Origin of the sequence: Bacillus cihuensis (assembly GCF_000504145.1) — a bacterium.
Taxonomy (GTDB): Bacteria; Bacillota; Bacilli; order Bacillales; family DSM-1321; genus Peribacillus; species Peribacillus huizhouensis.
Genome location: NZ_AYSD01000010.1, coordinates 288,358 through 403,700, shown reverse-complemented (window position 1 = coordinate 403,700; position 115,343 = coordinate 288,358). Strand labels below are relative to the sequence as shown.

Here is a 115,343-nt window from a genome sequence, read left to right as displayed (position 1 = left end):
ATAATTCTCCTCCATATAATCAATAATTTGTTTCCTCGCTCTGTAATAGGTCACCCTTGCCCATCCTGCACTTTTTCCAAAAAGAAGCCCTATTTTCTCAAACGGTAATTCGCCAAAAGTACGTAGTGAAAAGACTTCCTTATATGGATCATTCATCGAGTGAAGAAACTGATGAACTGCGAAGGCATCTTCTTCATTCATCAAATGATTTACAATTTGCACTCCCATACCTGATTCTTCTACTACATCTGAATCTATTTGACGTTTATTTCTTTTGTAGTGAGAGAAATATGTATTTTTTGCAATTGTAAAAAGCCACGCTCGAATATCTTTAGTACCATCGAATTTTTTAATTGCTTTTAACGCCTTAAAAAATGCTTCTTGCGTAATTTCTTCGGCTATACTCTCATCGTGACTTAATGACTTGATAAACAAATAAACTTCTTTAAAATATTCTTGATAGATTTCCTCAAAGTCCAACTTCTCTTCTCACCCCTTTCACTTATATAACTCCTGGAATTTAATTTCGTTACAAAGATATTTAACTATTTTACACTATGAATATTATATTTTTTACCATTTTCAATCCCAATTGATTCAACTTGCTATTAATAACATAAAATAGCAAACTTTTTACACAATAATATGATTTACTAGAAATGAGGCTGATGAGTTCAATTATTTTAAATGCCCCCTAGCTAAGATTATCTTCATACTTTCCTTACTATTATTCATTCTCCTAATATTTTTTGGCTGTTTTCTAAAAGATTGTTGCTTTTAACAATTTTGAATGCACTGAGTGGATTGTAGCGGAAGGCACTTGACTCCTGCGGGAAATAGAGGAAAGGTCGAGACCCCACAGACGCAAAGCGGCGAGGAGGCTCGACTTCCTCCCCGTGGAAAGCAAGTGCCTGCAGCGGAAAGGAACGTTTCATTATTTAGAAAAGGCTACAAACTATGCGAAAACAGCCTATTTTTTTATTATGTTGCTTGATTGTATTAGGATATATAATGATAAACAGACAAAAAATAATAGCCTTCTCCTAGATGTTTACTGGGAAAAGGCTACAACTTACTATATTTTTTTGTCTACTCGACAGAGAATTGTAGAGTGAATCTCCATTATAAGCTCGTAGACAAGTCAAGTAAATGAATGATTTTATCTTTTAGCTGGCCAAGGTATGCATCTCCTCTAGCGCGGGGCTTTGGCTGATCAATCACTATTTCTGAGTAAATCATCCCAGGCTGACCTCGAAGAATAACGATACGATCACAAAGGTAAAGAGCTTCGTCAATATCATGGGTTACAAGTAAGATTGTCGATTCATATTGCTTCCAAATCGAGAACAATAAATCTTGAAGTTGCATCTTCGTAAAAGCGTCTAGAGCACTAAAGGGTTCATCTAATAAGAGAATTTCTGGTGCAGTAACTAAAGCTCTTGCTATCGCTACTCTTTGCGCCATTCCCCCGGATAAATCTTTAGGATAATGGTTTTCAAAACCTTTTAGCCCAACAGATTCAAGATACTTACTCGCCTTTTCATGCTTATTTAAGTCATTCGTTAAACCAAAGGAGATATTCTCAATTACTTTTAACCATGGGAGAAGACGTGGCTCTTGAAAAATCATGCCGATTTTTTCATGAACTGAACTAACAGCTTCCCCATCAATCAAAACACTTCCCTTAAAACCTACATCCAATCCGGAAAGCACGCGGAGTAGGGTGCTTTTTCCGCAGCCACTTGTTCCAAGAATTCCAATAATTTCTCCCTTTTGAATCGATAGACTAATATTTTTAAAGCCTGTTTCTCCATTAGAAAACGTTCTCGAAACATTCTCAATTGCTAACATAGCTACCATCCTTTATGCTTTTTTCTCTATTGTATCCCGCCAATGTAGCGACTTTGACTCTAAATTTTTTAATAAAGCATCCGTTATTTTTCCTAAAATAGCGAACAGGACGATACTTGAAATAATTAAATCTGGTGAGTAAATATTTTGTCCATATACTAGTAAATAGCCAATTCCTTTGCTTGCTCCCATTAATTCTGCTGCTACTACAAACATCCACCCAAGACCAAGTCCACTGCGAATTCCAACTAGAAATGATGGCAAGGATGCTGGCAGAATGATTTTTCGGATAAGCTGAAACGAATTAAAATTATAGATTTTACCTATTTCAATTAATTTGCGATCCACTCCCTGGATCCCAGACACAATATTGAGATAAACCGGAAAGAAAACACCGACTGCGATCAAGACAACCTTCGATGACTCGCCAATCCCCATCCACAAAATGAATAAAGGAACCCAAGCTAGAGAAGGGATTGATCGAAAGGCTTGGATTAGTGGATCAAATAAACTTTCAACTATTTTCATATAGCCCACAGCTGCTCCTAAAATAAGTGCAGCTGCCACCCCAATAATAAAACCAAGGAAAAGTCTATAAAGAGTAATCCCCATATGGCTCCACAATGTTCCTTCACCTGCCATATTGAGAATCATATAAAAAATAGATGTTGGCGCAGGCAGAAGATGCTGAGGAAAAACGCCAATGTTACTTAAATACTCCCAAATGATTATGAGCAAAACAGGTATTATACTGCCTAAAGCTACGGTCTTTACCGTTTGATTTAATTGGAACCCCTTTTTTGTTTTTACCGGAAGTCGGGATGAGACAGCGTTCGTTTTCCCACTCATTCATAGTCTCCCTTTCAATAGTGGCTGTTTAAACAGTCACTTGTTATTTAATCACTGCTTTTGCAAATTCATCATGAATCAATTCATCTACTAAGGAATCTGCATTTGCACTTTTTTGGATGATGTCACCCTTTTGCAAAATGCTACCAGCTGAAATCAATGCCTCTTTTTGCACATCTCCAGGAATTGGACTTGAAAAATCATTCCGTTCCATTTGCTTATTGGCTACATTAGAACTGATTTGCGCTTCACTTGCTAAGATTTCTGCCGCTTCTTCTGGGTTTTCAAGTACCCATTTTCTCGCTTTTTCATAAACTTCAATGACCTTTTCAACTTCTGCAGGATATTTCTTAGCAAAATCGCTTCTTACATTTAGCGTCCCATAAGTGTTGAATTCAGGATTCCGATAAAAGATTCTTGTATCAGCTTCCAATTCCAATTTAGCCATATGCGGATCAAGGCCAGCCCATGCATCAACTTGGCCAGTTGTTAATGCAGTTCCTCCATCAGCATGCTGAAGGTTCACAATTTCCACATCGGTTGGAGCCAAACCTGCTTCATCAAGCGCTCGTAGCAGGAAGATGTAAGGATCAGTGCCAATCGTTGCTGCAATTTTTTTTCCCTTTAAATCTTTGACCGATTGAATCGAAGAATCTTTCTTCGTTACAAGTGCTGTCCATTCAGGCTTGGAAAAAATATAAACAGACTCAATTGGTGCACCTTTGGATTTAGCTATTAAAGCTGCAGCCCCAGCCGTTGAGCCAAAATCGACACTACTGCTATTTAAAAATTCAAGAGCTTTGTTGCTGCCTTGGCTAAGTACAAATTCAACTTTAATTCCGTCTTTTTCAAACGCTTCCTCAGCCCAGCCAAATTTCTTTAAAACAAGGCTTATCGGGGAATAATATGCATAATCTAGGACAATTTTTTTAGGCTTTTCATCTTTAGCGGTCGTACTACTTGAACACCCTGCGACACCTATTAGTAAAAATAATGCTGTCAATAATCCGAACCATTTTTTCATTGAACTTTACCCTCCCATTTGAACATACAATTTTTAATTTTATCTTTCACAAGCAATCGTAAGTTGAGGTCTGAGTTGAAGTTTTTCCAAACGAATCAGCGTATCCTGAATCTTGTAGACGAACGACACCGCCAATGATAATTTGTATTTTCGATGTCAGATTCGTTCTTTTAGCTAGATCGCACTATCTTAATTTGAAAGAGATGTAACAGCACCTCTTTTTTTCATGGAATACAAAAACCCCCCTCTAACATTAAAGATAGAAGGGGGGCGTGAATAAACAAATAAAACAATCGTCCACCTTCTCATCTTCGGAATCGTCTTACTTCCTCTGAAATTGGCACCGGGCATTATTAATGCTGGTTGCCGAGGTTTCTTAGGGTCAGTCCCTCCACCTCTCTTGATAAGAAGAAAATCAATATTTAATTCTTTAAAATTGATAATACAGCCTTGAAAACATTCAGTCAATACTTTTTCTGAAATTTTAGAATAATCGAATTTTTAATGACAAGTTTACCTACTTGTTCACTAGTCATTCTATCCCGAACAATTACATATGTAAACATCTGTTATCATGCAGCGCCGACTACAAATCGCCCGTTTCGTTCAATTATGTGATTCAATCACTTTCTTAATATACCTTCCTTCTGTAAATTCCGTAAAATCTCTCAATGCACAAAGTCTTTCTTGATTATTTTTCATAAATATCAGTGATTCTTTGCTATTGTTTCTTTCCGTTTAATTGTCTTATCAATCACTTGAAAAAGACAAAATTGTGCCAACAAAAAAATCAGAGCTGCAACTCTGATTTTTTGATTGGTAATAATCATTATTTTAATATAAACTTTATTTACATTTTATCTCTTTATGCGTAGTTCTCCTCATTAATTAGGATTCGACATTGATTTACTTGTACCATCATACATGCTGAAAGTCCTCACAGTTGTTATTCCAAAGAAAACTTCACAATATCATCTACGTATTCCGTTTTGCTATATCCGTTCATAACCAACTTTTTAGAAGTCAAATTGTGATCATGAAGCCGAATATTATAGGTATTATGGAAATAACGAGGCTGCTCTATTTCATTATATGAATATGGGGATTGATTCAGATCGTATTCCATCCCGTTTTTATCAACGAGCACATCTTCAATTTCCATCTCCATAGAAAGAAATTGATTTTCATCCTCACTAACGATATCAAAATGAAGTACCTCATATGCTCGATTCTTCATTTCACGATTGCTTATAACAATGTTGGTAGACTGTTCATCTTCTTGCTTGTCTAAAATGATTGTACTGCCAGCGTAATTAAAAGTTTGCGGAAATTCTTGAATTTCATCCAATTTGATTGTTTGATTTTCATTCAATGTTAGGTAAACAGATTTAAACTGAATGTTAACTTCTTTTGGCTTTTCTCCTAATAGAGGGTCAAACCTTATTTGAAAAGTATCCCAATTCATATTATTCTGTGAAAAAATAAAAGTGCTGCCATATATATTCGCTTTCACTTTTTGATTGTTCACTTCTAGATCGTTGAAATTAATACTTTCTATCCGCTTTTCCGGCTGTTCATTATTTACACTTACCTGAAGAAGCGTAGCTGTTGGAGCCATGATTAGTTTATCAAATCGAACCGGAATTCCCTCTATTTCTATTTCCTTATTCAATGCATATTCGGTGGAAGGCTGTTTTGTTACAGGTATCTCGAAGTCCCATTCCCCACTTTTATTTTCTATATTCATATAATCCCAAGAAGTGTTTTGCTTTGATGAATCACGAATCAATTTCTTAAGATGTGTAATTTTAAGTTTGATTGTCCCGCTATCCCCCTTCAGCGGTTGTAGACTCATCTTCCCTTGATACATGTTTTTCTCTTTTCTATTAATATCTGATTCTAGTTCAGGTGGATAGTAAATTGGAAATGTATCATAGTGCATGATTTCATAATCATTTTCCACATCAACCCCATCACCTAAATTTAACATATATTGATTGTCTGCATTTTTATCTTCTATTTCGTAAAAAACAAGCGTCTGCAACTCATCGGCAATGACACTCTTAATCTTCACTTTCACCCCTTCGCTTTCTGCTACCAAGTTCAGCCTTTGGCCATTCCCCTGTTGTAGAAAAGTACGCAATTGCGGATCTTCCTCTGTTAACAAATAATAGAGATAAGGAATCACTCCTGTAAAAAAGCCGATTCCCATCACTAACACGCATACACTCGCCAAAGTGAGCCCCTTTCGCTGCCGCTTCTTTCTCTTCTGTTTTCTATGCTTTTCTTGTTCTTGTAGCCTTTCTTTGACATTCTCCATGAAACTATCTGGAATATGTAACTCAACCCTTTCAGTTAGATTTAACATAGTTAACCGGGCATCTTGAAAGGTAGCTAGATCCTCCTGACATTGTTGACAATGATAAATATGTACTTCGAAATCAATCTTTTTCGATCGCTCCATAGCTCTTTCTAAATAATTTAGGTAATCCTTGCGATAATCCATACAACCATGAAAGCTTGTTTCAGAATACATTCCATTTCTAAGTGACTGGATTCCAGAAGACAAAAGCTCGTTCACCTTTTCCGCTGAAACTTGGAGGAGATATGCCACATCCTCTTTAGAAAATCCTTGTACATATGTAAGTACCATCGCTTCTTTCTCGTCCTGTTGCAATGGATTAAGTGCTGTAAATAGTCCTTGATGTGACTCACTTTCCTCCAAACCTTGCAAACTTCCATCCCCTGAAAGCTCTCGGCAAATATGTATAAAAATAGATGTAACCCATATTTCGAACGGTATGTTACTTTTAAATCGAGGCCATTCCTTTTGAATTTTTAAAATCGACCGGTAAAAAAGTTCCTCCATTTGCTGCTGATTTCTGAGATAGCACCAACCAAGTGTATAAAACGATTGTTGATGTTGATCGAACCAATCGAAGATGGATTTTCCACCATTTTCGCTAATTGTAGTAGTAATCGGATCTATATTTGCTGGAATCATATACGTGTTCCCCCTTTTTCGCGACTTCACTGTCACTCCCCGATATTTCTTGTTTCACATAATAGATACACAACTAGTACTATAAAAGAGAGAGCAATCCGCTCCCTCCATCTTCATAATACTAATTGTTCACAGCGCCTACTACAATTTGTTAATCTCTAGCACTTCAAATCATTCAACGGACTATTAAAATCATTAAAGGAAATCTAATACTTCATCCAAATCTTCTTTATAGCGATTACTCAAAAATATAGGCTTCCTTCTAAAGTGCCGGAATAAATCTTTCTTTATTTCCTGTTTTTCCTCAGATGTTAAAGTGTCGGAAAAACTTCTAACGATTTGTGTTTTTTCTAGTAATGATAATCCCTTAAGCAAATTCCACAATTCTTCAATCAATTCTCTTTAATTAACTAAGAACAAACTTATATGTTCATCATACTTAATCACTTGGACGTATTATGTACTTTTTAAAAATATTATTTAAAAATTTTATTCTAAGTACTTTTTCCTATTATTCCATAAAATTTATCGAAGTTATGTCGAAAAATATCGAAATGAGTAAAAATTAGGCATAGAGACTTAAGATAAAGCCCTGGCCCTAACCGAAGTTTAGTAGAATTCATCGACAGCTTCTAGATAGCAATTTCCTTGATGATTTTATGGTTTCATTTAAACACATAAAAAGCTCAGTCGGTAAACTGAGCTTTGAAATAATTGATTACTATAATATTGTTGTGATATGCACTACGCATGTGTAGAGTTCTGTGATAGGATAATTTACGAATTATAAATGGTACAAAGGGGTATCCCCCAACAAACATGAAAACGAAGATAAAATTTGGCTCTTCTTTTTCCATGCTCGTCAGGGGTTTCCCTCATTGCCTATTAATTATTAATTATTTATTTAATATTCCAATATATAGATAATGCCTATAACATTATTTTTCCCAAGGAATGATTTTTTCAATTTCTTGATTATTCGAGTATTTATTCGTTTTAACGAGATTACCTACTAATTTTTAGCCATTACTTCCATAGGCTTCCTCAATCTCATTCCATTGGTACTGAGGATTGAAGTTAACGGATGCATTCGTATTCGTTTACTTATAGATGTGCAGAAAATTATAGAGGCTGCCTATCGAATTCATCAATCAGCACTGATACAAGATGAAAAATTTGTTCGCTAAGTATTCCTAATATAATATAGAATGAGCATGACTCTGCTTTTTTCATAGTCATGCTTCTTTTCTTTGATACTACTGTTTTTCTTCTATTATAAGTCCAACCGATAGCATTTCACTTGAATATCATGATTTTGGAATTCCTTCGTATGATCTCGTTTAAAACCAAACCACTCGTATAATCTAATCGCTTTTGGCATTTTGTCACTCGTATGTAAATACAATTGGCTTGCGCCTTTAATCTTTGCATAGCTGACACTGGCTCTAATCAATTCCTGTGCAACACCTCGGCCTCTTGCCTCAGGATGAACACCTAGTAAACGAATAATCGGTGAAAAAATCAGCAGTTCAGGTTTTTGATAAGCATCTTCTGATGACAAAAACAACTGTAATGATCCTAGAACTTCCTGACCACTCTTTGCAACCAATATCTTATCAACATTGGGATTATCTATTGATGCTACAATACTTTCTCGATAATCTTTCCAGACTTGTGGATCTGTATAATCTGGTTCATACTGTTCATAACTCTCTACCAATACACGGCGAACAGTTTCTTTATCTTCCTCTTTTAGCTCCTCTATGACGATTTGTTTTAGCATATAATCCCTCCTTACAACTTACATTCCCTACTTAAGCTAGTACTCAAATATTTGTTTTTTTAATGTTTTCTTCATCAGGGTCATCAATATTCATTAATTCTTTCCCATTCTCATAAACTCCTAAAGTTTCCTTATCACGCATAAATGTGTAATCCTCCTATGAATCCAAAAGTCCGTTTACAACCTGTAAAGATTTTGATGCAATTTGATAACGTTTGGCATAAACTAGGTGCTCTTTAATTGCACTAAGAGTTTGATGAAAAATAAAATCTCCTTTTTGTTTTTTACAAAGAGGAGATTTTGATCCATTAAACATTTAATACTTACACTGAGGAACAGGTCAAAGGAAAATAAGTAAATTCAGAAGTGCCTCCCGCAAGAACTTTAGGGCTAACACTTGGAATTTTTGTGAATCCATTTTATTGAGCTATATTCGCCATGAGGATGGCTATCTAATTGAAATTTCCTAAATTCATTTTCCAGCTCCGTTAATGATAACTCGAAAAGATGTTTATCATCTTCCTTAAAAACCTTAAAAGCAACCAATTGGTCTATTAATCTTTGACGTTTTTCTTCCACAGCCCTTCTAAGTATATCCCCCATTCATATCACTCCTCATATTTTTTAGATTTGATTCTTCCCATAGGAATCCAACAAAAATAACAAATAGAAAATATAGAGAATGATGGTTGAAAAAGCGACGCTCACAATATTGTAGTAATCGCTTTTTACTGACAGCTAGTTACCATTGGGTGCAACCTTTTTTTGAATGGGAAAACGTTTTTTTTGTGTAATATCGACTTGCGTTATGTCTCCATCATGAACCGTTATGTTCACACTGCCATACTCCATTTGATTTAAGGTTGATAAAATATACCGAATTTTCTCTTCATCTATACGTTCCTTCATAATAAATCATCCTCCTTAGAAACTAAATTTCGTTTTACCCTTACTTTCTAAATTGTTTTTTCACGAATAAAACGATTTTCTGGTTTCTTCAAACCTAGGTGATCCCGAAGAGTTTCCCCTTCATATTCAACTCGGAATAAATCTCTCTCTTGCAAAATAGGTACAACATGCTTAGCAAAATCCTCTAAATCCCTAGACAGAAGTGGAAATTGAATCATAAATCCGTCTGCCGCTTTCTCAACAAACCATTTCTCAATCTCATCTGCTACCTGAGTAGGTGTTCCTACAAATCCATCCTTTCTTGCTGCTCCAAAAAACCTTGTATATAAATCTCCTACCTTTAAATCCTCTTTAACAATGATTTCTTTCATTTCATTAAAATTACTTTGGATGCTATTGACTTCTGGAAACACTACTTCTTTAGCAGGTGTATTTAAAGAATACTTTGAGAAATCTACATTCCCCATATAACCAGAAACAAATTTCAATCCTTCATAGGGATCTATCAGACTCAAAAGTTCGTTATATTTTTGTGCTGCAATTTCTTCCGTTTCTCCGATAATGGGAGAAATTCCATGAAGGATCTGAAGCTCATCTTCATTTCTTCCAAAATCTCTTAACTGAGACTTTAACTTTTTGTAGTAGCGTTTCGATTCTTCAATATTATCCCAATGAGTAAATACCACTTCAGCCGTTCGTGCAGCTAATCGTTGTCCTGGAATAGATGCACCGGCTTGAATAATAACTGGCTGGCCCTGTTTTGAGCGAGCTATATTCAATGGACCTTTTACAGAGAAATACTTCCCTTTATAATGTTGCTCATGAACTTTATTAGGATTATAGAATTGTCCTGATTCTTTGTTATAGATAAATGCATCATCTTCCCATGAATCCCATAATCCTTTAACAACATCGATGAATTCTTCTGCTCTTTCATAACGAAGATCATGATCCCAATGCTTCTCTCGACTAAAATTCAAGGCTGTCTCTCCGGTGGCATCAGATGTTGTTACGAGATTCCATCCCACACGTCCTTCGCTAATATGGTCAACAGAAGCAAATTGGCGAGCAAGAACATATGGTTCGCTGTATGTGGTAGAGGAGGTTGCGCCAACGCCAATTTTTTCTGTCACCGAAGCAATCGCAGTAATATATACGATCGGATCAAACCGGTTAAGAATTTGTGGATGTGATTCATGATTAATCGCTAAACTATCAGGCATAAATACCAGATCGAATTTTGCCTTTTCTGCTATTTTGGAAAGTTTTTGCAACTCTTTTATTTCAATACTAGCTTTTGGATTTGCAAGAGGGTGACGCCAGGAGGAGACATGCATCCCAGAACCAATGGTATAAAGTGCTAATTTTATTTGCCTCTTTTGAGTCATAACCATTCTCCTTATTTATTATTAGAATACGTTTCCTTATAAGTAGCTAACTCATCTAAACTTATAAAGGTTGGAATGTAATTTCCTTTATAAGTTTCTTCTATAAATTTAGCTGTTTCATTTGATTGATAAAGTTTAACTATTTGCTTAAATAATTTATTATCCTTATCTTTGCTATTCGTCGCGATTGTATTAATGTAAGGCTTTGCCGTTTTACTTTCATGAATAATAGCATCCTTTAATGTAAGTCCTGCTTCTACTGCCACCCCATTATTGATAACTGCCCCTGCTGTATCTTTCATTACTACTGGAGCATTGAAGCTATCTACAGGGACAATTTCAAGGTTCTTTGGATTGTCTATGATTTTGTCTTCTCCACCATTCCCATCAAAATCATCCACTACTGTTATTAGATCCGCTTCTTGAAGCAATAACAAAGCACGTCCCCAGTTTGAGGCATCATTCGGTACAGCAATTTGCGAACCATCTGGAATGTCCTCAATCGATTCATATTTACTTGAATATAGGCCAATGGGTGCCATGATGGTTGCCGCAATTGGAACAATATTACTTCCATTTTTGGTATTATAATAATCTAAATAGGCTACATGCTGAAATGCATTGATATCAATTTCTCCTTCAATAAGTGCTTGGTTCGGATCATAAGCAGAAGTAAAATTAACAATCTCTAATTCAATTCCTTCTTTTGCAGCCCCTTCCTTTAAGAATTCCCATGTTTTAAGTTCAGAGCTTCTAACTCCCACTTTTACTTTCGTTTTTTTTTCCTCTCCGTTTGTAGAATCACTAGAGCAAGCTGTTAAGAAAAAACATATAACCAAAACTATGAATAAAAACCATTTTTTCTTCATTATATTCCCCCTCCTTTGTTTCATCTTTTTACTTTTATTAAACTCTTCTAATTTTCCGTTCTAGTATATTTCCTAAGCTCTGAACTCCTTGGACAATAATAACTAAGATAATAACTGTTACAAAGATCGTGATCGTACTAAATCGTTGATATCCGTACGTAATAGCTACATCGCCAAGTCCTCCACCACCAACGGCTCCTGCCATCGCTGTTGCACCGATTAATCCAATTGTTGCGGTTGTTATACTCAGAATTAAAGATGGAAATGCTTCTGGGAGCAAGAATCGATAGATAATTTGTAGGGGTGTAGCTCCCATCGCTTTAGCTGCCTCAATAATTCCATCATCAACTTCTAATAGTGAGTTCTCCACAAGTCTTGACATATAGGGACCAATATGAAGGACAAGAGGTACAATTGCTGCTGTCGTCCCAATGGAAGTCCCGACAATTAGCCTTGTAAATGGAATTATGGCTACTAACAAAATAATAAATGGAATTGATCGGAATGTATTGACAATAGGATTTACAATAGAAAATATCAATTTGTTTTCTAAAATATGACCTTTTCTAGTAACAACTAATAACATTCCTAGAATGATCCCTATAATGCTTCCGAAAAGTAGTGAAATACTAACCATGTATAGCGTATCCCACAGCGCTTGCACGATGAGTTCCGTAGTGACTTCCATTTTCTGAAACCTCCTTCACTTCGACATCTTGATTACGGATAAATTGTAATGCCCTTTCTAACTCGACATCATTCCCTATTAATTCAACAATTAAATTTCCAAATGGCATTCCTTGAAGCTCTGTAATATTTCCAAAAAGAACATTAATGTCCACCTGATATTTTTTTGCAGTTCTTGAAATGAGAGGCTGCCCTGAACTTGCACCTAAGAAGTCAATCTTAAAAATTCGGCTAGTATATTTATCTTCTTTTAGCATCTTATAAACGCTTTCTGGCACTTCATCACGAACAACAGAACGAACAAAATTTCTTGTTGTTTCTGTTGTTGGACGAGCAAAAATATCAAATACACTGCCGGATTCAATGACCCGCCCCTCTTCCATGACTGCCACCCGGTTACAAACTTCTTTAATGACTTCCATCTCATGGGTAATGATGAGAATCGTAATTTTATACTCTTCATTAATTTTCTTTAATAAATTTAGAATAGATTTGGTTGTTTGTGGATCTAGAGCCGACGTCGCTTCATCACATAATAATATAGAAGGATTTGTCGCAAGGGCTCGTGCTATACCGACACGTTGCTTTTGTCCACCCGATAGCTGGTTTGGATAATTCTTCGCCTTATCCTCTAACCCGACAAAGCGAAGAATTTCATATACTCTTTCTTCTATTTCTTTTTTCTTTTTCTTACTTAATATTAATGGCATTGCCACATTATCAAATACCGTTTTGGAATTAAGTAAGTTAAAATGCTGAAAGATCATTCCAATGTTTTTCTTTTCTTCTCGCAATTCCTTTTCAGACAGCATTGCTAAATTTTTTCCTTCTATAATCACCTCACCAGATGTAGGATACTCTAATAAATTTACAGTTCGGATGAGCGTGCTTTTTCCCGCACCACTAAAACCGATCACCCCAAAAACATCGCCTTTTTCTACTACTACATTAATGTCATTCAAAGCATGAATTTTCTTATCGTTACTATCAAACACCTTTGATACATTTTTGAATTCAATCAAAATCATACCTCCTCACGCTTAAGCTATTTTTACTATTTTAAAATGCAGGGACAACGGCACCATCATATGTTTCTTCAATGAACTTTTTAACCTTTTCAGATGTTAAAACTTCCGCAAGCTTTTGAATCGGTTCACTATCTTTATTGTCCGGGCGTGAAACTAAAACATTCACATATGGTGAATCTGCATCTTCAATGATTAATGAATCTTCAAGCGGCTTAAAGTTTGCTTCTAACGCATAGTTAGTATTTATGGTTGCTGCCTCTACATCGTCAAGGGCACGAACTAAAAGTGGTGCATCCACCGGAATAAACTCTAAATTTTTCTCATTTTTTGTAATATCCTCTATTGTGTAATCACCGGATTTGCTTCCATCTAATTCAATAATCCCATGCTTCGCTAATAGATGGAGTGCTCTTGAAAAGTTTGCTGGATTATTCGGAATAGCGATTTTTGCACCATCTGATAATTTTCCAATAGAATCAATTTTCTTGGAATAAAGGCCAAATGGCTCAATATGTATCCCTTTTACAACAACTAAGTTTAAACCACTATCTTTATTTATTTGCTCTAAATATGGGACGTGTTGGAAGAAGTTCGCATCCAATTCTCCATCAAAAACTCGTTGGTTTGCCTGTATTCCATCTGTACTATTTGTCACCTCGAGTTTTATCCCTTCTTTTTCAAGATCAGGTGCAATAAATTCTAAAATTTCAGCATGTGGAATTGAAGATGCTTCAATTTTCAGAGTTATTTCTTCCTTTTGTTCTACTTTAGCTTCCTTATTTTTTGTAGAAGCAGCCGTATCCTCTTTCCCGCAGGCTCCTAAAATAAATACTCCCATTGTTAATATAGCTAATAACAACCAATTGATTTTCTTCATTTCTTTTTCTCCCTTACGTTTAATTTATCATTACACATACTTTACACATATAAATAGTCGGAATTAAATGATGACGAATTTATCTTTGTGCCCTATTAAGTACTATTTCAAGATGCTCTAAACCCAACTCTGTCACACCTATATATACTGGTCCATTGCCAACCTCAACAATAGGGACATGACGAACACCATACTTCACTTCCAAAATATCTCTTCTCTCATCATGATTCGTAACATCGACTGTTTGATATTTAATTTCTCTTTTGTTTAAATACTGTTTCACTTCTTCACAATAATGGCAACCTTCCTTTGACCAAACTATAACGGATAAATCTTTTTCCATAAAAACTACCTCCTTATTTTTTATAAAATATATTCTCTATTCCTTTCACTTGAGCGAAGTGGACTTAATAGTTCAAACGAACGTAGTCTCTCTGCTTCTTTTAGTAATGGTGTGTGTAAAATAAATTCATCTACTCTATATGTTTTATGTAGATGATCTAATTCTCCCTTTACAAATTCAGAGGTACCAGCAATGACATGTGCTTGACTTTCTTCAATTTCATAAGGTTCTGTTGCTTGTTCTTCAAAAGCCTCAGCCGCCTTCGCTGAATGTACCGTTAATGTTCGACCGCTCTGGAAATGAACCTTAAATATCCTATGCTCCTTTGCAAGCTCTTCTGCCTCTTCTTTGGAAGGGGCTGCAATTACTGCGGAAGAAACGATGAACTTACCTTCTGGGTATTTCTCTTTATATACATTAACTGCACTTTCCAATTCAGAAGGATCACTATTTATGAATTGGGCAAACACATAACTAATTCTATAATTTGCAGCTAAAGCTGCACTATTTGCACTAGTGCCCAACAGAAAGATTTCAGGCTTTTTTGGTGTTTTTGGCAGAGCTTGAATACCAGCAAGTGGATGATCTGGATCAACCTTATCTTCAATTAATTGTTGTAAAAACGATAGTCGCTCCACAAAGTCCGTTCTATCATTTACAGTTCCAAACTGCAATGCTCTTGTCGAAAGTGGAAACCCTCCAGGTGCTTTCCCTACACCAAGGTCTACTCTCCCGGGTGCAAGGCTTGATAGCACATGAAAATTCTCAACAACCTTATAAGGACTGTAATGTTGAATCATTACTCCCCCTGCACCTATCTGTATGGATTTTGTCTTAGCCAGTAGGTAAGAAATTAGTACTTCTGGTGAGGACCCTGCCACCTGTTCCATATGATGATGTTCCGAAACCCAAAAGCGAGTATATCCCCATTCTTCAGCTTTTTGTGCTAATTGAACAGTGTGTTCAAAGGCTTGCACAGCCGTTGTTCCTGGAAAGATGGGACTTTGATCAAGAATTCCAAGCTTGTAACTCATCTTTAACTCCTCCATTTGTAAGTGATTATTGAAATTATTCCCAGAAAAAAAGACTTCTCCGATTAGAAGAAGACTCAAATATATCTTGAGGTTTCTTCTCATCTTTCAAGTTTTACAACTTGTAGGATTTAGCACCATTCCGTCTAATACGGCGGTTGCTGAGGTGTCAGGGAGCCTTATCTCTCAACCTCTCTCGATAAGAATAATCGCAATATTCAGTTGCTAACTAATAAAAAAAACAACTAGAAATACCTTTCATGCAAAGCAAAGTATTTCCGGTTGTCCGGTCAATAATATTTTGAATGTTTTTTATTAATTTAAAGTTATTATAATCACCTATTTTTACCACGTCAATATATATTTGAAAATTCAATTAATAAAATTTATTATGCTGATGAAAATTAAACATTCGTGGCAAGTGTTGATTGTTGGCTAGGTTTCAGAGCAAAATCTAGATCATCCAAAATACCTTCAATGGCATTTGGTCCAACTGACGGACGAATTAGTTCAGGTGCAACACCCCTGCAGCGTTTGTAAGTCTTCCATACTTCCAATGCTCAAGGGGTGATCGTAAACCCCTTAAAGCTAAGAAATTCTTAGTTGGTATAAGAAAGGATTTTAATCTATTACTCTTAATTTCGGGAATTGTGTTATTTTCTTAGCAAGTTTGTCCCCTACAGATAAGCTCTCTTACGAATAAATTATATTAAGTAAAATTAGTTTTTCACTTAAAAAATTGTTTATAAAAAGGAGGGAGATTTTTATGCATAGATTTGATAAAAGAAAAGACTTTCTATATATTGGTGACGGCAGCGACAACACTGTGAAAACTTTTGACGCAGAAACAGGCAGGTTCCTTGGCAGTTTTGTCGTACCAGACAGCAATATACACGGTCCTCGAGGGCTTATCTTTGATCATGGAGGCAATCTCCTGGTCACCAACCAAAACCTCGACCAATCTCAGAATGGCAACGTGTTGAGGTATAATAGTCAGACAGGAGCATTTCTAGGCGAACTTGTCCAATCCAGCGCACCAGGCGCACCGTTCGCACCGCGCGGCATCGTCCTATCGAAACAAAATATCCTATTTGTAGCGGATATGGGCGACGTAGACCTGCCGGGAGAACTGCGGACGTATAATGGTACCACTGGGATGTTTCTTGGCAACCTCAATCACTCCGGCTTCAGCGGGCAGTTCCATCCCCGGGGGGTGGTCATCGGACCCGACGGCTTTCTGTATGTCTCTGTACGCAACCTTCCACAACCGTTAGGCGGATCGGTACTGCGTTTTAACCCGAAAACAGGGAAATTCCTTGGAGTGTTCATTGAGAGCAACACCGTCAACGACCTCAACCGTCCTGAAGGTTTAGTCTTCGGACCCGATGGCAATCTCTATATCACTAGTTTCAGAAGCGACGAGAGCGACACGGACAAAATTCTGATCTTCGACGGCGATACTGGCAAGTTTCTTGACAAAATTGAACTCGATGTCGTCGGACAGCCGCGCGCCTTTGCGCAGGCACTTCTGTTCGGACCGGATGGAAAACTGTTTGTTCCCATAACAGGAGACGGACCTGACACAGGTACGGTACGGCGCTACAACATCCATCATCATCACAAGTCATTCGATGTGTTCGTGCCTCCTGCTTCAGCTGGAGGACCATTAGGGGAGCCATGGTATCTGACTTTTGGCAATACGAACCCAGCGACACTGGCTTACCGGCGCTACCGGGATGAGGATACTTGCGAATCATCAGACGAAAGCTCTTAAGCTTTGCCGCAACCACCTTCGCAAATTAGTAACTGCGGTATTATATAATAAGTTCCTCTACAATAAGGTCAACCAGGTTAATTGCTTATTTTAAAACGATCTTCGTGACTATTTCTACGTGTCCAGAGTGTATGTGGAAACACATGGGGGGCTGGTGGTTTAGAGGAATCAATTTAAGCATTACTAGAGAACGATTCCTTCGGTTTACACTTTCGGTAATGGATCTCTTCGGATGTGAATCACAAATTCTTCATTAGAAGTGTGATAAACAAGGGTTCCTTCTTTAGCGCGGAGGAACTCTTTGTTTGTATCCTTTTCATAAATGGTTCTTTTTAGGGCTACTTCATCAACTATTTTCTTGTCACCTTCTTCATGATAATCAAGAATTGAATCCAATAGAAACTGATTTGGGGATAGTCTCCTTGCTTCTTGCCATTTCATTTTAGCCAGCCCTCCTATTACTGTCCATTAATTTTAATTGATTCATTAGGAAATATCATACAATGCAGTAAAAACAATTTTCGCAAAATTCACTAGTGCAGGGTGCCTGCCCAGTCACTCTCACTGTGACCATAAACGATTCGATACAAAAAAGGCTCTCACCGTATCATGAGAGCCAAACTTGGTATCTTGTTTGCTAATCTTGAGGATTACTAACCGCTTTCCCTTCAAAACCTTCATATTGGCGGCCCCATCCGGTTATTATAGAGAATAATAGAACCAAGAACAGTACCATACAATAAATCATACCACTGCTAACTTCTGTTAGTAAAAGCGGTGCAACAAAATCATACCCTTTTGTCAGCAAAGCACCGAGGAATACAAAAACACTTAAAAAAGGGATTACCAGAACGATAGAATTAGCAAAACCATCAAGTAGATTGGCACGACGGTATGGATGCAAACCAACACGTTTGCCAATCTCATTTTGTACTTTTCCAAATGTCGTCATCGATGCACTAGTAACACCACCGAAGAGTAAAGTTGTAAACGAAATACCTAACATCATAGCAAATTCAGCGCCGCGAGCCGTCTTGCCCATTTTGCTGTTAAGTATACTATTTGTCACTTTTTCAAGCACTCCAGCACCGTTGAGCACACCCATTATACCGTAGACTGAAATAACGAGTGTAACGATTGCCATCATGCTGTTGATGCCGTCCGTTAGGAATCCTACCGGAGTGCCATCCTCAACTGAGATAATATTGTCGAAAGTTAAGAGATTAAACGCTAGACCTGTTATCATCCCTAATATGATACCTACCGTAATCGCTTTATAAATATTGCGAGTTTTGATTGCTATGATTAACATAACAGCTACCGGAACGAGCATAACTAATGTGATTGGATTCATGTTCTTAGCAAGAATATCTGAAGCGCCCACACCTACCGTGCCACCACCGCCAAGGATCCAGAACAGAAAAAAGGAGATCGTCCCTGCAACCAAGGAATACTTCAGTCGACTGGCAACACAGCCGCTCACTTCTGCGAAACCTTCCTTTTTTGTGTATTCTTGAGTTCCTGCAGAGATAATCGTAGTATCTGATATTGGTGCTAAGTTATCACCAAAAATAGAAGCACTGACGATTGCACCCGCAAGAACAGCAGGATCGCATCCCAACAATACTCCTGCCGGGAAGAAAATAGGGAAGCAGGTAAACATTGTTCCAATCGATGATCCAGTAGCAGTAGAAATGATACAAATTGCTAAGAATGTGAACGCCGTGAATAATCCTCCATCCACGCCTAGCAAGTCGGCTAGCCAGACGAAACCTGCCGAAATGTTAGTAGATTTGATCAGCTCCGAGAACATCCCGATGACGAACAGCAGTATTGCAATCGGTACAGCTTCCTTTACACCATCATAAACTGAATTCCAAAAACGATCGTAGTTCCCCTTTTTCACAAAAATTGCACCTACCATCAGTGCGACGAAAGCACCCATTGCGAGTGCATACATTTCAAACGCTTTAAAAACGATAAAATACAATATACAGAAAAACAGAAAAATAACGACTGGAATAAACGCAACTCCCCAGCCACCTTTAAATTCAAGTTTTTTATCCATATAGAAGCTCCCTTTTATGTATTAAACGTGTACTCTTATCTATTCGTCGCAATACCCAGCAACTGCGTTCAGAGCGTTTGCCATAATTATTCTTCATTCAAATTCATCTTCATAATATTTCGGAATTTTGAACCAGCCGTACGCTCTAACTCAAAAGGTTCACCTTCTAATATTGAATAGTTATGTAAGAAGTGATTTATTTCTTCAATATCAGAACAATCGAGTTCGAAACTAAATATTTGAGCATTTGACTCAACATGGCTGCTATTTCTAACGCCAATAATTGAAGCCCCAACACCTTGTTGACTTAATATATATTTTGTAGCAACATGAGCGATGTTGACAGAATACTTTTTAGCGATTTTATCTAGCAATAACAATAATTCCTGATAGCCATCCCAACCCAAAGTCTCTTCAATCACCTGCAAATATTTAACATGCGAGCGCGTATCGGGTTGAATAGATGTTTTGCCGAGCCATTTTTCCGCTAGCAAACCGCCTGATAATGTGCCGTAGCATAGCAAAGAAATACCTTTTATTTTACAATATTCTAATAATTCTTTTTCTGGTCGTCTATCAAAAACCGAGTATTGATTTTGACAAGACACAATCGGTATACCGGCATCAACGATCTCTTTCAAATGCTTCGTATCAAAGTTTGTAACGGCGATATTACGTATTTTCCCTTTTTCTTTTAGCCTTAACAGATCCCCTGCTGTCTCGATATAGCCAGGCACATCGTAATCCCACCAATGAAACTGCACTAGATCTAATACATCTCGATTTTGCCGTTTAAGGCTTCTATCAATTATTTTTTCTGTGTATGTAAAATCGACATCACTAAGTAAATTGATATCAGGTACATACTTGGTATGAATTTGAATGTCATTTGGTGAAATCGTGCTTCCGTGCTTAAGTTGCTTTAAGAATTCACCTAGAAATTCTTCCGTACCCGTATATATATCAGCACAATCAAATGTCGTAAATCCTTTTTCGACAAGCATATTGAAGGCCTTCATAATATCTTGCTTGTCTAAATTAGTTTGTAAGCTATGACCTTCCGACAGTTGCCAACACCCGTTGATCACTCTACTAATTGTATAATCTTTTGCTAATTCGAATCGTTCTGCCATTAGTTTTTATCTCCTTTATATATAGGCTCTGTTGTGCATTCAGCATGACTAAATTCTTTAGTTCCGATACGAGTTATTTTAAATCTAGCACCACAGTTTGGATCTGGGCAGGCAATTACACTATCAGACAACATCCAGTCATTTGCATGCAATACCCGTTGCTTTGCAGGTAATAATGGCAAAATAGCGCTTAAGGCATACATTGAAAATGAATTATTTTCTGGGAAGATAACGTCTTCTCCTATAACTAAGAAATAGTCACCTTCCTTATGCTTGCAAACCATTGGTTTATCTGTACCTACAACTTCTACTTTTAAGTTATATAGCGTAAATTTATCATCCATGACACTTACTCCTTTCAACACTTGTAATTAATAAAGCTGCTATTTTCATATCTTTTTTCATTCTCCTTTTCTTCTTTTTCATTCTGAGATTTTTTACTTTCATACATAATGAATGGGGTTTCTCTGAAACAACTATAACCTGCTTACTTACAGTTGTTTGAGTCTATAAAATAACAAAAAACACTTATCCTTAAATAATAATTCAAGGACAAGTGTTAACTTGCGGTACCACCTTGTTTGATATGTATCATACATACCCTCTCAGCAGAGTGCTCATACAAACACCCTTAGCCCTATAACGCTGGCTCTACGTCTAAGCTACTAAAAAAATTCTTTCACTTCGCCCTCTGAGGCCCACTTGCTGTTACTGCATCTGTCCGGCTTACACCATCCCGGATTCGCTGAAAGATCGTTTAACAGTTTAACTCCCTCGTCTACGGTTTATAAAAATGTTAGCACCATAATATTCCATTGTCAATAATATTTTTTATATTTAGATAATTCGATTTTACTGTCTATACTTTTATTTGGATATTTTACTAGTAGCCTTCTATGAAGAACATGGGGACGGGGCTGCGCGACTTACTAATATAGCAAAATCGATTAATTAGGTATACTGATTTTAGACAGCATCCAAAATTTCAGCTCCGCACCGCCACCATTGTGATTAGGTGAGTGCAGCGTTGTTACTTAATTGATCCTTCATGTAAATGGTAGCGTTATAACGCCATAATTGGTTTGTATGAAGGAAGGTTTAATACTACTTTTCTGAAAGTTTTAAAACAAATTTATAAAAGTTTCAGCTATTAATGGGTCAAAATGTTTTCCTTTATTTTGGTCAATATAAGACAATGCTTTTTGTTTTGACCACGAATCTTTATAAGGTCTACGGCTGGTTAATGCATCAAATACATCCACTATTGATACGATCCTCGCCTCAAAAGGGATTTTTTCGCCTTCTAAATTAAAAGGGTATCCAGTTCCATCCCATTTTTCATGATGATATAAAATAATATTTTCAGCTACCTCCATACTTTTAATAAAATCATAATTAATCTCCTTAGACATTTTATTTAAAATATCCGCCCCTATTAAGGGGTGCATTTCTATTATTTTTCTTTCAGAAGAAGTCAAAGCCCCAGGTTTATATAGAATACCTTCTGGCATGCCAGCTTTACCTATGTCATGTAATATACTGGAATGAATAATATTATTGATATATCTTGGCTCTAATTGAAGATTATTTTTCTTATTGTGTGATTTGATAAGAATCTCAGTTAATTCCTGTACTCTTATCAAATGCTCTTCAGTTCCAGGGTCTCGAATCTCACACGAAATTGCCAGCACCTTCAATAATTCTCTTTGTACTTCTATTTTTTTGTTTTCAGGTAGGTATAACCCTTCTTTTAATTGTTCTAATGCACGAAAAATTCCTATATAAAATAATTCCTTTTCAATCTTGAAAGGAGTTATCGTAATAGATGAATGCCAAAGCTCCCCAGATTTCTTCCGATTAATTAAAATTCCCGACCAGGGGATAAGTTCTTTTAACGAGTTTTTCATTGAAATATAGGTTGATTTACTTGTAAGGTTAGATTTAATAAATCCTGCCTTCAAACCGATTATTTTAGCTCTTTCAAATCCTGTTATTGATTGATATGAGTCATTTACTTCTAAAATAATATGATTACTGTCAGTAATAATTACAGCATCTCCCAATTCCAAAAAGCCTTGTAACTGGTATGGTAATTGCAAAGTTTTTTTCATTATTAAAATCTCCAATGTTAATCTATTTCTTATGTATTCAAAGTAAGACTGTCCGCAGAGCGAGTTACCTCTTCATTCATATACATTTATCGAGGAATAAATAGCGAAATTTCCCAGCCACTCATAAAATCCCTACTCTAATACTGCATTTAACCCTACAAAAAAAGACCAATCACCCGATTCGCCTTTTTAAAAGAAATCGGTAACTGGCTGACATTATCTCTCCGATTTTAGTCCCTATCGTTTTGCGTTTTCATCTTTCAATGAATTTGCCTTTATCATTCCCCTATTCAATTTTATATAAAAATTTTGAACTACTAATCTATAAATTTATAAAGTGTTTCTCCTATATTGTGAATATTACAACAGAATAATAGGGAATACAAGGAAGAAATAGAACTTTATTACTACACATCCCTAAGCCTATTATCCTAATTTTCCTTTCTAAGTAACAAAAGACAAAAGAGACAAAACAATAAATATTAAATTCAATTTATCTTTTTAGACATTTAATTATTTTTCCCTAATGATATCAAAATAATTAGCTACCCATTCTGGGACTTGCTAATTATTTTGATAAAGGATTAATAATCCTTGGTACGATACTCTTCCCAATAGTTTTCTTCATCTCTCCATTTACACCATAGGGGCTGCCCCCAATTTTTTTCTTGAGTTCTGGAAATTCATCTTGTAACAATATTGTTGATTGTCCTTTTAAGTACTGAGATTTTTCTTGGCGCTAGACTTGGTGAACAAGAAAGGAGTAAATGAATGTGATCTTTTCCAACTGCCTTGCAGGATGGTGATTCCCCTTGCTTCACACCCCTGCCTGATCAATTCTATAGCCCTATAAACTCAATAGAACCGTAACACCTTATACCTATGTTTTGTCACCCATATAACATGGTACTTGATGTCATATATTGCATAACTATTTTTCTTATAGCGTCCATACTTTCACTTCACACTTCAAGTATGGACACAGAAGTTCAAGGTCAAAAGCGTATACCGTCTAAAGACGGTGGAATTAGACCAGCATTTGTAAATTAAAAAATTAACTTTTTTGTTTCCAAAAATTTGACGTAGATCCAGAGCACTGAAAAACTTATGCTTCTAAAATTTGTGAGTATGATCAAATTTTAAAAGGCGACATTTCGTTCGATTTTGAACGAAATGTCGCCTTTTTCTTTCATATTATATGCTCTGATTCCTTCATTAAGGTCATAATTCGTTTGAGGTTTACTGGAGATATGGCTATGGATCCTTGTATTTGCATGCCAAATAGACCCGCAGATAATGCTACATCATACCCGTCCGCTGTGTTCCTATGAACATGATTAATAACTCTCATCCCTTATAGGGTGAGAGTATGTTATTTACACAAGTACTTCTTTCACTTCTATTTCCTTTATAAATCTCTCTACTTCCTCAGCCGTTGACATGTTTAAAACTTGTTCGATGATCGAACTCATTTCTGCTTTTGAAAGATTAAGAAGTTGGCTTCGAGCCTTTAAAATAGAAGAGGCACTCATGCTGAATTCATCTAAACCAAGACCAAGTAAAATCGGGATCGCAATTTCATCTCCTGCCATCTCACCACACATGCCTGCCCATTTGCCTTCTTTGTGCGCGGCATCGATAACCATTTTCACTAGACGAAGAATAGCCGGATTGTATGGCTGATACAAGTAAGAAACTCGCTCATTCATACGGTCTGCCGCCATTGTGTATTGAATCAGATCGTTTGTACCGATGGAGAAGAAATCTACTTCTTTCGCAAATACATCTGCCATGACCGCAGTAGATGGAATTTCCACCATGATTCCAATTTCAATTGCTTCAGAAACAGCGATACCTTCAACCTGTAACTTTGCCTTTTCTTCTAGTAAAATTGCTTTCGCTTGGCGGAATTCACCGAGAGTTGCAATCATCGGAAACATAATTTTCAAGTTGCCATATGTACTCGCCCGAAGCAAGGCACGAAGCTGTGTCCGGAACATATCTTGCATTTCTAAGCATAAACGAATCGCACGGAAGCCTAAGAATGGATTCATTTCTTTCGGTAAATCTAAGTATGGGAGCTCTTTATCGCCACCGATATCAAGTGTACGAACAACAACCGGCTTTCCTTCCATACGCTCTAACACTGTTTTATAGGCATCAAATTGCTCTTCCTCAGTCGGAAGCTGAGTACGTCCCATGTATAAAAATTCGGTGCGATATAAACCAACACCCTCGCCGCCGTTTTCAACCACACCTTTTATATCCTCAGGTGTCCCAATATTGGCAACCAGTTCAACATGTTGTCCATCTTTTGTCACCGTGCGCTCATCTACAAGCTTTGCCCACTCTGCCTTTTGCGCTTCATACTCTGCTTTTTTCACTTCATATTCCTTCACCATATCAGCTGATGGATCGACAATCACCGTTCCAGCCAGGCCGTCTAGGATGACCAATACACCATTTTCGATCTTAGCTGTCACTGTTTTCGTCCCAACAACTGCGGGAATTTCCAATGAACGAGCCATAATCGCTGAATGGGATGTGCGGCCACCGATATCTGTCGTAAATCCTTTAACATATTGTCGATTTAATTGAGCTGTATCAGATGGTGTTAAGTCCTCAGCAATAATGATTACTTCCTCAGAGATCATGCTCGGATTCGGAATGGTGACACCTAAAAGATGGGCCATCACACGTTTTGTTACATCGCGGATATCTGAGGCACGCTCTTTCATATACTCGTTGTCCATCGATTCAAACATGCCGATAAACATGTTTGCCACTTCTTGTAAAGCAAATTCAGCATTCACTTTTTCGGTTGTGATTTTGTCTTTGATTGGGTTAATCAGCTCTGGATCACTTAAGACAAGAAGATGAGCAGCGAAAATTGCAGCTTTATCTTCTCCTAGCTCTTTGAAGGCATGTGCTTTGATTTGTTCAAGCTCAGATGTTGACTGCTTAAGGGCAGCATCAAAACGTTGAACTTCTGCTTCAATGCTATCAATTACACATTTTTCTACGACTAATTCAGGCTCTTCTAAACGATATGCCTTTGCAATGGCAATTCCTGCTGATGCTCCGATTCCTTTTAGACTTTGCACCATCATTCTGCTAAGCCAGCTCCCTTCACAACCTCTTCAATCGCTGCCAATGCTTCCCCTTCATCTGCACCTTCAGCAGTAATTTTGATTATCGCATCTTTCGGAATCCCTAAAGACATGACACCCATAATGGATTTTAAATTTACGGATTTGCCATTGTATTCTAAGTTAACAGCAGCGGCGAACGGACTTGCCGCTTGTACGATTGTTGATGCTGGGCGTGCGTGAATTCCTGATTCGTCAATAATTGTAAATGTTTTTTCTACCATAATAATGTTAGCCTCCTTTGTCTTTTTATCCCGCAATAACAGGCAGTAATATCCCCATCTCTAAGCTTGAGTAATCAAAGAAGCAAAGGTAGGGGATAACTGCTCGTAAAAGCCCGATAAGCCTCTCTTATAGCTCTTCACCATTGCTTTCAATCACTTTTTTGTACCAGAAGAATGAGTCTTTTCGACTTCTTTTCAATGTTCCATTACCCTCATCATCTTTATCTACATAAATAAATCCGTAGCGCTTAGACATTTCACTTGTGGACATGGACACTAAGTCAATTGGTCCCCAAGCTAAGTAGCCCATTAAGTCAACGCCATCACCAATTGCTTCTTTCATTTGTTCGATATGTTTTCTTAAATAATCGATTCGATAGTCATCATGAATCGAGCCATCTTCTTCTACCTTATCGTAAGCACCCATACCATTTTCTACAATAAAGATTGGTAATTGGTACCGATCATATAAATCATTTAATGTTACACGTAAACCAATTGGGTCAATTTGCCATCCCCAGTCCGATGCTTGTAAATATGGGTTTTTCAAACTGTTGAATAAATTTCCTGCTGTTATTTCTCCCTCTGGTGATTCGGAAGATAAAAGCGACATGTAATAGCTAATTGTAATGTAATCGACAGGGTATTGTTTGATGATTTCATCGTCGCCAGTTTCTTTTACAATTTCAATATCATTTTCAATAAAGAAACGGTCCATATATTTAGGGTATTCACCGCGAGCATGTACATCTGTAAAAAATAGATTGTCCTGGTTTTCTTTTTGCGCTTTTAATACATCTTCAGGATTTGGTGTATTCGGATAAAACGTCATTCTCGCTAGCATACAACCCATTTTTCCATCAGGAATAATCTCATGTAATTTCTTCGTAGCAAGTGAGCTTGCGACAAATTGATGATGTAATCCTTGATATTTCGCTTGCATAGGATTGTCTTCCTTATCTGATAAAATCCCCCCACCGGTAAATGGGCTAATCGTAATCATATTAATTTCATTAAAAGAGATCCACAGCTTTACTTTATCTTTATATCGAGTGAATACTGTTTCTGCATAGCGAACGAAATGATCCACAGTTTCACGGCCAACCCAGCCATTATATCTCTCTGTTAAACCATAAGGTGTTTCATAGTGAGATAACGTCACAACTGGCTCGATGTTATGTTTCGCTAATTCATCTAACACATTGTCATAAAATTGTAAGCCCGCTTCATTCGGCATATCGTCATAACCATTTGGGAAAATTCTTGACCAGTGAATGGAAAAACGGAAAGCAGTAAAGCCCATTTCTGCAAGTAAGGCAATATCTTCTTTATAGTGGTGGTAGAAATCAATCCCTTCACGTTTAGGGTAGCGTGCCGTTGATTCACCGCTTAATGCTTTTCTTATTTGTTCTGACGTAATTTCCATCGCGTTGTCTTTAGTCCGTTCTGCTTTCGGAATATATTCAACAAAGTCAGCTGCTGATAACCCTTTTCCATCTGCATCAAATCCACCTTCAATTTGATTTGCAGCAGTTGCACCACCCCAATAAAAGTTTTTTGGAAATTTCGATTTAAATTGTGCCATGATTAAACTCTCTCCTTTTTTCTTATTATTTAACAAAGCTACTAAAGTTTTATTTAATTCATATTAGCTGAATATAATGTGCGTTTATCTAGCTAATAACCGTTAGCACAGGCTGGCCACCAACAATCTCTTGTGGCTCATCCGCAATGACATCTAAATAATTAGCTGTATTTGTTACAATCACTGGTGTCGTTAGTTTATACCCAGCATCTTTTATAGCCGCAATATCAAACTCCACTAATACATCACCTTTTTTAACGGCTTGTCCATCTTTCACATGAGCAGTAAAATGCTTTCCTTCCAATTGAACAGTATCTAAACCGATATGAATAAGCACTTCTACCCCGTCTTCTGAGGTTAAACCAATCGCATGGCTTGTAGGAAAAATCATTGTAACGGTTCCATCAAATGGAGCCACTACACGGCCAATTGTCGGCTCAATTCCAACCCCTTTTCCCATTGCTCCACTTGAGAAAACAGGATCTGGTACATCTGATAAAGGAAGCAATGTTCCCTCTATAGGACTATCGATTGTGATTTTCTTATCTGTCGCTGCTGCTGCGGCTTGTACTGCCTGTTCTGTTTGCTCAAGGCTCGTCTCTTCTTTTGCTTTCTTTTTCTCAAAACCGAAAAGATAAGAAAGGATTGTTCCTACTAAAAAGGCAACCCCTACACCAATTGTATATTTGACTGGTGGTGTATACGCTGGAATGGTTAGGACGCTATTAAAGGCAAACGTAAATAAACGAACATCAAACATGGCAATGATGGCACCACCAACAACTCCCGCGATGACCATCATTGGGATCAGACGACGGTAGCGCATGATCACACCATAAATGATTGGCTCAGTTACACCAGCAAGGACACCTGATAATATCGCACCTAGGGTCAAGGATTTCAGATGCTTATCACGCGCGCGAAGGAAGACACCGAAAGCTACACCCATTTGCGCAAACGTAGAAGCAGCTGTAATAGGAAGAATTACATCGCCTCCCTTAGCAAATGCACTAATCGCGATCGGCACAACGCCCCAATGGACACCCATAATAACAAGGAATGGCCATGCACCGGCAATAATAACACCAGTTAAAATGGCTGATACTGATGATAGGTAAGAAACACCGTTCATAATTCCATCACTTACATACACAGCAAACGGACCAAATACTAACGCCGTTAACGGCACCATGATAAGTAAAGAAATCATCGGCGGGAAAAACAGCTGCAGTACACTTGGCGTAACTTTTCTCAACCATTTTTCCAATAGCGCATAAACAACAACCGCAATCAACAATGGAAATACTGTTGAAGAATAATTCGTTAAAATTAACGGTAAATTCAAGAATTCTGAACGAGTCCCATGTTCAAGCAGCTTCGTGAAACTCGGTTCTAATAAACCAGCTCCAATCGCTCCTCCGACATATGGATTAGCACCGAGCTTTAACGAAGCAGTAATCCCTACAAAGATCGGCAGGAAGAAAAAGACTCCACCAGAGGCCGCATTTAGGACTGCATACGTACTGCCTTCTACATCAATCCAATGTAACAATGTTAATATGGCAAGAAGGGCTTTAATCATCCCTGCCCCAGCTAGTGCAGGAATCAACGGTGAGAACGTTCCTGAAATATATTCAAAAGCCTTTGAAACTGCCCCAACCTTTTCTGTTGATGCCGACTCTTTATTCGTTTCTCCACTGATTTTTGCAACTTTCATTACTTCTGCATATACTTTCGGTACATGGTTCCCAATAACAACTTGAAATTGCCCACCATTTTCTACTACAGTGAGGACGCCTTCCATGTTTTGGAGTTCTTCTTTATTCGCCTTACTACGATCGTCCAATTTAAAACGTAAACGAGTCGCACAATGTACTAGAGAGTTTATATTCTCTTCTCCCCCTACCGATTTCACAATCTTCTCGGCTAGCTGTCGATTATCCATTTTATCTACTCTCCTTATGACAAAGTTTTTTCAATAAATTTTAATTCACTCAGCATCCCAAGCAATAACATAGTTAGAATAAGATGAGCTAATATAATCTCCTTCTCAATCTCACAGAGTGGTCAGTTGGTGAAAAAGAAACGATCAAGGGAAGCGCTTGATCGCTTCTTTTTCATCAACCTATCGGCCACAATAATGAGTGAAGTGCATGAGGGTATAAAATACCTGTTCAAATAAAGTCTTTCCTATCTATCTAAATTTAAGTTTACGTTCACACTGTGATCAAAATTTAAAATAAAAAAACCTGAGTAAGACGTGCGGATAGAATAGGGACCTGTCCCCCATTTCAATCAACACTTCTTCTCAGGTTTTGCCTGCCAAACAGTAACAATCCTTCGTTAGTGTGCTATGCTTTTTTCTCACGATTGGAAACACGATGAATATGAATCATGAAATACACCATTTCATCCTTCGTCATTTTGACGTGATAATTTAACTGCAAATAGGTTTGTACTTTTAAAGTACATTGATAAGCCTCAGGATACTGCTTGATTACCTGATCGAATAACGAATCGTCACCTTCTTGCGATAACTCTCCTCTTTGTATGCGGTAACCAAAATAGCGTAAATGTGTAATAAATCTGCTGTAATTCATAGAGTCTTCATCAAATGTAATGCCAAAATGATACTTTACGATCGTGATAATGTCATTAACAATTTTCGTCATCACCATCGTTTGTTCCATACCGACTGAATCTTGGCGAGCATTAAAAAGATGGAGAGCAATCGATGCACTTTCATCCTCCGGAATCCGAATCCCTGTCCGCTCCTCAATCATCCCAATCGCTTGTTTTGCTACTTCATATTCATCTTTGTAAAACTTTTTGACTTCCCATAAAAGAGCATTCTTAATTATCAGTCCCTCTTGAATTCTTGTTAATACAAAATGAAGATGATCCGTCAGCGATAAGTAAATGCTTTCATTTAATTGACAGCCTAATTCCTTTTTCGCTAATTCTATGATGTCGTTAGACAGTTCAAAGTGTTCGAGTGGAATCTCTTCAAGTAACTGTGATAGCTTATCAGAGACTCCTTTTGAATGAATAGTGAAAGTCTTTTCAATTTTCGTTTCATCAATTTCATCGCCAATTTTCTTCTGAAATGCTAGTCCACGACCCATGACAACAATTTCTTGTTGTTTGTCATCTTCTGTTAAGATTACGTTGTTGTTAAAGATCTTTTTTACACGCATAATTCGTCACCTTTCGACTATTATTTTTATAAAAAAAACCTGAATTGATTCCAATATTACAGCATAACTGTAGTATTCGAATCAATTCAGGTTTTGCCTGCCGAACAGTAACAATCCTTTTGTCTATGTGCTTAGTATACAAAAATATGATTGCGTTTTCAAGTATCATTTCAATTTTTTTTAATGGGAATGTTTAGTGAATATATCCATTCATAATGACATGACACGACAAGCGAGTTATCAATTTTCACGCTCATTTCTGAAATCATCATAATCATCTTCTCCTTAAACATAGTTCTCCCTCAATCGACTTATATCTACTCTAGGTGGAAAGCCAAACATTCTGGAATATTCTCGACTAAATTGCGATTGACTCTCGTACCCTACCCTGAATGCAACATCAGCTACATCTGTTGAATCAGCTAATAACAAGCGCCTAGCTTCCTGCAATCTCAGTTGTTTTTGAAACTGAATGGGACTCATAGCCGTTACCTCTTTAAAATGCCGATGTAGCGATGGAACACTCATATTCGCTATCTCAGCAAGCTCTTCGATTCGAAAAGGCTCTTCATAATTATTCATAATATAGTCTATAACCTCTCTTATTCTAATGGCATTGCTCCCTTCTAACGCCATCTGTTCAAGCGCTTCGCCATGTGGACCTTGCAAAATCCAATAAATAATTTCCTTTTTAAATAATGGAGCAAGAACAGGGATATGTTCCGGGTTCTCTAATAAGCAAGCTAATCTGAGGACTGCATCCAACAAGGATAGTTCTACTTCGCCAACAAACATAGCTCGTTTCGTGTTCTTTCCCTGTCCAAATTGAATATCTGCTTCATTCAAAACTTCTAAAACTTGGCTTGATGTAAATTCAAGTTTTAGAGCTAAATAGGGAGTTTCTGGTGAGGCTTTGACCACTTGCCCTGTCACTGGTAAGTCAACGGATGCCACAATATAATGACCTGGACCGTACAAAAAGCGTTCCTCTCCCAATAACACCTCTTTCTTTCCTTGGAGGATCATGCAAAAAGACGGCTCGTTAACCCTAGAAATGGGTTCAGAAATAATCGATTCACGGATGAGAAAGAAAGATGGAATAGGTGTAGGATGAACACCATCCTGTTTTGAAAAGCACTCAATAAGATTAGCAAGTACATCTTGCTGTTTACAGTTTTTTTCAGACATAACTTATCCTCCTTTTTCTTCATCTTCGGTTCATTATATCTGATATTCATTGAGTGAGTAAGAGAGATTGAGAGGATTAGGCAAAAACTTGATAGTAATAGGATAAGAGTTTCTTATTATGTATGACATAATTAATTTGAAAATAAAGGAAAGAGAGGAATAATCAAATGGAGTATGTGAAACTTGGGAATACAGGCCTAGATGTATCTCGACTTTGCCTTGGATGTATGGGATTTGGGGACGCTAACAAATGGCTTCACCAATGGGTACTTAATGAAGAGAACTCTCGTCCCGTTATAAAAATGGCCCTCGACTTAGGAATTAATTTTTTTGATACAGCAAATATATACTCACTAGGTACAAGTGAGGAATATCTTGGACGGGCTCTTAAGGATTATGCGAATCGTGATGAAGTTGTTATAGCAACTAAAGTACACGGCCAAATGCATGAAGGTCCAAACGGGTCTGGTCTTTCCCGAAAAGCAATTATGAGTGAAATCGATAAAAGTCTTAAAAGGTTGGGAACTGATTATGTAGATCTTTATATCATCCATCGCTGGGATTACAACACCCCTATTGAAGAAACGATGGAAGCATTACATGATGTGGTGAAGGCTGGAAAGGCAAGATACATTGGTGCTTCTGCTATGTACGCTTGGCAGTTCCAAAAGGCATTATATGTGGCAGAAAAACATGGTTGGACAAAGTTCGTGTCAATGCAGAACCATTTAAATCTCATATACCGTGAAGAGGAACGGGAAATGTTACCTCTTTGTAAGGAAGAGAAAATTGGGATCACTCCATATAGCCCTCTTGCATCAGGGAGATTAACGCGTGACTGGTCCATAACAACGCATCGCTCCGAAACCGATCAAATTCAAAAATCGAAGTACGATGCGACTGAGGACGCCGACCGCTTAGTTGTTGATAGAGTAGCATCGATAGCAGAAAAGCATGGTGTCCCTCGTACACATATCGCACTTGCTTGGTTATTACAGAAAGAAACCGTAACAGCTCCTATCATTGGTGCTACGAAGATAGCGCATCTTGAAGAAGCTATTGGCGCTTTATCTGTAAAGCTATCACCTGAAGAAGTTGCATTCCTTGAAGAGCCTTACGTACCGCATCAAATAATTGGTCATAATTAATTGTTTTGATAATAGATAGAAAGAAACCCAATTTTCTATAGTAGTAAGATTGGGTTTCTTTCTATAAAATTAGCTTGATATTCAATTAGAACTAGACAATCCGTTCTAACAAATCCCCCACTTTTTCTGCCATGACACGAGGTGGATATAGCATCCCATTCCTTAACCACCACTCCAATGTCCCTACGTAAGCATTAGCAACAAAGTGAAAGAAAAACGGATGCTCCTGTTAGTTTTTTTCTTAACTAGCAAGTTGCTTTGTTTTAGGACTGTACATGTAGTTTCTTAGTAAAATGAATACGACACTTAATAATAAAGATAAAAATCCTACAAATACAACATATGATGTCCCTAACTCTGCAATAAATAACCCACCTACAGAAGCACCAATCATTGTTCCTAAGTTAGCAGATGTTAAAAATAAGCTATTTGCAAAAATAGGAGCCTCGGGAGCTGAAGACATAACCCAATATTGATTAATATTAGCTCCTATACCAGCTAATATTCCCCATATTAAAGTAATGATAGCCATAGGTAACGTAAACTGACCAAATAAGAATAATATGATGTAAATGGCTCCCAATGCAAAAGGGAAAACCACTACGGATTTGTTCGCATTTTTAGTAAGTAACTTCCCTGCCACAATGTTTCCAATAATATTAGCTCCACCGTATATGAATAAAAGTATAGTAATTATATTAGAAGACACATTTGTAACAGTCTTCAGATATTCAGCAAGATAACTATAAACTCCAAATACAGCTGAGTTTAATAAAATAACAGCCACAATGGAAAGCCATGTAATTGATTTTTTTAATACAGATAATTGCGCTCCATAAGAAAGCCTTCTCTCCACAGGCATAGATGGCACAAAAATCAATGTAGCGGCGAATATAATAGCATTAACAATAGCAAAAAAAGCCATCGCCATTTCAAGTGAAATTGCACTATCAATAAAACTTACGATTGGCACACCAACTACCATTCCTGCAGATACTCCTATAAATACTTTAGAAACAGCTTTTGGCGCTTCCTCCTTGCTAACTGACTCTGCTGCCATTGTAAATGCCAATGAACAGTAAATAGGATGAAAAACAGCGGGAATTATACGAGCAATTAATACTAATGTAAAATTAGTTGTAATAATGGATAGTATGTTGCCCAAAACGAAAACACCTAGACCAATTAACATGACTGTCTTTCTATTTATCCCAGAAAACAATAACGGCATAATTGGCGCTGATATAGCCACAACTAGGGCAAAAACACTTACAAGCAATCCTGCCTTTGAAACACTGACATGGAAGTGATCGGCAATGGAAGGCAATATGCCAATTACCCCCATTTCAGTATTTATGATTCCAAATACTCCTACGGCCAATATATATACAAGCAAATTATTTCTTTTAGCCAATACTCTATCTCCCTCCTTTATTATTTATTCTATCGTGTTTTTTGTATATAACTAATACTCATATCTCATATCAAGATATGCTTGATGGGCATTTCTGAAACGTATATACTAAAACCTTATAAAGGAGGAGTGATATATGGAATTTAGAGTTTTGCGATATTTTCTTACCGTTGCAAGAGAAGGAAGCATTACGGGCGCTGCTGATTTTTTGCATGTTACACAGCCAACCTTATCAAGACAATTAAAAGACCTTGAACAAGAGTTAGGGAAAAAACTATTTATACGCAGTAGTCACAGTATCATTCTGACTGATGAAGGAATGCTCCTAAGAAAGAGAGCAGAAGAAATCGTTGATATGGTCGATAAATTAGAGGCAGAATTTAGTTCCATAGAGGAAACAATAAGTGGTGATGTTTATATAGGTTGTGGAGAAACAGACGCCATGAAACAGATTGCACGGGTAGTAAAAGATTTACAATTAAGTTATCCAAATATACGGTTTCACCTCTACAGCGGAAACGAAGACGATGTAACTGAACGGCTTGATAAGGGATTGCTTGACTTTGCTATTTTAATCCAACCAGCTGATTTATCAAAATACAATTATATCAAGATCCCAGCCAAAGATGTTTGGGGCGTTGTTATGAGGAAAGACAGTCCTCTTGCTTTCAAAGATACCATTCAAGCAGTGGATTTATTAAATGTTCCGCTTATCTGTTCACGACAGGCTATGAAACAGACATTTTCTAAAAATGAATTTGCGGATTGGTTTGGTGAAGATTTTGATAAATTAAACGTCGTGACTACATACAACCTTGCATATAATGCTGCCATTATGGTTGAAGAGGGCATTGGTTATGCGGTAACCATTGATAAAATAGTGAATACGTCTGGTGATAGTAACCTTTGTTTTAGATCGCTAAAGCCAAGACTTGAATCTGGCCTAAATATTGTTTGGAAAAAGCATCAGTTTTTTTCCGCTGCTGCTGAGATGTTTTTAAAAGAAATTCAGGCGAAATTTTCAAATTCTTTATCAGATGTATAGAAAAATCTTGTAAAAATATGGATCAACACCAAAGTCTGTTCTTGACATAAAGTGAGACTTCCAACAGTGGAGGTTTTCTTCATCCCCCACTGTTGGTTAGCGAGACTTATCGGACCTTTACAGGCAGTTCTCCCACTTATCTTCTTTGCTTCCCTCGAATCTTGAAGTGGGAATTTTACTGCCTGTTAAGGTGGGATAAAAAACAAATTTGCACATACAATTCAACTTATTGTAAACAAAGGAATTTACTAAGAATGATACATTTGTTAATGTCGTCAAGTACATGTTTTGGTGAAGACGCATAATTCAGGTTATATATTTTTTAAAATACAAATTTCCTTACCACTTATTACACAGTCACTTCTAAAAGATTGCCATCTGGGTCTTCTATCACACTTTCATAATAGTCGTCCCCAGTAACTCAAGAACCCTTAACAAGGCAGTAACCATCATTTTGTAAGCGAGTTGTCATTTGGTTGACGGACTCCCTGCTTCCTAGGGAATTTGCAATATGAGCCCCGCCCAGCCTATCATCCTGTTGCAGCTTATCGATGCCTGACTTACACATAATTTCTAAATGTGTACCTCCGTCAAACGTCAGAAAATAAGAATCGAATTCCTTAGCTTCATTGTGATACTTTGCGTTTGCATTCCGATTTCCGTGGAACATCTTATGAAACGAGTTTTTTCGGGGCGTCGCAGTGACCAAAACTAACGTTGTCTCACTTTGAAATGCCGTTGCATCTAGCAAGAGAATATGGCGGCACAACAGTTAATTGAAAAATATAAAAAAGAGTAACATTTTATAATAGAACGCGCTGTTTTATTGTTTTTTATATTAACAATTTTTTCTTCATTGCTATTGAATTATTTTAGGGATTTTTATAAGATAAGAATATATACGAACATATATTCTAATTAAGAGAGGTGCATCTCTTATGGCGAAGAAAAAGAAGAAACAAAAACCTTACAAAATTAAACGAGTTTCACGTACCGTTAAACAACATAGTACATTTGTTAGTGATTTTGAAGAAGTTAAGAAGATTGCCAAACGATATAAGAATGTTAAAAACTATGTGTATTCTCGTTTTTCTGGAATTAATAGTTTTCTGCTTTTAAATAACTATAAAAAAGAAATACGTGATAAGTGGGTTCAATCCAAATTCGCAAAACAATTCAAAATTCCGGCTCGTTACTGGAAATTAGCTCTGGATGAAGCCGTTGCGAATATTAAATCTCAATGGTCTAATGCAAAAAATAGAATAAAAAAGGCGATTCATCAAAACAAGCATCTAACTGATGATGAAAAAAACTATATGTTTTATATGTTGAAAGTAGATAAATTATTTTATGCTGTTTTAACTAGACAAGAATTTGAACTTCCTAAAAAATTAATTGAACTACAAGTACGAACGACATATATCAATCATCTTCTTTGTCGTTATCTTCGCAAATACAAAGGTAAGATCCCTTATTCTCATAAGGAAACATCTTTTATGATCGATGCACCTATGTACCATTATTTTGTTAAAGATGGCGAGAAATGTATTGAAATGACTTCTACTAAAAGCAGAAAACGGATTACGATTGGACTTTCCGATGGCAATGTTTATACGGAAACATTCGAATTGTTGTAAAAGAAAATTCGTTAGAGTTGCATCACTTCGTGGAGGGGAAACAAAAGCAATTTTGGGCAAATGAAAACATCGTGGGGATTGATAAAGGGTATAGAACGCTTCTTGCTACCTCTACTGATCAATTATATGGTGAAAAACTGAATGATTTTTTAAGTAAAGAAACGGAACGATTACATAAGAAAAATCAAAAACGCAATCAAGTTTGGGCATTAATGGAAAAATATAAGGAAGCAGGTGATATGGAAAAAGCCGAACGCATTCGGACTCATAACTTTGGGAAGAAAAAGTATACTAAACAGAAACTTAAACATGATGAAACGGTCAAACGTTATATCAACTTTAGTTTAAATCAATTTTTCATTGTGGAAAATCCAAGCGAAGTCGTTTCTGAGGATTTAACTTTTGCAACTTGGAAAAAGAAGTTTCCTAAACATATTAAACGCAAATTATCTCGCTGGATAAAAGGGTACATTCGTGAGCGATTAGAGTTTAAGTGTGAACAACGAAACATTACTTTCACAAAAGTAAATGCTGCCTATACCTCACAAACATGTCATCGTTGCGGTCGTTTTGGTAAAAGAGAAGTTGATATTTTCACTTGCCCCAAATGTGGTCAAATGCATGCAGATAACAATGCAAGTCATAATATTAAAAAGAGAAAAGATGATAAAGAAATTACGTTGTATACTCCTTATAAAAAGGTAAAAGAAATGTTAGAAAAACGGTTAGAATTACAAACTGTGTAAAAAAGAAAATAGGTCTACCCAATCACAAATGTGGCCACCCTCTCGTTAGGAGCCGCATTTTACCGAAAGGGGGTCGGGTAGACCTATCTTGTATCATTTGTTAAACGGTTGTGGGAAGAACAGTGATGGCGAAAGAGCGCTTTTTTCGTAACAGCTCGTTCACTGGCTCAACCAAGACCTCGAAATTTGAGGAGCGAATTACTTGAAAATCTAGACATCTGCATGCTAATGCATAGATTTATGTGGGTTTTTGAGACCAGAACACCTAAAGTGTCATTTATATGGACAACTTATTGGCATTCCCTTTGTTTCTCTTACGCTTCTACCTTTTGGAAAAACTGTGGTAAATACTCTTTATGTGCCTCTAACATCTCATTGACGATTTCTTTCGCGATCGTGTCAGAAGGAGTAAGCGGATTAATCGTTAAGGCAAGAACGGCCTTATTGTAATCACCAGTCACGGCAGCTTCTGCTGAAATTCTTTCAAACGATTTGATTTGTTGGACTAGTCCTTGAACTTGTACAGGCAGCTCTCCAATTGTAATTGGTTTAGGACCGTCTTTTGTAATAATACAACTAACTTCTACTGCTGAATCATCTGGAATGCCTGCAATAGCACCATTATTTCTTGTATTAACTGGTTGAATATCACCTTTGTCAGTATAGATAGAAGTAATTAAGCGAACCGCAGCATCAGAGTAGTACGCCCCACCACGTTTTTCTAATTGAGGTGGCTTTATAGCTAAATTTGGATCTTTATAAAGTTCAAATAATTCTTTTTCTAATCTTTGAACTACCTCAGCACGAGTGCCTTCTGATTTAGCGTTTTCAGCATCCTTTTCGAGCATGTCTTTCGTTTTGTAATAATACATATGATATGGACAAGTTAGGACATTAAGTGCTTTAATGAACTCTGGCTCCCAACCTAGTCCCTCAATATTTTTCACAAAACTACTATTATTTGGATCTGTTAATAAATCAATCACTTTATCTTTTACACTCACGCCATCTACATAAACATCTAGCCCATAAACCATATGATTTAGTCCTGCAAAATCAATACGGATTCGAGAATGATCGACATCTAATAATTTGGCTACACCCATTTCCATTCCGATCGGCACATTACACAATCCGACGACTTTTTTGATGTTAGAATAGCGCAGCACGGCTTCTGTTACCATACCAGCAGGGTTCGTAAAGTTGATTAACCATGCGTTCGGACATAACTCTTCTATGTCCTTGCAAATATCTAAAATAACTGGAATTGTACGTAATCCTTTAAATAAACCGCCTGGCCCATTTGTCTCCTGACCAAGAACACCGTATTTTAATGGAATTCTTTCATCTTTTGCACGAGCATCTAGTAATCCTACCCGAAATTGAGTCGATACAAAATCAGCATCCTTTAAAGCTGCTCTTCTATCAAATGTTAAATGAACCTCGATTGGAAGTCCTGCTTTTTCAATCATTCTTTTCGCTAGATTTCCGACGATTTCCAGCTTTTCTTTCCCTGCTTCAATATCTACTAACCATAACTCGCTAACCGGTAATTCATGATAGCGCTTTATGAATCCTTCTACTAATTCAGGGGTATAACTAGATCCCCCACCAATCGTTGCAATTTTAATACCCTTTGTCATACTCTAGACACCTCCGGATAATATGAAAACCAATTTTTTGAAAGAAAAGCGCAAGCGCCTTGTTCAGCCTCAGGCATAGCATAAGACGCTCAGGAATAGAAGGTGTTCTTTGCCTTCAATTCCTGAGTGGCTTATGACCTCGAGGGGCTAGGCGCTGGAGCTGGACACCAAAACTAAGTCAAAGAACTTATACTTTCTTATCCTTTAAAAAGAACTTATGAATGAATTGTATCTCCATTTAAACAGAGGGTAAATAAGTTGAGAGCATCTAGTTTTTAATAACAAAGGTAGTCATTTGTTACACAAATGTAACAGCATGTATCTTATTAAGTAGTTGTGTTAAAATCAAGCTAAAGGGGTTAAGATAGATGATTTCTTATAGAGGGAGAATAGAAATGTTTACACACGACATTATCGCTTCATTCAATGAATTAGAAACTTCTTTATACAACTATATTTGTCAAAACGGTGAGAAGGTCGCTTATATGAGAATCCGTGAACTGGCAGATGAAACCCATGTATCAACAGCTACGATTTTACGTTTTTGCCGAAAAATAAATTGCGAAGGTTTTTCAGAATTTAAAGTAAAGCTTAAAATGCATGTAGGAGAAAATAAAAAGACGGTTTTAAAAGGTTCCCAGCATTCCGTCATGGAATTTTTTGAGCGGACATTAAAAGGAGATATGGAAGAAAAGATTAGGAAGGCTGCAAGTCTAATTTCCAAAGCAGATAATGTCATTTTTATCGGGATCGGAAGCTCAGGTATCCTTGCTGAATATGGGGCAAGATATTTCTCAAGCTTAGGTAAATTCTCGATGTATATTAAAGATCCTCTCTTTCCAATTCACGCCAACTTCCGTCATAATAGTGCAACAATTGCTTTATCCGTCTCAGGAGAAAATAATTTTACCGTCACTCATCTTAATCAACTTAAACAGGAAGGCAGTAAAATTATTAGTATTACAAACAATAAACACTCAACCATTGCAAAAATCTCTGAGATAAACATTCCATATTACGTAACTGAGGAATGGTTTGAAAACGCTAATATTACGACACAAGTACCTGTTCTTTATATACTAGAATCAATGGCCCGTGAAATATATAAACTAAATAAATAAAAAAATGAATATGATCTTTCCAACACTTCCTTGTAAGATTGTGATTCCTCTTGCTTCACATCCTTGCCTGATTATTTCTCGTGTTCTTATAGCAAATGGACCACATATCACCTTGTATCTATATTTTGTTACCCAAATTATATAAAACTTGATGTCATAGACCACATGACTATGCTTCTTATACCATTCCATACTTTCACCTCACAACTTTAGGATGGGCATCAAATTATAAGGCTAAAAGCGTATACCGTCTAAAGACGGTGGAGTTAGATCATTAATTTGGAAATCAAATACATTTTTAAACATTTGTATTATTAAATAAAGGCTCTTTTCGTAAAGATTGTTGTTTTTTTGCAAGAAACCAATTCGAACAGATGTTGATCTTCGTTACAGGTGCGAGACTCCTGCGGGAACAGCGTGTTGAGGGAGACCCCGCAAGTGCAAAGCACTGAGGAGGCTTCTGAGACCGCCTCTACAACGGAAATCAACCCGGGTTATTAGTGTAAAAATGATTGAAAAGCAACAAAGTATGTGAAAACAGCCTAAATAAAAAACAGACTAACATTAATAGCACAAACCATGGTCTTGGTTTGTGCTACTATATTTTATAGAAGTGAAGGAAGGTCGAGCAGCCTCTAGGAACATATAAGAGTCCGTATCAAAAACAGACCCACTTCACACCCTTATTTGAATTAGTTTAGTATGTTTGGTGGAAGGAGTACCCTTCACCATAAGCTTAATCATTTCTTCGAGTAAATTCTTTCAAAATTCTTCACTGGAGGTAAGTAAATGAGCTGTCTAAAGTCCATTTTAGCGTGAATTTTAACCCTAATAAAAGGTACCACATTTTAATTTTCTAACTCCATCCTTTAACCATTTCGCTGTCAATGTCTCTGCATGTAACATTTCTTCTGGTGTACCTTCTAATATAATTTGTCCACCTTGTTTTCCTCCTCCTGGGCCCAATTCTATTACCCAGTCGCTCGCCGCGATAAAGTTTAGATTGTGTTCAATTATTATGACCGAATTACCTCTATTTACGAGATTTTGAAATACGTCTAAGAGTTTTTCATTATCTTCTGTGTGTAGACCTAAGGATGGCTCGTCTAATAGATAGATTTGCCCTTCTTTTTGCAAGTGGCTTGCGAGTTTTAGACGTTGGGTTTCTCCTCCGCTTAGAGAACTTGTCGTCTGTCCTAACGTCAGATACCCTAATCCTACGTCTTTTAGCGTTTGCACTCTTTTTATGATCTTAGGTATTTTAAAATAATGAATAGCCTCGTCTATTGTTAAATCTAAAATCTCTACTATATTTTTAGCTTGGTATCGATATGACAATGCTTCGTCTGAATATCTCGTACCGCCACATGCTTCACAAGGAATTGTCACCGGATCTGCAAATGCTACGTCTGGCGTTAGAACTCCTTTTCCTTTACAGATCGAACATGCTCCTGAGGTGTTAAAACTGAACAAACCTGCTGGTTGTCCTGTTTCTTTTGAAAATATTGCGCGAATATCGTCCATTATTCCCATATATGTAGCTAGGGTCGAACGGTTGGATATTCCTATGCCGCCCTGTCCTACCATTATAGTTTCTGGATATCTTTCTGTGAACGCTTCCAACATTAAGGAGCTTTTACCTGAACCTGATACTCCACACATAGAGACTAAGACATTTTTAGGAATATTTACGCTTATATTTTTTAAGTTATTGTTACTTACTCTGTTTATTGTAAAATAATCTTTTATATCTCTTGGATTTTTATTTATTTTTAGCTTGTGGTTTAGGGCTGTTGCGGTGGGAGAGTCTTTTAGTCCTTGTAATTTTCCTTGATAGACAACTTCTCCTCCGTTTACACCTGCCCCAGGTCCCATTTCTATGATTTCATCTGCTACTTTTATGACTGATAGATTATGTTCGATGACGATGACAGTATTATGTTGGGCTTTTATCCTTTTTAGCATCTGGATTAACAGATCCACTTCTTCTGGATGGAGTCCTGCACTTGGTTCGTCGAAAATGTATGTGATATTGTTTAGACTGCTCCCTAAATGACGAGCGATTTTTACCCTTTGAGCTTCTCCACCAGACAAGGTGCCCATTTTTCTTGATAGGCTCAGATATCCTAATCCCATTTCAACTAATTGTTTTATGTGTGGGATTGCTTGCAGTGCGATATATTCTCCCAAAGGATCTTTTATTTTCTTTAGTTCTTCCAGTAGTTCGGTAAGCTCTAATTGATCGTATGCTGCGATATTTAAGTCATTTATTCTACATGCCAATACCTTTGGATTTAGACCTGAACCTTGGCAGGTTGGGCATAAGGATCGAGTTGACACAGCTATGACGTCATCTTGGGTTACTCCTTTTAGCTTTGAGATATCTCTATTGATATAGAGACGTGTAAATCGGGGCAATAACCCATCCCAATCATGCTTTTGAGGTCCATTTTTTGTATGAAACGGGGCATTGACCTTTTCACCTTCTGGGGGACCATATAATAATAGACGGCGTTTTTCTTCTGGGTAGTCCTTTATCGGTTTATCTGGGTCGAATAATCCGCAGGTCATCATCCAGTTGCCTTGCCAACCTGAAGGTGATAATGGCTTAAATTTCACTGCATAATCTCGAAGTGACTTATCGTAATCGATCATCTTATTTAGGTCTGGCGCAATGACCTCCCCAAATCCACTACATTCTGGACATCTGCCAAAAGAACTTTGGCTCAAAAAATCGCTAGCAGTTCCTATTGATGGTTTTCCAATTCTTGAAAACAAAAGTCTAATTAATGGATTGATATCCATATAGGTGCCTACTGTTGAGCGGGAATTGCCTCCTATCAGTCTTTGTTCGACTACTACAACCGGACTTAAGTTTTGCATAAGATCGGCGTGGGGTCTTTCATACCTTGGCATTTGATATCTGACATAGTGAGGATAGTTTAAAATCATTTGTCTTCTGCTTTCTGTTGCTAATGTATCAAAAACGACTGAGCTTTTTCCAGAGCCTGAAAGACCAGTAAATACGATGATTTTTTCTTTTGGTATGTTTAAATCTACATTTTTTAAATTATGTTCTTTAAGCCCTCTTAAAATGATTTCATCTTTTATTTCTGACATTTTGTCATCCTTTCTGATTTACTATGCTTCTTTCAGTTCTCTACAAGTTTAGCAACCCTGACAGGGACAAATTCACATTCGTTTTGTGATGATTCTTTTGTTTTTAACTTTTTTTATTCACCACCCATTATTAGTTTAATTACTTTTATTATACTAATTTAACGCAATCAATTGTTAAAATATTTAGAAATCGGGTTAAAGGAGGCTATTATCCTTATAATGTGGCTAGGTATTTTATTAGTGCCTTTTGGTTAATCTTAGCTATTGGGTGTTATCAAAGATATAAGGAACGACAATACAAACAGAAACAAACTATTTAAAGAGAAGGGGCTGTCTGCTAAGTCCCTCTAAATAAAGAGTCGTTTTTTCCCATATGCTTTTCTATTTTTATATAATCTATTACACCACCACTGAAAATTTTAATTCAATGTTAATGTTTATTTAATGAATAGTTTAATCTAAAAGGTTAAATTAGAACTAACAACATGAAATTAAAAATAAGGGGATATTTTTGTGAATAATATGATTGATATTTTTTTGCACATTGATAAACACCTAAGTCTTTACATGAATGAATATGGGATGTTTATATATTTCATACTGTTTGTCATAGTTTTTTGTGAAACAGGTCTTGTCTTTATGCCGTTTTTACCGGGAGATTCGCTCATATTTGCGACTGGGGCTTTAGCAGCAGCCGGTTCTATCAAATTACTGCCTATTTACCTGATCTTTTGTGTAGCTGCCTTTGCAGGCGATACAGTGAATTATACAATCGGGCATTCTTTAAGGAATAAGGTTTCTGCGCGAGAGAATATTCGGTTCATTAAGAAAGAACACTTGGAAAGAACCACTGAATTCTTTGAAAAACACGGATCTGGAACTATCATCTTAGCCAGGTTTGTACCTATTATTCGCACCTTTGCGCCTTTCGTGGCTGGGGTTAGCACGATGCCTTATCGTAAATTTATTTTATATAATGCACTCGGTGGGTTACTTTGGGTTAGTATTGCGTTGTTTGCTGGCTTTTTCTTCGGTAACATTCCGATAGTCAAAGATAACTTCAGCATCGTGGTTCTTGGCATCGTAGTCGTTTCACTTCTGCCAATTGTGTTCGCATATTTTAAAAATAAAATAGCTACTAATAAAAATTAGATGATAAAAACACGACTTCATAATGCGAAGCCGTGTTTTTTTATACTATTTCCAAACTTGCAGGTAAAATCAATTCTACCTCGGTTCCCTCCCTTTCTTTACTTCTAATTTTTATTTCCCCTTTGTGTAATTTCATAATCTTTTTAGCAATATGAAGGCCCAAACCAGAACCTCCAGTTTCCCGACTTCTTGCTTTATCTACCCGGTAAAATCGCTCAAAAATATTCTTAATTTCTTCCTCTGGAATCCCAATACCATAATCTTTCACTCGAACAATGGCATTTACATCATCTTTCTCTAAAAAAATATCAATTGTATCATTGCTATATTTAATAGCATTATCGAGCAAAATAATGATGACCTGCTTGATTTTTAATTCATCTGCCACAACAAAGATAGGTGATTGCTCGAAATGCAGGGTAATTTCTCTTTTATAAACCTTTTTCATTTGCTTTAAAATATCTTGACATAACAATGCGAGATCGACTATCTCCAGGTCCAACTCAACTTCTTTTTCTAGTGAAGCCACATCCAAAAAGGTTTCTGTCATTTTTTGAATTCTGGTTGCTTCAGAGTGAATAGCCTGGATAGCTTCATCTGCCAATTCTTTATCTTCAAGCCCCTGCCGTCTTAACAAATTCGCATAGCTCTTTATAACGGTCAATGGCGTCTTTAATTCGTGGGAGGCATCTGAGACAAACTGAGACTGCTTTTCAAAATTTCCCTCCAACCTGTCAATCATCCGGTTAAAAGTATTGGCCAATGTTTGAAGTTCATCCTTCGTATCATTTAGAATACGAATCTTCTTCGGTACACCGCTTCGCTCAATATCTTCCATAGTATTGATCATATTAGAAATTGGCCGCATAATCATATTCGATATCCATTTGCCGCTAAGCAATGATAAAATAACAGCTAACATCGTGCTAACTCCAAGAATCAACAAAAGAATATCTTTCCTTGTTTCCAATCCTTCCAGTTCTTCTCCAATCTCGATACTTCCCTTTAGGTGGGGTACATTTTCTATTGGAACACGAACAATTATCACTTGCTTTTCCTTTTCATCTATCTCTATATTACGTCTCTTAGCTTCCCGTGTATGTACATATTTCCCTTTCACTTTTTTAGCTAGTTCCTTTTCATTTGTTATTTCATAAAGGATGCGTCCATCGGGCTGCAGGATGCGAATATAGGAATTCTCGGTTAAATTATTCTTCAAATCACTTTCAATTTGATCAGATCTATCATTGGCGCGGATGTTTTTTATAAGATCCCCTGCTTTTTGAAACGCCCTATCCTCTTCCATATTAACGGTCGTTGTCATAAACAAAATGAAGACAACAATATTAATCAAAATTAAGATGAACAGCATCCATGCGGTTGTTAATAAATTAATTTTTAAGGTGATCCTCATCTGCGTTCTCCTTTATGGTATAGCCAATCCCTCTAACAGTAGTAATTAATGGGGTGGAGAAATCTTCCTCCGTTTTTTTCCTTAAATGTCGGATGAACACATCAATCACATTGGTTTCTCCTTCATAGTCATAGCCCCAAACGTTTAAAAGAATATTTTCTCTAGTTACCACTTTATTTTTATTTACAATTAAATACACCAATAAATCGTATTCCTTTGGCGTTAAGGTAATAGATGTACCAGCTCTTTTCACTTCCCGTGTGTCAGTGTTGATTGCAAGATCCTCTATAGAAAGAATGGAATCGTCCACCATATCTTCATGATTGGAATAATGGCGGAGACAAGAACGAATTCTTGCTAATAATTCTTCAATTTCAAATGGTTTTGTTACGTAATCATTCGCGCCTTGGTCCAGTCCAGCAACTTTATCAAACGTGGTATTTCGAGCTGTAAGAAGAATAACAGGTATGTTTTCCTTTTCCTTTCTTAATCTTCTTAGCACATCCATTCCACTTAATTTTGGAAGCATCACATCTAATAAGATTAAATCAATATCTGTATGTAAAGCCGTTTCCAATCCGTCCTTACCGTTATGTTCCACTGTAACCCTGTATCCTTCATACTCCAGCTCCACTTTAAGAACACGGGCTATTTGAATTTCATCTTCTACCACTAAAATATGCGTTTTCACTTCACTTCCCCCTATATATTGTAAAGTTTAGAGATTCTATGATCTTCCTAGGCTCTTTTCGTAAAGTTTATTGTTTTGGGAATAAACAATGACCGTTCCTTTCCGCTACAGGCACTTGCTTTCCGCGGGGAGGAAGTCGAGCCTCCTCGGCGCTTTGCGCCTGCGGGGTCTCGACTTTTCCTCTATCTCCCGCAGGAGTCAAGTGCCTTACGCTCCAATCCATTTCGATATTGTTAAAAGCAACAAACTCTTAGAAAAACAGCCATTCAATAAAACGCAACATTAACCATATATATCTTCCTATAATATCACGTGGAAGTACATTGGGAGATTCCATATTTGCTATAGCAAACTCAACTGTAATGGGAATTGCGGGAAGTTCCAGTAAAAGAATAAAATCAAATAACTGTGCTGTTCAAAATCATAAAATGCGACAAATAGATGCCTCCACAATCGGTTATCCTATTTACCCTCATCTTAATAAATATCCTTCAACTTCTTTCCTGTACACTACATTCGGATGATTTTTTCTTTTTAATCAATTATTAATGTTTTTTTCATGGCCTGTTTAGTTTTCTTTTTTATAGTTAAGATACCCACTGAGGGTCAAAAGTACTTGAAATTTAACAAAATAGAAGGAGACTAATATGAATTACAATCTTTTTAAATCCATTAATCAATTAGCAGGTCATTACCCTTTTTTGGATGGATTGATGGCTGGTGTGACGAACTACGCATTAATCATCTATGCCATTGTTTTGCTTCTCATTTGGTTTATTGGAAAAGATCAGTACAAGAAGACGGTTGTTTACGCTGCGATCACCGGTGTTCTGGGTCTATTCATAAACTTCGTCATCGGTCATATCTACTTTGAACCGCGTCCGTTTGTTACCCACCCGGTCAATTTATTAGTTAAACATTCAGCGGACGCTTCATTTCCAAGTGACCATACTACTGGAGCATTCGCTCTAGCACTAGCCGTTCTTTTCGTTCATCGAAGAATTGGAATTGGTATGCTTTTGTTTGCCTTCTTAACAGCTTTTTCCCGGATTTATGTTGGGCATCATTATCCATTGGATATATTAGGAAGCTTCATCGTTTCGTTGGTCATCAGTTCTATCGTATATAAGCTCCGTCCGTTTCTTGAACCAATTGCAAATGCAATCATTCACATCTACAACCGGATCCCGCTTGTTCCGAAAACGTTCGAAAATAAAGGTAGTTTAAAATCATTGAACAAATAACAAAAACGCCGGTTTTGTAGCCGGTGTTTTTGTTTCTATTCCGAATAATCCTTTTACTTAAAGCACAAAAAAATCGAAACATTAACATGTCTAAAGACATGCCTGTTTCGACCTCACTACCATCCAACCTCTGAAGAAGTGGACTTTCTCATTCGGAAAAGTCTGTAAACCTTTGATTGTTCGAACTGGCCTGAAGGCTTAAGTGATTTTTGTTCAAGAATTCCACTCAGGAATTCCGCTATTTTCTCTGCTCCTTCCATCTCCATTCCGTTTTGAAAAGATTGAATGGATTGTTCCCATAGACGCATCTGCGTATCATCGTGCAAGATGCTTAGCAATCCCAGTTCAAACGATTCTTTCTGCTTAAGTTTAAAAACCAGCCCTTTTTTTGTTAAATACTGCAGATTGATTTCTTCCTGGCCTGGAAGTACGGATTGGACAAAAACAGGTAGCCTTTTTTGTAGAACCTCACTGATGGTGACTCCGCCTGGTTTTGTGACGATTGCATCCATTTCTTCATATAAATTGTTCATTTCTACTCTTGATGAAATATAAGGGAGAGGTTTGATATGATCGACTTGCCAAGAGAGGATTTCATTGAACAATTTATTATTTTTTCCACATAGCACATAGAAATCGCATTGGGAAGATTGCTTTGACTTACCCAATAATTTCACAATCCCACCTAAACCATTATTTCCTCCAGAAATTAATATTTTGGGTCTATCTCCTGTTTTTTTAGCCTTTGTGTTTTTGGTAATCTCCTGATGGACTGGAATTCCAGTAACAACCATCCTTTGTTCCTGTATTTGATACTTTTTACTAAATTCATTTTTTACATCTTTGCTAGGGAGGAAATGGTAGTCGATTTCCTCTCGACCCCAAACATTGTTGATAAAAAAATCCGTATAAACATTTATGACTGGAACATCACATTTTCTCTTTCTTTTTAACTGACTTACCAGATAGGATGGGAAACCATGCGTACACACGATTAAATCAGGCTTCTCTTCTATTAGCAGCTGATCCATTTTTTTTAAAAAGAAATAATAATACCATTTAAATGAATGATCAGTTGGTGAAGAAGAGTAGAAAAATTTTTTGTAAACATGGTCATAAGTTTCCGGTGCATAACGAATCCATTTTAAATACCAGCTCGTAATCATTTTCTCTAGAGATGGGTTTGCATAGCTTATTAGGTCCACTTTCCTTACAAGAATTCCTTCTGTTTGCTTTTTAACGATATCCATTAATGCCTCGGCAACTTGATGATGCCCTGACCGCATTTGTAAAAAAGGTAAGAATAGAATCTTTTTCATATTCATTTCATCTCCTGTTCAGCAGGAATATTAAAACTGATTTCTCCCCTTTTAATCTAACATCACATTTTTTTAAACCTTTCTTTTTCATCCATTTTTAATGAAACGGAAAGGAAATTTTTAAGTTGGTCCAAAAGAAAAGGTGTCAGATACCATATGAAGTTTTCATATGGCATCTGACACCTAGGGGACGGCCTTAATGATAGGTCAAGTATTCCTTTTTTAAAAGATTACGAAAACAAAAAGCAAAAAAACAGTAAATTTACCAGTCCTAAATATGGAACATACTCCGGATTTATGTTAAACATACTTTAGGAATAATAAGGGTATTGAAGATTATCATTTTGCAATGCACCCTTTATTGTATTCGATGTCTATCTATTCTCCTTAGTAATCGGAATATTTCCAGTAAAAGAATATTTAAGCCTAGCCAGACTCCCCCAAAGACGTAGCCAGCAGCAATATCACTTGGAAGTTCGACTTTAAAGAACAATCGACTGATGGCAATAAGAATTAATACCACTAATCCAGCGATTGGAACAATGGTGTGAGTCCAAGCATTTTTTATAAAACGTACACATATAAATACCGCAAAACCATAAATAACAAAATTCATTAAAGATTGCTCACTTGGAAAATTGAGGAGAAGATGATCCGTGAACGAATAGGGAACAGGGGAAAGTCGTTGAAAGATTCTCCTTAAACTTTCTTCAAAGAGTTCCCCACCTAAAATAACGATTAAAAGAGAACCTAATTCAATTAACTTATTCTCACCTTTCCATAAAATCCAAATGAATGTAAAGCTGAGAAGGATAAGTTGGACTTGCCTTGAGCCCAGTAATGAAAATGTTTGCATAGTTTCTGTCCAGTCCTTATTAAAAACTAAGGAAATCAATAAAACCACAATTTTATTAAAATTGGTAAATTCGTTACCAAGAAAGTCCTCTATCATACCAATCATGAGAATCATAAGGCCTAACGTCAGGATGGAAGTCGCTGCTAATAGAATTCCAACTCGTCTTCTCGTATGAAAAATTGTCAAAGTTAGATTTAATAACCTAATGACTGTCTCTTTTATCTCGTTTTTATTTTTTTTGTAGATGTAGATCACAATAAAAATGACGGCAGCTGCTATCCCCCCAATAATGAGGTATTGTTTAATTGAACTGTGAAACGTCTCCCATTGTGGGCCCAATACTTTACCGAGTGTAATAAATACCGTCACCCACAGGAATGCTCCGGTATAGGCAAAAATAGCGTATATCCGAAAGGGCAGCCGGGTAGTTCCTGAAAAGTACCCCGTAATATGTCTAATTCCAGGGATAAAATAAGCAATCAGCAACAACTTATTCCCGTACTTACTAAACCAGAAGGATATTTTCCGAAACTGTTCCGGGCCCATATGAAAGCGAGATCCATATTTTTCAAAGAATGGTTGTCCTAGCTTATAACCTATCCAATAAGAAATGGTCATTCCGATACAAGATCCAATACCCGCTATTAAAATACTTAGTACCCAGTTTAAATGTCCTTGGAAAACAAGAAATCCTGTATAACTCATAAGAACTTCACCTGGTAATGGAAATGCGATCAATTCTAATAGTAGTGCTACAAATAGTACTATATATCCGAATTGGTCGATATATGATGTAATATTCCCCACCGCTTATCATCCTTTATTATTCTTTGTTTAGTTGTAAGTAAAGATAAAAGAAAACCTTAAATATGTTTGCTAATAGATAAAAACACTTCTACTTGAGTTCCTATCCTTTCCTTACTATTTACTTAAATTTCTCCGTTGTTGTGGTACTTATTCGTTTATGGAAACAAATCATATTCGTATTGTGAGGAATTTTTTGTTTTTAACATTTTTCACCTTACTACTCATTATTAGTTTTATTACTATATTAAACTAATAATGAGTAGTAAGAATCGAGTAGGAGGAGGCCATTAACCTCCGACCTCTAACACCACCTTACATACGGTTCCGTATACGGCGGTTCAATGGTTTTCGTCTCCTTAATACCTACCTGACAGAATCTCGTTCTGCCTTTTCCCTAACGCTCATTTCCATAGCTTTTGACTATAGCACCTTAGGATGGTTTGCAATCTCCACCTGTATAGCGATTGCGGGCCTACTCTAATCTTAAGTGCAACACGGCTTACTAGATGTGCTTTTCAAGCACACTTTGTTTGCCTTCGTGGCACACAGTCATCTGCGTAACGAACGAATTTATGCCCTCTTTTCTCTAATTCTTTGGTTCATCCAGCGCAATGTTAGAAAGAAAGGGACTCACGTTCTTCCTCTGCTTTTTTCTCGACATGAACGACATAATGAGTAGGAAAAGTTTCTTGATTAACAACTTCAAATTCTGGCAATTCTAGTTTCACGTGTTTTCCTTTTTACGTTAAATCAAAAGGCTGTTTTCACATACTTTGTTGCTTTTCAATCATTTTTACACTAATAACCCGGGTTGATTTCCGTTGTAGAGGCGGTCTCAGAAGCCTCCTCAGTGCTTTGCACTTGCGGGGTCTCCCTCAACACGCTTTTCCCGCAGGAGTCTCGCACCTTCCACTACAATCAACATCTGTTCCAATTGGTTTCTTGCTAAAAACAACAATCTTTACGAAAAGAGCCAATCAAAAAAAGTTAATAAAATGTAAACTACTATTTACAATTTTTCTACTCCACTATAAATGGTAGTCCAATTAACATATATATCCTACAAACCTCCTGTGTATTTATTCTCAAAACAAATAAATTTATTAAATAAAAAAGTGAGTATAATTAACCAATTATGGCTAAAACACCAAAATAACCGGTAATATCTACCTGGTATTCTGAAAATTAACACTATCTTAAAATTTATTTTGCTATATTATTCTTTAGGCCTATTAAACACAAAAAAATATAGAAGGATGAGTGCATAATGAAATTAGGAAGAAGAAACAGGGGCAAGAAAATTTTGTCCAGTACACTTGCAATCACTGTGTTAGCAGCTCCTTTCTTGTCTGGCAATGCAATGGCTGCAAACCCCTCTAAAGACAAGGTTCAATCGCAGGTTGAACTTCGCATCATGGAAACGACTGATATCCATACAAATCTACTGAGCTTTGACTATTACAAAAATAGTTTGGCCCCTAAACTGGGACTAGCTAAAACCGCAACTCTTGTTAAAGAGGCACGAGCAGAAGTAAAAAACTCTGTACTCGTGGATAATGGCGACCTTATACAAGGGACTCCTCTCGGTACATACAAAGCAAAAATTGACCCTTTGAAGGAAGGAGAAATACATCCAGCTATCAGGGCCATGAACTTAATGGGCTATGATATGGCGACACTTGGAAACCATGAGTTCAACTATGGGTTGGAGTATCTAGACGAAGTATATGATGATGCAAACTTTTCTTTTGTAAATGCAAATGTATATGTAGATGATCATGATAATGATCCAACTAATGATATTAATAAATATACCCCTTATAAAATTGTGAATAAAAAAGTAAAAGATGAATCTGGTAAAACAAATGTCATTAAAATCGGATATATCGGATTTGTTCCTCCTCAAATTAATGAGTGGGATAAATCTAATCTAGATGGAAAGGTCATAACCAAAAACATCGTAGAAACAGCTAAAAACTATATCCCTATTATGGAAGAAGAAGGAGCAGATGTAATTATCGCATTAGCTCACTCAGGTTTTAGTGGAAATGAAGCAAATACTGAAGATACAGTATATGCTTTAAGTAAAGTACCTGGTATTGATGCCATTACATTTTCACATACTCATAAAACATTCCCAGCAAACAATGTAGCAAGTTTAGATACATTGTTCAAAGGTACCGATGGACAACCTCTCCCTGGAGTAGATAACGAAAAAGGAACAATCAACGGTGTTGCTGCTGTACAAGCTGGATTTGGAGGTGGATCATTAGGAATTATTGATCTTAACTTACAAAAAGTAAAAGGGAAATGGTCTGTTTCTAATTCCCAATCCTCCACAAGACAAGTAGAATCTGTTCAACCAGACAAAGAAATTGTAAATGCTGTAGAAGCAGATCATGAAGCGACCTTAAAATATGTTAATACACCAATTGGTACTACAACGGATGACATTTATAGCTATTTCGCACTCGTACAAGATGATCCGTCTATTCAAGTAGTTACAAACGCACAAAAATGGTATGTCGAAAAATATATTGAACTAAACAAGCCAGAATTAAAAGATCTTCCCATTTTATCAGTAGGAGCCCCTTTTAAAGCTGGTCGTAATGGTGTTGATGAATACACAGAAATCAAGAAAGGTGATTTGACGATTCGTAGTGCAGGTGACTTATATCTGTATGACAACACTTTAAAAGCCATTAAAGTAAAAGGTTCGGTTGTTAAAGAGTGGATTGAAATGTCCGCTGGTCAATACAACACCATTGATCCTTCAAAAACAACTGAACAACCGTTAATAAATCCTGCATTTCAAGTATTTAACTTTGATGTAATTGATGGCGTAGAATATCAAATTGATGTTACAAAGCCTGCCAAATACGCTGTGAATGGGACACTTTTAACCCCTGACTCAAGCCGTGTTGTGAATCTTAAATATAATGGTAAACCTTTAGATCCTAAGCAAGAATTTATCGTAGTTACAAATAATTACCGTGCTGGTGGCGGAGGAAATTTCCCTGGATTAAAAGGCAGTGAATTAGTAGTCGATGCAGCCGATGAAAACCGTCAAGTTTTAATGGACTACATTTCTGAGGTGAAAGAAATTACCCCGACAGCTGATGGAAACTGGTCTATTGCTCCAATCTCAGGAAATGTGAATGTTACTTTTACGACTTCACCAAAGGCAGAGCAATATATCAGAGAAGAAAGCCCTTTCTCTTATACTGGCAAAACCGATTCAAAAGGTTTTGGAATCTTTAATTTTAACTTGAATAGCCATTCGGATAGCGACCGATTAAAGGTTCAGCTTTTAGGAGTAAATGATTTACACGGACAGTTAGATACGGTTACAAAGGTTGGAAATTTATCAGCTGGGCATATTGAGTACTTAGCAGCTGCATTAAAACAAGAAGAAGCAACAAATCCAAATACACTTCTTTTACATTCAGGTGATATGATTGGGGGAAGCCCACTAATTTCCGCTCTTTTCCAAGATGAGCCTACCATAGAAGTTTTGGAAAATATCGGTTTTGATGCAGGCACATTTGGAAATCATGAATTTGATGAAGGGATTGACGAACTACTCCGTATGATGAACGGTGGAGATCATCCAAACGGAATGGTTGGTTATGACGGAATGAACTTCCCGCTTGTTGCAGCAAACGCCTATGATACAAGAGATGGAAATTTAATTACTGATCCTTACACCGTGTTCACAATTGAAGATCAAAAAATTGGTGTGATCGGAGTTGTAACTCAAGAAACACCTTCCATGATTGTTAGAAAAGGAAACGAATCATTAAAGATTACAGACGAAGTTGAAGCCATTAACAAGTATACTGAAGAATTAAAAGGACAAGGAATCGAAGCAATCATCGTCCTTGCTCATAATCCTGCTACCCAAACAGGTTATACAGATTCTTTCGATGCTAGCAGAATTGCAGAACAAATTGATGATGAAGTGGATGTCATCTTTGCTGCACACAACCATGTAATGGTAAACCGAGAAGTGGACAACAAACTAATTGTTCAAGCCTATTCTTATGGATCTGCTTTTTCTGATGTAGAAGTGGAAATTGACCGCGTTACTGGAGATATCATTAATAAATCAGCAGAGATTAAAACTGTTTATCAAAAGGACTATACTCCAGATCCAGAAGTTGCAGCGATAATGAAGAAATATTCAGAGAAGGCCGAACCAATTAAAGCAGAAGTTGTTGGGCAATCTTTATCTACCCTTGAAAAAGGTTATCCAACTGTAGCTAATGAATTTGGGGATTTTGCTCTTGGAAATCTTATTGCGGATGGTATGAAAGCTGCAATGAACTCAGACTTCGCTATGATGAATGGTGGCGGTGTCCGCTCTCCATTAGATGAAGGTGAAGTAACATTTGGTGATTTATTTGCCATTCAGCCATTTGGTAATGTATTAAATAAAGTAAAACTTAGCGGTGCAGATTTAGAGACAGTTTTAAATAACCAGATTACAGATAGAGGTCTTGACTTCCATATTGCTGGCTTTAAATACACGTATACTTATGACAGCACAGCTAAAACAGGCAAGGTTATAGACATCTTCTTACCAGACGGAAGCAAGATTGATAAAACGAAAGAATACACTGTTGTTATCAACAACTATATGACAGGAAACCTTAATTACGGTATTGGAGCTCTTTCTACTGATTTAGAAATTGGCCCAATAGATGTAGATGCAACCGTTGATTTTGTAAAAACACTACCCTCTCCTTTTGATTATAAGTCTGAGGGAAGAATTCAAAGAGTTAATTAATTAACTGAGGACTGTATAGATTCTATAAACGAATCCATACAGTCCTTTCATTTTCAAGGCTTATAATATCTACTAAATAAATCAAGCTGCTTTATAATTGATATTGTTAAGAGATAAAAAGACAAACTATAATAAATTGCCTTTTAGTGAACGAAGTCTATATTAGGAACATTTTAAGAATTCCTTTTTGTATGCCTCACATAATCAGAGAGGAAGTTGATACTCGACATAATGAAGGAAGCAAGGGAACCGTCCCCAAGCTGTACACCCAAAAAATAATTCTCCCCCGTCCTATCAACAATCTTTCACTCAAAGCTATCGAGCATTGCACGCACTTCATCTGTTGAATTTGTGCTCATTAATTGATTTCTTAATTCACTTGCCCCTCGGAACCCTCGAACATAGATCTTAAAAAAGCGATGAAGGGCTTTGAAGGAACGTGTCTCTAATTCTTTTGAATATTTATCATGGAGATCAAGCTGCAATCTTAAGAGATCAAGGAATTCCTTACTGCTATGTTCCTTCGGCTCTTTTTCAAAGGCAAATGGATTTTTAAAAATACCACGCCCAATCATTATCCCATCAATACCATATTGATGAGCGAGCTTCAAGCCAGTTTGACGGTCAGGAATATCCCCATTGATCGTCAAAAGTGTATTTGGTGCCACCTGATCACGAAGTTTCTTGATCTCCGGAATCAGCTCCCAATGAGCATCTACTTGGCTCATTTCCTTTCTTGTACGCAGATGAATGGAAAGATTAGCAATGTCTTGTTGCAATATATGCGTTAGCCAGTCCTGCCACTCGTCTACATCCGTGTAACCCAGCCTTGTCTTCACACTTACAGGCAATCCTCCTGCTTTTGCTGCTTGTATTATTTCTGCTGAGACTTCCGGACGAAGAATAAGGCCACTTCCTTTCCCTTTGGATGCCACATTAGGGACAGGACAGCCCATATTGATATCTACACCCCTAAACCCTAGTTTCGCCATACCAATACTCATTTGCCGAAAATATTCGGGCTTATCCCCCCATATATGAGCTACAATTGGTTGTTCATCTTCTGTAAAAGTCAAGCGCCCACGTACACTCTGGTTCCCCTCTGGGTGACAATAACTCTCCGTGTTTGTAAACTCGGTAAAAAACACATCAGGTCTGGCTGCTTCACTCACTACATGGCGGAAAACAACATCTGTCACATCTTCCATTGGTGCTAGTACAAAAAACGGTCTTGGTAAATCACGCCAAAAATTATCTATCATATTCAATATCCTCTCATTATAGGACACCAGGACAAGCCCTTGTCCCCCTAAATAAAAAGCAAAAATGTCCCTGCTTCTTTTATACTTATATCATGCCTAAGCACTTTTTATCAAAGTACAGTAAATTTTGATTACTATACACTTTAATATTATCAAATAAAAAGTTCATGGATAAATGATTAGAATTCCAAGTAAATTAAATTCGAGTAGGAGGGGGTAAATCCCCCCGTTCCGCTCATGTTTGATTGTTCATTACAAAAAGAAGTATCTACCCTTTATCCTTGGTGAGGGAGGGCAGTTACTTCTTTTTGCACGTTAGGGAGGTAAAAATTGTCAGAACATCTAACTTAGAATATTCCTAAAAAGGATTATAAAACCGATTTCCATCTTGGAAGGTAACGTATAGTGATATCAATAGAATGAGAACAAATAGGATTATAGTTATCACATCGATTTTTTGAAATGGACGGGCCCGGTACCAGGACCGCTTTTTATTTTTTCCAAAGCCTCGAAGTTCCATCGCATTACTTATCACTTCGATCTTATCGAGACTTGATAAGATGAGAGGGACGATAATTGAAGCGGCATTCTTAATCCGCTTGGTCAGCTTTTCTTTGCGTGACATATCAATTCCACGAGCTTGCTGGGAAAGCGAGATATTACGGAAATCCCGTTGAATATCGGGAATATATCGTAACGCAAGCGCGACAGCATAAGAAATGCGGTAACTGACACCAATGCGGTTTAATGAAGCCGCAAATTCACTTGGATTGGTTGTCACAATAAATAGGATAGCTGCAGGAATAACTGTAAAATATTTTAGCGTGACATTCATTTGATAAAAAAGTTGCTCTATTGTAATCGTATAACGCCCTCCGATTTCAAACAGAACATGGCTTGTCCCATAGATTTTTACCCCTTCTTGCGGCGAAAAAACATAAATTGCCACGTTATTGATCATGAGAAAGAACAAAATAAACAGGAGGACAAAGGCTACTTCCTTTAGTTTTACTTTGGAAATGATAAAAACAAAGATACTAAATAGGAAGAGGCAGACCAAAATTCGTGTATCATAGGTGAGCATCGCGATCGATGACCATATCATAAAGCAAATCAGCTTGGTTACACCTGTAAGCCGATGAATCGGCGATTGCCGATCAATGTAGGAAAGCATTTCTACTGCCATTTCTGTCTCACCTCCCGATCATAAGCGATAAACCGATCGACAAACTCTTTCGGTTCGCTTATTCCCGCCCGAAGCGCCAATTCAAATATGGAAGTTTCCTTTAAGTTTGCCTCATTGATGATGCTAGAATCGGCCAGTACATTGACGGCCGTATCATCGGCTAGTTTTGTCCCGCCAGCAATCACGATCGCCCGCGGTGTGTACTCAAGCATGAGATGCATATCATGAGTAATCATAATAATCGTTACACCTTGACGATTGAGTTCCACCAAAAACTCCATAATTTCAGTATAATGGCGAAAATCTTGTCCTGCAGTAGGCTCGTCAAGAATAATTACCTCTGGTTCTAAAACTAAAATCGAGGCGATGGTTACCCGCTTTTTCTGGCCAAAGCTCAACGCCGATATCGGCCAGTTACGGAATGGGTACAGTCCGCATATTTTCAATGTTTTGAAAACCCTATCTTTAATTTCCGCTTCCGGTACACCACGGAGAATGAGACCAAGCGCAACTTCATCATAGATCATCTGTTTTGAAATCATTTGATTCGGGTTTTGCATCACTATTCCGATTCTTGAAGCACGATCTTTTATCGTATCTTCAGTAATATCTAGTCCCCGATAATAAATGCGCCCAGAACTCGGTTTTTCAAAGCCGCAAATTAATTTAGAAAGCGTCGACTTTCCTGCCCCATTTTTTCCTACAATACTGACCATTTCGCCTTTTTCAATCGAAAAAGAAACACCGTAAATGGTTCTTTTCCCCGATGTGTAGCCAAAATCGATGTTATTTAACTCCAAAATCGTTTCTGTTTTCACTTTAGGCTGAGGACCATTCACTTTAATAAACCAGTCTGCCAACTTATCTTTACAGTCATCTACTTGAAAGGAATCGATATGAGCGGGATACATGTCTGATGTAATAGTACAGCCGGCATATTTTGCGGCTTTCACATACAAGGGCTCACGGATGGAACACTCCTCCAAAATGGGGGAGGCTAATAATTCATCTGGAGTCATATCACTGATAATCCTGCCGTCATCAACGACAATGATGCGGTCAACAGGACAATGCAAGACATCTTCTAAGCGATGCTCGATAATCACAACGGTTTTTTTCGTTTCTTGTTGAATCCGATCAATAAGTTCAATCGCATATTTCCCTGTTGCTGGATCAAGATTGGCCAATGGTTCATCGAATAAAAGAATCTCCACATCATCCACCATTACCCCTGCCAGTGAGACTCTTTGTTTTTGTCCTCCGGAAAGATGATGCAGTGAGGAGTCCAAAAAATTCTCCATTTCGACCATTTTTGACACTTCTGCAACCTTATTAAACATTTGTGTCTGTGGTGTATAATCATTTTCTAATGCAAAAGCGATATCCTCAGCAACTGTAAGACCAATAAATTGACCATCAGGATCCTGGAGAACCGTCCCGACTTTTTTGGATAAGGAAAAAATGTCTAATTCCCTGACATCCTCGCCACTGATTTTCAACCTTCCTGACACTTCCCCTTTATAAGAAAAGGGAACTAGGCCATTGATACAATGGCCTAGTGTGCTTTTTCCAGACCCTGAAGGGCCGACAATGAGAACCTTTTCCCCTTCATAGATCGTTAAGTTGATGTCATTTAATGTTGGTTTCGCCTGACTGCGATATTGAAAGCTATAGTTTTCAAATTGAATTACCGGTTTTTTCATACATCTTCTCCTAATAAAACAGTGCATTTGTGTCTAATTAATCTTCCTTAATCAAGCTGCCACTTTGACTGCGACTTTTTGCATAGATACCAAGCAGCAGCGTACCAAGAACAGCCACTGTCACCATGTTTAATCCTCCAGCAACCATCCCTTGTAAATATACTTTATTTGCAGGTTCAGCATAGATGAAAACATCCAACGATGGAGCAATTAGGAACCAGCCAATCGCTTGGACAATGATTTGAACAACATTGAACAGAATCATTTTTTTGACATTAAAATTCCCTGCTTCTATATTGATTTTCTTTGATACAAGACCAATTAAGAAACCAACGATTCCCGACACGAGAACCCAACTCCACCAAGGAGTTCCATAAAAGATCGCATCCTTTAAAGCGTGACCGATTAAACCAATCAAGCCGCCGGCAATCGGTCCGAAGACTACAGCCATTAACGCTAAAAATCCATATGATGTATCAAAATTCGTATTAGGCACCCCTGTTGGAATGACAGCGAATCTGCCTAAAATCACAAAAACAGCTGCCCCAATCCCAATCGCCACGATTGTTTTTATTGATAAAAGATTATTTTTCATTTTCTCCCCCCAATTATAATTTTTAAGTATTAATTATATACAATTTTGGGTATTTTGCGTATAGAAATTTTCCACGTTGCTCCGGTTTCAATATGGTATGCCTTGGCAAAGGACCCTTGATTAATCGCGACGCCAATTTTGTCGAGTGAGTTAACATAAAGCAATGGCTCGCCTAAATGAATGTCAGCAAATGTCCTCCCATACGTCATAATATTTTTATAGACTTGGCGAGTATCATTTTCAATGGTCACTTCAAAAGAATCACCATATTCAGCAGATAATTTTTTGAAAAGTATCCGATCAATATTTGTCCATAAATTACCGAAGCGAATATCAAGAATGTCGATATGCCCTGTAAGAACATGATTAGTAATGCTCGGATCCCCTTTGGGCAGTTCGACGACGGAATCAACAGGCACAGTTGGCCCCACTTGCTCAAACGTAATCAATTTGGAAGCAAGTCGAGCACCTGTAAATGCATAGACATCACGCCCATGGAAAGTGTAAGATTCACCAGAATGCGGCAGACGATTGACAGTTTCATCAATCATTCTCACCTCGACAATTCCAATACTATTTTTAATATGGGTGAGCGTTCCATTATCAGGAGTAATAATATATTGATTCAAAGCCGTTTTTGCAACAATGCTTCTGCGCTCCGAGCCAACACCTGGGTCAACAACAGAAACAAACACCGTTCCTTCCGGCCAATAAGCAACTGTCTGGTATAATCTGTACGAACCTTCCCAAATGTTATATTGAGGAATGTCATGTGTTAAATCAAAGATTCGGATCTCCGGATTTACTGTAACAGCTACACCATACATAGCGCTAACTGCACCGTCACTTGTACCAAAATCTGTTTGTAAAACGAGATGATTGTTCATTATATTTTCCTCCTTCTTTTTATATACTTTTTTGTGGAAAACAGAGCGGAACTACGTCAACTTTATTTGAAGTTCTTTTGTCAGATTGTAAACAGCTAGTCGGTCAGTTCCACTTGTTTGGATTAACTTTGCGGTAATTTGAAAAACAATAAAAAAACCACGCCCCTATCTAATGAAAATAGATAAGGACGTGGTTTATATCCACGTGGTACCACCTTAATTTACTGTTTGCTCACACAAAACAGCCTCTGCAAGTACAAGAGAATAAATGCAACTCTTTATACTGTGGTATGGATAACGAGTACCAAATCTCGTCGGAACCTACTTCAATCAATAACCATACTCAGTTAGATTGTTTCAGCACGAAGCTCAAAGGCCATTGTTCGGATTCATATTTTTGCTTCTTTTCAGCTACCGAAGCTCTCTGTGTAAAAATACTTGAATCTTACTTTCCCTTTTCAACGCTTTAAAAAGTGTATTTAGTTTTAAGTTAACCGAATTATATTCTGTAAATTACGAATAGTCAAGCGTTTGAATTAGGGCAGGAAAAATATTTTTGCTACGGTTCTATCCATTGATCTGAATACACGGTCTGTCAGCGTTAACAGCTTACATTGACTGTGGTTTATGTTCAGTTTTTGGCACTATGACTGTCTATTAGGAGTCTACATGTATTCAGACTGCTTATAAGATATAAAAGTTTAAGGCTGTTTTCACATACTTTGTTGCTTTTCAATCATTTTTACACTAATAACCCGGGTTGATTTCCGTTGTAGAGGCGGTCTCAGAAGCCTCCTCAGTGCTTTGCACTTGCGGGGTCTCCCTCAACACGCTTTTCCCGCAGGAGTCTCGCACCTGTAACGAAGATCAACATCTGTTCGAATTGGTTTCTTGCTAAAAACAACAATCTTTACGAAAAGAGCCAAGTTTAATTATTCCAATATGCCTAATTCCACAAACACATTTCATTGCTGTAAACAAAAATTTCCATAGCGTTTTAACATGTGAAACCTGTATTCAATCTATATGATAACTAGACCTACTTCTCACCTAAACTTGAACGGTTAATAGCTCTTGTTTTTCCAGCAATTCTTCATTTATGTTTTCGACGCATTTTTCAAACTGTGGTTGCTCTTCTGCTAATAGTTTTCGTATATGTTTTCCGATGATTTCTTCAGTATGTTTTAAATCGATGCACTGACCATTTTCAAAAACAGTTTCCCGCTTTCCATTCATGATTGTCTTTTTTGCTTTTGCTAACCATGGATACATCGTTCTGACAACAGAGTTATTCGAGAGAAAGTAGCTTGCCGTATTGCCGCCGAGTAAATTAATTTGTTCCGAAATTTCTGGACTGTTGAGCCAAGTAAGAAATTCAATGGATGCTGCCACTTTATTCGTTGATTTCGTTATTCCTAAAATCCCTCCACCAAGCAAAGGTGCGTTCCCTGGTACATCAGCAATTCCAATCGAATCTTTAATATTACTTTGGGAGACAACCGATAAATGGTTCATAAATCCAATCACCATTGCCGATTTCCCATCAATAAAGGCTTGTACTTCCTCCCCCCACCAATTCGAGTCAATGACGAGAGAATTCTGATAATTATCGTAAAGTAACTTCATGGCACCGATCGCTATTTCTCGGTCCAATTCAATATCTGAAGTAGTGAGAATATCACCGTTTAAGGAATAATACCTAAGCAAATATTCGGCTGCAATGGTCTCAATATTGCCTGAAATCATCGAAGCACCCGCTAATTCCTTTACTTGGTCAAAGTCACTTTCATTGAAAAATGTAATTAACTCGTTATATTTTTCAAATGTCGTAGGTGTTCTAAGTTCTGATTTCGTTTTTTCAAAGTATTTTCGCTTGACGATGTCATTATCAAAAATATCTTTCCGATAAAATAACATTTGAATACTAATATCAAATGGAACCGCATATGCAGTATCGTTTATATTGACGTAAGCGTCTTTTAGAAAGTATGGTAACTCATTAATAAATTCATCTAATTCTACTTCTAAACCCTGTAATGGACGGTAAATTTTCTGCCCATACCAAGAGTAACCAGCAATATCGAGCCTAATAATGTCATACGTCTTCCACATTTCGTCGTCCTCAAGGATTTGAAAAACCTCATTATAGGCTTTGATATCAAGTTGTACGATGCAGTTAGTACTCTTTTCGAAATGCGTTATGACTTTTTTTAGTGCATGCGTTGCTGGTGAATCAATGGTAAGAATCTTAATCTCTGTTTGAAAATGATTATATCGGTTTGGCTTCATCAGAAATCCATAATTAGGATAAATATGAGAATGACTTTTATCTTTTAAATGAATCGTTTGAATGATATTTTTTACGACTCGTTCACCCAAATAACCAAAATCCTGATAATAGTACAGCATTTCATTGCTATACGTGTTTTTTAATGGGCCAAGTGTTATTATTTTTGGCAAGTTTTGTTTTGAACCATAATGAAATGCTTTAACCAATAATTGGGCTTTCGAGACATTTGTTGCGATAATACAGTCGAAGGAAGATTCTAAGACTAGTTTAAACGCATTTTCATATTCATGAGATAATGTGGACTGATAGACAGTAACATCCCGATTCTCTAAACTTTTCAAGATTGAAATTGTAAAATCATGCTCATTTGCAAAATTCTCTTCCCCAGTAAACAAGGCTATTTTACCGGTAGTATGTTGGTCGATAAATGTTGCAATCTCAATCCCAGCCTGATTAAAATCAAAAGTAATAAATTCCTGCGCATTTACAATCTTTCGATTAATAAAAATGATGTCACTTTTATTAATCGGAATTTGCTCATAATACTCGTTAGCATCTTCTAATGCAGAAACCGTGATAATACCTGATGGGCGCTCTTTAATAATTTCCTTAATAATTTGTCTTTCCTTTATTGGATTATCATAGGTACAGTACAACCTCAACTGAAAGTCTCTGAAGTTTGCTTCTTTCAAAGCATTTTCGTAAAAAATAGAGTATTCCTCTAATCCAAGACTCGGTAAAATCATAATGATCGTTTGACTTTTACCAGAACGAAGCAACTTTGCATTATTATTAAGATTGTATCCTAACTTTTCAGCTGCTTTTAAGACAAGTTCCATTTTTTTTGAACTGACATTCCCTTTGCCATTTAAAACATTGGATACCGTTCCATGCGATACCCCTGCTTCTTTTGCTATATCTAATATGGTCGCCATCATTTCCACCACCTTTTAAATTTTGGCTATGTTCATCCATACTGTTGATTATACGATTTTGGGCTCATTTCGTGTGAGACCGCAGTCTCACACCTTTCAGCATAGCTGAAAGGTAGCTCTGTCTTCATGAAACGCCTGGGGAAAGCGAGCTTTCTCCAAGCGTTTCATGAAGACAGAGCTAAAATGAGCCAAAAATCAACAGCGTCCTATAATACAGCCTAATTTTTAAAAAGACTGTTTCCACATCGTTTGCTGCTATTAAAATTTTTTTACAATAGCTAAAAGCTCCTCGTAAGCTGACTGATTGGCAATGATCCAATCGCCACCTTCTAAATAATTCACATTACTTCCATCAAACCTGGAGACGCGCAATCCTAATTCCTTTGCGAAAATCAACTGAGCTGCTTTATCCCAAGGACCTGCCTTCGATGTTGCAAACGCCGCAAATTTCCCAGTTATTACATGAATGCTGTCAATGCCACCACAGCCAAAATAGCGGATATCAAAAGCTTCATTGGAAAGTTCCTCTAAACATGATTTACCGCACCAGTTTTGTACATCAATAGCGACAAGCCCTTCTTGTAATGAAATAGCTGGCGGGGCAGACAGTTTTCTATCATTTAGAAAAACTCCTTCATTTGCTATTGCATAATATATATCACGATTCATTACATCATACATATAGCCTAATTTTCCAATATCATTTTCGTAATAAGAAATCAGGATGCAAAAATGATCCTGTTGTTTTACGAAATTGGCCGTCCCATCAATTGGATCAATGATCCATATATGTTCCCGATTTTTTGCTGTGAATTGTTCAGCTGATTCCTCACCTAAAATTTGATGAGTCGGATAGTATTCTGTGATTTTCCGAATCAAGAAATCTTGAACGTTTTTATCAATATTTGTGACTAAATCTTTACGATTAGCTTTTGTCTCGATCATTAACTGTCCAGCAAACGAATCACGGATCATATGTGCCGCTTCCTCAAGCCACATTAATACATGAACATGGATATCTTCGATCGTTTTATTCATACGCAACCTCTTTTTTGTATTTTTTATCCCGCATTAACGGGCAGTAAGACCCCCACCTCAAGGCTTGGGTGAGTGAATCAAAAACATAGGTGGGGGACAACTGCCCGTAAAGGCCCGATTGGTGAGATACAGTGAAACTTACCTTTGTGGTCTTCAAAGGTTTAGTTGAACCAATCGGGTTCGTAGTGTCGCTTTACCGAAACGGAGTGGAGGTATTAGCGACACTAGAACGGGACTAACAATCAGTGGGGGATGAAGAAAACCCCCACTGATTGAAGTGTCACTTTATCCATTCTTCTTCCTAATCTCTTGTCTATATTGATCTAATAGACTTGGCCAATCGGTTTGAATAATATCGCACCCTTTTTCAACAAGTTTCCCCCAACCGTAAGCAGGTCCTTTAATGATGGATTGATCATCATCATATTTGGCATACAATACGTCCTTATGATTTAGTACAATGGCATTTAGCCAAATAAATAATCCCCTTTCTTTAATACTACGAATGGTATCATCTTGAAAAAATGCACTTTCCTCATCTTCTGCAATTAATTCCATACCTGTCAAATTCATATTCTGATAGTTTAGCACTTCATCTATTTCATCTAATTTTTTTACAATTGGCATATAGGAATACTTTACAGAGTGCTGTTCCAAAATAGCTAAATAACTTTGCTCGACTGGAGATTTTAAAATAATTTGATCTGCCATGTCAAACTGATCTAGGAAAGGTAGCAATGTGTCCCAATCAGACCAAGAACGGTCTAAATTAAGGAGCATGCCACTGCCTTTTAAGCTTGTTAAAACATGTTCTAATTTTTCCACTTGATAATTGACAACTTGGCCGATATTATTTCGATAGTTTAAAGACTCGATAAATGCAGAATCCATTTCTCTAATGTTTTGTTCCTGTCCTAGGAGTCTACGTTCATTCCCATCATGGAACACATAAAATTTCCCATCAATCGAGCGAACTACATCTATTTCTAAAATATCTGCGCCAGATTGCATTGCTGCATAAAAAGCAGGGAGCGTATTTTCAATAATATTTCCCATACTGCTTCCACGATGGACAGCAATTAAAAAAGGCTCCGAAGCTACTTTCTCATTTAATAGATTTATCGTATTATTGTCGTTTTTGTTCTCAATCATGTTATACCTCCATTTTTTGCTTTTGCTTTAATTACAATTTATCGAACTATATCTTAATTATTTACCTGCCTTTGTACCTCGACCATAAACAAGGTACAGAACAATACTCGAAATGACCATTAATAATACCGTATAGACAAAGGTTAATGCTCTTGTATCTTGTAACGATTCTGGTGATGTACTGTTTTGAATGGTAATGCCTAATGGCTGATAAAATGGATGACTTAAAAACATCGATAAATTATATTCATCTAACGTTGAATTGAATGTTAAGGCTACTAATGCCAAAGCCGATGGCAAAATAATGGGCAATAACACCTTAAAGAACGTTCTCAGATTGCTAGCTCCTAAATTCTTTGCCGCTTCTTCCAATGAAGTGTCAATGGAATAAAAGGATGCTTTTAACATTCTTAATACAAAAGGAAGCTGAACAATAATATAACCGATTAATAATATGCCTAGCGTTCCAGTTAATACTTTGTGAAACATCATCGTATTTGGAACGCTATACGTAATAATCAGGCCCATCGCAAGTAAAACAGAAGGTAACATCCAAGGAATGTGAAGAATATACTCCAGCATTGCCGTCCATTTATTGTTATATTTCTGAATCAACCGTGCAATATAGAGAATCAGCCCTACAACAATGACAGCAGTGAGTGCTGAATAAATGATACTCACAAGGAATGGTTGATAAGCACTTGCATCTGTAAATACAGTCATGTAGTTTTCTAATGTAAAACTATCCCATGTTAATTTACCTGTAGTAATCGCCTTGGAATCCGTAAACGAAAATAAAAAGATGAGAACAACTGGTAGTGTATAGAGTACAAATAATACATATGCCATCATATGAACGATGATATTGGCGAATTTATTGTTGATTTGTTGTTTCACCAAATTTGTTTTTACTTTTGATACGGACATGTAGTTCCCCTTAGATTCTACTTTTGTCATAATTGCAAGTAGAATCATCGAAGCTAACCCTAGGAAAATAGCTAATAGAGCAGCTAAATCTCTGGAACTGACGATACCGGAGAATGTTAAGATCATCGGTGTGATCGTTTTGAATTCTCCGCCTACTATCTGTGGTGCGGCAAACGCCCCTAAGCCGCCGATGAACTGCAAAATAGTTAAAGCAAAAATGGTTGGTTTTAGAACAGGGAGAATCACTTTTCTAATAATTTGAAAATTAGTTGCCCCCATATTTCTTGCCGCTTCAATCGTTTGATAGTCTACCTTATGCAAGGCATTTAATAGGAAGATGACATAATTAGATGTACTAGAGAACGTCATGACAAACAGGACGGCCCAAAATCCCTCAAACCAATTCGGGTTCATATTCGGAAAAATGGATAGCAATAGATTTGTGATGATACCTACATCACCATAAATAAATTGATAGCCTGCTACTAATACAATTCCTCCATATATTAACGTTGAATAATAGCCAAATCGTAGAAACTTCATGCCCTTGATTTCAAAATAGCCCATAATAAATACGAGAAACAGACCAACTAGATTCACTGTGATAACTAAGGCAATGGCTAAAATAAAGCTGTTCCATAAACTTCTCATTGCCCGCTCGGAACTCATTAATTTTTCAAATGGCTCTAATGTAAAACCACCATCCTGAAAAAACGTCGTGATTAATAGATTGATATTTGGGTAAATTAGAAAGGCGATACAAGCCCAAGATAATACAATTCCAATTGCAAAGATATATAGTTTATTTTTTAATTTATACTTATTTTGTATTTGCATCATGTCACCTTCTAATAAGTTAAAATATCAGCTATTTGAAATGCGATCTTTTTCCTACTTCCAACTTCATAATCGTTTGAATGATCTTCCATCTCCATATTTGCGATTCGTTGATTGCCTATCTCATAAGTGACTTTAGAAGAAATTCCGTGATACTCTTTTTCAACAATTTCCCCTTCGACTACCACATCATATTGTTTAGCATCAAGAACTTTAGTTGTCACTTTCCCTGGTCTAATATAAGCTGTTGTCGCCGGATCAATTGCAACATTGCATTCATTTTTTATTCGTTGTAAAAATGATGGCTGTAAGAAGTTGTTGTCGCCAATAAAATTACAAACAAATTCTGTTTTCGATTGATCAAATATTTCCTTCGGTGTTCCAACCTGTTCAATATTGCCTTTATTAAATACTGCGATTCTGTCAGACATTGTTAATGCTTCTTCCTGATCATGTGTAACATAAATAGATGTAATACCGAATTGCGACTGTAATTTTTTTAATTCTACTCTAAGTTGCTTTCTTAGCTTGGCATCCAAATTGGATAACGGTTCGTCAAGCACAAGAATTTTTGGTTTTAATACGAGTGCCCTTGCAATGGCAACTCGCTGTTGCTGGCCACCTGATAAGTCCGATACTTTTTTAAATAGCTGTTCTTCATTTAAATCTACTTTGCTAGCAATCTCTCTAACTTGTTTATCCACTTCATCTTTTTTGTATTTTTTTACTTGAAGCCCAAATGCGATATTTTCATATACATTCATAGTTGGAAAAAGTGCATAGCTCTGAAAAACCATCCCTATTTCGCGGCGTTCTACAGGGATATCGTTTATTCTCTCTCCATTCACTAGGATGTCGCCATTTGTTGGTTTAATAAATCCAACTAAACTTCTAAGCGTCGTTGTTTTCCCACATCCTGATGGCCCCAAAAGCGTAAAAAACTCGCCTTCCTTAATTTCAAGATTTAAATTATGAATAGCTGTGAAATCATCAAATTTGATTTGAATATTTTTGAATTCAATCATCTTATTCCCTCCGCTAGTATTAGAAAAGTGAAACCTTGGTTTTCGAACCAAAAACCAAGGCCAAGTAATCTTTTATTTATTGAATTTCTAACGTAATTTTCTCAATCCAAGCGTCAATATGTTCAGTAATGAATTCCCAATCCATATCTTGTTTCTTCACAGATTCATGTAACGTTTTTACTTCTGGATTAGCTGATTTAGCTGCCTCTAAATTCGTTGGCATTGAGTTAAACGCTTTTGCCCATTCAGCTTGAACTTTTCCACTTCCAAACCAGTTAATAAATTCTTCTGCACCTTCTTTTTTCTTCGTTCCTTTCACAACCGCAATTTGTTCTGTAACATATGGCACACCAATTTCAGGTGATACGATACCGGCTTTCACTCCATATTCTTGTTCTCGTTGTTGAATTCCGCTCGAGAACATTTGACCGAATGGAGTTGTCCCATTTGCTAAGTTTGCATAGAATGGTGTAGCTTCTGTTGCAGGAGTTCCATTGTCAAAGAACTTCTTAATTTCTTTCCAGCCTTTATCTGAAATACCAAGTTTACCATTTGGATCTTGGTAACGTACTAGAATACTAGCAATAACGGTTCTAGTTGTATCCCCACCTAAATTAGTTGGTACTTCATATAAACCGTGAAATGCTTTGTTTTCCCATAATTCTGGCCAGTCAGATGCAGCCATTTCTTGCGTATATAAGTCAGAATTATAAATTAATAGAATAGCTTGTTTCACTAATGAATGGTAGTAACCTTCAGGATCGCTTGTCCCCTCTTCTACTTCGTTTGCCCAAACAGGTGTGAACGGTTCAAGAACATCTTCATTTTTTAAGGCGATATAGTTCATTTCATTTAATCCGTAAACAACGTCTGCAATTGGATTTGCTTTTTCGGCAATTAATTTATTTCGAATATCTCCCCCACCAGCTTCAACGATTTTAATATCAAATCCTTGTTCAGCAGCTTTTTCCTTCAACCAATCGCCACGACCATCCGAAGCAGAATTTGTATAAACGACTAGAGATTTATCTTTGCCAGCTCCCTGTGAAGATTCTTGCTTTCCTCCACAAGCTGTTAAAACCAAACTAAAAACAAGGACAACAATTAATAACCACGATTTCTTCATGAAAACTGATCTCTCCTTTTGTTTTTTTGAACGTGTCAATTTTTTCTTACATGGTTATTATATAAGCTGATTTTCTTTAAAACAATACCGTTTACAGAGTTTTATAAAAATTAATAAATGTTTTACAAATTGAAAAAAATGTCGAAATTAAAGGGGAAAAATAGGGGAACCAATGTCATTGGAACGTGTCAAATCAAAGGATTGCTGTTTTGTAAATATTGTTACAGTCGCTATTTCCTGCCTCTATCAACCAACGTAACACTCCAAAATTCCACTGCAAAAAAAGCTGTTATATCAACGGTTGAAGCCCCTTTACGCTTTAAAACCACCCTGGCTTTAACTCATCGCTAAAAATTTTTTTATAAACTAATGTTGGAATAACAACTAGATCGGAAAGGGAACTTTGGAAAAAGTAATTGAAGCCTTATTAGACAAGGAATCCAGGAAGATATGGGATACAAAAAGACCGAACCCATATTGGTCCAGCCCGAATTTTGTTTGATATTAAGATTGAAAAACCGATTGAATAATACAAGAGCAAAGCTTGATTTGAACAAGATTTCTTTACAAATTTTACAAATCCAACCTCTTCGTGTATAGAGTGCAAGTGGCAATACATCAGGATGCTGGTGAGTAATTCCTATCTACATTTGCATTTTGTAACTAGCTAAATGGACTACTAGATGGTCATTTTCCATCCTGATAAAGTCAGCCAGCTTTCCTTTTCCTTATAATCAGGCATTATTTTTCCAACAAGGCGCCAGAAGGATCGGTCGTGATTCATATGAACCATATGGCACATTTCATGAACGACTACATAGTCGATTACCTCCCGTGGAGCCATTGCCAGTCTCCAATTAAACGTTAACTGCCGATTTGAATCACAGGTGCCCCAGGTAGCTTGGCTATCCGTAATACGAACAGAACGTGGTTTTGTTTTGAAATTCCGCTGATTGGAGGATATACTCTTCTCCACTAGATCCTTACACTGCTGGTAATAAAATCGTTTTACAGCTTGTTTCATTTTTTCAGTATCAGATTGCTTTACATAAATATGTAACTTATCTTCTTTAAGCACTACGTGGTCTTGCGTTATATTGATATCTTGAAAGATCTCTATTGGATAGGTCTTTCCCAAATATAGAAAACTCTCACCATACTCATAGACCTTTTTCTGTGGTCCTTGCAGCCTATCTCTCATTTCCTTTAATTTTTGCTGAATAAGATCCCACTTATCCTCTAATAACTGAAGTACTCTATCATTAGATGTCCCTTTCGGAGCTCGAACTTCAATATTTCCATAACTATCTATTATAATCCCTATAGATGTACGATTTTTGTATTTGATTTCATATCGTATTGTTTCACCTAAGTAGGTATGTATCATGTCATCACCTGTATCCTTCTTTCATGCATGATTCCCTGCATCGCAACTCTTTTAAAACTATGATTTCTGCTTTTTCGAACACTTAGTGAATGCTATTTCTATATAGAGACGGTTCCCTCGTGTCATTTTGATTCAAGAAAGATACATAAGTGCCTTCGAAATTGTCCATTAAATTTCATTCAAAAATGATTGAATAAATGGGATAGCAGCACCAATGGGTACTCCATTTGCCAGTGAACGGCTAATATAAATAAATGGGTCATTGCTAGGAAATGCCGTTTTTTCGTTGACTTTTTCATGGAGTATTTCGATATCATCTTCCGTTAAATAAGGAGATAGATGACCGCCTAGAATAAATTCACCGTTCAGAACAAGATGGATATTGTTGATTGAAATGGCTAAATGATCTAAAAAAGAATTCCACCTCTTCACATAAGAAGGAATTCTGGAACGGACTTGTAGAAAAAAGAAATCTAATGTTTCATCATCATCTAGAAGTGCATTAACAGAGCTAATCGTTTCCATGCATCCTTTTTTCCCGCAGTAGCAAGTAGGACCATCAGGAATAATCGTCATATGTTCGACCGTTCCACTATGCCCTTCTTTCCCCATATAAATTTGACTATTTATGATAATCGCACCCCCAAGGTGTGGACCAATCGATAGATAGACTGCATCGCCAATATCATTTCTTACCCACAACTCTGTTGTTGCCGCGCACTTAGCATCATGTAAAAACATACATGGATAAGGGAGATACTTTGAAAACACTTCAATATCTAATCCTGTAGCGATTAATATTTTTCCATATGTGATTTTTTTCCCGTCATTTGACGTTAATCCTTGTACGGCAAAACCAATACCTAGAACCTGCTCATTTGTCACATCGAGTGACGAGATGAAAGATTGTACAGCTTGACTTAACTCTTTATAATAACGATCTTCATTGGCATAATCCATCGCTAGTCTCTCTTGCAAAAAAGCATGACCACGCAAATCAATGGCCAGAATCTGTACGGTCCTCTTCTGAATCTCTACCCCAATGCTAATCCGAGCCTGAGGGCAAATGGCATAAGCTGTTGCACGCCTTCCCACAGAAGATTCAAACTGCCCGCTCTTCCCAATCAATTTTTCCTTTTCCAAACGAACGAGATTCTGGGTGACCGTTGGTAAACTCAAATGAAGTTGATTAGCAATTTCTTGTTTCGAAAGCTTCTCATTTTGAAAAATGAGGTGGTAAATCGATGAATAATTGCTTTTTTTTATATCTTTAAACGTGATGCTATTGTCCATGAAAAAAACACCCCATTATATAAACTAATTTTATAAAAATATTTACTTTAACTCTTCAAATATATCACAAGAACAGATACAATCACAGTTTTGTCATAAAGTATCTGCCAATTATAAATTATCTATATATTGACTAGCAGAGAAAATCGTTTTATTATGTAAATGTATTTTATAAAACGATTTTACAAAATAAATTAATAAAAGGGAATGGGGAAAAATGGGGATTATTGAAAAAATGAGATTGGACGGAAAGAAGATTTTTGTAACAGGCGGGGCAAGAGGTATAGGTAAAAGTGTGGCAACGGCTTTTGCTGAAGCAGGAGCAGATATAGCGATTGTCGACCTGGATATGGAGGAAGCCACAAAGACAGCTCAGGAACTTGAAAAAAATAATGGGATCAAGTCCATTGCCATCAAGGCAGATGTCACCAACCCAGCAGATGTAGATGCCATGATCGAAACCATCCTTAGTGCATTTGGTCGTTTAGATGTTGCTTTTTGTAATGCTGGAATCTGCATGAATGTGCCAGCAGAGGAAATGACCTATGAACAGTGGAAAAAAGTCATGGATATTAATCTTACTGGTGTATTTTTAACAGCACAAGCAGCGGGAAAAGTCATGTTAAAACAAGGTGGCGGTTCGATTATTAATACAGCTTCGATGTCAGGACATATTGTCAATGTGCCGCAACCACAAAGCTCATACAACGCCTCTAAAGCAGGTGTTATCCAGTTAACCAAATCGCTGGCAGTAGAATGGGCAACAAGAAATGTACGGGTAAATTGTATCAGTCCAGGATATATCGGCACAGAGCTTACCTTAAATTCGCCAAACTTACAGCCATTGATCGAACAGTGGAATGAAATGGCACCGCTTCACCGAATGGGTAGACCAGAAGAACTTCAGTCCATTTGTGTTTATCTAGCAGGAGACACTAGCAGCTTTACGACAGGAGCTGACTTTGTCATCGATGGAGCTTTCACTTGCATTTAATAGATTAATAATTCGGGAGGATGCATCTATGAATTACTTACTCGGTACAGATATCGGAACATCCGGTACCAAAACAATCTTAATGGACACAGAAGGAAATTTAATCGCTCAAGATTTACAAGAATACGATGTGCTAACCCCAAAACCATTATGGGCAGAGCAGTGGCCGAATGTATGGCTGGATGCAACGAAAACATCAATTAAAAACACGGTACAAAAGTCAGGAATACCTGCCGGAAAAATCCGTGGAATCGCCATTAGCGGGCTTTATGGAGGTTCAGGAATTCCATTGGACGAAAACATGGAACCAGTTAGACCGTGCATGATTTGGATGGACCGAAGAGCCGAAGCGGAAACAAAGTGGGTCTTAGATCATATTGGAGAAGAAAAACTCCGCGAAGTGACCCATAATGGCGCTGATCCCTATTACGGCTATACGAAAATATTATGGATGAAAAATCACGAACCGGAAAATTGGCAGAAAACCAGGCTCTTTCTCCCACCGAACGATTATGTCATCTATAAGCTGACCGGACAAATTGCCATTGATTATTCCTCTGCAGGAAATATCGGCGGGATTTTTGATATGAATAGCCGAACCTGGTCTAAAGAAATGATGGATGCGATGGGAATTCCGTTGTCGATGATGCCAGAGAAAATCGTGGAATCAACGGATATTGTCGGCGGATTGACAAAAGAAGCCGCGGCGGAGCTTGGCCTTTTGGAAGGAATGCCTGTGATCGCCAGTGGGATTGACAGCGGTGCTGCCAATATCGGCCTTGGCGTATTTGAATCTGGTATTTATGCAGCGGCCATTGGAACTTCGATGTGCGCAGCCTTAATATCTGATCAACCAGTGAAAGGGAAAGATTTGATTGTTTGGCCGTATTTATTTGATGCGAAAAGACTTTCCTATTATTTTGCCGGAGGAGCTACAGCTGGAGCGATTGTAAAATGGTTCCGTCAGACGATGTGTCAATATGAAGTGGAAGCAGAAAAAGCGGGCGGAAAAAATGCCTATGATGTGTTAAATGAACAGGCCGCAGACATTCCAGTTGGAAGTGAAGGGTTGGTTGTCCTTCCTTACTTTATGGGAGAAAGAAGTCCTATATGGGATTCTGATGCAAAAGGTACCATCGTCGGACTTTCATTGGCACATACAAAGGCTCATATTTATCGTGCCTTTCTGGAAGCGGTTGCCTTTTCTCTGCGAGATGCTATTGAAGCGACCGGAGAAAATCTAGGCGAATATATCTTACTTGCCGGTGGTGTAACAAAATCAAAATTGTGGCGACAAATCTTTGCTGATGTCACAGGCTATCCAGTGGTCTGCCCGATTCATGATGTAGAAGCAAATATGGGCGATGTCATGCTTGCTGGAATTGGTACAGGTCTTCTTTCTTATGAAGATGTGAAGAAATGGCAGGTTCTCGATCAGAAAATCATGCCAAATGAAGAGAATCATAGGAAATATAATGACTATTACCAAGTTTATCAATCAATCTATCAAAATTTAAAGTCTAATATGAAAACGTTGACAAGACTTTCTACAACATGATTTGAGCATATGCTTTACCCATTCTAAAATAAGGATATGTGATAACAATGAATAAATGGAAAAAAAGAATTGGATACGGGGCGGGCGACTTCGCCTGCAACCTCGTATTTAGTACAATGGCGTCTTACCTGTTGTTTTTTTATACAGATGTCTTTGGAATCACCGCAACCGTTGCTGGTACCTTAATGTTAGTAACCAAAATCATTGATGCCTTTGCCGATGCCGGTATGGGATTATTGGTTGACCGGACTAAGACTAGATGGGGACAAGGAAGACCCTACTTCATAATCGGAGCCATTCCATTTGCAGCCTTTACGATCATGACCTTTATCGTTCCGGATTTCAGTATGTCAGGAAAAATTCTCTGGGCGTATATCACATATTGCTTGTTGAATATTGCTTATACGGTGGTTAATATCCCATTAAATACGATTGTACCAAGGTTAACTTCCGATAACCACGAGCGAAACTGGTTAGTATCGACTCGTATGATTTGCGCGTTAATTGGAACCGCTTTAGTTATGTCGATTACGACGCCAATGGTGAATTTCTTCGGTCAAGGAGATAACCAAAAAGGATATTTCATTACGATGTCCATATATGGCATTGTCGCAGTGCTCGTATTTGTGTTTACCTTCATGAATACGAAAGAGGTGGTTCCGCCAACCGTTCAACCAGGGAAATCTTCCTTTAAACAAGATTTTAAAGGATTGACAGGCCCTGCCGTCATTTTCTTTATCTTGAATTTTCTCTATTTTGGTCTTTTTGTCATTAGAAATACAACCGTTATCTACTATTTCACGTATAATTTGGGCCGTACGGATTGGCTGACGTTTGTAGGACTTTTCGGTATTCTCTCTGGTCTGCCAATACTGCTAATATTGCCTTGGCTGCAGAAGAAAATGCCAAAGAAACATGTATTGCTTTTAAGTACAGCTATTTATATTGTTGGCGATTTAGTCATTTATTTCGGAAAGTCATCACCTGGCTTGCTGATTGCCGGTTTAGCAATTACCGGGCTTGGAATCTATGGCATCTTCGGCACCACTTTTGCAATTCAGCCAGATGTAATTGATTATTCAGAGTACAAAAATAATCGAAGTATTGCTGGGATGATTGCTGCTTTCCAAGGATTTTTTGTAAAAGTAAGCCTAGGCCTTGGAAGTGCAATTGTAGGCGTTATTTTGAAAATGGGCGGTTATATTCCGAATGTTAAACAAACTGAAACCGCTTTAAATTATATTGAAACAAGCTTTATCTGGATACCACTTGTCATCTGTGTACTAATCGCAATCACCATAATTCCCTACAAACTCGATGATAAACGGGCAGAAATGGACGTAGAACTTGAACGCCGTCGATCAGGCGCAGCGCCAATTCAAAATATGGGGTAATCTATATGGACAGTTCTTCTGCAAAATTATCATAATTTAAGAAGAATGATATAAATCGAATGTCCCCGACTAAGGTATAGTGTGAAGGGAAGTGGAGAGCAATGTCTCTCTCCTTCTTCTTACTGTTATTCCCTTTTATAGATTTTACCTTGCATACAACGTCATGCATATGAAATCAATTACTACTAAATTAGTTATAAGGATAAAACTTTGAAACCGTAGAATTTAAGATAGGTCCCTATCACTTCCCGGAGTTTAGTAGGTTTTGTCGATAGAATGTAGATAGCCGAATCCTTGATGATATTAATTACTTTATGGTTTCATTTAAACATACAAAAAGCTCAGTAGGAAAACTGAGCCTTATAATATAATTTGTTTACTTTAATAAAAGTTGTGAGACACACTCCACATGACTCGTCTGCGGAAACATATCCACAGGCTGCATGCTCACCACCTTATAAAGCTTACTCAACTCCTGCAAATCCTTCGCCAAGGTCGATGGATTACAAGACACATACACAATTTTCTTCGGCTTTACCTTCATCATCGTGCGTAATAATGCTTGATGACAGCCAGTTTCTTGGTGGATCCACAACGATGACATCTGGTCTAAAGCCTTCTTTTACCCAACGAGGCATGACATTTTCAGCTTTTCCTACTTCGTAAGAGATAAGGACAGTTAACCTGTCCCATTAGTTGCCCTCTTCTAAAAATACGCTTTAGCGTGGTATATCTAAGTAAGGTTTTTAAGAAATACTGGATACACCATTTCTATCCTTAAACACCACCTAAAGCAGATGGTCGTTTAAGAAATTTTTAAGAATAATACCAGTTTTCCATATGAACTATCTTACAAAAAAATTAACCAAATTCGAAAGCAATCAAATGGACACGGTTAATGATGATCCCGTGTCCATTTGTTAGCTAACTTTATTCAAGTTTTCGTATGCTGGTACTGGCTAATATTTATCTTCCCGAGAATGCTTTTTCTAATCTTGCCTCTTTTATTTTTTGGACAAACTGTTCGGCTAATGAGGAAATGGTTTTGTAATCACCAGTTTTGGCACTAGCAGTAAGCGATCCTCCGGCACCTACAGCAACAGCTCCTGCTTTTATCCATTGCCCTACATTATCAAGGCTTACACCTCCTGTTGGCATAAGACTGGATTTAGGTAGAGGACCTTTAATTGCTTTGATAATATTTGGTCCAAAGGCTTCCCCTGGGAACACTTTTAAAATGTCAGCACCAAGTTCCATTGCTTTGACCACACCCTCAACAGTCATTACACCTGGCATACATGGGACTTGATATCGATTGCACAGTTTAAGAGTTTCTTCATTAAGATAAGGACTGACAACATATTCTGCACCTGAAAGCAAAGCAATTCGTGCAGTTTCAGGATCTAATATGGTTCCGGCCCCAATAATAATCTCGTTTTGGTATTCTTTAGCCAACTCTTCGATGACTTGGGTAGCACCTGGAACAGTGTAAGTAATTTCAATCGCCGCTGCTCCTCCTTTTAGACAGGCTTCGGTAATTTTTTTCGCTTCATCCGCATCGTTTGCCCGGACAACTACAACTAATCCTGAGTCAGTAATTTTTTTTATAACTTCCCATTTATTACTCATAGTATACGCCTCTTATTCTTTCCATTTTGGATTATCAATTATTTCAGGCTTACCATCTCTTTCAACAACAAGTTTTCTGTATCCCTTGGTTTCGATGGTACCGTAGTCATGACCGGCATCTGCGCGGAATGTAAAGAACGTCACAAGCGTCTCATTTCCAAGATTGATGCTTCTATGTGCATAGCGTGGTGGTACATAGACTGCTTTTCCTGGGGAGAAATACTGTATATCCCAATCCCCTTCCGGATTTTCCATTAGCATGGCTCCATAACCACTTAAGCAATAGTACACTTCACCTGTGTCTAAAATGGTATGGAAGTGACCTTTCGTCATAAAATACTCATCGCCAACTTTTCCAGGGTAGACGATACTTGTTCCGAATAATAGATTACCTGGCGTTTCTGGTAGGTCGAGTTCGTAAAACTCGTAAACTAGCGGATCGTCGTTTTGTATTGCTGAATCAAAAGCAACGTCATCTGCATACATACCCTTCATTTTCGAAAGCGGACGCTTAGTTGAATTTTTCGCTTGGGAGTAGCCAGTAATAAGATCAAAATCAATAGTAAATGGTTTTAAAACTTTTTCAGTCATCTTTAAGTCACCTCTGTTTGTTTTTATATTAACTCTTTCATTTTTGTAAATTTGCATCTGTCATAAAGTTCAGCATTAATTCATTCAGATCATTCAGAGTGTTGAACCACATATGTGCTTAGTTGGTTATTGGGTTTATCATTCTAATAAAAACAATAGAATTCATTCGAAAATTACTTACCTTGTTTCATTTGAAATTTGTTCAATTCGGTCGAAAACAGATCCGGTTATGTCAATATGGAAGACTTCAGCAACAACCTGCGTCCAGCCGTGGATGAAGTAAATCCAGCCATCTTCTATATAAAGGTCTTTTGTTTCTTTTTGAGCTAGTGCTTGATGCATGAAATCAAGCCCTCCCCGATAATTCAATTCCCAGACTAAGCTCTCTTCAGGAAAGCCACAGCTATCAGTTAATGGTGAACCTGGTCGATCTTTTCCTAACCCGGTTGAATTTATTATTAGGGAATGCGGTTTAAGTTGAGCAAGCAAGTCATCGTTCTGGCCTTGTTCTGGTGTTAAATGGTATTCAGCTTCTACATCAGGATTAATTTCTTGAACAATTCGTGCAATCTCATCAAGACGCGGTTGGCTACGGTTTGCGATTACCACTTTCGATGGGATGCTTTTCCTTTTTTTAGGATCTAATAAGTAGGAGCAAATCGCTATGGCACTGCCGCCCGCTCCCATAATGAACAATTCTCCACCGTGATCATTCCAATAGTTTTCTGGAATAAAAGCTTCCATTGCTAAACCGCTAGAAATAGGGTCTTTTGCATAGCCTTCTAGCCTACCATTCTTTTTGGAAATAGAAGAAAGTTCACCAAACATGGTTGCATAAGGATCAAGGTAATCAAAGAGATCCTTAGCAGCATGATAAAGGTCAATTTTATGGGTAGTTACAAGGGCCCCTAGCGATAATTCATCATCCTTGATAAACTGCACCACATCCCGATATACTTGAGGATCCGCATGAATATCGATATCAATCCCTTTTAAGACCGCTTTTTCCAGTCCTAAAGCTTCCACCCAAAGAGGGAAAAGCTTCATGATGGAGGATTTCGTGGTAGTTACACCGATAAAATACATAGTTGGCTGAGTTGCTTTTTCTGGTAATTTCAATGGGAAATCTCCTCTCTGTTTTCCTGTTTTATGTTGTAAAAATACGTTTACTGAATGCTTTTGCCGGATTTTCGTGGATGAATTTTCGGATTAAGGCTTTTGATACACCACTATACTCAAGTCTGGGCAAAAAGCTTTTGACCAAATAATCCAAACCTAGTTCACCACCGTAGCTTCTTAATCGCTTGCGGGTGGAATCCAGTCCGAGTAAAATTTGATTTTCATAACCTGCCTCAATCAGCTTAATAATCAGCTCTACTTCTTCGTCATCCGAATGATATTTAAATCGTCCGATGGTATCGAGTTCTAAATAAACCCCCGTACTCGCAACATGAAGCATATAATCAACGTTATCCATTTTTCGGTCTAAATGGCAGATGATTAATTGGCTTGGAGCAACGCCTAAATCTGTAAACAGCTTAATCTGATCAAGAGCTCCATACCCGAGTTCAGTGTGACTCATGATGGGTGTCCCAGTAGCAACCGCTGCCTGGGAAGCAGCTTTGAAAAGCCGATAATATTGACCTCCCACACCTTCAAAATCCGCGGCCGTCTTAATAATACCTGCCCTTGCCACAATCTTTTCTACAGGCCATGCATCTTCTCCATCTGCATACATCCCGTTTTCCAGTTCATCTATAAATAGTTCAGTGAGTGTATCAACATCTGCCGTTCGAATCCAATGATTTTCAGAGTAAAACATTAATTTATGAAACCCAGTGGAAGCAACGATCTGAATACCTGTTTGTTGCGAAGCAGCCATTAACCACTGACTATGGCGGCCGCTTCCAATGGGTTGGGCATCCACTACGGTCGTACCACCAACCGCTTTAAACAAATTCAGTTCTTGAGTGGTTTTATCAAAATCATCTATTTGCAAAGAAGAATCTATTTCAGAACTTGGACCTTTTTTTAAAAAAAGATGCTCATGACTGTGACAAAAGCCGATTTCTTCCGACGCTATTTGTCCAGTTACAGTGGTAATGACTTGGTGATAAGATTGCTCATTACCACTTACATCCTCTTGACACTCAATAATTAAACCCTTAGATGAATTCGATACACTAGTTAAATAATCTAAGCCATTATTCATTTTGCAACTTCCTTTTGAGCAAGCATATTGATGAGATTTTCCGTTGAAACCATTGCCATTCGTTCCACTGCCTCATAGGTAAATGCACCAATATGCGGTGTTAAAATGAAATTTGGAAGTGCCACTAATAAATCCCCTTGTTTTGGTGGTTCAGAAGAGTACACATCCTGTGCAGCAACGGCTATCTCCTGATTAACAAGCGCATGATAAAGCGCTGCTTCATCCACAAGTTCTCCACGAGATGTGTTAATAAGGATGGTAGTTGGCTTCATTAGTTTTAATGTTTCAACATTGATTAGCCCTTTTGTCTCTTCCGTTGCCGGCAAATGAAGGGAAATAATATCGGACATTTTTAATAGTTCTGATAACTCATCGGCTGTTTGGATATTATATTTTTCAAGGAATTCGAAATCATTAAAATAAGGATCATAGATTGTGACTTTCATACCAATTCCAACTGCTCTCTTGGCAACCTCTTTTCCAATTTGTCCACCACCAACTAGACCAAGGTTTTTATTAGTTAACTCGAAGCCAATGCTTCGTTCCCACCCATATGCTTTAACTCCAGTGGCAATACTCGGTAAATGTCTTGCACCTGCGAACATAAGAGCAATCGCATGTTCAGCCACTGAAATCGAATTCGTTCCTACCGCATTTTTTACAAGGATTCCAAGTTCGTCTGCTTTTTTAAGGTCAATATTATCCATACCAACCCCATATTTAGAGATTGCTCGTAAGCTCTTGCATTGTTCTAGAACATTAGCTGGAAGTGGATCTACACCTATGATAATACCGACAACATCATCATTGGCTAGCTCGATGATCTCTTCTTCCGTCATCGTTCTGCCCAAATTATTTTCGATGATCTCATAGCCATGGTCCTGAAGCAGCTTATGAGCCTTTTCTTTGTAGTTTTTAAATGATTTAGGCGTGATTAAGATTTTTTCTTTCATTACATCCTCATCCCCTAGTAGTAAGTCCTTGATTTTTCAGTCAATCGTTTCCGGTCTACTAATTGTTATTATGTAGTTATGTCACGACATAATTGATTAAAAATTATTTGGAATAGGCAACGCTATTTCCAAATAAACATAAACATTACGATTGAAAAAATATTAATCTATTTCGATCATGACCTTCATCGCATAGTCTTTCTGCTCATCAATAAGAGCATAAGCTTTGGCATAATCTTCAAATTTCACTCGATGCGTGATTAACGTATCAAAATCAATTAAACCTTCATTGACAAGTTCAATTGCTTTTACATAATCTTCTTCACGATACATAGCACTGCCGAGTAAGGATAGTTCGTGGTCTTGCACATAGCCCATGTTGATATTTGCTAGCTCTGCAAATACGCCAACAACGACGATGGTACTTCCTTTTCGGGCAGAATTAATGGCCTGGTTAATGGTAACATTGATTCCTATACACTCAAATATTACGTCTGCTCGGTCTTTACCAAAATTCGCAATGATACCATTCAATATGTCTTCATTTTTAGCATCAATAGTCTTAATGCCGCACTTTTCAGCAACTTCTAAACGATATTTACTTAGTTCTGATATGAGTACTGATTCTGCTCCCATTGCTTTAGCTGTTTGGGCAACGAGATTACCAATTGGACCCCCGCCTAGCACTAGGATCTTTTTATTCGTTACATCTCCAGCACGTCTTACAGCATGCACGGCAACAGCAAGAGGTTCGATCATTGCTCCATGCTCAAAACTCATTTCAGCAGGTAATGCTATTGCTTTACTAGCATCGACGACAAAATACTCGCTTGCCATCCCTGTTGTTTGAAAACCCATAACCTTCAGTTCTTCACAGTCATTATATAATCCATGGGTACATTGATAACACTCGCCGCAGACTACTTGTGGCTGGATGGTAACTTTATCTCCTATCTTAACATTCGTAACTTCAGAGCCCACCTCAACAACTTCTGCTGATACTTCATGACCTTGTACTACCGGATAACTAGTATAAGGATGTTTGCCGTGATTCACATGGATATCAGAACCGCAGACTCCGATTCGCTTCACTTTAATTTTAATTTGGTAAGGCTTTACTTTTGAAACTGGTACATCATTAAATTCAATTTTACCGGGCTCAACCATAATTGCTTGAAGCATTTGCACATCCCCCTCATATTTTGAAAAATAAATTCCCATCAAGATGGATAAGTAATTATTGCTTTCTTTAAAATTCGATGATTCGTATACTCTTCAAAAGCATCCAAAATATTTTCAAACGTAAAGTAATTTGAAACAAAGTCCTTCAAGTTAATCTTGCCTTCCCTAATCCAGGATAAAATCTGACCGTACGACTCACCTTCCTCAAGCTTAGAGGGCATTTGTTGGAAATTAAGCTTCCAATTGTAGGGAGCCTTACTCCAATCAAGCTGCATTTGATTATACTTTGGTACACCATAACAAAGTATTTCTCCTCGATCTTCAACCAATTCCATCGCTTGATTAATAATCTCAGCAGTCCCAACAGCGTCTAAAACATACTTGACTCCTTTAGGGTATAATGTTCGGATCTCATTCTTAATATCAGTTTCTCTGCAATTAAAAGCAGCATTTGCCCCGTTCTCCAAAAGAATGTTCTGCTTTTCCTCGCTTCTAGCAATTCCAATAATCGACTGGAATCCCATTAAATTCATTAATTTGATAAAGGTTACGGCAACAGGTCCGCTGCCGAAAACAACAATACTATCATCTTTATTAATATCAAAATATCTAATCGTGCTATAAACTTCTCTTAAGGTAATTAGAATTGTTGCATCTACCGGGTCAATATCAACAGGTACAACCTGCTGTGCATAAGCAGCCTCAGGAATATCATCCTCCTGATAAGCTGATTTATCATTTATAACACCATACTCACTAAACGCTCCCCATGCCGAACCTAAAGAGCCGTATTGTTCTTCATCCTCATCGTTAAAAGGAAGCAAAACAATATCTCCGACTTTAAAGCTTGTTACCTCAGAGCCTATCTCAACTACTCGGCCTACACCTTCATGTCCAAGCATTAAGGGATATTTCTCTCTAGGAAAGCCTTTAAATTCAGATTTGATAATAGTAGCATCCGTACCACAAATTCCACAGCTGATGGTTTTTACCAAAGCTTGTTTCGAATTGTATTTGGGAAGGGGTACTTCTATAACCACTAATTGGCCATCAGAATTTACTACTAATGTTTTCATAAAATTCTTCGCCCTTTCATTACTTATTGAATTCCTAATCTCTGCCCCTCATACAAAGGCTCTTAAACTATTAAACTGTCTTTTCAGATTTATTAGTTAAAATTCCCAATAATACCGCCGCGATAATTATGAAGCCTTTAATAATGTCCTGTGGATAAGATGGGACGGCCATTAAGTTCATAATATTTCCGATTAATCCTAAAATAAGTCCGCCAGCCACTGCTTTCACTACAAAGCCCTTCCCCCCTGCAAGGCTTGCCCCACCGATAACACAAGCAGCAATGGCATCCAACTCTTGACCCATTCCTACTGTAGCACTTCCGGTTGAAGATCTTGCTGCAATAAAAACACCTGCTAATGCGGCTAGCGCAGCTGACACAGCATATGTTGACATAATGTATCTTTTTGTCCGGATACCCGCAAGCTGTACTGCTGTTGGGTTACTACCGATAGCAATAGCGATTCGTCCCCAGCTGGTATATTTTTGTACAAACGCGAATACAACAATTAGAACAATAGCTATGAGAATAATAGGGTAAAAGAATTCTTTGCTTACAATCGTATCTAGAGTTCCAGATTCGAGTTTAACTGGTCTTCCCCCGGTAATTACAAAGGAAACCCCTCTTGCAATAGTCATAGTAGCTAAGGATGCCACAAACCCCTGCATACCTGCATAGGCTACTAAAATACCTGTAAATAATCCAAAAATAATTCCGATCACAACAGCAAGAAACATTGCCGGAAGATAATTCATTCCCATATCACTAATCAAAATGGCAGATACAGTTGCTCCTACGGCCATGACTGAACCGACTGATAAGTCAATACCACCTGCTACGATAACAAATAACATCCCAATAGCGACTAATATTGGCGCTGCCTGTTGAAGAGCAATATTCCTCAGGTTCATGGATGTTAAAAAGGTATCGGTAAGCATACTGCTGATAATGATTAATAATACTAGGATGATATATGTATTGTTATCGATCAGGAATTGTTTGAAATTAAGCTTTTTATTTTTTTTTTCTTTAGGCAGGTTTTTGTCATATCCCAATTCCATGTTAGCCATATCTCTTATACCCCCATTGCAAGTTTTATTAGATTATTTTCAGTTAACTCAGACTTATCTACCTCTCCGGCTATTAATCCTTGACGCATAACAATGGCACGGTCACACATTCCGATAATCTCAGACATTTCAGAGGAAATAACGATAACCCCTACACCTTTTTCGGCAAGCTGGTTAATAATCTTGTAGATTTCTGTTTTCGCACCAACGTCTACCCCTCGGGTAGGCTCATCAAATACAAGACATTTACAATCCGCTGAGAGCCATTTTGCAAGGGCAACTTTTTGCTGGTTTCCTCCACTTAGACTATTTACATTATCCTCCATAGAACCGTACTTTGTAGCTATACTAGCTAACAAATCTTCCACATACTCTTTTTCTTTATTATGATTAATAACACCGAATTTCTTTATTTTAAACATTGACGCTATTGTCGTATTCATCCGAATGGATTGCTCTAACAATAAGCCTTGTTTTTTTCGATCCTCAGGGAGAAGTCCAAATCCTTTATTTATTGCCTCTTTTGGATCTTTAAAATTCACTTCTTCTCCAAAATAAATTACTTTTCCAGATTTCTTTTTATCTACTCCAAATATAGCCCGCATTGCTTCAGTTCTGCCTGAGCCTACTAAACCACTAAACCCAACTACTTCACCACTTTTAATTGAGAAGCTGACATCTTTAACCAGGTTTCCGGCACTTAAGTTATCAACCTTTAATATTTCTTTTCCTATTTTCGTTTTGCGTTCAGGGAACAATTGGGTAATCTCTCTTCCAACCATCATGGAAACTAATTCTTCCTTATTAATAGAGGAGGTAACTACTGTATCTACGTATTTTCCATCTTTTAATACGGTAATGTGATCACTGATTTCTAATAATTCTTCGAGACGATGAGAAATATAGATAATACTAACACCATTATTTTTTAAATTATTGATAATGGATAGTAACTTTTGAGTCTCAGAAAACGTTAATACAGCCGTTGGCTCATCAAAAACTAATACATTTGATTCTCTTGCAAGACATTTACAGATTTCCACAATTTGTTGATATGCAACACTCAAACTCCCTACTTTTGCTTCTGGGTCTATATCATCGAACCCAAGTTTTTTTAATTCTTCCTTTGCCCTCTTTTTCAACATCTTCCAATTAATTAACATTCCAGAATCAGCTAGTTTATCAATAAAGATATTTTCTGCAACAGTAAGGTCAGGTGCCAGCATAAATTCTTGATAAATAACTGAAACTCCTAAATTAATAACATCTTTAGGTGATGTAATTTTTGCTTCTTTACCGTTAATTAATATCTGGCCATTATCATTTTGATAGGCACCTGCTAAGATTTTCATCAAGGTGGATTTTCCAGCACCATTTTCACCTATTAATGCATGGATTTCCCCTTTTTCAACATTAAGAGAAACGTCCGTTAACGCTTTCACACCGCCGAAATGTTTTGTAATATTTTTCATTTGTACGGCATATTCTTTCTGCATAATTTTTATCTCCCCTTTCTATAGAAGTAATGATAAGAAGTAATCCTCCTCTTTCATAAAATGGCAGATCTTTAATTCAACTGACATCACTTATTATAATTTTTATATGATAGCAATTAAAACCAAAACCCTAAAGATAAGTGATACTGTCTATTACTATCATTGCCTTTAAGTAATAGACAGTTTGTAGATTTTACTTTCTAGAAACCGAATTCATAATATTCGTCTACATTTTCCTTCGTTACAGCTGCTGGCTTTGTTAATGTAATGTCATCGTAGCTCCACATATCTTTGCCATCCACTAAAATTTCTTCGGCAATCTTAACGCCTAACTCTGCAACTTTATAAGGACTGTTTTCACCTGTAGCATAGTATTTGTCTTCTTTAATTAAGTCATAAGCTGCCTTCGCTCCGTCCGCAGCAGCAACAATATCAACACCTTCAGCCCCAGAATTTTTAAGCGCTGTCATTGCACCAAATAACATATGATCGTTTTCACCTAATACAGTTGTTAAACCTGGATTAGCTGTAATCAGATCCTCAGAAGCTTTTAGACCCTCTTCCTCAGTCCAGTTCCCCCAACCTTGTCCTGCAACCGTAAATTTCGCTTCAGCATGAGTGGCTTTACCCTTTGATGTTAATTCTTTATCAAACGCTTCTGCTTGCTTCCAAGCTTCTTCTTCTGTAATTCCAGTCTTTCCTTCAATAATACCAGCAAAAAGACCTGTTCTTCTTTCCATACCTGCTACATTCCCTTTAGCACCGCTTAGGATAATAGATTTAATTTCTTTATCCGCCATTTTTTCAGCATAAGTTAACCCTACTAATCTACCATTTTGTTTATTATCTGAATAAACCGTTGTAATATCTTTAGCTCCTTCGCCAACTCCACTGTCGAGGTTAATAACACCGATTCCAGCTTCTGCAGCTTTATTAATACTAGGAACTGCGGCATCTGGTTCAATGCTATCTAAGAAAATTAAGTCCATACCTTGAGCAATAAAAGTTTCCATGTTTTCTGCTTCTTTTGTAGTATCTCCATTTGCATCTAGGACCGTTAAATCCCAACCTTTTGCCCCTGCATATTCTTTAACAGCATCAACTAATGACACAAAGTAAGGCGAATCTTGAGTCTTGATCGCAAAACCAACTTTAAACTTTTCATTACCAGATTTTCCGTCTCCAGATGATCCCTCTGAAGAATTACATCCAACTAGTAACACTGCCATTAACACACCTAATAGTAATGAAAATAAAGATTTTTTCTTCATGTGCATATCCCCCTAGATTAGATTATATTTTCAATACATAGTATTGTTACTACATTACAATATATGCATGTCCATACTATACAATAAAATGATAGCGTTATCAATATTCTTATTAAAAGAATTTTAAGAAAAATAAAAAGATTCTATGTTTGGCTTTAGATATATTGAAACTTCAATCAGTGGGGTTTCCTTCATCCCCCACCGACGCTTCTTCAATTCCTCTAAGCCTTGAGATGGAGATCTTACCGCCCTTCAATATCCGATAAATTTTACGTGAATTATAAATATCTACCAATAAAATGAATATTTAAAAAATAATTAATAGAAGTTTATTAAAAATTGAAACTCTATTAAATTTTAAGAAGTGATAATTGATTTAGTTCGTTTAACGAATCAATGACATCGTCGAACTTTTCAACATTTCCAAATCCGTATTTAGCATAAACAAAAGGTATACCAGCTTCCTTTGAAGACGTAGCATCTAGCGTTGTATCGCCTACATAGATAGGGTTCTTTAAATGATTACGATCAATAATCATACGGATATTATCTGCCTTTGACAGTCCCGTCCTACCCGGGTATTCAAAATCTTCAAAGTAACCTTCCAGTTGATTTCCTTTAATGAAACTTTGAATATAGCCTTCCTCACAATTGCTTACAATAAAAAGCCGATAGTTTTTCTTTAGTTCATTTAATGTCTCTATAAGTCTTGGGAAAAGTATGCCACCATCTTCTTCAAGGTACTGACATTGTTTCCTAGAACTTTCCTGCATAATAGCTTGGAGTACTTCATCTGAGGCATCTGGAAATAATCTCTTTGCAATAATATCAACTGGTAATCCGTACAGGCCCTTTAATTGATCTGCTGTCACTTGAACACGAATACGATAGTTTGAAGCAGCATCTGACCAAATTTGCGCCCCTATATGGGTGGTATCCCATAGAGTCCCATCTAAATCAAATATAATACTATCAATCATATTAAAATCCCCCTCTGAAGCTTCTTTAGGCATGAATAAGAGATATTAAACAATAGTGAACCCACCATCAATAATTAAATCTGTTCCAGTTGCAAAGGACGAAGAATCAGATAGCAAATAAATTACAGCACCAGCTAATTCTTCTGGCTTACCCATCCGTTTAAATGGGGTTAGCTCCTTCCATAAATCTTGCCAATCCTGTCTAACAAATGATGTTAACTCTGTAAAGATATAGCCAGGACTTATGCAGTTTACTCTTATTCCTTTATCAGCCCATTCGACTGCTAGGGATTTAGTCAATTGAACCACACCGGCCTTTGATGTATTGTAAGATGCTTGCTGCTGCGGGTAATTAACAATCGTACCTGACATAGAAGCTGTGTTAACGATAGCACCTTGCTTATCACGAGCAATTAAATATCGTCCAAAAGCCTGTGCTACAAAGAAAACCCCATTTAGATTGACATTAATCACTTTAAACCATTCATCCGAGGTTAAATCAATAGCTGGTTTTTGAATCACAATTCCTGCATTATTAAACAATAAATCTAATTTCCCCATTTCGGCATCTGCTTTTTCAATAGCAACGGCAATCTCCTCTGGCTTTGTTACATCAACCCCTATTGCCATTGCTCTGCATTGATATTCTCTTCCGATTGCATCCGCCGTAGCCTGTGCTTTTTCTGCCTGTTGGTCAAAAATCACAATATCCGCACCTACTGCTGCAATATGTTCAGCAACGACTTTCCCTATGCCCTGTGCCCCCCCAGTTATAAGCACTACTTTTCCTTCAAGTGAGAATAATTTTTTCAACATATCCATATATATAGTCTCCTTTAACAATATTTATAGGTGTGAAATAGTGACATGATCATAAAGTGAAACTTCAATAAATGCACCTACTGCATAACCTTCTTTTTGAGCTTCCATCAACATTTTTTGTAGTAAATAATGAAATAATTAACCATACCAACTTTACCTATTTATCTATTGCAAAAACATCTTTCAAGGCAAAATAACAATTATCAAAGACTTTCTTAATAGGCTGATAGTCTAAAACTGCCTCTGAATTAGGTGTATGTACATGATTAATTTCAATGAATTGATTAATGATATTAAAATCTTTATACATTCCTACCCCTACACCACCTGTTACAGCAGCTCCCATACTGCCTGCTTCTTCTAACAGGTTTGGGACAATAATCTTTGCATTATATACATCCGCGATGATTTGGCGCCAAACAGCACCTTTCGCTCCACCGCCAACGACAAGCATTTCATCAATATCCATATGTTTGCGGAGAATGTCTAAAATGATAGAGAGATTCATCGTTACCCCCTCTAAAACACTTCGGAGTAAATCTCCTCGTTGATTTTCAGATTTCAAACCAATAAATGCACCTTTTGCTTGAGCATCCCATCTAGGGGCTCTTTCCCCTAAGAGATACGGAAGAAAAATAACACCGTTTGAGCCGACAGGAGACTGTTCGATTTGTGTATTCATATATTCATAGGGTGACTTCCCATTGGCCTCTGCTTCTTGGATTTCATATTGGCAGATGGTATTTTTCACCCAATTATAGGACCCACCAGCAGTTTGCATAGTACCATTTGGAGCATACAATCCAGGAACTACATGCGCCCATGTAACCGTTCTCATTTCTTCGTCAAAAATTGGTTTTTCAGAAGCTGTCGTAATCCATGCGGATGTCCCGATACTGCAATAGGTTTTCCCAGGACTTATGGATCCTGCGCCTACGCTTGCCGTTACACCATCACCGCCACCAATAACAACAGATGTTCCTTCGGCTAAACCTGTTGCTTCTGCCGCTTTCTTTGTTACTCCTCCAGCAACAAAGGTTGAGGGCTTTAATTCAGGAAGTTTATCTGGGTCTATTCCTGCATACTCGATAATTTCGTCGGACCATTTTAAATTCACCAAATCAAAACATCCATTACTGTTCCCATCTGAAAAGTCTGTATAAAAATTCCCAGTAAGTCGGGATACAATGAAATCCTTTGCATTTAAGGTTTTATAGGTTTGCTCATATATTTCCGGTTCATTATCTCGAACCCACATAAGCTTTTGAATTCCATATGAGGCCGTATTACGATGTCCGACAATATGATAAAAGTCCTTTTGAGTGATATATTCTTCAATTTGGGCTACTTGTTTTTGGGCACGCTGATCAGCCCAAATAATTGCCCTTCGCAAAGGATTCCCTGATTTGTCCACACAAAGACATCCCATCATTTGGCCACTAAAGCTAACAACGGCAATATCTAGCGGATTAATACCTAAAGATCCAATTAATTTCTTACTTGTGATGCATACGGCCTCCCACCAATCCTCTGCATCCTGCTCTACCCATGTGTCATTAAAATAATCAGTAGAATAAGAATAGACAGAACTTCCAATTAATTTACCATTTTCTGAAAATATAGTAGCCTTGTTCCCCGATGTTCCTAAGTCATGAGCTAAAATATATTTTGTCATCTTTTTAGCACCCCTTAAATCTATTCTAAAATCATATATTTTTTATCATCTATGCTCCCATTCGCAAGGATGGAACCATAGATGATAATGAACTATTTTGGTGAATTGGCCGAGATTATTACCTCGAACCTGTTTCTATCTCCCCGATATCTCGCTAATGAGTATTCAATCGGTTCATCATATACGTTATAACCAATCGAAAGAAATTGCTGTATTGCCTTATCACTACTAATATTTAGATTTTCAATATCATAATCGTCTGCCTCTACAGCTTCTATGAGACGGCGGATTTTATATATCTGCGTATCATCATGTAATGCTAAAACAGGATATAATGACTCTTTTTCTAAATCATGATTCAAAACAAACTTGCACTTGTTAAATGGAAGATACGTCTTTACCATGACAATCGGATCTTCATCTGCAAAGCGTTTACGATGAATGTAAACTACCTTTTCATTTGGTTTTAATTTAAGCTCTTTTGCCACTTCAACAGGAGCTATTATCACTTCAAAATCAAGAAGCTCTGTGCTGGGGGTTCTTCCCAAATCTGCAATTTGATCATTAAAAGAACCTAAAGCCTGAATGAAACTTTGGTCAATCTTTGGCTTGGATACAAATGTTCCTTTACTTTTCACACGATATAACCAGCCCTCTTGAGCAAGTTCCGTTATTGCTTGCCTTACGGTTGTACGGCTAATATCAAACATCTCACTCAATTCATTTTCTGTAGGAATTAGACTCCCAATCTTATAATTACCTTCTTTGATTTCTGATAAAATTAGTTCTTTTAGTTGGAAATACAATGGTATTGGCACTGATTTATCCAATCGCACATTTTTCAATAAAACCATTCCTCACTTCATTCCTTTTTCTATATATTCTCTTCTATTAACCTAGATTTTATTTGAATTTTCAAATTCAATATCTTATATTTTCCTTGACATATTCCTTCAGGGATTCTTATTATTGATACATAGCATATTTATATCGTATTGTTACTACATAGTAACATACTTAAATTATGAATTCAATAAACAAGAAATTGAAAGTTCATCTCACCTCTTATTTTATGTAAGCACTTTCTTTATATTAGAGGAAGTTTATACACTATTAAAATTATAATAATGGAGGCGTTAAGAATGAAGTATGGAATCTATTTTGCTTATTGGGAAGAAGATTGGGATACAAATTATCTGAAATATGTAAAAAAAGTTTCTGATCTTGGATTTGATGTGTTAGAGGTAGGGGCTGCAGGAATTGTGAATATGTCTGACGAAGATTTATATTCTTTAAGGTTTGAAGCCGAGAAATACAATATTACTTTAACGGCAGGAATTGGACTTCCAATAGAATACGATGTATCCTCCCGAGATGAAAACATTAGGCAAAATGGAATTGATTTTATGAAAAAGATTTTAGATGCACTGCATAAAGCCGGTATACATAAGATTGGCGGTACCATCTATTCTTATTGGCCTGTAGATTACACAAAACCAATAAACAAACCAGAAGCTCGGAAACAAAGTATAAAGAGTATGAGGGAATTAGCAGATTATGCTGCTCAATATGATATTACCTTGTTAATAGAGACTTTAAATAGATTTGAGCAATTTTTAGTGAATGATGCGAAAGAAGCTGTTGAATTGGTAAAAGATATAGGAAAAGACAATGTTAAAGTCATGTTAGACAGCTTTCATATGAACATTGAGGAAGATTTTATTGGTGATGCCATTCGTTATACTGGTGATTATTTAGGACATTTCCACATCGGTGAGTGTAATCGAAAAGTGCCCGGCAAAGGTCATATGCCATGGTCAGAAATGGGTCAGGCACTTCGTGACATCAATTACGATGGCTATATAGTGATGGAACCATTCGTTCGCCCTGGAGGCATTGTAGGTACTGATATTAAAATTTGGAGAGACCTTTCTGAAAAAGCAGATGAAGCTAAATTGGATGCCGATATTAAAGAATCTCTACAATTTGTAAAAAGGGAATTTTTAAGTTAATTTTAATTTACTAGAGTGATTTAATGTAATCTCTTTTATTGGATTATTTTACCTACTTTCCACATTCGATAGAGGTTGATAACACGGATGTTTTAACCTGAAAAAGCTGCCATATTGATTAAGATAGGCAGCTTTCATTATGGTTTTATTCTACTGACAATGCTTAATGTGATAGGGTTCGGAAATACGAGATTGTTTATTTTCGCTACTAAAGATAAAAGAAAAAAAGTTAAATAACCTTCTTACCCATAACATTTTCAATAATTTGGATTAGCTGAGTTCTTCTAATTTCGAAAAATTTATTAAAATCATCATTTCTTATTGAATCAATATCAATTAAATGCGTTCTTAACATATCATCTAGTTCATTCTTAGAAATTTGCCGTTGCTGCTGTATTTTATCAAGATAAATACTTGGTGCGTTTCCACCAATAATTCTATTTGTCTTATACGAAAGTGGCGTTTTATTGACAATTGAATCATACATTTTTTTATCTATATTATTTCTGTCACAATATGCTCTTGGAAAAATGTGATGAATATCTATTTGATCGCCGTAGTATGTTTGAATATCAATAGGCACTCCTGATATGAAATCATTTCCTCCTGCTTTCATTAACAATACATGTAACCCTTTGTAGGCGGCACTATTTCGTGTTCGAAGCGAATAAAGCCTGTCAGCAGCAAAATTAGCATCACGAATAGTGCTAGGTTCTACTCCTCCATTAATCCAATCGATTATTTCAGGGAGATCTCTTGCAAATCTAGTTTCAGATCCTCCACCATACGACTCACCTAAAACACCGCACCAATACCATCGAGCTATCTTGTTGCGAACATTTAAGTTGTGTGCCTGGCTTTCCATTTCAACAAAAATCGCTGATAAAGGAATTAATTGTGATCCATAAGGTAAATCTCTAGCTGAGAAAATATTTTGCTCTTGAAGGAACATTGCTGCTTCAATAAAACCGTCTACTGCCTTATCCCCCCATGTGCGATAATCATCTAAAGTAAGCTTTAAAATATCCCTTCGTTTACAACTTACTGCAGCAGTGGATTTTTGTTTTCTACGGTTATATGTCGTTAACAGCGATATGGTTTGTAATAAATCAGTGCTACTAATATCAGCAAGTATCTTGTTGAAGACATTACTTGTATTGGTTAACTTAGTCTTTTTTGCTTCCCAGTCCTTCCTTAATTCAAAATTATCTGCAGCAAAGGAAGCTGTTAACAGTTCGAATACGGTTAGCGAAACCCCTCCCGTATTAACATTCTCAAATACTTGGCAAACGGCTTCTTTAGGTGTTTGCTTTCTGAGCATAATTACTGGTGTTTGGTAATTTTGAAACCTTGGAAAGATTTCAGAAAGTAACTTACTCCACTTGATCGATCTCTCAGCAATTTTATTAGGATCACTAAAATATTGTGTCTGCCAAGCTAATAACTCTGCCGGATGAAGGATTAAGCTTATTGGAAGCATCCCAGCCTCACATTCTTTCAAAGTATCAGAGTAATCTGCAATGATAACATTACCCGGTCCTTTAACAATCTTATCTTCAGGAACGCTTACTATTGCCTCATCCCTATCAATATTAAGATCAATTATCTTATCGATAGCTATGTAATAGTGACGAAAAATTTCTTTTCCTCGAAAATCCCTTGTTTTTACAGGTTTTCTTAATACTAAGGATTGAAATAGCGAAGTCAATCGTTGCTGACCATCCAGAATAAGTCTTTCAGGTTCAACTTGAGACGCTCCGGTGATACCTTCGACTGGCCTTGGAGCAAATCGTACATTAGGATTGCCCGTTTGAAGCATCATAACTGACCCTATTGGATAGGATAAAGAAATACTAATTAAAAGGTTCTTTATTCTTTCATCATCCCACACCCATCCTCTTTGAAAGTCTGGTAACTGTGTTCTCAATTCTTTAATGCTACTTAATAAATCCGATAAGCTTTCAACCGTACTATCAAAAGTAGTTATTGCACTCATTAATAAAAATCTCCTTTTCTTTTTTTATTTTAACAAAATATACTATAATCCCTGTATATAACTGAATTTATACCCTAAATATAAAAAACTAGCTACATATCAGGCTAGCTTTTGCAAATTTAAGTCAATAGTATCTTTTTGACTTTTTCCAAACATAAACTATTTAATAATCACTCTAACTCTATATGATACTGGTACCCCAACACTTGCATTAAGTTTATTATACACTTCCTTTAAATACCACTCATAAAAAGCCTTCTCATATACTTCATCGATTCGACATAACAATGGTCAAATAAGATAATTGCCTGTCACTCCTCGAAGTTTAGTAGATTTTTTCGACAGATGCTAGATAGCTGAATCCTTAATAATTGATGACTTTATGGTTTAATTTAGCACACCAAAAAGCTCAGTGGTTAAACTGAGCCTTAAGATAATTGTTTAATTTAATATAAGTTGCGACACACACTCCACATGACTCGTCTGCGGAAACATATCCACTGGCTGCATGCTCTCCACCTTATAAAGCTTACTCAATTCCTGCAAATCCTTCGCCAAAGTAGACGGATTACAAGACACATAAACGATCTTCTTCGGCTTTACCTTCATCATCGTGCGTAGTAATGCTTGGTCGCAGCCAGTTCTTGGTGGATCCACAACAACGACATCTGGTCTAAAGCCTTCTTTGACCCAACGAGGCATGACATTTTCGGCTTTGCCTACTTCGTAATGGACGTTGTTTCGGTTGTGTTTTTTGGCGTTTTTCTTGGCGTCGTCAACCGATTCTTTGATGATGTCCATGCCGCGAACTTCTTTGGCTTGATCGGATAACCAGAGGCCAATGGTTCCGACTCCGCAATAGGCATCGACGACTTTTTCTTGTCCTGTTAGAGCAGCTGCTTGCTTGACTTCGTTGTAAAGTTTGACCGTTTGGACAGGGTTCAGCTGGAAGAAGGTACGAGCTGATAGTTCGTAAGATAAGTCACCAAGTGTTTCATTGATGATGCTTTCTCCTGCTAGGTGAATCGTTTTGTCGCCAAAGATGACGGACGTATTTCGATCATTCACGTTTTGGACGAGTGATTTCACTTCTGGTAGTTGATCGCGTATTTGCTTGATGAGTTCGTCTTTTCTTGGGATTTCGTTGGTTCTTGTGACTAAGACGACTTGGACTTCTCCTGTTTCGAAACCTACACGTGTGATGACGGTGCGGATTACACCTTTTCTCTTGCGCTCATTATAAATCGAGATATCTAGGTTCTTTAAGATTTTCTTCACAGTCCGCGTCACTTTATTCGTTGATTTATGCTGAACTAGACAGTTTGGGATATCGATTAGTTGGTGTGAGTTAACACCGTATAGTCCGGCGATGATTTTGCCTTCTTTCATGCCGACTTGGAACTGGCTTTTGTTTCGGTAATTCCATGGATCTTCCATGCCGATCGTTTCTTTAATGTTTAATGATTCGATTGGGACGCGTAGGTAGCGTTCCATTGCTTGAACGACGATATCGCGTTTTTCGACAAGCTGCTGGTTATAACTAAGATGCTGCAGCTGGCAGCCACCGCATTGTTCATAGACTGGGCAAGGTGCTGCAACCCGATGTGGTGACGCTTTGCGGATCTGTTTAATTTTTGCTTGAGAAAATTTCGTATCTACTTTTGTTGCAATGGCGACGATTTCTTCGCCAGGCAAGGCGCCAGGGACGAAGACGACTTTTTTCTTAAAATAGCCGACTCCTTCTCCGTTGATGCCGAGTCGTTTTATCGTTAATGGAAAGGTTTGATTGACTTCCAATTGTTTATCTTGAGTTTGACTCATTTCTTTTCACTCCGTTTTTCCGTACTTCTCCATAAATAAAGGGAGGCATAGCTCAAATAGGGCGACCAGGTTTCACTATATTTAAGCATTTCTTCTTTGGTCGGCTTTTGTGGCAAATTATATAATTGCTGCACAGCCCTTTGGATGCCGATGTCAGCGACCGGAAACAAGTTCGGTCTTCCTACGCCAAATAGCAGGAAGTTTTCTGCTGTCCAATTGCCAATTCCTCTTATCTTTACGAGTGTATCGATGATTTCCGTGTCTGTTTGTTCTGCTAGTTGTTTTAAGTGTAACTCTCCAGTGGTTATCTTCTGCGATAAACCAATCACATACTCAGCTTTTCGCGTGCTGAATTGAATATCACGCAATTCTTCCACCGTTAATTGAGATGCACGTTCTGGTGTCGGGAAAAATGGCACACCATCTATTTCAAAGCCGAATGTTTTTACATAGCGTTCTGTCAGCGTATGGGCAAAGGAGAGGTTCAGTTGTTGATGAATGATGCATCTCACAAGACAGCTATAATAATCGAAGTCTAACACAATAGGTGTACCGTGATGCTCGGTAAATAATGCCTGTAGGTCTGTCTCTTGAAAGTGAGCTACGATTTTTGATAATGGTTCATGAAAATGGAATACTTTCTTCACTCTCTTAAGTGCTTCTTCCTTATATTCATTTCGCTCCCCTTGCAAAATAAACATCGGATTGTCCGTATTGCCGATACTTTGAATGTGAACGACAAGCGGTGTTTCTTCTATATATAGCGGCACCTTAATCGTCCGCTCTTCAAAATCAATGACATGTAAAGGATCTAAGCGTAAGCGGTCAAGAACTAAATCAAAATTATAAGGAGCTTCTACCTGTATCGTTTCCGTCCACATAATACCTTCCTTTAACAGTTTTCCACGTATTATAGCATATTTGTGATACGGTGCGGTACCTGGAAAAATTGTCGGCTGCGGATCAAGCATAGAGATGCGGCAAAACCTATAGTCTTCTTCTACCCTCTACACTTGAGTTGAAAAAAACAATCCCCTACTAAACCAACACCTATGAATAGCTAGTAGGACTATTCAACATAATAGAAAAGACATACTATGGAAGGGAGAGATCAATCACAAATGAATAAAATTCCACAAGTCACGCTTCTCTTTTGGATCATGAAGATTGATGCCACTACATTAGGCGAAACAGCAGGTGACTTGTTGTCCATGACGATGGGGGTTGGATACGGGGTCAGTACGATTATTTTATTTGCTCTGTTTATTATTACGCTTATAGCACAACTTTTATCCAAAAGGTATTACCCTATCATCTATTGGCTGGTTATTACATCAACCGCCGTCGCTGGTACAACGATGTCTGATTTTATGGATCGTACTCTAGGATTAGGATATGCAATGGGTTCTACGATATTAGTTTGTATCTTATTAATTATATTTGCCTATTGGTATGCTAGTGAACGCTCGTTGAATATTCATGATATTCGCACACGTAAAGTTGAAATTCTTTATTGGGTTGCCATCCTTTTCTCCAATACTTTAGGCACAGCTTTAGGCGATTTCTTGGCGGATAGTTCTGGTCTAGGATATGTAGGTGGAGCCGTTTTAATCGGAATTCTATTAGCTCTCATCGTCTTAGCCAAATATTTTACAAAAATTTCTCGCGTCTTCTTATTTTGGGTTGCCTTTGTCTTAACTCGCCCTTTTGGAGCAACATTTGGAGATCTTCTTACTAAACCAACTGAAAAAGGAGGGTTAAATCTAGGGACTACTGGATCATCGCTTGTTCTGGGACTCATTCTTTTAGTCCTTATAATTTACGCAACTATAAAAAATAATAAGACCTCTAACTCATTGACCGAATAAGCTTTAATGATCTTATCCCGGTACAATTGTAGCTAAAAAGAAGCTTGGAGAAATTTCTTCGAGCCTTTTTTCGTTATGAATTCATGAATATTTCTAGCCTTTGCACTGTATTCCTAATAAGTCACAATTGGTTAAATCCCATGTCTACTAGTTGTTGTGAAGAATTGAAGGGATCATTCTGCCCTTCTGTCATAATAAATATAAAAAGCCAATTCCTCAACGTTTAGAAGAATTGGCTTTTTCTTACTCCTTAATCTTTAATCCCATCAAAGCAGCAAAACCAATTGCTTGCTCTGTTGAAACCTCACAGCCTTTAAGGTCTTCCAGTGCTATGCTTATACTTTGAAATTGACAGCTACTTAGATCCACGCCTTTGAGCGAAGTTCCGATAAAGTTTGCTTCATTTAAATCACATTGCTTGAAAGCGACTTTACTAAACGTAGCTTCAAATACATCGACATTGCAAAGGGAACACGAATCAAACAGAACCTGTTTTAATTTCGCAAAACCAAAATTACTTAAGTTTGCATGACAATTTTCGAACCGAACATTTCCTAATGTTGCATCGGAAAGATTCAAACCTAGGAGTTTCGATTCCTTAAATTCAACGCGATGAATAATGGCATCGCTAAAATCTGTATTGGATAAGTTACACTTTTCAAAAATCACATCTGTTAATTCGATATTGCGGAATGATACATCAATAAAGGTCACATTTTTAAATATCACTTGTTCAAATCTAATTCGCTGGATATCTTCACCGATGATCGAGCAATCGCTTATGATACACAATTCAAAATAAGGTTCGTCCATATATTGAAAGTCTGTTGGAGTTACATCATAAGGAATCTTTGGTTGTACGATTTTAAATGTAGTAGCCATCCTATCACCCTCATTGCTTCCTTTTTCCAACAAGAATAGCATATAAATGATTGCTCTTCTAATAAAATCTACCCGGGGTCTGACCACACCTCTACTCTATCTGGTTTAAACGACATGTAAATGACACATATAAAGAGTGTGAGGTCTGACCCCTAGTACAACATCGGATTTGCCCGTTGCTGTTCAATCATTAAATCATCCAAGCTCTTAAACGTATACCCCCGCTTTTTCAAATCAGTAATAATCGAATCGAGCGCTTCGGCGTTATCCTTGGATACAGTATGCAGCAAAAGAATCGCACCAGGGTGAATCTGCTTCATCACTTCACTATACGAATAGTTAGCTCCTTTTTGTTGATCGACAACCCAATCTTTAAAGGCAAGCGACCAGAAGATATGGGTATATCCTTCTTGATTGGCGATGGCCATCGTTCGCTCACTAAAGATTCCTCGAGGTGGGCGTAAATAGTTCATCGTTTTCTGCCCTGTAATTCGCTCAGTTTCTTCTTTTACTTTCTGTAATTCATTTCGAATAGCTTCGTCCGATTTTGACGTCATATCTGGATGACTCCAGGAATGATTGCCGACGATATGACCTTCCTTTACCATTCTTACAACCAATTCTGGCGTTGTCTTCAAATAATGCCCTGTCACGAAAAACGTTGCCGGCACTTTTTGGCGACGCAGGATATTTAGAATATTAGCTGTATAGCCATTTTCATAGCCATTATCAAAGGTTAGATAAATATTCTTCTTGTCTGAGCTTCCTTTATATAAAGCACCATGCTTCTTCATCATCTCATCAAGCTTGGTACCCGCTTGTGCAGGCTGCTCATTTTTTCCTTTATTAAAGCCCCAATGATTCGGTGCATTCGAATTTGTTGCGAAAGCTTCCAGCTGTGTGACGAAGAACAACATCAGTACCATTGGTACGATTATAAGCCTTTTCATAATTCCGCTCCTCTGCTCTTTTTTACTTAGTGTTTGAACCAAGATTAAAATTATACGAAGTGGAATTTGGAAAAAAATCTAGGTTTCGGCATATACCTGTACAAAGGGGGAGTTTATATGACTTTGTGGTGGCTCGTAACAATTGGCTTTATCATCATTTTAGGCATTATCGGAATGATTTTTATTTATTTCTTTAGAAGCGGTCTAAAAAATGAAGAGATAGTCGAACCGACATTTCATGCTGATGAAGAAACGACTGAAGGAGAAAAGGATGTTGATGTGAAACTTCCATAAGTAGAGGGTTTTAAATCAGAATAAAATAAGCCAAGTTTGACCCTTAATGGGACAAATCTTGGCTCTTTTTGCTTTGCAGTCGCTTATTTATGCTGAAACATCGGTTTGCGTTTTTCGATGAATGCCAAAACGCCTTCTTTACTATCTTCTGTTCGAAAAACCTCGACAAACAATTCAGCCTCTAATTGAAGTCCTCTGTCAATCGAGGTTTCATAGCCTTCATCAATGGCTTGTTTGATCCTCGATAATGATTGCAAGGAGTTTTTAGCGATTTTAGCTGCTAAATTTTTCCCTTCGATTAGGCCGTGTCCTCTTCTAACGACCCGATTGACGAGACCGATATTTTCCGCTTGCAGTGCGGATATCGGGTCACCCGTCAGCATCATCTCCTTCGCCTTTGCTGTTCCTATTAGGCGGGGTAATCTCTGTGTACCACCCCCACCTGGGAATAAGCCAAGCTTCACTTCAGGTAGGCCGATTTGAATCTGTTCCTCGGCGATGCGAATATCACAAGCAAGCGCTAGCTCACAGCCACCACCGAGTGTGATGCCGTTTAAGACAGCGATCGTCGGCTTTGGACATGTAGCGATAAGATCCAGCGCCTCATGGCATTCGCTAATTTGCTGTCTTATATTCTCATCACCGAACATGTCTGGAAATTCTTTAATATCTGCTCCTGCTGCAAATGCAGTATAGCCGGATCCCGTTATAATAACCGCAACCGTCTCATGATCATCCTTAATATCTGTATAGATTTCTTTTAAATCTCGAAAAACCTGTCTATTGATGACGTTCAAAGGGGGATTCATAATCGTAATAATCGCTAGATTGGCTTCCTTTTCAACCTTCACAAATTGCGCCATTTACATAACCACCTCTTATTAGGTTTAGTCAGACACATATACGCAAGACATCTCAGGGTAGATACACTTACATTCCATATGTCCAAGCCAATTTCCTTCTACATATATGATTTGAATCCGCTCAAGATGATTGCTCATAATATATTTTGTGTTGGGACATAGTAACCGTAAATGCTTGGGGAGGAAATTACGTTGAAAAATTGGGCCTATATTTTTACATTCATTATCTTGAATTTTATTTTGCAACCGAATATCGTTACGGCAAGCCCAAATTATCAAGAGTTACATGATACGTTACTATCGACGCTAAATCCTGCTATTTCTAAAGAGATTCAAAAATTTTATCAAACAAGCAAACAATACGGATTATATGATGCGAAAATCGTCCATATTCAAAGAGTAGAAGAAGGTGGATTTAACTGTATTGTAAAGGTGCAAGTGATGACTTTTGAACATGCCCATAATCCGCCCTATGGCACGGATACGATTACCTTCGAAGTAAAACCAGATGCAGTAAAAATGGTAGATTTCGTTCATCTCGGGGACGAGGAAGAAAAGAAAATGGAGCAATTTTATCAAGAAGCTCTAGCCGATATCCAACAAACATTTGAGCTCCATTTAAAAGATTATCAGATGTATACGTATGATCAGCTTTTATTTGAATCTGAAATACAGAAGGATTTTATACCTCTTGCTCATATTGCAGAAAAAATTATAACAACTTTGCTAAATCCTGAGATTAAACCGCCGTTTAAAAATGTCATTGACCCCGTTACCTTTATAAATGGCAGCCAAGGCTATGTTTTATTTAAAAGAGCGGATGGGACAAACTACGTGTATGTCTTGCAGAAAACAGACGATGACTGGCAAATTACCGATAAGAAAAAGAAAAAAGGCAAGAAGATGAAAGCAGAACTGCCTTGGTATGAGTAATGGGTATGGTGAAAAAAGAGTTGCGAAAGACAATATCAGCCCATTTACTATTTTATCAGCCGTTTTAATTATTATATCAGCCGATTTGCAAATATATCAGCCAACCGCCTTTTCATTCCTATCTAACTTGACAATTTCGAGAAAAAGAGTATAGTTAACCTTGTTAACAGTTAATAAAGGTAACCATTATTTCAAAAGGAGAGATCTACTTGCAAGGTTTTTTTCGGCATTATTTATCTGTATACAGACCGCTCATTACCAAGTTGAATGTGCTGCTCGGCGAATATGACCTTTCCTACTCTTTGTGGCAGGTTATTTTTTTCGTAAAAAACAACGGGCCTTCCACTCTTGTGGATATATCTAGCCATTACAATATCGAAAAACCTTCTATTACGAGATCTGTTCATCGTTTGGAAGAAATGCTACTTGTTAAACAAATTCCAGGAAAAGATCGCCGTGAAAAAATTATTGAGCTTACCGATTCTGGTGAAGAAATTTATCAAACATGCCGTGCAAAGATTACGGAGTTGGAACACATGATTATGAAAGACATTCCTGAAAATATGCTGGAGGCTGCTTTTCAGGTTTTTCCATTGATACGAGAAAATCTAAATAATAAAGAGGGGAAATAAAATGAATAAACCGAAATTATGGACGAAGGATTTTCTAATCGTTTCTACCGCAAACTTTTTCCTATATTTCACTTTTTACTTATTAATCGCAACGATATCCGTGTATGCGATTGAGAAATTTCACGCTTCACCAAGTATGGCAGGTCTTGCATCTGGTATTTTCGTATTAGGGGCACTCGTTGCACGTCTTTTCTCAGGGAAATCCATTGAACAAGTGGGTAGAAAAAAGATGTTGTATATTGGCTTTATTTCGATTTTAATTGTCACACTTCTCTATTTTGTCGTGAACAGCATGGCCACCCTTTTAGTGGTTCGTTTCTTACACGGTGCTGCTTTTGGTATGGCTTCAACAGCGACAGGAACCATTGTCGCAAGTGTTATTCCGAATGAACGACGCGGGGAAGGTACCGGTTATTATGCATTGAGCGTGACTCTTGCTGCTGCAATCGGACCATTTTTAGGCATCTTTATCAATCAACATGTCGGCTTTAATATGAATTTCATTTTATGTACAATTCTGTTACTTGTTAGCTTTATTGCTGCTTTCTTCTTAAAAGTGGCCAAAGTGGAATTTACAAAAGAACAATTAGCAAACATGAAAGAATTTAAGCTTAGCAACTTCTTTGAAACGAAAGCTTTTCCCATTTCAATCATTGCTGTCTTTGTTGGATTGTGTTATTCAAGTATTCTTACCTTCATTACATCTTATTCACAGGAAATTCATTTAGTTGATGTCGCTAGTTTCTTCTTTGTTGTGTATGCTGTAGCAATTTTAGTATCTAGACCGTTTACTGGCCGGTGGTTTGATACCAAAGGTGAAAATTTTGTGATGTATCCAGCCTTTTTATTTTTTGCTATCGGTTTGCTCATTCTTAGTCAAGTACATCTTGGCTATTCCCTTTTAGTAGCTGGAGTATTTGTTGGACTTGGCTATGGAACATTTATGTCTAGTGCTCAAGCGATTTCGATTAAAGTGTCTCCAAAACATCGAATGGGGTTGGCCACGTCTACTTACTTTATCTTTACTGATTTAGGAGTAGGGATTGGACCATTTATTCTAGGATCTTTAATTCCTGTCATGGGCTTTCGCGGATTGTATATGACGATGGCTATCGTAATTTTTGCTTGCATCTTCTTATATTATTTCTTACATGGAAAAAAAGCAGTACGTGGAACAGTCAATATGAGCAATTAGTTAAGAGGCAGACCTCACTTATGTCATATAATCGACTTATAGCTGTTTTTAGTAAGATGTAGTTTTATAAAAAAGATTGATTATTTATAACCTTATCGTGACTTAAATTAAAGAAGCCATAAAAATAAGGAGTGATACATGACTAATATGTATCACTCCTTTACTTCTTGTTCAACAAGCGAGTCCTTATAATCAATCTTATAATCAATTAATTCTTCTTTCACCAAAGCGCCTTACTGTTTAATCTATTTTTAAGTGCCCTTTTTCTCTTCATTTTCGGGATTTCCTCTTGCTTCTGTATATAATCCACTGCTAAATCTAACTTTTCTTTAAACAACCGTTTTTCTTCTTCATATTTCTTCATCAATTCCTCAACTGAAGAAACAATTTCTCTTGTGTATTCTTCCATAGATTCAACTTTCTCTCTTATGGCTGCATACTCTACTGCCATATCTTTATTCAAAAGTTGATCATATTGCGTTTCTAAAAATACGATATCTGTTTCTTTTCCCGTATTGATAGTGCGGTATCGCTTGGCGATACGCGATGTATTGCTTTATTCATATCGTTTACAATATCGCTTTTTCTTCTCATATTTTCTTAAACTATAATCCTTATAAAATTAACCTTATTTGGTAATTTTAGTTAAATAACTAAAATTAGTATACATACAATTGACTTTATAAAAAGAATAGAGTACATTGCTTAATGTACTTTAATCAAACCACTTTGATTAAAGTATTATAATTAGAGTGGTTTGATTAAAATGTATTTTAACTTAAGGAAAGATGCAACATATTTTAATAAGAAGGTGGATTATTATGGGAAGAGTGCAAGGGAAAGTAGCATTAGTGACTGGTGGGGCATCAGGTATAGGGTTATCGATATCCACATTGATGGCTAAGGAAGGCGCAAAAGTCGTGATTGCTGATTTTAACGAAGCAGGAGCAAAAGAAGCGGCTGAAAACATAAAAAAACAAGGTGGGGAAGCAGTTGGAGTTTTCTTGGATGCTGGAAAAGCAGACTCAATCCAGGTAGCTGTCGACTTCACAATTGAACAATATGGAACGATTACGGTACTTGTTAATAATGTAGGTTTGACTAACCTACATAAAGATCTGGATGTCGTAAATTTAGATTTGGAAGAATGGGACAGACTGATGGATGTGAATTTAAAAAGTGTGCTATTGGGAAGCAGATTTGCGATTCCTCACATGATTAAAGCTGGAGGCGGTTCCATTATCAATACAGCCTCTATGGCTGGATTTACAGGTGACGCTGTACGATCTGCATATGGGGCGTCCAAAGCTGCTGTAGTGAATTTGACTCGTTATATCGCTGCTCAGTATGGTAAAGATCATATTCGTTGTAACGGAGTGGCTCCAGGTCTTATATTAACTCCTGCAGCGAAAAATAATATGCCTCCTGCTGTACTCGATATTTTTGCGAAATTTAATGCATTGCCATACCATGGTGAAGCGGATGATATCGGATATACCGTTCTATTCCTTGCATCTGATGAGTCCAAATTCATTACAGGTCAGACGATCCAAGTGGAAGGCGGTCATTACATGGCCAACCCAAGCATCTCTGACTTTAATGATTATGTAACTAAACAGTCGAAATAATCGTGCGGACATTCATATAACTAAACTATACCCTGGATAAGATCAGACTTATTCGGGGTTTTTAGTTAGGAAGCTCTTATTGAATTAACCATACATACAATTGACTTTATAAAAAGAATAGAGTACATTTATCAACACACTCTATTCAAAGTACTTTGATTAAAGTGCTTTGAAAATAATTTATTTTATCTTGAGGAAGGATGCAACATATGAAATTTACTCAGTTCTTAAAAACAAAAGGTGCGAATGCTGCAATTTTCATGGGGATTTTCTACGCAATCGCAATGCTAGGCATCTTCTTACCTGGTTATACAGCAATTCCAGGAAATATCGATAAATTACCGATTGCTATTGTCAACGAGGATGCTGGTGAATACGGGGCAATGATTGCCAGCCAGTTACAAGAGAATTTACCGTTTAACGAAATCGAGACGGGTTTAACGAATAAAAAAGCCTTAAAAGATTTAGAGAAAAATGATTTAGGATTAGTCGTGCACATTCCAGAAACATTCTCTGCAGATATGAAAAATGGCGAGACTTCATCCAGTATCGACTTTACAATTAATGAAGCTGGGGCAACAGTTGTTTCTTCTACTATGAATTCAATCGTTACGGAAATTAACAACCAGTTAAGCGCACAATTCTCACAACAAACAGCACAAGACGTGTTAATGAACTTAAATGTACCAGAGAAGCAAGCTGCGGAAGTAGCGGAAAATATAGAAACGGCTTATGTAGGAAATGTAGTTACAATTAACGAAATACCAGACGGTATGCATAATAATATGCTACCAATGTTCTTAACAATGGCCGGCTATGTTGGTGCGATGATCGGGTCGATGCAATTAGTAGGCGCATTTAAAGCAAGCCGTAAAAAAGCGAGCAAAACACGTTTATTCATTTATGTACAATTAGTTGCGTTAGTGATTGCAGTTGTATCGTCACTAGTTGCTACAGGCGTAGCATATTTAATCAATGAGCCAAGTGGTGGTGACCTGTTCTTCAGTTTAGTAGGGCAACAAACTTTAAATTATATGGTATGCTTCAACTTCACAGCGATTTCAATCTTCTTATTAGGTGAAGGCGGAATGATTTTAAACTTACCAATTTTATTTACACAAACATTAGCAAATGGTGCCACAATTACACGTGAAATGATGTACTTACCATATGAATGGATGAGCCACATTTCACCAATGTATTACTCGGTACAAGCGTACTTTGCAAACTTATATGGAAGCATTAGTCCAAGTCCATATATTTGGTCAATGGTTGCTGTTGGCGCGGTTGCGATGTTAATTAATATTATTATCGTCGCGATTTTCCACAAACCAATGTCAGTAGATGTTCCGGCCACAGACGCTAAGAATACTACTGAAATCACAGCTTAGTTTTGCTAAATTAAGGACAATTATTCTTGAGGGAGCATAGAGAATGGACACACAAATTTTTATATTGAGCAAACTAATGGAGGGTAACACTTATCCTTATAAAATAAAAAAACAGCTTTCAGATCCCGTTCCATTAGATCAACTAGGTGGGGTGACAGAAAGTAAACTGTACTACCATTTTGATTCATTAGTAAAACAGGGTTTAATTGAGATAGTCGAAATCATAAAAGAAGAACATCGACCTGATAAACAAGTATTTGGGATTCTAACTAAAGGTCGTGAAGAACTACCGAAAAAAATCTACAAAGTGTTTGAAAATGCGGATACTATTAGTGAAATGGTGGTAGGGTTATTAAACATCAAGTATGTGGATCGTGATAAAGTAGTAGAAATACTAGAAAAAAAATTAAAAATATTTATTGCTCATTGGGAGCATATTATGGATTTTGACAAGCAGATTCAGGTAGACAAAGATAAAGAAAATCTTAAAGAATTTCTTGGTGGCTATATTTCAACTAGAACAGAGCACACAATTTCTTGGCTTGAAGAGTTAATTAAACGGATTCAACAAATGGACATATAAAGGGATTGTAAGTTGACCTGATGGAATTTACACTATATTATATTTCAGGAAATTATCACCTCTCATTAAGTGCTGTTTTCTCATTTAACTTTAAAATCCAGCTACCTTCAAACTAGAAGATCAGCTGGGTTTCTTCATTACTTGTCGTTGTTCTGCTGAATAAGCTGTTAAAGGAGTAGGTTCATTATGTATAGATATCAACCCAAGCATTAATCATTAATTGGAATAGTCTAATTATCTAAATCGCTATCGAAAACGGATTTTTTGTTTTTTTCTTACCAATCTAAAATTCAGGCTGTCTTAAATTAATTTGATCGTTTAGGGCACTTTTTTCTTTAAAACAAATGTATGATTTTAGTGATTTTCGTACATTAAAAAGACCACCAATTTGGTGGTCTTGTTGTTGAATTAAAGCACCCGTTAGTCAATTTTCTCCTTATTGACCTTTAATATCTCTTTTAAGGTAGAATGGATATTTTGAAGGCTTATTAAAATAAATCCAAGCATTATAAATGTTACTAATTCCCCTGTAAATATAGAGACTATCGCTATTATTAAGGCATATAAGCCATATAGCCAACCGTTCATTTTATTACACCTCACCAGTTAAACATTTCCATTATTTTAACACATTTTATTCAAGTAACCTGCATCGTTAATTGAATAAGGGGCTTTTTCTTGAACCGATGTCTCCCATTAGCCTAATAAGCTAGATAAAAAAGCTCCTCTTATTTTATTTCAAGAGGAGTTTACATAATCACCCTTATCGGTACTGAAAAAGGATCTTCAGTTGAAGATCCTTTTAACTGCTTGTTAAAAAATGGCGCCTAAAGTTATTTTACTAACTCCAACTGTTGGCTTAACAAGAACCATTAATAATACAAATGAGTCTTCTTTATATAGACCACCCTTTGTATTTTGCTTCATATTTCTTTCCTATCAAGGCCATAAGTCTTGATTGAATTGAAACTTGGTGTTGATATAACTGACATGGCTTCATACAAGTAATTAGCTTTGAATCGCTGTTGACATCTGAATGATCTTCTAATGTTGCATATCCCATTGAATTCAAATGTGATAGTAAATTTCTCACTTGCTCTTTTACCACTTCAAACATGTGAATTGGTTTATGAGGTAATTCAAGAACAATATCCTTTTTTTCTAATTCTAATAAAAGCTTTTCATCTTTCTCTATCCTTTCATTTCGTTCAGCATCTTCTTCTTCGATGCCATGTAATCCCATTACAAAGTCTTCATCAATTTCTTTCCTATCGTAGTCTAGTATCCACGAACTATACTTTTGATAAATATGTTTTATAGTATCATTATGATTGGCAAGTAAATCTAATCCTCTATCATCATACATATGAAAGATAGTGCTTGTATTTGTGTTTATAATGAAACAACTCTGGTTTACGGGAGGCTGTTTCATAAAATCAACATATGATAAATCCCTAAGTAATTTTAGATAATATAATTCAGAGACTTTGCATTTAATTATGTATGAGTAGGTGAAACGTTCTTCGTCAAAATCAGGGTCAGGACAACTACTTTCTACGATTTGTAGCCTTCGTTTCAAGGATTTTTCTTTTATGTATCGATCAAATATCCTTGTCTTCTTATATCTTTTATTAAATACTGTATAATCAACAATTAATAAAAAGATTTCATCATTCGGAGAGTGGATTTCATCAAATAAAGTTTTAGCTTTTTGATAAGCAGTGTTTAAGTAGTTCGTTTCACTGATTCTCCATTCACCTGGAATCCCCAATTCAAATCGGATCCATGCTGATTTTTTATTCACATAAAAAGGAAAGGGATTTATATTAGGAAAATACGTGTCCATGTAGTTCTCATATTCTTCTCTTACATTCAATTCATATAAACTCCCTTCTAGTACCCGTTAGCTTATTAACCTTCTCTAAATAAACGTTTTCCAATTAGGATCTTTTATATCTTCCTTATTTGGTTTTCTTACATATTTCAAACTACCTTCATCACAAGCTCCAAATTTAATAAAATTTTGTTGTGCTTGTTTTAATGAAACCCCATTTGCACCACCTTCATAATCAGGGTCTCGATATTGAACTCCATCGTCTTCCCAAAAACAAATATTGCAAATATCATATGTTCCTGGTGGTTCTTCATCTAATGTTTTATAACCACGTATTTAAAAAGAAGAACCCAGAAAGTAGGGTTCTTTTAATGCATCTCTATTTTAAGTCTTTTATTTTTACCAATTCTTCTTCTATTCCACTCATTATATCAAACGCCCCATCCGACTTATTAGAACAAACAACTACATTAATGGATATGTCAGGATAATGAGCAGAATTAAAGTTAACCCCTGGATCATAACCCATTATGTGGTATTTAAAAATACTGTTTTCTGTGGTTTTCTTAATCCAAATACCATAACCATAATAGCCACTCTCATTGACTTGTGTATGAGTGGATAAAAGCTTATTTGTGTACGTTTCATTTAAAAGTTGATAATTCATAAGTGCTGTCCACAGCTTAGCCATATCATTAGCAGTTACAAATGCACCACCATCTGAACCACCTTTTACAGGTAAAGAATAGATGTTTGTTTTCCAAGTTCCATCAGTTTTATCGATATAGCCTAATGCTGTATTTGGCGGTAGAGAATCAAATGCAAAATACCCAGAATTCGTCATATTAGCCTTATTGAAGATGTGTGCTTGAATGTAGTCAGAGAATTCAAGTCCACTTGTCTGTTCAACAATTAATCCTAATAAAATGTAACCAGCATTATTATAGTGAAACGATTCTCCTACTTTTGCTTTCATAGGCTCATCTTGAAACAATGGTAAGAAATCTTTTAACTTTCTTATGTGATACATAGGGTTTGCAACCCAAAGTTCCTCAAAGTCATCCATTACATCTTCATCGAAATAATCTGGTATTCCCGAAGTGTGTGTCAGTAAATGATGGACAGTCACTTTTTCATCAAAGTGTTTTAATTCAATATCAAGACAATCGGTCAATTTAGAGTCAAAAGAGATTTTCCCCTTTTCAACAAGTTGACAGACCGCTATTGCAGTAAACAATTTACATCCAGATGCTATTCCAAAACGGGTCGCAGAGTTATTTTCTATTTGATCAGAACGATTTGCATAACCAAAGTTTTGTTCTGCTAACACCTTATCTTTTTCTTCAACAAATACTGAACCTGAAAAATCAACCTTATTCTGAATATCCGTAATCTTCTCTTGTAAATTTTTGTTCATAGCTATTCCTCCCGATAATTAACTATTATTCATTTATTGATTTTGTTTAAGAAATAGGAATTCGCTTGAACAAATAGATTCTGTCTAACTTTATTCCTATTTATTTTTGTTCGATTATCATCATTGGTAAAACCCCCGTTTCAAAGCAATCTTTTTGATTATAATAAATTTTTAGAATGTAAACACTCTCATTCAACTAAACTGCCCCGTAGTTGAATAATGTGTTTTTATGAATGTATGATATTACATATTTTCGTACATTCATTTCATTGATATAACTTAGTCTTATTGTTAAGATAACACCATCATACATTGAATGTATGATATCGGAGGGAAATCATGAAAGAAAAGAACGTGCAGCCGTTGCGAACGGCGAAAGAAATCGCAGATTATACGGCTCTTATGAGCGACGGAGAGTACTTGTTTACAAGTCGGAAGGGTATAAAAGTCCGATTATTCCCACACAAGCCTACAGAGCGCTTGTGAAGGCCGGAGACGTACTTGGACGGGATGACATCAGCACGCATACGATGCGGAAGACATTTGGCTATGCGTATTATCGGAGAACGAAGGATCTGGCATTCCTGCAGAATATTTTTAACCATTCCGCCTCTTCGATCACTAAACGATATATCGGGATTACGCAAGAGGAAATCGACGAAACGTTGAAGGATTTCTCTCTGTAAGATGCTGTGCTACAAGTCAATGCGAACGTGAGGGCAACTGCTCTGCAAGAATGGTTGGTCACAAACCTAATCATTTCAGAATTAGAAGAAGAACCATTTCCTCTTGGGCGACGGAGTGGTTCTTCTGAAATATTCAGGGTTTTTGTATCATATATATTAGCGTTTGAATTGTTCAATTTTCGTTTCCAGTTCATCAATCATGCTGATTAAGCGATCAATGTCTTCAAGCTCAGTGTGTTCTGGATCAATGTTTTCCAAGACCTCGATAAACATCGTTAGACGCCCTTTCAAGTACACTAATTGATCATCTTTATCGGTAATTTGCTTTCCCATAATGCACGCTCCTTTCGCCTTCTAATCGTATCGAACATAATGTGAAAGTGCAATGTTAACATCATTGATCCCCATTGACATTATTTTTTGATTGCCCATAATAGGAATGTAATCATACTGAAGGAGTTATCATAATGACCAGTTTAACCAATATTCCAGCAATACAACCGATTTCACCTGACTATGATCCATGGGAAGCATATATGGACGTTGAACAATATGGAAAAATGACGCTTACCAATATTGAGTTCACAACGACGACACTGTGCAATATGCGATGTGAACATTGTGCTGTCGGCTATACCCTTCAGCCTAAAGATCCGAACGCCCTTCCACTGGACCTCATTCTTCGTCGTCTTGACGAAATACCAACATTACGCTCGCTTAGTATTACTGGTGGCGAACCAATGCTTTCCAGGAAATCAGTGAAAAATTACGTCCTTCCGCTGTTAAAATATGCATATGAACGCGGAGTACGAACCCAAATAAATTCGAATTTAACCCTTGATCTTGCTCGGTACGAAGAGATCATTCCATACCTAGATGTGTTACATATTTCGCATAACTGGGGAACGACTGATGAATTCATTGATACAGGGTTCGCAATGATGGACAGAAAGCCAACTCGCGAACAGCGAGCGAAACTATTTGATAATATTATTCTTAATTCGCAAGCCTTGACGAAAGCTGGCGTCTTAGTTTCTGCAGAAACGATGTTGAATAAACGGACGCTTCCTCATCTAGAGCATATTCATAAGCAAATTGTTGAGGATATGGGCTGCCAGCGACATGAGATCCATCCGATGTATCCTAGCGATTTCGCTTCTGCACTAGAAACATTGACGCTTGATCAAATGCGGGAAGCGATTCATCAACTGCTCGATTTCCGAAATAAGGACGTATGGATGCTGTTCGGCACCCTTCCATTCTATTCGTGCAGCAATAACGAGGAAGATGTGAAGTTATTGAAACGCTTATATGACACGAAGAAGGTAACGGTTCGAAATGATCCTGATGGCCGCTCTCGCTTAAACGTGAATATTTTTACGGGGGATGTGATTGTCACAGATTTTGGCGATGCCCCATCACTCGGCAATATTATCGATCAGCCGCTATCACAATCGTATGAAACATGGATGAACTCCAAGCTTGCTAGAGAATTAAATTGTCATTGCCCAGCAGTTAAATGCTTAGGTCCAAATGTACTGGTCAAAAACGCATATTATCCCAAAATGGACTTCCAAACAAGAAAGTCTATAATT

At 37.2% G+C, this 115,343-nt stretch carries 97 protein-coding genes, 3 pseudogenes, 3 riboswitches and 1 other annotated feature (3 of these 104 cut by a window edge); of the genes and pseudogenes, 23 read left to right on the top strand and 77 right to left on the bottom strand.

What is annotated here, in order from left to right; all coding sequences use genetic code 11:
* Positions 1 to 2: a 2-nt sliver of a zf-HC2 domain-containing protein gene (locus V179_RS0101800; RefSeq protein ID WP_028390007.1), read on the bottom strand. Its footprint begins 658 nt before the window's first position; just 2 of its 660 coding nucleotides fall inside the window; only part of the start codon is in view: it crosses the left edge, with 2 bases visible at positions 1 to 2; its stop codon lies beyond the left edge, outside the window.
* A protein-coding gene (locus V179_RS0101795; RefSeq protein ID WP_028390006.1) for an RNA polymerase sigma factor crosses the window boundary here: on the bottom strand, positions 1 to 480 show its 5' portion. The gene continues 12 nt to the left of window position 1, outside the view; only the first 480 of its 492 coding nucleotides appear in the window; it begins with the start codon at positions 478 to 480; the stop codon falls past the left edge of the window. Before V179_RS0101795 ends, V179_RS0101800 begins: the two co-directional genes overlap by 14 nt.
* A gap of 642 nt (positions 481 to 1,122) precedes the next feature.
* Positions 1,123 to 1,851: an ABC transporter ATP-binding protein gene (locus V179_RS0101785; RefSeq protein ID WP_028390004.1), complete on the bottom strand. Its 729-nt coding sequence runs from the start codon at positions 1,849 to 1,851 to the stop codon at positions 1,123 to 1,125.
* Positions 1,852 to 1,863: 12 nt separating this feature from the next.
* The gene (locus tag V179_RS0101780; protein ID WP_028390003.1) at positions 1,864 to 2,700 is read right to left on the bottom strand and encodes an ABC transporter permease; all 837 of its coding nucleotides are present in this window, start codon (positions 2,698 to 2,700) and stop codon (positions 1,864 to 1,866) included.
* A gap of 43 nt (positions 2,701 to 2,743) precedes the next feature.
* Positions 2,744 to 3,724 carry an aliphatic sulfonate ABC transporter substrate-binding protein gene (locus tag V179_RS0101775; protein WP_028390002.1) on the bottom strand — a complete coding sequence of 327 codons (981 nt, stop codon included), beginning with the start codon at positions 3,722 to 3,724 and terminating at the stop codon, positions 2,744 to 2,746.
* Positions 3,725 to 4,026: 302 nt separating this feature from the next.
* Positions 4,027 to 4,134: riboswitch (SAM riboswitch) on the bottom strand.
* Between the two features lie 536 nt (positions 4,135 to 4,670).
* Positions 4,671 to 6,728, bottom strand: coding sequence for a DUF4179 domain-containing protein (locus tag V179_RS0101770; RefSeq protein WP_034300210.1), 2,058 nt, complete (start codon positions 6,726 to 6,728; stop codon positions 4,671 to 4,673).
* 1,273 nt (positions 6,729 to 8,001) lie between these two features.
* Positions 8,002 to 8,511 (bottom strand): GNAT family N-acetyltransferase, encoded by a 510-nt coding sequence (locus tag V179_RS0101765; protein ID WP_028390000.1) that lies wholly within the window; start codon positions 8,509 to 8,511, stop codon positions 8,002 to 8,004.
* Positions 8,512 to 8,901: 390 nt separating this feature from the next.
* On the bottom strand, positions 8,902 to 9,114 hold the full coding sequence (locus V179_RS0101755; protein WP_028389999.1) for a Fur-regulated basic protein FbpA: 213 nt from the start codon (positions 9,112 to 9,114) through the stop codon (positions 8,902 to 8,904).
* Positions 9,115 to 9,249: 135 nt separating this feature from the next.
* The gene (locus tag V179_RS29510; RefSeq protein ID WP_182502265.1) at positions 9,250 to 9,420 is read right to left on the bottom strand and encodes a YezD family protein; all 171 of its coding nucleotides are present in this window, start codon (positions 9,418 to 9,420) and stop codon (positions 9,250 to 9,252) included.
* Positions 9,421 to 9,467: 47 nt separating this feature from the next.
* Positions 9,468 to 10,808 carry an LLM class flavin-dependent oxidoreductase gene (locus V179_RS0101745; RefSeq protein ID WP_028389998.1) on the bottom strand — a complete coding sequence of 447 codons (1,341 nt, stop codon included), beginning with the start codon at positions 10,806 to 10,808 and terminating at the stop codon, positions 9,468 to 9,470.
* An 11-nt stretch (positions 10,809 to 10,819) separates the two neighbouring features.
* On the bottom strand, positions 10,820 to 11,677 hold the full coding sequence (locus V179_RS0101740) for a MetQ/NlpA family ABC transporter substrate-binding protein (RefSeq protein ID WP_028389997.1): 858 nt from the start codon (positions 11,675 to 11,677) through the stop codon (positions 10,820 to 10,822).
* Positions 11,678 to 11,714: 37 nt separating this feature from the next.
* A complete protein-coding gene (locus V179_RS0101735; protein WP_028389996.1) occupies positions 11,715 to 12,365 on the bottom strand; it encodes a methionine ABC transporter permease in 651 nt (216 codons plus the stop codon).
* On the bottom strand, positions 12,307 to 13,386 hold the full coding sequence (locus V179_RS0101730) for a methionine ABC transporter ATP-binding protein (RefSeq protein WP_028389995.1): 1,080 nt from the start codon (positions 13,384 to 13,386) through the stop codon (positions 12,307 to 12,309). Before V179_RS0101730 ends, V179_RS0101735 begins: the two co-directional genes overlap by 59 nt.
* 37 nt (positions 13,387 to 13,423) lie before the next feature.
* Positions 13,424 to 14,269 carry a MetQ/NlpA family ABC transporter substrate-binding protein gene (locus V179_RS0101725; protein WP_028389994.1) on the bottom strand — a complete coding sequence of 282 codons (846 nt, stop codon included), beginning with the start codon at positions 14,267 to 14,269 and terminating at the stop codon, positions 13,424 to 13,426.
* A 79-nt stretch (positions 14,270 to 14,348) separates the two neighbouring features.
* Positions 14,349 to 14,612, bottom strand: coding sequence for a glutaredoxin family protein (locus V179_RS0101720; RefSeq protein WP_028389993.1), 264 nt, complete (start codon positions 14,610 to 14,612; stop codon positions 14,349 to 14,351).
* 20 nt (positions 14,613 to 14,632) lie between these two features.
* Complete coding sequence (locus V179_RS0101715) at positions 14,633 to 15,646, bottom strand: MsnO8 family LLM class oxidoreductase (protein WP_028389992.1); 1,014 nt, start codon at positions 15,644 to 15,646, stop codon at positions 14,633 to 14,635.
* A 95-nt stretch (positions 15,647 to 15,741) separates the two neighbouring features.
* Positions 15,742 to 15,849, bottom strand: a riboswitch (SAM riboswitch).
* Between the two features lie 560 nt (positions 15,850 to 16,409).
* Here V179_RS0101715 and V179_RS0101705 point away from each other — a divergent pair.
* Positions 16,410 to 17,417, top strand: a complete 1,008-nt coding sequence (locus tag V179_RS0101705; protein ID WP_028389991.1) for a Vgb family protein — start codon at positions 16,410 to 16,412, stop codon at positions 17,415 to 17,417.
* A 204-nt stretch (positions 17,418 to 17,621) separates the two neighbouring features.
* Here the strand turns inward: V179_RS0101705 and V179_RS0101700 are convergent, their stop codons facing one another.
* The 11 genes from V179_RS0101700 to V179_RS0101645 form a co-directional block, all read right to left on the bottom strand.
* A complete protein-coding gene (locus V179_RS0101700; RefSeq protein ID WP_028389990.1) occupies positions 17,622 to 17,858 on the bottom strand; it encodes a P-loop NTPase family protein in 237 nt (78 codons plus the stop codon).
* Between the two features lie 196 nt (positions 17,859 to 18,054).
* Positions 18,055 to 19,485, bottom strand: a complete 1,431-nt coding sequence (locus V179_RS0101695; protein WP_028389989.1) for a Na+/H+ antiporter NhaC family protein — start codon at positions 19,483 to 19,485, stop codon at positions 18,055 to 18,057.
* An 86-nt stretch (positions 19,486 to 19,571) separates the two neighbouring features.
* On the bottom strand, positions 19,572 to 20,618 hold the full coding sequence (locus V179_RS0101690; RefSeq protein WP_028389988.1) for an aldo/keto reductase: 1,047 nt from the start codon (positions 20,616 to 20,618) through the stop codon (positions 19,572 to 19,574).
* A complete protein-coding gene (locus V179_RS0101685) occupies positions 20,618 to 20,962 on the bottom strand; it encodes a TIGR04076 family protein (RefSeq protein WP_028389987.1) in 345 nt (114 codons plus the stop codon). The genes V179_RS0101690 and V179_RS0101685 overlap by 1 nt, the downstream gene beginning before the upstream one ends.
* Positions 20,963 to 21,739: 777 nt before the next feature.
* A complete protein-coding gene (locus V179_RS0101680; protein ID WP_028389986.1) occupies positions 21,740 to 22,729 on the bottom strand; it encodes an HD domain-containing phosphohydrolase in 990 nt (329 codons plus the stop codon).
* A gap of 198 nt (positions 22,730 to 22,927) precedes the next feature.
* Positions 22,928 to 23,013: riboswitch (cyclic di-GMP riboswitch) on the bottom strand.
* 1,092 nt (positions 23,014 to 24,105) lie between these two features.
* A complete protein-coding gene (gene ptsP, locus V179_RS0101675; RefSeq protein WP_028389985.1) occupies positions 24,106 to 25,833 on the bottom strand; it encodes a phosphoenolpyruvate--protein phosphotransferase in 1,728 nt (575 codons plus the stop codon).
* 2 nt (positions 25,834 to 25,835) lie between these two features.
* Positions 25,836 to 26,102, bottom strand: a complete 267-nt coding sequence (locus tag V179_RS0101670; protein WP_028389984.1) for a phosphocarrier protein HPr — start codon at positions 26,100 to 26,102, stop codon at positions 25,836 to 25,838.
* Between the two features lie 127 nt (positions 26,103 to 26,229).
* On the bottom strand, positions 26,230 to 27,687 hold the full coding sequence (locus V179_RS0101665) for a glycoside hydrolase family 1 protein (protein ID WP_028389983.1): 1,458 nt from the start codon (positions 27,685 to 27,687) through the stop codon (positions 26,230 to 26,232).
* Positions 27,688 to 27,775: 88 nt separating this feature from the next.
* On the bottom strand, positions 27,776 to 29,632 hold the full coding sequence (locus V179_RS0101660; protein ID WP_028389982.1) for a beta-glucoside-specific PTS transporter subunit IIABC: 1,857 nt from the start codon (positions 29,630 to 29,632) through the stop codon (positions 27,776 to 27,778).
* A gap of 406 nt (positions 29,633 to 30,038) precedes the next feature.
* On the bottom strand, positions 30,039 to 30,884 hold the full coding sequence (licT, locus tag V179_RS0101655) for a BglG family transcription antiterminator LicT (RefSeq protein ID WP_028389981.1): 846 nt from the start codon (positions 30,882 to 30,884) through the stop codon (positions 30,039 to 30,041).
* Between the two features lie 285 nt (positions 30,885 to 31,169).
* Entirely contained in the window at positions 31,170 to 32,072 is a 903-nt protein-coding gene (locus V179_RS0101645) for an AraC family transcriptional regulator (RefSeq protein WP_028389980.1), read from the bottom strand.
* A gap of 167 nt (positions 32,073 to 32,239) precedes the next feature.
* On the opposite strand from V179_RS0101645, the gene V179_RS0101640 reads away from it, so the two are divergent.
* Positions 32,240 to 33,220 carry an aldo/keto reductase gene (locus tag V179_RS0101640; protein ID WP_028389979.1) on the top strand — a complete coding sequence of 327 codons (981 nt, stop codon included), beginning with the start codon at positions 32,240 to 32,242 and terminating at the stop codon, positions 33,218 to 33,220.
* Between the two features lie 91 nt (positions 33,221 to 33,311).
* Here V179_RS0101640 and V179_RS29505 read toward each other — a convergent pair.
* Together V179_RS29505 and V179_RS0101635 are read right to left on the bottom strand one after the other, a co-directional pair.
* A pseudogene (locus tag V179_RS29505) lies at positions 33,312 to 33,431 on the bottom strand (TetR-like C-terminal domain-containing protein); the annotation flags it as partial.
* A 30-nt stretch (positions 33,432 to 33,461) separates the two neighbouring features.
* Positions 33,462 to 34,634: an MFS transporter gene (locus V179_RS0101635; RefSeq protein ID WP_028389978.1), complete on the bottom strand. Its 1,173-nt coding sequence runs from the start codon at positions 34,632 to 34,634 to the stop codon at positions 33,462 to 33,464.
* A 136-nt stretch (positions 34,635 to 34,770) separates the two neighbouring features.
* Here V179_RS0101635 and V179_RS0101630 point away from each other — a divergent pair, with 136 nt between their 5' ends.
* Positions 34,771 to 35,679, top strand: a complete 909-nt coding sequence (locus tag V179_RS0101630; RefSeq protein WP_028389977.1) for a LysR family transcriptional regulator — start codon at positions 34,771 to 34,773, stop codon at positions 35,677 to 35,679.
* A 349-nt stretch (positions 35,680 to 36,028) separates the two neighbouring features.
* Here the strand turns inward: V179_RS0101630 and V179_RS31450 are convergent.
* Positions 36,029 to 36,349 (bottom strand): annotated as a pseudogene (locus tag V179_RS31450) (VOC family protein).
* A gap of 268 nt (positions 36,350 to 36,617) precedes the next feature.
* Between V179_RS31450 and V179_RS0101620 the strand changes: the two are divergent.
* Both V179_RS0101620 and V179_RS0101615 read left to right on the top strand, forming a co-directional pair.
* Complete coding sequence (locus V179_RS0101620) at positions 36,618 to 37,316, top strand: hypothetical protein (protein ID WP_028389976.1); 699 nt, start codon at positions 36,618 to 36,620, stop codon at positions 37,314 to 37,316.
* 29 nt (positions 37,317 to 37,345) lie between these two features.
* Positions 37,346 to 38,062, top strand: a complete 717-nt coding sequence (locus tag V179_RS0101615) for an RNA-guided endonuclease TnpB family protein (RefSeq protein ID WP_028389975.1) — start codon at positions 37,346 to 37,348, stop codon at positions 38,060 to 38,062.
* A 314-nt stretch (positions 38,063 to 38,376) separates the two neighbouring features.
* On the opposite strand, the gene V179_RS0101610 is transcribed toward V179_RS0101615, so the two are convergent.
* Positions 38,377 to 39,705 (bottom strand): 6-phospho-beta-glucosidase, encoded by a 1,329-nt coding sequence (locus V179_RS0101610; RefSeq protein ID WP_028389974.1) that lies wholly within the window; start codon positions 39,703 to 39,705, stop codon positions 38,377 to 38,379.
* A 395-nt stretch (positions 39,706 to 40,100) separates the two neighbouring features.
* On the opposite strand from V179_RS0101610, the gene V179_RS0101605 reads away from it, so the two are divergent.
* Positions 40,101 to 40,826, top strand: coding sequence for a MurR/RpiR family transcriptional regulator (locus V179_RS0101605; RefSeq protein ID WP_028389973.1), 726 nt, complete (start codon positions 40,101 to 40,103; stop codon positions 40,824 to 40,826).
* Here the strand turns inward: V179_RS0101605 and V179_RS26825 are convergent.
* A complete protein-coding gene (locus V179_RS26825; RefSeq protein WP_051404787.1) occupies positions 40,815 to 41,018 on the bottom strand; it encodes a transposase in 204 nt (67 codons plus the stop codon). The genes V179_RS0101605 and V179_RS26825 overlap by 12 nt on opposite strands.
* 636 nt (positions 41,019 to 41,654) lie before the next feature.
* Entirely contained in the window at positions 41,655 to 43,946 is a 2,292-nt protein-coding gene (locus V179_RS0101595; RefSeq protein WP_028389972.1) for an ATP-binding cassette domain-containing protein, read from the bottom strand.
* A gap of 522 nt (positions 43,947 to 44,468) precedes the next feature.
* Here V179_RS0101595 and V179_RS0101590 point away from each other — a divergent pair.
* Positions 44,469 to 45,098: a VTT domain-containing protein gene (locus V179_RS0101590; protein WP_034300351.1), complete on the top strand. Its 630-nt coding sequence runs from the start codon at positions 44,469 to 44,471 to the stop codon at positions 45,096 to 45,098.
* A 40-nt stretch (positions 45,099 to 45,138) separates the two neighbouring features.
* Here V179_RS0101590 and V179_RS0101585 read toward each other — a convergent pair whose 3' ends face one another.
* Together V179_RS0101585 and V179_RS0101580 are read right to left on the bottom strand one after the other, a co-directional pair.
* Positions 45,139 to 46,512: a sensor histidine kinase gene (locus V179_RS0101585; RefSeq protein WP_028389970.1), complete on the bottom strand. Its 1,374-nt coding sequence runs from the start codon at positions 46,510 to 46,512 to the stop codon at positions 45,139 to 45,141.
* Entirely contained in the window at positions 46,490 to 47,203 is a 714-nt protein-coding gene (locus tag V179_RS0101580; RefSeq protein ID WP_028389969.1) for a response regulator transcription factor, read from the bottom strand. The genes V179_RS0101585 and V179_RS0101580 overlap by 23 nt, the downstream gene beginning before the upstream one ends.
* Positions 47,204 to 47,850: 647 nt before the next feature.
* Here V179_RS0101580 and V179_RS0101570 point away from each other — a divergent pair.
* The gene (locus tag V179_RS0101570) at positions 47,851 to 48,447 is read left to right on the top strand and encodes an undecaprenyl-diphosphatase (protein WP_028389968.1); all 597 of its coding nucleotides are present in this window, start codon (positions 47,851 to 47,853) and stop codon (positions 48,445 to 48,447) included.
* Positions 48,448 to 48,563: 116 nt separating this feature from the next.
* Here the strand turns inward: V179_RS0101570 and V179_RS26820 are convergent, their stop codons facing one another.
* Both V179_RS26820 and V179_RS0101560 read right to left on the bottom strand, forming a co-directional pair.
* Entirely contained in the window at positions 48,564 to 49,766 is a 1,203-nt protein-coding gene (locus tag V179_RS26820) for an MGDG synthase family glycosyltransferase (protein WP_084552164.1), read from the bottom strand.
* 358 nt (positions 49,767 to 50,124) lie between these two features.
* Positions 50,125 to 51,429, bottom strand: a complete 1,305-nt coding sequence (locus V179_RS0101560; protein ID WP_028389967.1) for a VTT domain-containing protein — start codon at positions 51,427 to 51,429, stop codon at positions 50,125 to 50,127.
* Positions 51,430 to 52,696: 1,267 nt separating this feature from the next.
* Between V179_RS0101560 and V179_RS0101550 the strand changes: the two genes are divergently transcribed.
* Positions 52,697 to 56,218: a bifunctional 2',3'-cyclic-nucleotide 2'-phosphodiesterase/3'-nucleotidase gene (locus V179_RS0101550; protein ID WP_028389966.1), complete on the top strand. Its 3,522-nt coding sequence runs from the start codon at positions 52,697 to 52,699 to the stop codon at positions 56,216 to 56,218.
* Positions 56,219 to 56,523: 305 nt separating this feature from the next.
* Here V179_RS0101550 and V179_RS0101545 read toward each other — a convergent pair whose 3' ends face one another.
* From V179_RS0101545 to V179_RS0101485, 13 genes are all read right to left on the bottom strand, one after another.
* Positions 56,524 to 57,480, bottom strand: a complete 957-nt coding sequence (locus V179_RS0101545) for a tRNA dihydrouridine synthase (RefSeq protein WP_028389965.1) — start codon at positions 57,478 to 57,480, stop codon at positions 56,524 to 56,526.
* Between the two features lie 358 nt (positions 57,481 to 57,838).
* Positions 57,839 to 58,666: an energy-coupling factor transporter transmembrane component T family protein gene (locus V179_RS0101540; RefSeq protein ID WP_028389964.1), complete on the bottom strand. Its 828-nt coding sequence runs from the start codon at positions 58,664 to 58,666 to the stop codon at positions 57,839 to 57,841.
* On the bottom strand, positions 58,657 to 60,369 hold the full coding sequence (locus tag V179_RS0101535; RefSeq protein ID WP_028389963.1) for an ABC transporter ATP-binding protein: 1,713 nt from the start codon (positions 60,367 to 60,369) through the stop codon (positions 58,657 to 58,659). The genes V179_RS0101540 and V179_RS0101535 overlap by 10 nt, the downstream gene beginning before the upstream one ends.
* 37 nt (positions 60,370 to 60,406) lie before the next feature.
* Entirely contained in the window at positions 60,407 to 60,964 is a 558-nt protein-coding gene (locus V179_RS0101530) for an ECF-type riboflavin transporter substrate-binding protein (protein ID WP_028389962.1), read from the bottom strand.
* Positions 60,965 to 60,993: 29 nt separating this feature from the next.
* Complete coding sequence (locus V179_RS0101525) at positions 60,994 to 61,851, bottom strand: SAM hydrolase/SAM-dependent halogenase family protein (protein ID WP_028389961.1); 858 nt, start codon at positions 61,849 to 61,851, stop codon at positions 60,994 to 60,996.
* 181 nt (positions 61,852 to 62,032) lie between these two features.
* Positions 62,033 to 62,322 (bottom strand) — a binding site (T-box leader).
* A 579-nt stretch (positions 62,323 to 62,901) separates the two neighbouring features.
* The gene (locus V179_RS0101520; protein ID WP_028389960.1) at positions 62,902 to 65,076 is read right to left on the bottom strand and encodes an extracellular solute-binding protein; all 2,175 of its coding nucleotides are present in this window, start codon (positions 65,074 to 65,076) and stop codon (positions 62,902 to 62,904) included.
* 258 nt (positions 65,077 to 65,334) lie between these two features.
* Positions 65,335 to 66,114 (bottom strand): inositol monophosphatase family protein, encoded by a 780-nt coding sequence (locus V179_RS0101515; protein WP_034300201.1) that lies wholly within the window; start codon positions 66,112 to 66,114, stop codon positions 65,335 to 65,337.
* A 285-nt stretch (positions 66,115 to 66,399) separates the two neighbouring features.
* A complete protein-coding gene (locus V179_RS0101510; protein ID WP_028389958.1) occupies positions 66,400 to 67,266 on the bottom strand; it encodes a glycerophosphodiester phosphodiesterase family protein in 867 nt (288 codons plus the stop codon).
* Between the two features lie 57 nt (positions 67,267 to 67,323).
* Positions 67,324 to 69,030 (bottom strand): ABC transporter permease, encoded by a 1,707-nt coding sequence (locus V179_RS0101505; protein ID WP_028389957.1) that lies wholly within the window; start codon positions 69,028 to 69,030, stop codon positions 67,324 to 67,326.
* Positions 69,031 to 69,041: 11 nt separating this feature from the next.
* Positions 69,042 to 70,055 (bottom strand): ABC transporter ATP-binding protein, encoded by a 1,014-nt coding sequence (locus tag V179_RS0101500; protein WP_028389956.1) that lies wholly within the window; start codon positions 70,053 to 70,055, stop codon positions 69,042 to 69,044.
* Between the two features lie 76 nt (positions 70,056 to 70,131).
* On the bottom strand, positions 70,132 to 71,181 hold the full coding sequence (locus tag V179_RS0101495; RefSeq protein WP_028389955.1) for an extracellular solute-binding protein: 1,050 nt from the start codon (positions 71,179 to 71,181) through the stop codon (positions 70,132 to 70,134).
* Positions 71,182 to 71,860: 679 nt separating this feature from the next.
* The gene (locus V179_RS0101490) at positions 71,861 to 72,568 is read right to left on the bottom strand and encodes a M48 family metallopeptidase (protein ID WP_028389954.1); all 708 of its coding nucleotides are present in this window, start codon (positions 72,566 to 72,568) and stop codon (positions 71,861 to 71,863) included.
* Between the two features lie 168 nt (positions 72,569 to 72,736).
* The gene (locus tag V179_RS0101485; RefSeq protein ID WP_028389953.1) at positions 72,737 to 73,861 is read right to left on the bottom strand and encodes an ROK family transcriptional regulator; all 1,125 of its coding nucleotides are present in this window, start codon (positions 73,859 to 73,861) and stop codon (positions 72,737 to 72,739) included.
* Positions 73,862 to 74,078: 217 nt separating this feature from the next.
* On the opposite strand from V179_RS0101485, the gene V179_RS0101480 reads away from it, so the two are divergent.
* From V179_RS0101480 to V179_RS0101470, 3 genes are read left to right on the top strand one after another with little or no spacing between them, the layout of a single operon-like run.
* On the top strand, positions 74,079 to 74,855 hold the full coding sequence (locus V179_RS0101480; protein ID WP_028389952.1) for an SDR family oxidoreductase: 777 nt from the start codon (positions 74,079 to 74,081) through the stop codon (positions 74,853 to 74,855).
* A gap of 28 nt (positions 74,856 to 74,883) precedes the next feature.
* On the top strand, positions 74,884 to 76,413 hold the full coding sequence (locus V179_RS0101475) for an FGGY-family carbohydrate kinase (RefSeq protein ID WP_028389951.1): 1,530 nt from the start codon (positions 74,884 to 74,886) through the stop codon (positions 76,411 to 76,413).
* A gap of 47 nt (positions 76,414 to 76,460) precedes the next feature.
* Positions 76,461 to 77,807 (top strand): MFS transporter, encoded by a 1,347-nt coding sequence (locus V179_RS0101470; RefSeq protein WP_028389950.1) that lies wholly within the window; start codon positions 76,461 to 76,463, stop codon positions 77,805 to 77,807.
* A 376-nt stretch (positions 77,808 to 78,183) separates the two neighbouring features.
* Here the strand turns inward: V179_RS0101470 and V179_RS29500 are convergent.
* The 15 genes and pseudogenes from V179_RS29500 to V179_RS0101395 form a co-directional block, all read right to left on the bottom strand.
* Positions 78,184 to 78,478 (bottom strand): annotated as a pseudogene (locus V179_RS29500) (23S rRNA (uracil(1939)-C(5))-methyltransferase RlmD); the annotation flags it as partial.
* Positions 78,479 to 78,773: 295 nt separating this feature from the next.
* Positions 78,774 to 79,436 carry a bifunctional 2-keto-4-hydroxyglutarate aldolase/2-keto-3-deoxy-6-phosphogluconate aldolase gene (locus tag V179_RS0101460; protein ID WP_028389949.1) on the bottom strand — a complete coding sequence of 221 codons (663 nt, stop codon included), beginning with the start codon at positions 79,434 to 79,436 and terminating at the stop codon, positions 78,774 to 78,776.
* Between the two features lie 12 nt (positions 79,437 to 79,448).
* A complete protein-coding gene (locus V179_RS0101455) occupies positions 79,449 to 80,027 on the bottom strand; it encodes a glucose-6-phosphate isomerase (RefSeq protein WP_028389948.1) in 579 nt (192 codons plus the stop codon).
* A gap of 177 nt (positions 80,028 to 80,204) precedes the next feature.
* Positions 80,205 to 81,146 (bottom strand): shikimate dehydrogenase family protein, encoded by a 942-nt coding sequence (locus V179_RS0101450; protein ID WP_028389947.1) that lies wholly within the window; start codon positions 81,144 to 81,146, stop codon positions 80,205 to 80,207.
* 28 nt (positions 81,147 to 81,174) lie between these two features.
* Positions 81,175 to 82,239: a phosphotriesterase family protein gene (locus tag V179_RS0101445; protein WP_084552161.1), complete on the bottom strand. Its 1,065-nt coding sequence runs from the start codon at positions 82,237 to 82,239 to the stop codon at positions 81,175 to 81,177.
* Entirely contained in the window at positions 82,236 to 83,192 is a 957-nt protein-coding gene (locus tag V179_RS0101440) for a phosphoglycerate dehydrogenase (protein WP_028389945.1), read from the bottom strand. The genes V179_RS0101445 and V179_RS0101440 overlap by 4 nt, the downstream gene beginning before the upstream one ends.
* 162 nt (positions 83,193 to 83,354) lie before the next feature.
* Entirely contained in the window at positions 83,355 to 84,374 is a 1,020-nt protein-coding gene (locus V179_RS0101435) for a zinc-dependent alcohol dehydrogenase (protein WP_028389944.1), read from the bottom strand.
* Between the two features lie 38 nt (positions 84,375 to 84,412).
* A complete protein-coding gene (locus V179_RS0101430; RefSeq protein WP_028389943.1) occupies positions 84,413 to 85,450 on the bottom strand; it encodes a zinc-dependent alcohol dehydrogenase in 1,038 nt (345 codons plus the stop codon).
* A gap of 70 nt (positions 85,451 to 85,520) precedes the next feature.
* Positions 85,521 to 86,519 carry an ABC transporter permease gene (locus V179_RS0101425; RefSeq protein ID WP_235178918.1) on the bottom strand — a complete coding sequence of 333 codons (999 nt, stop codon included), beginning with the start codon at positions 86,517 to 86,519 and terminating at the stop codon, positions 85,521 to 85,523.
* 5 nt (positions 86,520 to 86,524) lie between these two features.
* The gene (locus V179_RS0101420; RefSeq protein WP_028389941.1) at positions 86,525 to 88,015 is read right to left on the bottom strand and encodes a sugar ABC transporter ATP-binding protein; all 1,491 of its coding nucleotides are present in this window, start codon (positions 88,013 to 88,015) and stop codon (positions 86,525 to 86,527) included.
* A 200-nt stretch (positions 88,016 to 88,215) separates the two neighbouring features.
* Positions 88,216 to 89,286 carry a substrate-binding domain-containing protein gene (locus tag V179_RS0101415; protein WP_028389940.1) on the bottom strand — a complete coding sequence of 357 codons (1,071 nt, stop codon included), beginning with the start codon at positions 89,284 to 89,286 and terminating at the stop codon, positions 88,216 to 88,218.
* 350 nt (positions 89,287 to 89,636) lie between these two features.
* The gene (locus tag V179_RS0101410; RefSeq protein WP_028389939.1) at positions 89,637 to 90,266 is read right to left on the bottom strand and encodes an HAD family hydrolase; all 630 of its coding nucleotides are present in this window, start codon (positions 90,264 to 90,266) and stop codon (positions 89,637 to 89,639) included.
* A 45-nt stretch (positions 90,267 to 90,311) separates the two neighbouring features.
* On the bottom strand, positions 90,312 to 91,088 hold the full coding sequence (locus V179_RS0101405; RefSeq protein ID WP_028389938.1) for a glucose 1-dehydrogenase: 777 nt from the start codon (positions 91,086 to 91,088) through the stop codon (positions 90,312 to 90,314).
* 157 nt (positions 91,089 to 91,245) lie between these two features.
* On the bottom strand, positions 91,246 to 92,763 hold the full coding sequence (gene xylB / locus V179_RS0101400) for a xylulokinase (RefSeq protein ID WP_028389937.1): 1,518 nt from the start codon (positions 92,761 to 92,763) through the stop codon (positions 91,246 to 91,248).
* A gap of 92 nt (positions 92,764 to 92,855) precedes the next feature.
* Entirely contained in the window at positions 92,856 to 93,617 is a 762-nt protein-coding gene (locus V179_RS0101395) for a GntR family transcriptional regulator (protein ID WP_028389936.1), read from the bottom strand.
* A gap of 288 nt (positions 93,618 to 93,905) precedes the next feature.
* On the opposite strand from V179_RS0101395, the gene V179_RS0101390 reads away from it, so the two are divergent.
* Complete coding sequence (locus tag V179_RS0101390; protein WP_028389935.1) at positions 93,906 to 94,775, top strand: D-psicose 3-epimerase; 870 nt, start codon at positions 93,906 to 93,908, stop codon at positions 94,773 to 94,775.
* Positions 94,776 to 95,004: 229 nt separating this feature from the next.
* On the opposite strand, the gene V179_RS0101385 is transcribed toward V179_RS0101390, so the two are convergent.
* The 3 genes from V179_RS0101385 to V179_RS0101375 all read right to left on the bottom strand — a co-directional run bounded on the left by V179_RS0101385 (position 95,005) and on the right by V179_RS0101375 (position 99,473).
* Positions 95,005 to 96,771 (bottom strand): DUF262 domain-containing protein, encoded by a 1,767-nt coding sequence (locus V179_RS0101385; RefSeq protein ID WP_028389934.1) that lies wholly within the window; start codon positions 96,769 to 96,771, stop codon positions 95,005 to 95,007.
* A 441-nt stretch (positions 96,772 to 97,212) separates the two neighbouring features.
* Positions 97,213 to 98,592 carry a 23S rRNA (uracil(1939)-C(5))-methyltransferase RlmD gene (gene rlmD, locus V179_RS0101380; protein ID WP_028389933.1) on the bottom strand — a complete coding sequence of 460 codons (1,380 nt, stop codon included), beginning with the start codon at positions 98,590 to 98,592 and terminating at the stop codon, positions 97,213 to 97,215.
* On the bottom strand, positions 98,589 to 99,473 hold the full coding sequence (locus tag V179_RS0101375; RefSeq protein ID WP_028389932.1) for a DNA-3-methyladenine glycosylase family protein: 885 nt from the start codon (positions 99,471 to 99,473) through the stop codon (positions 98,589 to 98,591). The genes rlmD and V179_RS0101375 overlap by 4 nt, the downstream gene beginning before the upstream one ends.
* A gap of 240 nt (positions 99,474 to 99,713) precedes the next feature.
* On the opposite strand from V179_RS0101375, the gene V179_RS0101370 reads away from it, so the two are divergent.
* Positions 99,714 to 100,460 carry a COG4705 family protein gene (locus V179_RS0101370; protein ID WP_028389931.1) on the top strand — a complete coding sequence of 249 codons (747 nt, stop codon included), beginning with the start codon at positions 99,714 to 99,716 and terminating at the stop codon, positions 100,458 to 100,460.
* A 243-nt stretch (positions 100,461 to 100,703) separates the two neighbouring features.
* Here V179_RS0101370 and V179_RS0101365 read toward each other — a convergent pair whose 3' ends face one another.
* Both V179_RS0101365 and pdaA read right to left on the bottom strand, forming a co-directional pair.
* Positions 100,704 to 101,342: a pentapeptide repeat-containing protein gene (locus tag V179_RS0101365; protein WP_028389930.1), complete on the bottom strand. Its 639-nt coding sequence runs from the start codon at positions 101,340 to 101,342 to the stop codon at positions 100,704 to 100,706.
* 152 nt (positions 101,343 to 101,494) lie between these two features.
* The gene (gene pdaA, locus V179_RS0101360; protein WP_028389929.1) at positions 101,495 to 102,292 is read right to left on the bottom strand and encodes a delta-lactam-biosynthetic de-N-acetylase; all 798 of its coding nucleotides are present in this window, start codon (positions 102,290 to 102,292) and stop codon (positions 101,495 to 101,497) included.
* Positions 102,293 to 102,409: 117 nt separating this feature from the next.
* On the opposite strand from pdaA, the gene V179_RS30930 reads away from it, so the two are divergent.
* Positions 102,410 to 102,586 (top strand): hypothetical protein, encoded by a 177-nt coding sequence (locus V179_RS30930; protein WP_154663984.1) that lies wholly within the window; start codon positions 102,410 to 102,412, stop codon positions 102,584 to 102,586.
* An 83-nt stretch (positions 102,587 to 102,669) separates the two neighbouring features.
* Here the strand turns inward: V179_RS30930 and V179_RS0101350 are convergent, their stop codons facing one another.
* Positions 102,670 to 103,449, bottom strand: coding sequence for an enoyl-CoA hydratase/isomerase family protein (locus tag V179_RS0101350; RefSeq protein WP_028389928.1), 780 nt, complete (start codon positions 103,447 to 103,449; stop codon positions 102,670 to 102,672).
* A gap of 192 nt (positions 103,450 to 103,641) precedes the next feature.
* On the opposite strand from V179_RS0101350, the gene V179_RS0101345 reads away from it, so the two are divergent.
* The 3 genes from V179_RS0101345 (at position 103,642) to V179_RS0101335 (ending at position 106,209) form a co-directional block, all read left to right on the top strand.
* Complete coding sequence (locus V179_RS0101345; RefSeq protein ID WP_028389927.1) at positions 103,642 to 104,382, top strand: DUF3888 domain-containing protein; 741 nt, start codon at positions 103,642 to 103,644, stop codon at positions 104,380 to 104,382.
* A 209-nt stretch (positions 104,383 to 104,591) separates the two neighbouring features.
* Positions 104,592 to 105,014, top strand: coding sequence for a MarR family winged helix-turn-helix transcriptional regulator (locus V179_RS0101340; protein ID WP_028389926.1), 423 nt, complete (start codon positions 104,592 to 104,594; stop codon positions 105,012 to 105,014).
* Between the two features lies 1 nt (position 105,015).
* Positions 105,016 to 106,209, top strand: a complete 1,194-nt coding sequence (locus V179_RS0101335; RefSeq protein WP_028389925.1) for an MFS transporter — start codon at positions 105,016 to 105,018, stop codon at positions 106,207 to 106,209.
* A 220-nt stretch (positions 106,210 to 106,429) separates the two neighbouring features.
* On the opposite strand, the gene V179_RS0101330 is transcribed toward V179_RS0101335, so the two are convergent.
* Positions 106,430 to 106,672, bottom strand: coding sequence for a hypothetical protein (locus V179_RS0101330; RefSeq protein ID WP_152534678.1), 243 nt, complete (start codon positions 106,670 to 106,672; stop codon positions 106,430 to 106,432).
* Between the two features lie 358 nt (positions 106,673 to 107,030).
* Between V179_RS0101330 and V179_RS0101325 the strand changes: the two genes are divergently transcribed.
* From V179_RS0101325 to V179_RS0101315, 3 genes are all read left to right on the top strand, one after another.
* Positions 107,031 to 107,837 carry an SDR family NAD(P)-dependent oxidoreductase gene (locus V179_RS0101325; protein ID WP_028389923.1) on the top strand — a complete coding sequence of 269 codons (807 nt, stop codon included), beginning with the start codon at positions 107,031 to 107,033 and terminating at the stop codon, positions 107,835 to 107,837.
* Positions 107,838 to 108,046: 209 nt separating this feature from the next.
* Positions 108,047 to 109,228, top strand: coding sequence for a YhgE/Pip domain-containing protein (locus V179_RS0101320; protein WP_028389922.1), 1,182 nt, complete (start codon positions 108,047 to 108,049; stop codon positions 109,226 to 109,228).
* 43 nt (positions 109,229 to 109,271) lie between these two features.
* Positions 109,272 to 109,811, top strand: a complete 540-nt coding sequence (locus V179_RS0101315) for a helix-turn-helix domain-containing protein (RefSeq protein ID WP_028389921.1) — start codon at positions 109,272 to 109,274, stop codon at positions 109,809 to 109,811.
* A gap of 420 nt (positions 109,812 to 110,231) precedes the next feature.
* On the opposite strand, the gene V179_RS31245 is transcribed toward V179_RS0101315, so the two are convergent.
* The 4 genes from V179_RS31245 to V179_RS0101300 all read right to left on the bottom strand — a co-directional run bounded on the left by V179_RS31245 (position 110,232) and on the right by V179_RS0101300 (position 113,062).
* Positions 110,232 to 110,399 (bottom strand): hypothetical protein, encoded by a 168-nt coding sequence (locus V179_RS31245; protein ID WP_200868649.1) that lies wholly within the window; start codon positions 110,397 to 110,399, stop codon positions 110,232 to 110,234.
* 307 nt (positions 110,400 to 110,706) lie between these two features.
* Positions 110,707 to 111,687: a DUF3885 domain-containing protein gene (locus tag V179_RS28995; protein WP_051404786.1), complete on the bottom strand. Its 981-nt coding sequence runs from the start codon at positions 111,685 to 111,687 to the stop codon at positions 110,707 to 110,709.
* A gap of 45 nt (positions 111,688 to 111,732) precedes the next feature.
* Entirely contained in the window at positions 111,733 to 111,981 is a 249-nt protein-coding gene (locus V179_RS29495) for a CPCC family cysteine-rich protein (RefSeq protein ID WP_084552181.1), read from the bottom strand.
* 43 nt (positions 111,982 to 112,024) lie between these two features.
* Positions 112,025 to 113,062 carry a serine hydrolase domain-containing protein gene (locus V179_RS0101300; RefSeq protein WP_028389920.1) on the bottom strand — a complete coding sequence of 346 codons (1,038 nt, stop codon included), beginning with the start codon at positions 113,060 to 113,062 and terminating at the stop codon, positions 112,025 to 112,027.
* Between the two features lie 320 nt (positions 113,063 to 113,382).
* Here V179_RS0101300 and V179_RS29490 point away from each other — a divergent pair, with 320 nt between their 5' ends.
* Entirely contained in the window at positions 113,383 to 113,748 is a 366-nt protein-coding gene (locus tag V179_RS29490; protein ID WP_084552160.1) for a tyrosine-type recombinase/integrase, read from the top strand.
* Positions 113,749 to 113,904: 156 nt separating this feature from the next.
* Here V179_RS29490 and V179_RS31240 read toward each other — a convergent pair whose 3' ends face one another.
* Positions 113,905 to 114,081: an SE1561 family protein gene (locus tag V179_RS31240; RefSeq protein ID WP_182502338.1), complete on the bottom strand. Its 177-nt coding sequence runs from the start codon at positions 114,079 to 114,081 to the stop codon at positions 113,905 to 113,907.
* A gap of 134 nt (positions 114,082 to 114,215) precedes the next feature.
* Here V179_RS31240 and yfkAB point away from each other — a divergent pair, with 134 nt between their 5' ends.
* A protein-coding gene (gene yfkAB / locus V179_RS0101285; protein WP_028389919.1) for a radical SAM/CxCxxxxC motif protein YfkAB crosses the window boundary here: on the top strand, positions 114,216 to 115,343 show its 5' portion. 3 nt of this gene lie beyond the right edge of the window; the window shows 1,128 of its 1,131 coding nt (coding positions 1-1,128); its start codon is at positions 114,216 to 114,218; the stop codon falls past the right edge of the window.

Excerpts from the sequence above, each read along its gene's own strand:
- V179_RS0101785 (WP_028390004.1), bottom strand. The coding sequence starts at position 1,851 with ATGTTAGCAATTGAGAATGTTTCGAGAACGTTTTCTAATGGAGAAACA.
- V179_RS0101780 (WP_028390003.1), bottom strand. The coding sequence starts at position 2,700 with ATGAGTGGGAAAACGAACGCTGTCTCATCCCGACTTCCGGTAAAAACA.
- V179_RS0101775 (WP_028390002.1), bottom strand. The coding sequence starts at position 3,724 with ATGAAAAAATGGTTCGGATTATTGACAGCATTATTTTTACTAATAGGT.
- V179_RS0101770 (WP_034300210.1), bottom strand. The coding sequence starts at position 6,728 with ATGATTCCAGCAAATATAGATCCGATTACTACTACAATTAGCGAAAAT.
- V179_RS0101765 (WP_028390000.1), bottom strand. The coding sequence starts at position 8,511 with ATGCTAAAACAAATCGTCATAGAGGAGCTAAAAGAGGAAGATAAAGAA.
- V179_RS0101755 (WP_028389999.1), bottom strand. The coding sequence starts at position 9,114 with ATGGGGGATATACTTAGAAGGGCTGTGGAAGAAAAACGTCAAAGATTA.
- V179_RS29510 (WP_182502265.1), bottom strand. The coding sequence starts at position 9,420 with ATGAAGGAACGTATAGATGAAGAGAAAATTCGGTATATTTTATCAACC.
- V179_RS0101745 (WP_028389998.1), bottom strand. The coding sequence starts at position 10,808 with ATGACTCAAAAGAGGCAAATAAAATTAGCACTTTATACCATTGGTTCT.
- V179_RS0101740 (WP_028389997.1), bottom strand. The coding sequence starts at position 11,677 with ATGAAGAAAAAATGGTTTTTATTCATAGTTTTGGTTATATGTTTTTTC.
- V179_RS0101735 (WP_028389996.1), bottom strand. The coding sequence starts at position 12,365 with ATGGAAGTCACTACGGAACTCATCGTGCAAGCGCTGTGGGATACGCTA.
- V179_RS0101725 (WP_028389994.1), bottom strand. The coding sequence starts at position 14,269 with ATGAAGAAAATCAATTGGTTGTTATTAGCTATATTAACAATGGGAGTA.
- V179_RS0101720 (WP_028389993.1), bottom strand. The coding sequence starts at position 14,612 with ATGGAAAAAGATTTATCCGTTATAGTTTGGTCAAAGGAAGGTTGCCAT.
- V179_RS0101715 (WP_028389992.1), bottom strand. The coding sequence starts at position 15,646 with ATGAGTTACAAGCTTGGAATTCTTGATCAAAGTCCCATCTTTCCAGGA.
- V179_RS0101705 (WP_028389991.1), top strand. The coding sequence starts at position 16,410 with ATGCATAGATTTGATAAAAGAAAAGACTTTCTATATATTGGTGACGGC.
- V179_RS0101700 (WP_028389990.1), bottom strand. The coding sequence starts at position 17,858 with ATGAAATGGCAAGAAGCAAGGAGACTATCCCCAAATCAGTTTCTATTG.
- V179_RS0101695 (WP_028389989.1), bottom strand. The coding sequence starts at position 19,485 with ATGGATAAAAAACTTGAATTTAAAGGTGGCTGGGGAGTTGCGTTTATT.
- V179_RS0101690 (WP_028389988.1), bottom strand. The coding sequence starts at position 20,618 with ATGGCAGAACGATTCGAATTAGCAAAAGATTATACAATTAGTAGAGTG.
- V179_RS0101685 (WP_028389987.1), bottom strand. The coding sequence starts at position 20,962 with ATGGATGATAAATTTACGCTATATAACTTAAAAGTAGAAGTTGTAGGT.
- V179_RS0101680 (WP_028389986.1), bottom strand. The coding sequence starts at position 22,729 with ATGAAAAAAACTTTGCAATTACCATACCAGTTACAAGGCTTTTTGGAA.
- V179_RS0101670 (WP_028389984.1), bottom strand. The coding sequence starts at position 26,102 with ATGGTAGAAAAAACATTTACAATTATTGACGAATCAGGAATTCACGCA.
- V179_RS0101665 (WP_028389983.1), bottom strand. The coding sequence starts at position 27,687 with ATGGCACAATTTAAATCGAAATTTCCAAAAAACTTTTATTGGGGTGGT.
- V179_RS0101660 (WP_028389982.1), bottom strand. The coding sequence starts at position 29,632 with ATGGATAATCGACAGCTAGCCGAGAAGATTGTGAAATCGGTAGGGGGA.
- licT (WP_028389981.1), bottom strand. The coding sequence starts at position 30,884 with ATGCGTGTAAAAAAGATCTTTAACAACAACGTAATCTTAACAGAAGAT.
- V179_RS0101645 (WP_028389980.1), bottom strand. The coding sequence starts at position 32,072 with ATGTCTGAAAAAAACTGTAAACAGCAAGATGTACTTGCTAATCTTATT.
- V179_RS0101640 (WP_028389979.1), top strand. The coding sequence starts at position 32,240 with ATGGAGTATGTGAAACTTGGGAATACAGGCCTAGATGTATCTCGACTT.
- V179_RS0101630 (WP_028389977.1), top strand. The coding sequence starts at position 34,771 with ATGGAATTTAGAGTTTTGCGATATTTTCTTACCGTTGCAAGAGAAGGA.
- V179_RS0101620 (WP_028389976.1), top strand. The coding sequence starts at position 36,618 with ATGGCGAAGAAAAAGAAGAAACAAAAACCTTACAAAATTAAACGAGTT.
- V179_RS0101610 (WP_028389974.1), bottom strand. The coding sequence starts at position 39,705 with ATGACAAAGGGTATTAAAATTGCAACGATTGGTGGGGGATCTAGTTAT.
- V179_RS0101605 (WP_028389973.1), top strand. The coding sequence starts at position 40,101 with ATGTTTACACACGACATTATCGCTTCATTCAATGAATTAGAAACTTCT.
- V179_RS26825 (WP_051404787.1), bottom strand. The coding sequence starts at position 41,018 with ATGGAATGGTATAAGAAGCATAGTCATGTGGTCTATGACATCAAGTTT.
- V179_RS0101595 (WP_028389972.1), bottom strand. The coding sequence starts at position 43,946 with ATGTCAGAAATAAAAGATGAAATCATTTTAAGAGGGCTTAAAGAACAT.
- V179_RS0101590 (WP_034300351.1), top strand. The coding sequence starts at position 44,469 with ATGATTGATATTTTTTTGCACATTGATAAACACCTAAGTCTTTACATG.
- V179_RS0101585 (WP_028389970.1), bottom strand. The coding sequence starts at position 46,512 with ATGAGGATCACCTTAAAAATTAATTTATTAACAACCGCATGGATGCTG.
- V179_RS0101570 (WP_028389968.1), top strand. The coding sequence starts at position 47,851 with ATGAATTACAATCTTTTTAAATCCATTAATCAATTAGCAGGTCATTAC.
- V179_RS26820 (WP_084552164.1), bottom strand. The coding sequence starts at position 49,766 with ATGAAAAAGATTCTATTCTTACCTTTTTTACAAATGCGGTCAGGGCAT.
- V179_RS0101550 (WP_028389966.1), top strand. The coding sequence starts at position 52,697 with ATGAAATTAGGAAGAAGAAACAGGGGCAAGAAAATTTTGTCCAGTACA.
- V179_RS0101545 (WP_028389965.1), bottom strand. The coding sequence starts at position 57,480 with ATGATAGATAATTTTTGGCGTGATTTACCAAGACCGTTTTTTGTACTA.
- V179_RS0101540 (WP_028389964.1), bottom strand. The coding sequence starts at position 58,666 with ATGGCAGTAGAAATGCTTTCCTACATTGATCGGCAATCGCCGATTCAT.
- V179_RS0101535 (WP_028389963.1), bottom strand. The coding sequence starts at position 60,369 with ATGAAAAAACCGGTAATTCAATTTGAAAACTATAGCTTTCAATATCGC.
- V179_RS0101530 (WP_028389962.1), bottom strand. The coding sequence starts at position 60,964 with ATGAAAAATAATCTTTTATCAATAAAAACAATCGTGGCGATTGGGATT.
- V179_RS0101525 (WP_028389961.1), bottom strand. The coding sequence starts at position 61,851 with ATGAACAATCATCTCGTTTTACAAACAGATTTTGGTACAAGTGACGGT.
- V179_RS0101520 (WP_028389960.1), bottom strand. The coding sequence starts at position 65,076 with ATGGCGACCATATTAGATATAGCAAAAGAAGCAGGGGTATCGCATGGA.
- V179_RS0101515 (WP_034300201.1), bottom strand. The coding sequence starts at position 66,114 with ATGAATAAAACGATCGAAGATATCCATGTTCATGTATTAATGTGGCTT.
- V179_RS0101510 (WP_028389958.1), bottom strand. The coding sequence starts at position 67,266 with ATGATTGAGAACAAAAACGACAATAATACGATAAATCTATTAAATGAG.
- V179_RS0101505 (WP_028389957.1), bottom strand. The coding sequence starts at position 69,030 with ATGCAAATACAAAATAAGTATAAATTAAAAAATAAACTATATATCTTT.
- V179_RS0101500 (WP_028389956.1), bottom strand. The coding sequence starts at position 70,055 with ATGATTGAATTCAAAAATATTCAAATCAAATTTGATGATTTCACAGCT.
- V179_RS0101495 (WP_028389955.1), bottom strand. The coding sequence starts at position 71,181 with ATGAAGAAATCGTGGTTATTAATTGTTGTCCTTGTTTTTAGTTTGGTT.
- V179_RS0101490 (WP_028389954.1), bottom strand. The coding sequence starts at position 72,568 with ATGATACATACCTACTTAGGTGAAACAATACGATATGAAATCAAATAC.
- V179_RS0101485 (WP_028389953.1), bottom strand. The coding sequence starts at position 73,861 with ATGGACAATAGCATCACGTTTAAAGATATAAAAAAAAGCAATTATTCA.
- V179_RS0101480 (WP_028389952.1), top strand. The coding sequence starts at position 74,079 with ATGGGGATTATTGAAAAAATGAGATTGGACGGAAAGAAGATTTTTGTA.
- V179_RS0101475 (WP_028389951.1), top strand. The coding sequence starts at position 74,884 with ATGAATTACTTACTCGGTACAGATATCGGAACATCCGGTACCAAAACA.
- V179_RS0101470 (WP_028389950.1), top strand. The coding sequence starts at position 76,461 with ATGAATAAATGGAAAAAAAGAATTGGATACGGGGCGGGCGACTTCGCC.
- V179_RS0101460 (WP_028389949.1), bottom strand. The coding sequence starts at position 79,436 with ATGAGTAATAAATGGGAAGTTATAAAAAAAATTACTGACTCAGGATTA.
- V179_RS0101455 (WP_028389948.1), bottom strand. The coding sequence starts at position 80,027 with ATGACTGAAAAAGTTTTAAAACCATTTACTATTGATTTTGATCTTATT.
- V179_RS0101445 (WP_084552161.1), bottom strand. The coding sequence starts at position 82,239 with ATGAATAATGGCTTAGATTATTTAACTAGTGTATCGAATTCATCTAAG.
- V179_RS0101440 (WP_028389945.1), bottom strand. The coding sequence starts at position 83,192 with ATGAAAGAAAAAATCTTAATCACGCCTAAATCATTTAAAAACTACAAA.
- V179_RS0101435 (WP_028389944.1), bottom strand. The coding sequence starts at position 84,374 with ATGCTTCAAGCAATTATGGTTGAGCCCGGTAAAATTGAATTTAATGAT.
- V179_RS0101430 (WP_028389943.1), bottom strand. The coding sequence starts at position 85,450 with ATGAAAACATTAGTAGTAAATTCTGATGGCCAATTAGTGGTTATAGAA.
- V179_RS0101425 (WP_235178918.1), bottom strand. The coding sequence starts at position 86,519 with ATGGCTAACATGGAATTGGGATATGACAAAAACCTGCCTAAAGAAAAA.
- V179_RS0101420 (WP_028389941.1), bottom strand. The coding sequence starts at position 88,015 with ATGCAGAAAGAATATGCCGTACAAATGAAAAATATTACAAAACATTTC.
- V179_RS0101415 (WP_028389940.1), bottom strand. The coding sequence starts at position 89,286 with ATGAAGAAAAAATCTTTATTTTCATTACTATTAGGTGTGTTAATGGCA.
- V179_RS0101410 (WP_028389939.1), bottom strand. The coding sequence starts at position 90,266 with ATGATTGATAGTATTATATTTGATTTAGATGGGACTCTATGGGATACC.
- V179_RS0101405 (WP_028389938.1), bottom strand. The coding sequence starts at position 91,088 with ATGGATATGTTGAAAAAATTATTCTCACTTGAAGGAAAAGTAGTGCTT.
- xylB (WP_028389937.1), bottom strand. The coding sequence starts at position 92,763 with ATGACAAAATATATTTTAGCTCATGACTTAGGAACATCGGGGAACAAG.
- V179_RS0101395 (WP_028389936.1), bottom strand. The coding sequence starts at position 93,617 with ATGGTTTTATTGAAAAATGTGCGATTGGATAAATCAGTGCCAATACCA.
- V179_RS0101390 (WP_028389935.1), top strand. The coding sequence starts at position 93,906 with ATGAAGTATGGAATCTATTTTGCTTATTGGGAAGAAGATTGGGATACA.
- V179_RS0101385 (WP_028389934.1), bottom strand. The coding sequence starts at position 96,771 with ATGAGTGCAATAACTACTTTTGATAGTACGGTTGAAAGCTTATCGGAT.
- rlmD (WP_028389933.1), bottom strand. The coding sequence starts at position 98,592 with ATGAGTCAAACTCAAGATAAACAATTGGAAGTCAATCAAACCTTTCCA.
- V179_RS0101375 (WP_028389932.1), bottom strand. The coding sequence starts at position 99,473 with ATGTGGACGGAAACGATACAGGTAGAAGCTCCTTATAATTTTGATTTA.
- V179_RS0101370 (WP_028389931.1), top strand. The coding sequence starts at position 99,714 with ATGAATAAAATTCCACAAGTCACGCTTCTCTTTTGGATCATGAAGATT.
- V179_RS0101365 (WP_028389930.1), bottom strand. The coding sequence starts at position 101,342 with ATGGCTACTACATTTAAAATCGTACAACCAAAGATTCCTTATGATGTA.
- pdaA (WP_028389929.1), bottom strand. The coding sequence starts at position 102,292 with ATGAAAAGGCTTATAATCGTACCAATGGTACTGATGTTGTTCTTCGTC.
- V179_RS30930 (WP_154663984.1), top strand. The coding sequence starts at position 102,410 with ATGACTTTGTGGTGGCTCGTAACAATTGGCTTTATCATCATTTTAGGC.
- V179_RS0101350 (WP_028389928.1), bottom strand. The coding sequence starts at position 103,449 with ATGGCGCAATTTGTGAAGGTTGAAAAGGAAGCCAATCTAGCGATTATT.
- V179_RS0101335 (WP_028389925.1), top strand. The coding sequence starts at position 105,016 with ATGAATAAACCGAAATTATGGACGAAGGATTTTCTAATCGTTTCTACC.
- V179_RS0101325 (WP_028389923.1), top strand. The coding sequence starts at position 107,031 with ATGGGAAGAGTGCAAGGGAAAGTAGCATTAGTGACTGGTGGGGCATCA.
- V179_RS0101320 (WP_028389922.1), top strand. The coding sequence starts at position 108,047 with ATGAAATTTACTCAGTTCTTAAAAACAAAAGGTGCGAATGCTGCAATT.
- V179_RS0101315 (WP_028389921.1), top strand. The coding sequence starts at position 109,272 with ATGGACACACAAATTTTTATATTGAGCAAACTAATGGAGGGTAACACT.
- V179_RS31245 (WP_200868649.1), bottom strand. The coding sequence starts at position 110,399 with ATGAACGGTTGGCTATATGGCTTATATGCCTTAATAATAGCGATAGTC.
- V179_RS0101300 (WP_028389920.1), bottom strand. The coding sequence starts at position 113,062 with ATGAACAAAAATTTACAAGAGAAGATTACGGATATTCAGAATAAGGTT.
- V179_RS29490 (WP_084552160.1), top strand. The coding sequence starts at position 113,383 with ATGATATCGGAGGGAAATCATGAAAGAAAAGAACGTGCAGCCGTTGCG.
- V179_RS31240 (WP_182502338.1), bottom strand. The coding sequence starts at position 114,081 with ATGGGAAAGCAAATTACCGATAAAGATGATCAATTAGTGTACTTGAAA.